The organism is Pseudomonas sp. GW456-12-1-14-TSB6 (assembly GCF_059424205.1).
Map to the genome: position 1 here is coordinate 57,672 of NZ_JBWKZE010000001.1, position 112,384 is coordinate 170,055.

The window sequence follows — 112,384 nt, forward strand, 5'->3', positions numbered from 1 at the left end:
GCGACGCGTCCGTCGTCCTTGATACGCTAGCCTTTTTGGAAGGCGCCCGCGTCATATGCTGCCACCCTCGAGTAGGACAATACAGGAGTGAGTCAAGCCAAGACTTCGTCCTTCAGAAAGAACCTCCGGAGCACGACAACAATTGCATATGTTGCAGCGATCGCTGCTATGGCTCTTAGCGCTACCGGCAGATCTAGCCTGCTCATAGGCGCTATGATAAATGGATGAATGCAATACAGGCCGAGCGAATTCCGTGACATAAACTGCACGATTGGACCTGCCGGTCGAGATACCTTCAAGCAGACAACCAATGCAAAGCAGACAAAGAACATCGATGAGAGTCGTGTGTAGGCGGGCAGATTGTAGGCTTGACCTGGGAAAAACGTCGGGTCAACTACAAATCGCCACTCCAGTGCTGCAAAGATCACAAACAGTCCGGCACAGCCCCATCCAAGGCGGTTCAGCGCTGAGGGCGATTGTGAGAGTCTGAAGATCAACGCGGCGGCGGCAGGGTATGCAATGTAATTCATGGGATTCCAGAAAGCCCCAGTCCAGACAGTTCCGTGCACGATGGTCTGCCATTGAAAGAAGCATATGGCTGTCGAGCCTAGTACAGCCCAAATTATGAGTACCGCCATGTTGCAGTAGAGCGCGATAGCGGAAAGCGTGACAGACATCAGCAGACCTACAAAGAACGAATATGTCTCAAGCGCAGTTACCGCTTGGTAAATCGGGCGTTCACTTAACTTTCCAACGGCCAGCAAAAGACCATCTGCACCTCCATAGAAAAGATGATAAGCGATTGCCCAGAACACGAGCAGCGTGCCAATCCGTACAAAACGGCGGCCTAGATATCGAACTGATGTGGCGGTTTCAGCATACAGGTAGCAAGAGGTAAGAATAAAAAAGGGAACTGCTTGGAGTAGAACGTTGAAGTTGATGATGTCCGAGACGTTCGGACTGTAGGGCGCGTCTGTCGCAGAACTAAAAATTGCTGAAGTTCCCGCGACGTGAAAGTGCCATAGCACTACGAAAATCGAAAAGATGGCGCGCGCATAATCGAGACCATGAATTTTCTGCCTACCTAACATTGATGGTTCTCTTTTTCGCGGAGTTTTCCGCCTAGTAATGGGGGGGGATAAAGATGGTCCCGTAGAAGGAGCACGAGTTTATCAGTCTAGTTACATTCATTCGATACCCAGCCCGCCATAGAGCGGGTATTTTTTAGTCTGGAGAAAAGTATGCCGATCACTCAGTAACAGTTGCTGGAGATCCTCCCGAACGCCGGCGCCAAAGCCGGCGTTTTTGCACCCGCGCTCAATACGGCGATGCAGCATTACCAGATCGTCGGCACGAAGCGCGCTTCTGCTTTCATTGCCCAGACTGGCCACGAATCCGGCCAGTTGCGGTGGGTGCGCGAGATCTGGGGGCCAACGGATGCTCAGCGCGGGTACGAAGGTCGCAAGGACCTGGGTAACACCGTGGCGGGCGACGGCCGGAAGTATTACGGACGCGGGCTGATCCAGATCACCGGCCGGGCGAACTACGCCAAGTGTGGGGAGGCGCTGGGGCTCGAACTGATCAGCCACCCGGAATTGCTTGAGCTGCCGCAGAATGCCGCTATGTCGGCGGCGTGGTACTGGAAGCAGAAGGGGCTAAACGATTTGGCCGATCGCGATCAGTTCAACACCATCACCCGGCGTATCAACGGTGGGCTGAATGGTTTGGCAGATCGGCTCGCGCTGTGGGAGAAGGCCAGGGCGGTGCTGGCGTGACGGTTCCGTGGCGGTTGATCGGCGTGCTGGCGCTCGGCGGATTCGGCGGCGCCTGGCAGGTTCAGGACTGGCGGTACGGGAAGCAACTGACCGAACAGGCCAGGCTGCACACCGAAACCCTAAATCAGATGACCATGGCCGCCGCCACTGCGCAGCAGGTCGAGCAGGACAAACGGCTGGCGCTCGAACAGCGGCTGGCGGCCAGTGACAAAACCCACTCCGAGAAAATGACCAATGCTCAAAAAGCCCAGGCTCTCTTGCGCGATCGTCTTGCCACTTCTAATCTGCGGCTGTCAGTCCTCCTCAATGCGGGTTCAGCCGGTGGATGTTCAGTGCCTGCCACCGCCGGCGCCGGCGGCGTGGATCATGCAACCGTACGAGCCGAACTTGACCCAACGCATGCTCAACGAATTGTCGCCATCACCGACGAAGGTGATCGGGGATTGATTGCTTTGCAGGCGTGCCAGGCCTACGTCAGGGCTTTGGCTCCCAGCCGCTAGATGCTTGTCTTCGTCTGGGGCGTCAGCCCTTCAAGCATTCCGCGAAGGGTGGCCGCTTGCTTCTTGTGCGCGTTTGCCGACGTGCGAAGGCTGGACATTTCTCGGCGGAGCAATGCCGTCTCTGCCGCTTTTTCACGCAGTGTCGCCATATACCCGTCCCGCTGCTTGACCTCTTCGGCGTAGATCTCGACCAGCTTGAATATCCGCTCCCGCTCTTCGCGGAGCTGCCGGTTCAATTCCTCGAATTCATTTTCGTAGAGCGCGATCTGATGCCGGCAAGTTTCGAGCGGCGTTGGGCAGCCGAGCCAGTCGTCGGTTTCTTTTATATAGAGGGGATCCAGGGGAGTGTCGTGCTGTGTACTGTTTGGATATACAGCAATCGAGGCGCGTACGGTCGGTGAGGGGTAGGCGACGAGCTGTAGGATTTGGGATTGTTTTCATTCGGCAGAACGCCGGGGCGCAGGGACCATAGGCGGGACAACATCAATCACAGCTTCAGGCGTTTCTGTGATTTGCCCGAGTGGCGCCGCTTCTGGAGGGGGCACTTCTGCCAATACTGTTGGCGCTTCAGGTGCTGGCGGTGCAGTGCCAACTGTTTCTGGCGCTACCAGTGTAGTTCCTTGCCCGGGAGGCTCAGGGCAGATCGGTACATGCGATGGAACAGGTGGCAATTATTTTGGTGAAAATGGGGCTGCATTGCCTTTTGGTGGACCCTCTGGTGGGAACGGTGGCTACCCAGGTGCAGCTTTCGGTGGATACGGGTCTGGCGGATCTGGCGGCGCAAATAACAATTTCGGCGGGAATGGTTCGCCAGGCATTGTAATTATTGAGTGGTGATAGCCTTGAAAAAATACGCTGTTGTTAAGAATGGAGTTGTTGATAATCTTATTATTTGGGACGGTGACTTAGAGGGTTGGCAGCCGCCGGCTGGAACTATCGCCATTGAGATACCGGATAGCTCGCCGGTTTCTATAGGGTATCTCTATAATGGTTCTGAGTTTGTTGAAAGCAATGTTTGAGCATGCGTGGCATTAATTATTTAATAATTATGAGTGCCACGCCTGCCTATTTATATAGAACTTGTTTTTTGTGGGTTTTCCTGTACATATTTGTGCTTGAGTGATAGGAATGGTTTTTCTATAATTCCATAAGTTAGCATTGAGAACAGCACAATTGCGGGCACTGTTAGTAATGCTGTTTGTGATGCGACCTCGGTAAAGCTGTTTGCCAAACCAAGCTTTGCAAAGTGTACGCTTGTAAAAGGTATAATTACATAGTGCATGCAGTACATTGAAAAGCTTAGCTGGCCCAATCTTGCAAGACTGGCATCAATTGATTCTGGTACGTTCAGTCTAGCGTATGAATAGCAAACGATAACTGCAGCCCACATTACCGCCTCAACTGCTGGCCAGACAGCCATTGCTTTAGAAGAGTTAAGGCCTATTAATCCTTTTTGGCCGCAAAATACAAGTATGACAATTGCTGAAATACACACTGCAACGAACAGCCAGGAAGTGCTAATTTTCCCAGATGGTATGTATTTTTTTGCAAGATGCGCAGCAAACATGCCAACGAGAAACTGATCTATCCTGCCAAGAAGGGTCATATATGATACGTTCGTTATTGATCCGGTCTTTGTCCATATAAGGTATTTAAAGAATATTGTTAGAGCTAGCATTCCGAAAATGAAACGAGGCCCAATTTTTCTCATGAAAAGCATGAGAAATGGAAATATAAGATAAAACTGGAATTCCACCGCTATTGTCCAGAGATGCGCGAACATAGGAAGTTCGACTCCCTGCAGCGTATTTATAAATGGTAGAAACATGCTTAAAGCTTGCGTGAAAGAGTATTGATAACCCCACCCGCATAGCATGATGATTACGCAAAAGGTATATAGTGGATATATTCTCAAGACTCGATTTTTTATAAACTCTAAGTAATTTATTTCCTTGCCTATTGCGATTTTTGCTAGTAGGTATCCACTTAGAACCATGAATAAGCCAACGCCCATGTGTCCTTGCTCTACCAGGCCGCGTATTGGGTTGTATGTGCTGTGGCCAAGGCCGAAGTTGTCTGTAAAGCAGTGATAAAATATCACCATTGTCGCGGCGAGAAACCTAAGATGATCTAGCCTTGATTCGTATTTCGTATTTTTTGATTCGGTCGGTCTGTCTATTGTTGTGGAAAGTAATATATCATTTTTTAGTGCTGCCAGAGCGATAAAGAAAGCTGCACAAAGCACTATTAAAAATATCGATGGAGTTAAAAGCCTTTGCTTGACTCCAGATTGAGCGGCAAAATCGATACCTGTAAAAGTAATTGGTTTTTCTGCGGCGCTGTAAAGATCAATTATTTCCTTTTGTGAACCGTTCTTTATCTCTACGATTCCGGATCTGTTTTGTTTTATAAATGTTATGCCATTGCTATTGGCTGGTATTGAAAGTTTCAGTGGTCCGTATGGTGGGATGTAGGAAACAATTCTTTCACCTCTTGATTCCCAGCCACTCGGAATGTCAGACATCATGGATGGTCGTTCCATCCAAATCTCTGCTCCTAACGAATTATCTGACTTTCTGCCTGTTGCGTTTACTTCAATGTCAGTAATGCTTCCAGAAAATAACGATGCAATTATGTAAGGGGAAATCGCGGATGTAATTAAATATGCGATTGGTAGCGAGAGGAAAAGAGCCCATAGGCTTCTCTCTCCGTAAGGTACGTATTTAGTCACGGTGCTTGATCAATCCCTTGCAGTTTTTATATCGGCACATGGTAACACTTCAGTCAGGAAGTGGTGACCCTGCCACTACATGTCATTCGGAGATCGCTATGCCCATTACTCAGCAGCAGTTGCTGCAAATCCTCCCGAACGCCGGCGCCAAAGCCGGCGTTTTTGCACCTGCGCTTAATACGGCGATGCAGCATTACCAGATCGTCGGCACGAAGCGCATTGCCGCGTTCATCGCCCAGACTGGCCACGAATCCGGCCAGTTGAGCTGGGTGCGCGAAATATGGGGGCCGACGGATGCCCAGTGCGGCTACGAGGGGCGTAAGGACCTCGGCAACACCGTGGCGGGGGATGGCAAGAAGTTCTGCGGCCGTGGCCTGATCCAGATCACCGGCCGAGCGAACTATGCCGCATGCGGCGAGGCGCTGGGTTTGGACCTGATCAATAAGCCGGAACTGCTGGAGCTGCCGCAGCATGCGGCGATGTCGGCGGCGTGGTGGTGGGCCACGCACGGGTTGAACACGCTGGCCGATGCCGGCGACAACGCGAACATCGGCAGCATCATCAACACCGGCCGACGTGGGCGCACTCCGAATGGTGCTACTGAGCGCCAAGCCTTCTACGAGAAGGCTTTGCAGGTGTTGGCGTGACCGCCGTTCCGTGGAAAACAGTCGGCGCGGTGATGCTGGTGCTTATCGGCGCAGCCAGTGCCTGGCAATTACAGGACTGGCGCTACGGTAAGCAGTTGGCGGAGCCAGCCCGGCTGCACACCGAAACCCTCAATCAGCTGACCATGGCGGCCGCCACCGCGCAGCAGGCCGAGCAGGACAAGCGCCTGGCGCTCGAGCAGCGGCTGGCGGCCAGTGACAAAACCCACTCCGAGAAAATGACCAATGCTCAAAAAGACCAGGCTCTGCTGCGCGATCGCCTTGCCACTTCTGATCTGCGGCTGTCAGTCCTCATCGATGCGGGTGCAGCCGGTGGCTGTTCAGTGCCTGCCACCGCCGGCGCCGGCGGCGTGGATCATGCAGCCGTACGCGCCCGACTTGACCCAGCGCATGCTCAACGAATTGTCGCCATCACCGGTGACGGCGACCGGGGGCTGATCGCACTCCAGGCTTGTCAGGCCTACGTGAAGGCGATCAGCTCTCGCGCTCCCGCGCCTCCCTGAGAAGGCGCTGGTTTTCATGGAAGAGATGCGTGTTCTGATGCTTGATGTCATTCAGCGCGCGAAGTTGGCTTGAAAGCTCGGTAGTTTGGGACTGAAGGCGAACCACGTCGGCCTGTGATGCCAGCAGCTGCTTCCGCTGTGCGTCACGGTCTTTGCCGATCTCGGTGTTGATTTCGACCAGTTTGAATATCCGCTCCCGTTCTTCGCGGAGCTGACGGTTGAGTTCCTCGAATTCATTTTCGTAGAGCGCGATCTGATGCCGGCAGGTTTCGAGCGGCGTTGGGCAGCCGAGCCAGTTGTCGGTTTCTTCTATATAGAGGGGATCCACGTGAGTGCCTTGCTTTGTACTGTTTGGACATACAGTAATCGAGGCAAGGCAGGTGGGCGAGTGTGAGGCGACGAGCTGTTAATCGGGTGTCATGAGCACGGCCAGGGTCATCTTGATGAATTCCTCATTCCGATCGATTGCGGTCAAAGGCGCGCGAACGTTTTCTGCTACGTCAGCGGACCCGCGCTGCTCCACCCAGAGGGTAAGCTCCATGATGGCAGCCTCGAGGGCGAGCTGGTTTTCGTTGATTTTGTAGAGCAGGGAAGGGAGCAGATCAGAATTGGACATTTCGGTTTCCTCCGTGAACGAAACCAGAGTAGCAGGGGAAGTTTTAGGTCGGCAGAACGCCGTGGGCGGGAGTATGCAAAATCGGCATGATTCCATTGGATGGATTGTTGTTTGCTAACAACCGGCGGTACCGATTTCTTTAGAAAATTCCGGGCCGCAATTATTTTTTGGTATCTGAAAACATTGGGCAAAATTAGTGTGGATTAGGAGGAATTGCGGCCCGGAAAACTTGCTCAAAGCCGCAGCCTGCCTGATTATGACGTAGGACTTAAAATCCCCCGCTCGTAAGGGCGTGCCGGTTCGATTCCGGCTTCGGGCACCATGAATATCAAGGGCTTGCATGACATACCTCATGCAAGCCCTTTTTCGTGCTCAGACAAACGCCTGCCCGCTAAATCCTCTAGGCAAACGCTGAAGCCCGGCCATAGCCGTCAACCGCTCGATCCACTCGGAACGCCAGTCGGACGCCGAGCGTGCAGCCCAGGATTGGCGAGCCGCGCGCCGCGCCTCATTGCGCTGATTTTTGCGCGCATCCTTGTATGCATCGGTATTGCGGCAGCTACGGCACTTCACTCGATTGAGTTCGCTGCTGGAGGAGAGGTTGTTGCCCTTGTGCCCACAGGCCAGATGCCCGTCGACTTTGAAATGAATGACCATGGGACGTCTCCTTGGTGACGTGTAAAGGTTTTGACCTCTCACGACCAAGGGCGTTCTTTCCTGCCCCAGGCGAACGAAGAGCTATCTGAAGCGTGGTAGCGGCCGATCAATGGGTTTAAGCGACGACAAGGTACTGCGAATGAGGGGAGTGTCCTTGTCGATATCGTTCAGCCGGTCGCGGATGCGCAGGGCGGTCGGGTGCCCGCCTTGATGGTCGACCCAGTCGGCGATCTCTTTGCAGGCCGCGGCGAGGCGTGCTTCGCGGGCATCGAGCAAGGTGAGGAGAGTGGTGATGGACTCTTTTTCGGACATGGAACACCTCCGTTCATTAATCCGCTCGGTACCAGCAAAAAGCTCGCCAAGCGCGAGCTCTCTGCCGTTGGGGCGCTGCTCCTTCAGCTGGTTTGAGTATAGACCCGTAAATGACAGCTATCAGCCCGACGACTCGGGGGCGGTCACTTGCGAGCTGGCGGTGTTGAGCCGATGACATTCCTTGCGGGCGTCCTCTTCCCGGTCGAAACCATCGCCGATGAAACCACCGGTTCGCGTGTCGCAGATGCGATACCAGCCCAAGGCTTCGGCGGGCTCATGGAGCGTTTCTCCGGCGCGCCGACCGTGGATGACAATCTTGTTGCAGCGCTTCACGACAAATATGTCTTCCATGGCGTCACCGCAGCTGATTCCTACCAGATCAACTATAGAAGCCCTGAACAATCGTGCAAAAAATAGACAAGTCAGTTCGTCGGGTGCAGTTGCCAGCCTGACTGCTGCCAGCGCAGGTGGTGGGTCGGATTCAACGCCTCAAGGAAATCCTGATCGTGGGAAACGGCGACAATTGCGCCCGGAAATGTCTGCAATGCCCGCTCGAATGCTTCCACGGAAGGCAGATCCAGATGATTGGTCGGCTCATCCAGCAACAATAGCTGCGCAGGATCCGATCGCCACAAGGCCATTGCCAATGCCGCTTTCAAGCGTTCGCCACCGCTCAAAGAAGCACAGAGGCCCGTAGCGCGGCTCGCATCCAGCTGCAAGTGGGCGAGATAGCTGCGCAGGGTGCCCTCGGTCAGCGCAGCCCCTTGCATCATCAGTTGTTCGGTGATGGAACGCTGATCGTCCAGTTGCGCCAGTTGCTGATCCAGGAAGGCGAAGGGCACGTGAGTCGTGGCGGTTCCATCGACGGGTGTCAGTTCCCCGGCGAGCGCTTTCAACAGGGTTGATTTGCCACAGCCGTTGGGACCGCTGACAGCGATGCGCATCGGGCCGTGGATCGTAAGGCTCAGTGCGCCGTTTGACAGCCAGGGCAGCCGAGCGTCGATCAGCGTGCAGATCTGACGGTTGTTGGGCACGGCGCTCCCGGGCAAGTTGATCAGCACGCTGTCCTCGGGCTGTACCTTGGCATAAGCCTCGCGCACCTGGGCATCCAGTTCGGACTTGCGGGCCTGATGGCCCTGCCGGACATGCCCCATGATTTCCCGGGCGGCGCCCTTGATCGCCACGTATTCGAAACTGGCAATGTTGGCGGTTTCGGCGTTGCGACGGGAGTTGGCGGCGTGGCGTTGTATCGTGTCGTGCTCGCGCCGTAATCGAATCCGCTCGCGCTGGCGTTCGCTTCTGGCGTGGTCGAGACGTGCTTGCGCCGCTGCATGATGAATTCGCTGATGCTCACGAAACGCCGAGTAATTGCCACCGAATTCGATAGCCCCCGACGCGCTCAGCTCGACGATGCGCTGCATCCGGTCGAGCAGTTGCCGATCATGGCTGGCAACGATCAAGCCGGTGTGCCAGCGTTCCAGCGAGTTCATCAGCCATTGCCGTCCCGATGCATCCAGATGGTTGGTCGGCTCATCGAGGATCAGCAACGGAGCCTGACTCAAAAACGCGCCAATCAGGGCGATGCGCGCTTGCTGGCCGCCACTGAGGTTCCCGGTGTGATCGGTGAAGGCCACTTCGGCCAGGCCGGCGTCATCAAGCAAGCGGCGCAGGCGGTCCGCCAGATCCCATTGTTCGCCAATGAGGTCGAAATCCTCGACTGATCCGCAGCCCCGGTTCATTCGCTCCAGCGCTTGAAGAATCGCGGCGCTGCCGGTGGACTCGGCGACCGTCTCGCCGGCTGTCGCGACAAAGGTTTGTGCCACGTAGGTCGTCGCCACGGCGCGCGTCACGCTGCCGCTTGTAGGTTGCCAAAATCCGGCGATCAGGCGCGCCAGTACACTTTTGCCAACGCCGTTGCGTCCGACAATGGCGGTCGGGGTGTGATCGAATTTCAGATTCAGTGCAGTGAAAATCGTCTCGCCATTGGCGAACTGGAAACCCAGTTGATTCAGGGAGACGAGAGCAGGCGTACGCGAGACGTGAGTCATCGGCACCTCCAAAAAATGTTGTGAACACTGACACGCGCCTTGGGCGGCGTGTCGCGATTACATTTTTGAAGGCTTAGTTGTTCACTTCTGCGGTCGTCCTGAGGAGGTAGGAGGGCGTAGCCTATTCGAGATGGGCGAAGCCTTCAAGGCGCTGTTGCCTTCTCTACCATGCGTTCGAGAAACAGGGCTAGCGCGACCTCTTCCTTGCGCAGCCCCTTGCGGACGCGTGGTTTCGGCAACTCGGCCAGGGCCCCGAGCATGAAGTGCTCGACCACCGCCGGGTGGATGTAGCACTTGCGACAGACCGCCGGCGTGTTGCCCAGTTGGCGGGCGACGCCCTTCACCATCTCGACCACATGCCGCTTGGCTTCGGCCTCGGATTCCCATTGCAGCTCCCGCAGGACTGCCAACGCCAATGCGCTGCCGGCCCAGGTCCGGTAATCCTTGGCGGTGAAATCCGCCCCGGTCAGGGTCTGCAGGTAGCTGTTGACGTCGGAAGAGCTGACGGTGTGTCGCTCGCCGTTTTCATCCAGATACTGAAACAGGTTCTGCCCCGGTAATTCCAGGCAGCGCTTGATGATCCGCGCCAGGCGCCGGTCCTTCACTGTGATCTGATGCTCGATGCCACTCTTGCCGCGAAACTGGAACAGGATCGCACTCCCGTTGACCTCGACATGCCGGCTGCGCAGGGTGGTCAGGCCATAGGAGCGATTGTCCCGCGCGTATTGCGTGTTGCCGACGCGGATCAGGGTGGCGTCGAGCAGCGTGATGACGGTCGCCATGACTTTGTCTCGGCTGAAGCCCGGCGATGCCAGCAGCGCTTCCAGCTGTTTGCGTAGTTTGGGCAGCGCCAGACCGAATTCACGCAGTCGCGAATACTTGTCCGCGTCGCGCACCTCGCGCCAGCGCGCGTGATAGCGATATTGCTTGCGCCCACGGGCATCGCGGCCGGTGGCTTGCAGATGGCCGCGCGGGTCGGCGCAGATCCACACGTCGACATAGGCCGGTGGAACGGCCAGTGAATTGATGCGTTTGATCTCGTCGGGATCGGTGATGCGCTGGCCCTCGGGATTGAAATAGGCGAATTTCCCGCGCAGTTTTTTTCGGGTAATACCGGGCTGGGTGTCATCGACGTAATGCAGATCCGAAGGCAATACCTCGGTGAGCGCAGTATCGGGCATGGCGGACTTCCTTCGCGGCAAATCAGGCTGTTAAAGCCATTGACCGCACGCCATGACGGTCGTGCCCGCGGGTTTACGCCAGCACCGCGACGGCCTTGATCTGGGCCCACAATGACTGGCCCGGATGCACGCCGAGTTGGTCCCGCGAGTAGCGTGTGATGCGCGCCAGCAGCGGTGTGCCCCCTGCATCGAGACGAATGAGCACGTGGGCGGCGTTATCGGCCGGCTGCTCGCTGACGACTGTAACCGGCAGTCGATTGAGGATGCTGCTGAACTCGCTGTTTTGCAGGGTCAGGCTGATGTCGCGCGCGTGCACCTTGCAGCGCAATCTCTGGCCCGTCGTCATCGGCGCGTGGGTCACGCGAATGCTCAGAGGCGAGTCCGGCAATTGCAGGGTGAGCAATTGATAGTCGGCATCGTAGTCGCTGACCTGGCCTTCGATGATCACCCCGGCGTCGTTGTCCATGGCCAGGGGCAGGTCGAGCCGTGCCAGGGTTTCGCCAATCGGACCGCTGGCCAGCGCTTTGCCGTCGCTGAGCAGCACCAGGTGGTCGGCGAGCCTGGCCACTTCGTCCTGCGCGTGGCTTACATACAGCACCGGGATTTCCAGTTCGTCGTGCAGGCGTTGCAGGTAGGGCAGGATTTCGCTTTTACGCTGACTGTCGAGGGCCGCCAAAGGCTCATCCATCAGCAGCAACTTAGGGCTGGTCAGCAGTGCCCTGGCGATGCCGACACGCTGACGCTCGCCGCCGGACAGATGCTGAGGGTGACGATCCAGCAAATGGCCGATACCCAGCAGTTCGGTGGCTTGGGTCATGTCGACCCGACGCTGTGCTTTGGCAATGCGCTTGAGGCCAAATTGCAGATTAGCCAGCACCGACAGGTGCGGAAACAGGCTGGCTTCCTGAAACACATAGCCGAGCGCGCGTTTGTGCGGCGGCACGAAAATGCCTTTTTCGCTGTCCTGCCAGACCTCGTCATTGATGCGGATAACGGCCTGCGGCGCGCGTTCGAGCCCGGCAATGCAGCGCAGGCACGTGGTCTTGCCCGAGCCGGACTGCCCGAACAGCGCGGTCACACCGCGACCGGGCAGCTGCAGGTCAACATCGAGGCTGAAGCCCGACCAGGCCAGTTTCAGGCGTGCATCAATCATCGATCAGCTCCAGCCCGTGCGGGTTTTGCGGCTGGAATACAGCGCCAGCAATACCAGAAACGAAAACACCAGCATCGCCCCGGCCAGCCAGTGCGCCTGCGCGTACTCCATGGCTTCGACGTGGTCGTAGATCTGTACGGAAACCACCCGGGTCTTGTCGGGAATATTCCCGCCGATCATCAACACCACACCGAATTCACCGACGGTGTGGGCGAAGCCGAGGATTGCCGCAGTGATGAAGCCGGGGCGAGCCAGGGGCAGAATCACGCTGAAAAAAGTGTCCCAGGGATTGGCGCGCAAGGTCGCCGCCACTTCCAGAGGACGAGTACCGATTGCGGAGAAGGCGTTTTGCAACGGCTGCACCACGAACGGCATGGAATAGAGCACAGAGCCGATCACAAGGCCGATGAAGCTGAAGGTCAAGGTGCCAAGCCCCAGCCACTGGGTGAAATGGCCAATGAAGCCATTGGGGCCGAGCGCCAGCAACAGATAGAAGCCAATGACCGTCGGTGGCAGCACCAGCGGCAGCGCGACAATCGCGCCGATGGGACCGCGCAACCAGGAACGGCTGCGCGACAACCACAGGGCAATCGGCGTACCGACGACCAGCAGGATCGCGGTGGTCAGGGACGCCAGTTTCAGGGTCAGCCAGATCGCCGCGAAATCGGCACTCGTCAGCGCCATTTACAGTTGATAACCGTAGGACTTGATGACCGCAGCGGCTTTCGCGCCTTTGAGGTAATCAACCAGCGCCTTGGCAGCGGCGTTGTCCTTGCCTTTGTTGAGGATCACCGCGTCTTGCTTGATCGGGTCGTGCATGCTCGCCGGAACGATCCACGCCGAACCGCTGCTGACCTTGCCATCCTTGTAGATCTGCGACAGGGCGACGAAGCCCAGCTCGGCGTTGCCGGTGGACACGAACTGGTAGGCCTGGGTGATGTTCTGGCCTTCGACGATCTTGGCTTTGGTGGCGTCGGTCAGTTTCAGCTTTTCCAGCACCTGGGTGGCGGCCAGACCGTAAGGCGCGGCTTTCGGGTTGGCGATGGACAGGTGCTGGTATTGGTTTTTCTTCAGGACATCGCCTTTGGCGTCGACGTAACCTTCCTTGGCCGACCACAGCGCCAGGGTGCCGATGGCGTAGGTGAAGCGCGAACCTTTGACGGTTTCGCCTTCTTTCTCGAGTTTTTCAGGTGTGGTGTCGTCGGCCGAGAGGAATACCTCGAACGGCGCGCCGTTCTTGATCTGGGTGTAGAACTGGCCAGTAGCGCCATAGGCTGCGACCAGTTTGTGCCCGGTGTCTTTTTCGAAATCGGCGGCAATCGCCTGGATCGGTGCGGTAAAGTTGGCCGCGACGGCAACTTGCACTTCGTCGGCCTGCGCCGCGCCGATGGCGAATACCGCGAGCAGGGCAGGGGCAAAACGTGAGGCACGATTGATCATGTAACGGCTCCGTGGGTGGCAAGTGCAGTGGGCAGTCGTTATCGAAGAGAGACTGCGCCGATGCGAAAAGGTGAAGCGCTATATATCGAAATATATAGCGAAATGCCGCCAAACGGAAAGCACTGCTTTGAAATCGGGTGAGGGCTCCACGTTTCCTCACCCGATCGGGTTCATCATCGCGTCAGTTTTGCCAGTGCGCCTTCAGCCAGTTGTCGGGTCAATTCAGCGCTGCCGAGGTCTTTGCCGAGCGTGAACGCCTGGCCGGCCCAGAGGTTGCTGAATTCGGCTTCACCCTTTGCGCGCAACGGCATCAAGGCACCGCCGGCCAGCGGAAAGGCAGGGGCCTTGTCGGACATCGGGCCCAGCTCGCGCATCACCCGATTGAGAATCCCCCGCGCCGGGCGCCCGGTAAACAGATTGGTCACCGCCGTCTCGCTTTCCTTGGCGGTGCGCAAAGCTTTGTGGTGCGACGCGCTGACTTTCGCTTCCGGAGTAAACAGATACGCCGTGCCGACTTGAACTGCCGAAGCACCGAGCATGAACGCTGCTGCGACGCCGCGCGCATCGGCAATTGCACCGGCTGCGATCACCGGCACACTCACCGCGTCGACCACTTGCGGGACCAGGGCAAATGTACCGACCTGACTGCTCAGGTCAGCGCTGAGGAACATCCCGCGATGGCCGCCGGCCTCGTAGCCCATGGCGATGATCGCGTCGCAACCGTTCTGCTCCAGCCAGATCGCTTCGTCGACGGTGGTTGCCGACGAGATGATTTTCGCACCAGTGGCCTTGACCCGATCCAGCAAGGACTTTTCCGGCAGGCCGAAGTGGAAGCTCACCACTTCAGGGCGAAACTCTTCCAGCACCTCGCAGGCGGCTGCATCGAAGGGCGCGCGGTTGGACACCGGCGTCGGCGCATCGAAATCGACACCCAGTTCGCGATAGTAGGGTTCCAGCAGGTTTTTCCAGTCGCGGGCCTTTTGCTCATCGGCGGCCGGAGGCTGATGGCAGAAGAAGTTGACATTGAACGGCTTGTTCGTGCCCTGGCGAATGGTTTTCAGTTCTTCGCGCAGTTGCTCGATGGTCAGCATCGCGGCCGGCATCGAACCGAGGCCACCGGCGTTGCAAGTTGCGATAACCATGGATGAATTAGTGGCTCCGGCCATGGGGCCCTGGATGATCGGCAGTTCGATGCCGAACAGGTCAAGAATGCGGGTATCAGGCCATTGGCTCATGGAATAGCTTCTCCGACGACAAAACAGGGCAGGGACGGTAGCAGCCGGTTTTTTAACGCAAAGCCAACCCCATGACCAGCACAGATTTGTAGCTTGAACAGCCGACTTTGGCTCGGCGTTGGGGCGCGATTGGCTAAAGGTCGAGTGGGGCAAAATGTTGCAATGTGCTATTCCAATGCCTCGACATCCTGAATTTCACCGGTAAGAGGCAGTCATGTTTAAAGGCATTGTGATCGATAAAGACAACAGCGGTTATCGCGCCAACCTGCAAGAGATCAGTGATGAGCAGCTGCCGGACGGCGATGTGACGGTTCGCGTCGCGTACAGCACGCTGAACTTCAAGGACGGCCTGGCGATCACCGGCAGCAGCCCGGTGGTGCGCAAGTTTCCGATGGTGCCGGGGATCGATCTGGCGGGCACCGTCGAAGTCAGCTCGCACCCGAACTACAAGGTCGGCGACGCGGTGCTGCTCAACGGCTGGGGCGTCGGCGAAAGCCACTGGGGCGGACTCGCGCAGAAGGCGCGACTGAACGGTGACTGGCTGATTCCGCTGCCCAAGGCATTCACCGCTGCGCAAGCCATGGCCATCGGCACGGCGGGCTATACGGCGATGCTGTGCGTCATGGCGCTGGAACGCAACGGCGTGACCCCGCAACAGGGCGAAGTGCTGGTGACTGGCGCCAACGGCGGCGTCGGCAGTTTTGCCATCGCGTTGCTGAGCAAGCTGGGCTATCGCGTAGTCGCTTCGACCGGTCGGGTGTCGGAACACGAATACCTGAAACAACTGGGTGCCAGCGAAATCATTGATCGCGCCACCCTGTCCGAACCCGGCAAGCCGCTGGCCAAGGAGCGCTGGGCGGGCGTCATCGATTCGGTCGGCAGCCACACGCTCGCCAATGCCTGCGCCAGCACTCGGGCCGAAGGCACCGTGGCCGCGTGCGGTCTGGCTCAGGGCATGGATTTCCCGGCGTCGGTGGCGCCGTTCATTCTGCGTGGCGTGACACTGGCCGGGATCAACAGCGTGACCCAGCCCACGGCCCGCCGCATCGAGGCTTGGGATCGTCTGGCGAAGGACCTGGATTTTGCCCTGTTGCCACTGATCAGTCATGAAATCGGCCTCGGCGAAGCTATCGACGCGGCACCGAAGTTGCTGGCGGGGCAACTCCGGGGGCGAGTTGTCGTTGATGTGAATCGCTGATTACTGTCGGGGTTTGCCTTCACGCTCGAGCAATTCGCGCTTGCGCTCCACGCCCCAGCGGTAGCCCGACAGATTGCCGTCACTGCGCACAACGCGATGACAGGGGATCGCTACCGCCAGGCTGTTGGCGCCGCAAGCCTGGGCCACAGCGCGCACGGCTTTTGGCGAGCCGATCCGCAGGGCGATGTCCGCGTAGCTGGCGGTGCTGCCGACCGGTATTTCCCGCAGCGCCTGCCACACCCGTTCCTGAAACGCGGTGCCGCGCACATCCAGCGGTAAGTCGAGGCCGATGGCAGGCGCTTCGATGAAGCCGACGACGCGAGCGATCAGTTGTTCGAACTCGGCATCGGCACCGATCAGGTTGGCCCGGCGAAACTGGTCCTGCAGGTCGCACACCAATTGGTGCGGATCGTCCCCCAGCAGAATCGCGCAAATCCCGCGCTCACTCTGTGCCACCAGAATAGCCCCGAGCGAGCATTGGCCGACGGCGAAGCGGATGTCGTTGTTCTGGCCGGCAGCCCGGAAGTCGCCGGGTTTCATGCCCAGCACCTGATCGGCCGCCTCGTAGAAACGGCTGTTGGAATTGAAACCGGCGTCATACAACGCGTCGGTCACCGAGCCGCCGTCCGCCAGACGCTGACGAACCCGACGCGAGCGATGCGCGGCGGCATAGCCTTTGGGCGTCAGGCCCGTTGCTGCTTTGAACACGCGATGAAAATGAAAGGCGCTCAGGCCGGCAGTCTCGGCGAGATCGTTGAGCGCCGGCAGGCTGTCCGACGCTTCGATCTGGCGACAGGCTGCCGCGACGGTCGCAGCATGTTGCGCGGCGACTTCGGTCTGATCCTTGCTCGCCCGTTTGCTGGGACGATAGCCCGCTGCCTCGGCATCCTCGGCGGTGTCGAAAAACTCGACGTTCTGCGGTTTCGGCAAGCGCGCCAGGCTGCTGGGGCGGCAATAGATGCCGGTGGTTTTCACGGCATAGACGAACTGGCCGTCCGCCCGAGCGTCGCGTGCCACGACTGCGGCCCAGCGTGGATCGTCTTCAGTGTTCAGCGAGGTGGTAAGCGTTTTCATGATGGAGAGTCCGTTGACCTGTTGAATTTCAGGTTAACCAGTGCCACCGGCCGGAACACTCCGAGCCTTGCGGTCAAACTTTGCAGGATTATCCGGCGACGCGAAACGTGAGGTTGAAGCGTTGTTCTCCCAGGCGCGGGTGTCGGCCAGGCTTGATTGGCAGGATGCCGTGAAAGCGCAGCCGGTCGACGCCGCCCCAGATCACCATGTCGCCGTGCAGTAGCGGGATTTTCTGGCTCCTGTCGCCACGCGTGAAACCGCCGAACAGGAACGTCGCGGGCAAGCCCAATGACAGCGAAACGATCGGCGCTTCGTAGGCATTTTCGTCTTTGTCCTGATGCAACGACATCTTCGCGCCTGGGACATAACGATTGATCAGGCAGGAATCCGGCATGAATTCGGAAAATCCGGCGCCTTTCGCCGCCGCCTGTGCCAATTCACGAAACACCTCGGGCATTGCCGGCCAGGGTCGATGGCTCACTGGATCTTCGGATGAATAGCGGTAACCGCTGCGATCGGTGATCCAGCCCAGTGCACCGCAACTGCTGGTGGCCACCGACATGCTGAAGCCCCCGGGCGTCATCATGTGGCGCAACGGAGCGCAGGCTATGATCGATTCCAGGGCCGGCAACAACTGCTCGATTCGCGGCAATGCAAAGCCGCGCAACACCCAGGATTGCTCGCCGATCTGTTCGGCGCGCCGGGGCTGCTCGGATTCTGTGTCGGCGAACAGATCGAAGGTGGTTTGCATGATCGTCAGGTCGCGTCGTGGAAGATGATGCCCAGAGTATGCCGTTTTCCGCTGTGCAGTCGGCTGACACCGTGGCGTATGGTCACCCGATAGTCGCCGCGCACGCCTTTGACCGGGCGCTGGTTGACGGCAAAGATCAGCGCGTCGCCTTTTCTCAGGTCCATCACCAGAGGGCGTGATTGCATTCTCGGACGTTGTTCCGTCAGGACAAATTCACCGCCGGTGAAATCTTCGCCAGGTTCTGACAGAAGAATCGCCACTTGCAGCGGAAACACATGTTCGCCGTACAGATCCTGATGCAGACAGTTGTAGTCCTGCGGGCCGTATTGCAGCAAGAGCGGGGTAGGTCGCAGTTGACCGGCGGTGTGGCAGCGATCGAGAAATTCGCTGTGTTGCGCTGGAAAACGCTCCAGCAGCCCCATTCGCTCCTGCCAGCGGTTGGCCAGAGGCACGAGTCGCGGGTAAAGCGCGCTGCGCAGGCGTTCCACCACGGATGGAAGCGGATAGCGCAGGTATTTGTATTCCCCGCGTCCGAAACCGTGGTGGGCCATGATCACCTGGGACCGGAACGGTTCGCTTTGTGGGTAAAGCGCACTCAATCGATCGCAGGTCTCCGGACGCAGCAGCGTGCGGATGAGGGCGCAACCGTCCTGATCCAGTTGCCGCTCCAGGGCGATCCAGTCGAGCGCAACGAGCGGGGAGGCGGGTGAGGCGGGTGAGGATGACATGCTGATTCCTTGGCTTGCATTCAGGTATCAGTCTGGGCCGTCCACCCGGCCGGAACACTCCGCCGCTTGCGGTCAAATTGTCATCCGGGGCTTACAGGGCTTTGCTGACGCTGATGTCGCTGATCACATCGTCGCTCTGGCCGTGCAGGGCATTCAGTGCTGCCTTGGCTTCTTCCGGCGTGCCGTTTTCCAGTTGGGCGAACTCGAAGCGGCGTTCACCGTTGAGTTTGTACTTGATTACGTATTTGGTCGTTTGGGCCACGTTGATGCTTACCTGTCTGCGTTGGCGGAACCGCTCAGCTGAGTTTGGAGCTGGAGCGGCGGATGATCTTGATCGAATGCGTCAGGGTCGGCTTGCGGGTCACGCTGATTGCCCGGCGGCTGACGGTGTCGATGGTGATGTTCCAGAAACCGGTGCTTGGCGCAGTGATACGGGCCGGGAACGTGTCGAAAGCACCGCCGTGATAGGTGTGGCGGCCGCCATTCTTGAAGCTGCGGAAGTTGGCGTCGTTCATCAAGCGGATGTTGCAGGTTTGCGAGCATTGAATGACGACGATGTCGTCTTCGTTGAGGTGCTCGCGCTGGTGAATGAATTTCATGGGCGCCTCCAGAAGGGCTTTTTCTACAAAATCAAAACGATAGCATTGTCGATTGGCGCAGTTTATCAGCCCGGACAGGTTATTATCCGGCCGTCGGGCAGCGCTTTGACAATTAAAAACAGAATTCACGATTCGATGTGGGTTAAATGCAGTGAGCCTCGGAGAAAAACGGCATTCATGCTGTCGGAGGGTCTTTATTGGAGGTTTTGTATGAAGTGGGGTGTGGTGATTCTGCCGTTGGCATTGGCAATGGGTGGTTGCGCAAGTGTTTCGGAAATCAATGAAACACTGCCGACCATGAACGTCATTTCCGGCAAGAAGCCCCATGAATATGCTGAATGCCTGGCCGAAAAGCTGTCCAGCAGCCGCGGTGCCCTGCAGGTAGAGCGGAACAAGGACGAGGTTCGGGTCATTGTGCCGGGCAAGCTGGGATCGGGGCCGGCGGCGGTGTTTGACATCGAGGATCGCTCCGGTGGCAGCAGCATCAAGCTGCACGAGCGGATGTCCAACGTGCCGCTGCGTCCATGGGATGTACGCAAAGCCGCCACGGCCTGTATTTCCGGCTGATAGACTGTCAGCAGTCAGCATTGATGCCGTCACAGCGTTGCTGTGGCGGCATTGTCATTTCCGGAGCGGTGAATGAAGAGAGAGCAGGTGCGGGAGCGACACAAGGAAGGGCTTATTGCGGCTACCCATGTGATCCAGAACCCGGCAAATCCGGGGGAGTGGATCGTGTTTTTCAAGAAAAGCGCCGGGCGCAGTTACTTCCTGGTCGACGATAACGACGAAGTCGAATCATTCAACCGGCTCGACGACCTGATCGAGGTCGTGCGCGGGCTGGGGATCAAATTCGCCGAAATTCACATGTAAGGCTATTTGCAGACCACTACCACGCTGCGGGTTTTGTAGTTGCCGACGTCGACGCCCAGCGTCTTGTCGTCTTCCTTGGGCGCCGGTGTGCCGTCAGTTCCGACGATGCGATAACCGGTGCCGGCGCAGGACGCGTCAGCCTTTTCATAGCAGGTGGCCCAGGAATTGGCCTCGCCGGAGCAATCGATGCTCAACCCTTGTTCGCCATTGTTCAGGTAAGTGGTCTGTGAAGTGGCGCAGCCGGTCAGGGCGGCGAGTGCAATCAGCGGCAGGAAACTGATGAGGGAACGGTTGGTCATGGCAATGTCGTCTTCGAGGAGGAGGGGCTAGACGCTATGACAGCGCCGGCAGGAAAAGGTTATAGCGATTGGCCACTTCTTTTCGCGCAGCCAAAAAAAAGCCCTGCGCAATGGCAGGGCCGGCCTTCGTCGTTACCGATCAGTCCTGTTCCTTGCCGCGACGTTTCGGAGCTGCGGGCGTGTAATCGAGCACCGCGGCGACTTCAATCGCCATCGCCTCTGTGGGCAACGGGCCGGACACGTCTTCGCCGTTGGTGGCAGTGATATGCCACTGGCCATCTTTAGCCTTGGCGACGGTGTACCCGTTGATGATTTTTGCTGCGGACATCTAGCGGCCTCGTTGGCTGGTTCAAAGGCGCCATGATAACGGTAAATGGGCGAACGGGCGCAGGTCGATGCGGCGTTCCGAGATCTTTGGGCTAAGCTGAATGCGCAGCCTCTGTGAGCGGATTGAACTATCCGCCAGTTTATTTCTCTATGTTGACATCGGTTAGCCAGTGCGGGGCATTGTAAGGTGCGCGCCGCCTGATTAGACTGCGCCGAAACTCGTACACACAGCCCTTTCAAGGACTTATATGATCAAGAAATGCTTGTTCCCAGCAGCCGGTTACGGTACTCGCTTCCTCCCAGCGACGAAGGCCATGCCCAAAGAAATGCTGCCGGTGGTAAACAAGCCACTGATCCAGTACGGCGTCGAAGAAGCTCTGGATGCTGGCCTGAACGAAATTTCCATCGTGACCGGCCGTGGCAAGCGCGCCCTGGAAGACCACTTCGACATCAGCTACGAGCTGGAAAACCAGATCAAGGGCACCGACAAGGAAAAATACCTGGTCGGTATCCGCAAGCTGCTGGACGAGTGCTCGTTCTCCTACACCCGCCAGACCGAAATGAAAGGCCTGGGTCACGCGATCCTGACCGGTCGCCCATTGATCGGCGACGAACCGTTCGCCGTAGTGCTGGCGGACGACCTGTGCGTCAACCTCGACGGTGACGGCGTACTGACCCAGATGGTCAAGCTGTACAAGCAGTTCCGCTGCTCGATCATCGCCATTCAGGAAGTCGATCCGCAAGAAACCAGCAAGTACGGCGTGATCGCTGGCGAAATGATCCGCGACGACATCTACCGCGTACACAGCATGGTCGAGAAGCCAAAGCCGGAAGACGCACCGTCGAACCTGGCGATCATTGGTCGTTACATTCTGACTCCGGACATCTTCGACCTGATCGAACAGACCGAGCCAGGCAAGGGCGGTGAAATCCAGATCACCGACGCCCTGATGAAACAAGCCCAGAACGGCTGCGTGATGGCTTACAAGTTCAAGGGCAAGCGCTTCGACTGCGGTGGTGCTGAAGGCTATATCGAAGCAACCAACTTCTGCTTCGAAAACTTCTACAAGACTGGCAAGGCTTACTGATAGCGCCTGATCTGCCTGTACGAAAAAGCCACCTTCGGGTGGCTTTTTCATTTTCCGCCCCTATATCGGCAGGAGTGCTTGCCCAACGGACGACGGCGGGTATGCTGATCGCCTGCCGAGGAGATAGAAATGGCCTACGATTTTGACCTTTATGTGATTGGCGCCGGTTCCGGCGGTGTGCGGGCTGCGCGTTTTGCTGCCGGGTTCGGTGCGAAAGTGGCGGTGGCCGAGAGCCGTTATCTGGGCGGCACCTGCGTCAACGTCGGTTGCGTACCGAAAAAACTGTTGGTGTATGGCGCGCATTTCGCCGAAGACTTCGAACAGTCCTCGGGTTTTGGCTGGAGCCTGGGCGAGGCGGATTTCGATTGGGCCACGCTGATCGCCAACAAGGATCGCGAGATCAATCGCCTGAACGGCATTTATCGCAATCTGCTGGTCAACAGCGGCGTGACGCTGCATGAAGCCCACGCGAAGATCGTCGGCCCGCACGAAGTCGAGGTCAATGGCGAGCGATACACTGCGAAGAATATTCTGATCGCCACCGGTGGCTGGCCGCAGATCCCCGAAATTCCTGGGCATGAACATGCGATCAGCTCAAACCAGGCGTTCTTCCTCAAAGAACTGCCCAAGCGCGTGCTGGTCGTCGGCGGCGGGTACATCGCCGTCGAATTTGCCGGGATTTTCCATGGGCTGGGCGCCAACACGACATTGCTGTATCGCGGGGATCTGTTCCTGCGCGGTTTCGACGGTTCAGTGCGTAACCATTTGAAAGAAGAGCTGACCAAGCGCGGTATGGATCTGCAATTCAATGCCGACATTGCGCGCATCGACAAGCAGCCGGATGGCAGCCTGAAGGCGATCCTGAAGGATGGTCGCGTACTGGAAGCGGATTGCGTGTTCTACGCCACCGGCCGACGTCCGATGCTGGACAACCTGGGGCTGGAGAACACTGATGTGCAGCTCGACGACAAGGGCTTCATCAAAGTCGACGAGCAATATCAAACCACCGAGCCGTCGATTCTGGCGCTGGGCGATGTCATCGGTCGTGTGCAATTGACGCCGGTGGCGCTGGCTGAAGGCATGGCGGTGGCGCGGCGTCTGTTCAAGCCTGAGCAATATCGTCCGGTGGATTACAAGATGATCCCGACGGCAGTGTTCAGTCTGCCGAACATCGGCACTGTTGGGCTGACCGAAGAAGAGGCGCGGGAAGCGGGTCACGACGTCGTGATCTACGAAAGCCGCTTCCGGCCGATGAAACTGACCCTGACTGATTGCCAAGAGCGCACGCTGATGAAGCTGGTGGTCGATGGCAAGTCCGACAAGGTGTTGGGTTGTCACATGGTCGGGCCGGATGCCGGCGAGATCGTGCAGGGTCTGGCGATCGCGTTGAAGGCTGGCGCCACCAAGCGTGACTTCGACGACACCATCGGGGTACACCCGACGGCGGCCGAAGAGTTTGTCACCATGCGTACGCCGGTCGGCGCTTAAGTCTTTTTCGGTTCTGCTGCGTCTGGCGCTGCCGCAACGGCAGTGGCCAGGCGCAAGCTGGCTTGAACCTTGGTCAATTCCTTTTCCAATGACTGATTGAGCTGCGACTGCTCGTCGACGTTCTGCTTGAGCGTCTGGCTTTCCAGCAGAGCCACGCGCAGGCGTTCCTGGAGGAGGGTGCGTTCGCTGTCGACGCGTGACGCTTGCTCCAGCAGTTGATCCTGACGCTGATTGCTTTGTTTGAGCTGATCCTGCATCAGGCTCAATTCGCGTACGGTGCCGCGATTCTCGGTCAGCAGACGTTCGTTGTCGCGGTGCAACTGAGTGATCTCGTCCTGGCGTACCAGTGCGCTTTGCTGCGCCTGGCGCAACTCCATCTGCAACTGCTGAACCTGAGTTTCGTGACGGCTTTGCTCCTGCTCACGCTGTTCCTTGATGGCGTTGCGGTAGTGCTCAAGCGCATCGCGGGCGTGCAGGTGCTTCTCTTCCAGCGAGCGGATCTGCTCGTCCTTGTCCTGCAGGCGCAATTCAAAGTCTGCCAGTGCCTGATTCAGTCCGGCATTGCGGGTCTGTTCGGTCTGCAACATCGAGCGGGTATCGCTCAGCGCTTCGGATTCCTTGGCCAGCGCGGCAGTCTGAATGTCGTGCTTCTTCTCCAGTTGCACATGATCCTGACGAAGCTGATTCAGTTCGTCCTCCAGTGCCTGACGCTGTTGCTCGTACTGCTCGCGCGCCTGGTCAATCGGTTCCTGTGCCTGTTCTTTCAGGCGTTGGGCAAGGCGCGTAACGAGTGCCAGCAGCTCGTCATCGATGGGTTCTGCCGAAGGATCGGCCGGTTCGCTGCCGTCATCCAGCTCTTTCAGATAGCGATGAATCGTGGTTTTTGAACCCGTATTACCAAGTTCGATTCGTACTGCGTCGATGCTGGGGTGTTCGCCACGGGCGAGGATCGCTGCGCGCGCGATCTGGACCACTGCTTTATTAACGCCGCCACGGGCCATATCTGCTCCTACCATTTCGTACTGTGGTACATGCCACTAAAGTACGAAGTGTACCATGTTGAAAATAAAGTGAAACAAGCGCTGATAAACGGACGGGATATACTGGTATTACCCCATGTGAAACCCGTAAAATCGGTTTCCGCACAAACCTCCAGTACGCCACGAGAAAATCAGCCCATGAGCGATATCGATCGCTATCTGCAAGCCGCCACCCGTGACAACACTCGCCGCAGTTATCGCGCAGCCATCGAGCACTTCGAATCTGCGTGGGGAGGGTTTCTGCCGGCGACAGCGGACAGCATCGCGCGGTATCTGGTGGCGCATGCCGGCGTGCTGTCGGTCAACACGCTGAAGTTGCGTCTGTCGGCGCTGGCGCAGTGGCATAACAGTCAGGGCTTCGCCGATCCCACCAAGTCGCCGGTGGTGCGCAAAGTGTTCAAGGGCATTCGCGCCCTGCATCCCGCGCAGGAAAAACAGGCCGAGCCACTCCAGCTGCGCGATCTTGAGCAGACCGTCGCCTGCCTTGAGCAGGAAATGAAAGGCGCCCGGGAGCAACAGGACCGGCCGGTGCTGCTCCGAGCCTGCCGCGACCGCGCGTTGATCCTGCTGGGCTTCTGGCGTGGCTTTCGCAGCGATGAGCTGTGTCGGGTGCAGATCGAGCACGTGCAGGCGCACGCCAGCAGCGGCATCACCCTGTACCTGCCGCGCAGTAAGGGCGATCGGGAAAACCTCGGGCAGACCTATCAGGCCCCGGCGCTGCTGAAGTTGTGCCCGGTGCAGGCTTATATCGAATGGATCACCGAAGCGGCGCTGGTGCGGGGCCCGGTGTTTCGCGCCGTCGACCGGTGGGGCAATCTGAGCGAAGAGGGCTTGCACGCCAACAGTGTGATCCCTTTGTTGCGCCAGGTCCTGGAGCGCGCCGGGATCTCCGCCGAGCGCTACACCAGCCATTCTCTGCGCCGCGGCTTCGCGACATGGGCCCATCAAAGCGGCTGGGACCTCAAGTCGTTGATGAGTTACGTGGGCTGGAAGGATATGAAGTCCGCCATGCGCTATGTTGAAGCGAGCCCCTTTCACGGGATGGCCCGGATTACGGATAAGCCGCTGTCGCCGTAGATATCGTTTTCTTCTATTAATATCCTCAGCTAATAGCGAAAACAAATCAGCAGCATCAGGTTTGCCAATGAGCCATCCGTCGAGTGACTGGGTAGGATTCACCCATCGAATTCACAACCCTGACGGAGAGTCATCAATGCCTATCATCAACAGCCAAGTAAAACCGTTCAAAGCTACCGCGTTCAAAAACGGCGACTTCGTACAAGTCTCGGACGCTGACCTGAAAGGCAAATGGTCCGTAGTGTTCTTCTACCCGGCCGACTTCACTTTCGTTTGCCCAACCGAACTCGAAGACCTGGCTGACAACTACGCCGCCTTCCAAAAGCTGGGCGTAGAGATCTACAGCGTTTCGACCGACACCCACTTTGCTCACGCTGCCTGGCACAACACTTCGCCAGCCATCGGCAAAATCCAGTACACCATGATCGGCGACCCGACTCAGGTCATCTCCCGCAACTTCGACGTGCTGATCGAAGAAGCAGGTCTGGCTGACCGTGGCACCTTCGTGATCAACCCTGAAGGCCAGATCAAAATCGTTGAACTGAACGATGGCGGCGTTGGCCGTGACGCTTCCGAGCTGCTGCGCAAAATCAAGGCTGCTCAGTACGTCGCTGCTCACCCAGGCGAAGTTTGCCCGGCCAAGTGGAAAGAAGGCGAGGCCACTCTGGCTCCGTCCCTGGACCTGGTCGGCAAGATCTAAGTCTGTGACAAACGCAATGCAGGGCGGGATTCCGCACCTACTCAAGTAAGCTGCACCGCCCAATAGAAAAGCCCGGGCGAGATTCGCTCGGGCTTTTTTCGCCTCAAATAAAGTCAGGAGATCGCCCGTATGTTGGACGCCAATCTTAAAGCCCAGTTGAAATCGTACCTGGAACGGGTCACCCAGCCGATCGAGATCGTTGCCTCACTCGACGACGGTGCGAAATCCCGTGAAATGCTCGACCTGCTGAAAGATGTTGCCAGTCTTTCGCACCAAATTACCTTGATCGACAGCGGCGACGATGCACGCAAGCCGTCGTTCTCGATCAACCGCCCCGGTGCCGACATCAGCCTGCGTTTCGCCGGCATTCCGATGGGCCATGAATTCACTTCGCTGGTGCTGGCCCTGCTGCAAGTCGGCGGCCACCCTTCGAAGGCCATTGTCGAAGTGATCGAACAGATCCGCTCGCTCAAGGGCGAGTTCAACTTCGAGACTTATTTTTCGCTGTCCTGCCAGAACTGCCCGGACGTCGTTCAGGCACTGAACCTGATGGCCGTGCTGAACCCGAACATCCGCCACGTCGCCATCGACGGTGCGCTGTTCCAGGACGAAGTCAACGATCGCAAGATCATGGCTGTGCCGAGCATTTACCTGAACGGCGAAAACTTTGGTCAGGGCCGCATGGGCCTGGAAGAAATCCTCGCCAAACTCGACACCGGCGCCATCGAGCGTCAGGCCGAGAAAATCAGCGCCAAGCAAGCCTTTGATGTGCTGGTGGTCGGCGGTGGCCCGGCTGGTGCTTCGGCGGCGATCTACGCCGCACGGAAAGGCATTCGCACCGGTGTTGCAGCCGAGCGCTTCGGCGGTCAGGTGCTGGACACCATGGCCATCGAGAACTTCATTTCCGTGCAGGAAACCGAAGGCCCGAAACTGGCGACCGCGCTGGAAGAACACGTCAAGCAATACGACGTCGACATCATGAACCTGCAACGTGCCGATAAGCTGATCCCGGGCAAGAATGGCGAGCTGCATGAAGTTCACTTCGCGAGCGGCGCGACCCTCAAGGCCAAGAGCGTGATTCTGGCGACCGGCGCGCGGTGGCGTGAAATGAACGTGCCGGGCGAGCAGGAATACCGCAACAAAGGCGTGGCGTACTGCCCGCACTGCGACGGCCCGCTGTTCAAAGGCAAGCGTGTGGCGGTGATTGGCGGCGGTAACTCCGGCGTCGAAGCGGCCATTGACTTGGCCGGTATCGTGTCTCACGTCACCTTGCTGGAGTTCGACGTACAGCTGCGCGCCGACGCCGTATTGCAACGCAAGCTGCACAGCCTGCCGAACGTCACCGTGATCACCAGTGCGCTGACCACTGAAGTCACCGGCGATGGCCAGAAGGTCAACGGTCTGCGCTACAAGGATCGCAATACTGACGAGTCGCGCACGGTCGAGCTGGAAGGGATCTTCGTGCAGATCGGTCTGCTGCCCAACACCGATTGGCTCAAAGGCACCATCGAGCTGTCGCCGCGCGGCGAGATCATCGTCGATAATCGCGGTGAAACCTCGATCCCCGGTATCTTCGCCGCCGGTGACGTGACCACCGTGCCGTACAAGCAAATCGTGATTGCGGTGGGCGAGGGTGCCAAGGCTTCTCTCAGCGCTTTTGATCACTTGATCCGCACTTCGGCTCCGGCGTAAATCCCGGGCCTGAAACAGAAAAAACCCCATCAGCGATGATGGGGTTTTTTCTTTGTGGGGTGCTTTCTACCCCGTTTCAGCTTTACAGCGGTGCCGGCTGAATGATCTCGACCCAGTAGCCATCCGGATCCTTGATGAACGCCAGGCTCTTCATGCGGCCATCGGTCAGGCGCTTCTGGAAGTCGCAGCCCAGTTCTTCAAAGCGCGCGCAGGCAGCGACGATGTCCGGTACCGAAATGCAGATGTGGCCGAAACCACGTGGGTCGGTGTTGCCGTTGTGGTAGGCGAACTCTGCTTCGTTCTCGGTGCCATGGTTGTGGGTCAGTTCCAGAATGCCGGGAATCGACTTCATCCACTCGGTGCGGGCAGCGGCGTCAGCCGGGATCTGCGATTTGTCGACCAGGGCGAGGAAGTACAGGCTGAATTCCGCTTCCGGGAAATCACGCTTCTCTACCAGCGAGAAACCCAGTACGCGGGTGTAGAAATCCAGCGACTTGGTGATGTCTTTGACGCGCAGCATGGTGTGGTTGAACACGAAGTTGCGGGTTGCGCTGTCCGGGGTGGCGGTGACGCCGGGGAAGGTGTTCAGTTCTTGCAGGCTCATGAGCCCTCCGTAACAAATTGGGGCGAGTGAATGGGCGCAATGATACGCATGCCTGGCAGCATCGCCAAACCGAAAGCGCGGGCTTGCCCTGTGAGCGGGCGAGCCTCAGACTTTACGGCTCAATCCGCGAGTGCCTCTGGTAATGATCCGACCGTTCAAATCGCTGTTCGTTTTCCTGGGTTTTTCCCTGCTTGCTCTGCCGGCCTTTGCCGAAGCGCCGAGCATCACTTGGCCCGCCGGCTGGGAGGTCGAGGCGCTGCCCGAAACCTCGCCTGAGGTCTCGCGTCAGCGCGCAGTGAAGACTGACGCCGATGGCAATCAGGTGATGGTGATGGAGTTGACGATGACCCGTGTGGAAAGTGGCCACCAGGTCAACTTGCAGGGCGTGTTACTGGAGATGCGCAAGTCGGTGCAGAAAGACTTTTTCCAGAGCGGTTATCAGAGTGTCTGCAACAGGGTTCATCCGAGTACGCTCGGTTCGCTGACAGCGCTTGAGACCACTTGTACGGTGACTGAAAACGGTCGCCATGTGTTGTCGCAAACATTGGTTGCAGCGGTCGAGGCGGAAAAAGCGTACGTACTTTCGTATGCCGGGCAGGCGGAGGTTTATAAAGCCAGCGGCGACGACATAGTGGCTGCGCGAAACAGCTTGAAATTTTAGTCGTCTGTTGTGGCCGGCGTGGTGTTAGATACCTGAATTGATTAAACATAAAGTTAATCTTGGGTACTGGGGGCAACATTCCGAAGCATAGTTTCAGTGCGGAAGCGGTTTGAGAATCAACTTTCCCGCCAGAAAAATCGTTTCATTTGTTAAATATTGTCCAAAAAAAAGCCCTGCATATGCAGGGCTTTCATGTTTGCGAGAGATTAACCGCGCAACCAGGAATCAACGGTAGCTGCACCGTATTTTTCCTTCCAGGCTTTCAAGCCGCGATGGTTGCCACCCTTGGTCTCGATCAGTTCGCCAGTGTGCGGGTTCTGATAGACCTTGACCACTCGAGCGCGGCGGGTTTTAGGTGCGGCGGTCAGTTGCAGGCCGGATTTCGCCGGGTTCGGATCGAGAATGGCGATGATGTCTTTCAGGCCTTTGCCGTAGGTTTTCATCAGCCCCTGGAGCTTTTCTTCGAATTCGATTTCTTTCTTGAGCCCGGCATCATTCTTCAGCGACTCCAGCTGCTTGAGCTGTTCCTGAAGGGCCTTTTCAGCTGCACGAAATTCAGCGAGTCTGGACAATATCTTTACTCCAATAGTGTGTTTGGCTGATACCAACCGCAAACAAAGCTATAAGCCAAGAGCCTTGAAGCGACTCGGTGATAATGGCTCACCTGCCCATCTTGCAACAGGTAAGAAAAATTGTAGTAGTTAATGCGACAAGAGTAAATCCTGACTTTTTCTTCATGTAACAACAACGCTGTTTTGTATCAATTTGGTGCGGGCTGTCGGCGTGACAGGATTTATCCAGACAAGTTAATGATGAGTTAATGCTTCGATGAAGTCGGCCGCCGGCATGGGCTTGCCGAAAAGGTAGCCCTGCAGAAAGTTGACATGGTGGGCGGCCAGATAATCACATTGGGCTTGCGTTTCCACACCTTCGGCCACGATGCCCAGATCCAGCTTGGTGGAAAGCTCGATGATGGTGTCCAGAATGTGCCGGGAAAGGGCATCCTTATCGATCATGGCCACGAATGTCTGGTCGATCTTGAGGAAGTCGACATTGAAGGTTCTCAAGTAGCCGAGGCTTGAATGGCCGGTGCCAAAGTCGTCAATCGCGATCTTCACCCCCATCGCACGCAACTCTGCGAACAGTTGTTGGGTGATGTCGGATGGTTCGATCAGCTCGCGTTCAGTCAGCTCCAGGACCAGGCTGATGCTGCCGGGATGGAAAGCTGACAAAAATTCACGGCAATCCTCCACCAGTTCCAGATCGTGGCAGTGGCTGGCGGTGATGTTGATGCCAATGTGGAAAGGCGCTTTGAAGGTCGGTGACTGCGGCCCCAGGATGACAGCCGTTTGCTGCATCAAAGCGCGGGTCATTGGCACGATCAGCCCGGAATGTTCGGCAAAGGGTATGAACAGGTCCGGACGCACCAGCCCTTCCTTGGGATGGTTCCAGCGCATCAGCACTTCCGCACCTGACCAGCGTTTGCTGTCGCCGTGCACCACCGGTTGGAAGTAGGGAATGAATTCTCCCGCCTCCAGTGCCCGAAGCATTTCGTGGCTTGGCGACGTGGAGCGCTTCTGCACGATGTAGCCGATGGCCCCGGACACCGCACCAAAGAAAATCAGCAGGCTGAACAGCGGCGGATATTCATCTTTCATGTAGCGCCAGGTCTCGCCTTCCGCAAACGCGGCGGTGACCGTGAACGCATAGTGCGATGAGTGCAAGGTACTTTGTGCAACCGGCAATGCAGGCAGGACGCCTTGATGCACTTTGCCGTCGGCGGAGAGCCAGTTGTTGCCGACTTGCAGCAACAACAATGTATGCCGGCCGATCAGGCGCAGAATGTTGCTCAAGTGATAGCCGTCCAGCGTGGTCAGCGCGCCACCGCGGCCCTCGCTCAGGCGATACACCAGCAGCGCGGTGTCGGGCGTCACCGGGTTGCCGTTCATGAGCCACAACTTGCCCTGCGCGTAGTCGCCCGGATTCACGGCTTCCTTGAAATCGCCGAACAGCGAACTGCAATAGAGATTGTCGTCCCATACCAGATTGGTCGAGCGCACGAACGGGCGACGGGTGACTTGTTCGCGCAAGGCCAGTTTGACGGTTTCGCAGGTCTGGCCGGCCAAAGGCAACAGTTCGCGGGCGGCCTGGGCAGTGTTGTCGAGCATCAGTTCGAACTGTCGCAAGGCTTCATCGGCGGTGTGTTGCGAACTCTGCTGGAGGGCGCGTTCAGCCTGCATATAGAGAATGACGCTGCCGAGTACGATCGGCAGCAGGCCACACAGCAATGTCACGATAATCCGGGTGCTGCGCTTGCGGCGGGGCCTGACGGTCAGTGGCATGGGCGCATCCTGTCGCGATGGAGTGGGGCTCTTGATTGCAGGAGAAGCGTGCGCGCAAAGCCCAAGGTCTGAGCCCATGATAGATGGCCAATGGCACCCGCGCCGCTCAACGGTAATCCAGCCGAGTTGCCAGTTGAATGAACGCCAGCGTGGCGGGCGAGGCCTGACGTTGATCCAGCACCGCCAGACCCACCTGTCGAGTGACTGCAGGGGATAGCAGTCGCTTGACATAGCGCGGGTCTGGATCGAAAGGCAAGGAACCTTCCGCCACCACGGTCATCGCATCGCCCCGGCCAACGGCATCGAGGGTGTGAGCAACTGCGCGTAGCGATAGCGAATGTTCGGGCTCAGCCGGGCGGCGTTGAATAGGCGCGGAACTTTCTGGCGGGCATCTGGCTGTGCAACAAACCCCTTGCACCGGGCCGAAAAAAGCGGATTTTATAGAGAGGGCAGACAACCCTATTTACGCTGTGTAGAATCGGGTTACGCATACAATAATAATCGTCTTCTGGCAGCAGAAGCCTCGCCCGCAAGAGCCTTGGGTCGACAATGAAGATATTCGGGTTTCAACTGATCTACGGTGACTTCCTCGCCCGCAGTGTGCGTGGCATCTCCTGTGCGCCACCCACTGGTCTCAGCATTACTGACAAATAACTCTGGTTAATTGATAAGAATGATGAGGCGCCAACCATGGCAGATTTATACGAAAACCCAATGGGCCTGATGGGCTTCGAGTTCATCGAGTTCGCATCGCCGACACCTGGCACCCTGGAGCCGATCTTCGAGATCATGGGCTTCACCAAGGTCGCGACCCACCGCTCCAAGAACGTGCACCTGTATCGCCAGGGCGCGATCAACCTGATCCTCAACAACGAACCCCACAGCGTTGCTTCGTACTTCGCGGCCGAACACGGCCCGTCCGTTTGCGGCATGGCGTTCCGGGTCAAGGATTCGCAGAAGGCCTACAACCGCGCTCTGGAACTCGGTGCTCAGCCAATCCACATCGAAACCGGTCCGATGGAACTGAACCTGCCGGCGATCAAAGGCATTGGCGGCGCGCCGCTGTACCTAATCGACCGTTTTGGCGAAGGCAGCTCGATCTATGACATCGACTTCGTGTTTCTGGAAGGCGTTGACCGCAACCCGGTCGGTGCCGGCCTGAAGATCATCGACCACCTGACCCACAACGTGTACCGCGGCCGCATGGCCTACTGGGCGAACTTCTACGAGAAGCTGTTCAACTTCCGCGAAATCCGCTACTTCGATATCAAGGGCGAATACACCGGCCTGACCTCGAAAGCGATGACCGCGCCGGACGGCATGATCCGCATCCCGCTCAACGAAGAGTCGTCGAAGGGTGCCGGGCAGATTGAAGAGTTCCTGATGCAGTTCAACGGCGAAGGCATCCAGCACGTGGCGTTCCTCACCGACGACCTGGTCAAGACCTGGGATCAGTTGAAGAAGATCGGCATGCGCTTCATGACCGCGCCGCCGGACACCTACTACGAAATGCTCGAAGGCCGCCTGCCGAACCACGGTGAGCCTGTTGATCAGTTGCAATCGCGCGGCATTCTGCTCGACGGCGCCTCGGATAAAGAAGACAAGCGTCTGCTGCTGCAGATCTTCTCGGAAACCCTGATGGGCCCGGTGTTCTTCGAATTCATCCAGCGCAAGGGCGACGATGGTTTCGGTGAAGGCAACTTCAAGGCACTGTTCGAATCGATCGAACGTGACCAGGTGCGTCGTGGCGTACTCGCTACCGAGTAATTCGCATCAGATGTAAAAAAGCCCGGCCTGCAATTGTGCAGGCCGGGCTTTTTATTGCGCGTCTTATGGGCGCCGTTGGCGCATCAGGTGCTTGAACCCTTCAAACACCAGCACCACCACCGCGAGCCAGATCGGGATGTAGGTCAGCCATTCGCCGGGCTTGATGCTTTCGCCCAGCAGCAGCGCAACACCGAGCAGCAACACCGGCTCAACGTAACTCAACAAACCAAACAGGCTGAACGGCAACAAACGGCTGGCGATGATGTAGACCACCAGCGCCGAGGCACTGATCAGACCGAGCAGCGGTATAAGCCACGTCAGCGCCGGGTACTGATCGAACACGCCGAAACCCTGTTCACCGCCGCGCACGAACCAGTACGCCACCGGCAGCATCAGGGTCATGTCGACCCACAAGCCGCCGAGGTTATCGGTCTTGAGGTATTTGCGCAGCACGAAGTACAGGGGGTAGCCAACGACCACCACCAGCGTCGCCCAGGAAAACCCACCGACCTGATACAACTCGTTCAACACGCCGAGGCTGGCAAAAAACACCGCGACTTTTTGCAGATACGACAGGTTTTCGCCATAAGCGATGCGTCCGGTCAGGACCATGGACAACGGCAGCAGGAAGTAACCCAGCGACACATCAAGGCTGTAGCCATTGAGCGGCGCCCACATGAACAGCCACAACTGCACGCCCAGCAGCGCTGACGAAAGAATCAGGCCGCCGATCAACTTCGGCAGCGCAGGGATCCGGCGCAGCAGCTCGAGCACCCGCCGCCATTCGCCGGACACCAGCATGAACACGGTCATGCAGGGCACGGTCAGCAGCATCCGCCAACCGAAAATTTCCACGCCGCTCAACGGGGTGAGTAACGAGGTGTAGTAATACATGACGGCAAACAGCGTTGAGGCTGTTACCGATAGAGCGATGCCTTTAGACAAACTGTCCTCGCGGGGATGATGGTGAAACGGGGCGCGCAGGATACGTGGTTTTTGTGCTGAATATTGGCCGAGTGATCAATATTTCCAACATTCGACACAGGTCCCGTGAGAGCGGGAACCTGTGTCGAAGCATAGGTGCTTAAGCCTGATGCGGTTTACGCCCCGACACAAAATGGCTCACATCATTAAACCCCGGCGTAGACGCATGGCCCGGCGTCACCAGCGAGTCGATAAACGCCTCATCCTCGGCCGTAATCTTCACCGCCTGCGCCTTGGTATACGCATCCCACTGATCTTCAGTACGCGGCCCGACAATCGCCGAGGTCACCGCGCCGTTGTTCAGCACCCAGGCAATCGCAAACTCGACAATCCCGACCCCACGCTCCTGGGTGTATTGCTGAATCTGCTGGGCAATGCGCAACGACTCCACCCGCCATTCAGTCTCCAGAATCCGTTTGTCCTGGCGCCCGGCGCGGCTGTTGGCGTCCGGGGTTACGTCCGGTGCGTACTTGCCGCTGAGCACGCCACGGGCCAGCGGGCTATAAGGCACCACGCCGAGGCCGTAGGTCTGGGCGGCGGTGATCTGCTCGGTTTCGGCCTGACGGTTGACGATGTTGTACAGCGGCTGGCTGATCACCGGGCGATCAACGCCGAGTTTGTCCGCCACTCGAATCACCTCGGCAATCCGCCAGCCACGGTAGTTCGACAGGCCCCAATAACGGATCTTGCCCTGACGAATCAGATCGCCAATCGCCGAGATCGTCACCTCCAGCGGCGTGTTGTGGTCTTCGCGGTGCAGGTAATAGATGTCGAGGTAGTCGGTGCCGAGCCGGGTCAGGCTGGCCTCCAGACCATTGAACATGTGCTTGCGGCTCAAACCGCTGCGGTTCGGCACGCCATCCACCGGGCCGAAACCGACCTTGGTCGCCAGCACCCACTCATGCCGATGACGGGCAATGGCCTCGCCGACGATCTCTTCCGAGCGGCCATTGGTGTAAACGTCGGCGGTGTCGATGAAATTGATGCCCTGATCCCAGGCCTTGTCGATGATGCGCAGCGAATCTTCTGCGCTGGTCTGCTCGCCGAACATCATCGTGCCAAGGGTGAGAGTGGAAACCTGCAACCCCGAGTGACCCAGTGTGCGATAGCTCATGCCGAAATCCTTTTGTCGGTGGGAAAGCTTCCATCAAATACCAGAAACCTTGCTGGGGGCAATCCGATTTATCGCAGGCTACGGAAGTCCGATCGAAGTAAACGCTCAATCCACAGATATAAAACGATAACAGACAACCACTTGTCGCCACTGTCAGATCTGACAGTAGCGAACGGACTTCAGGATCAGCTCTTATTTCATCTGAGACCGGAGAGTATCCGGGTGAAATTTCCGATCACTCAGGAGCGTTGCCATGAACACTGAAACACTGGAACAACCAGATCGCGATAACGCTGTGCTTGCGTTGTATCCACCCGATCTGGTCGACAGCAACAAGTCGGTCGTGGGGGCAGATTGTGGCATTGCCATCAATTACTACGACCTGACCCCTATGGGGGCGAAAGTCAGGGTCGATCCTTATGTCGATCAAGCTACGGGAGACACTGTCTCTCTGAATTTGAACGGCGAACTGAATATTGCCAGTACTCAAACCCAGTCCACTGACGATGCAGTCATTCTGTACATCCCGAAAAACAAGCTGTTGTCCGGTGCAGATATCATCAATGAGCTGACTTACACCGTGACCAGAGGCAGCCAGAATCAAGGCACCTCCCAACCACCGCTGCGAGTACTTTATTACAGAATTCGACCCGGCAAAGAGAATCGCAACCCCGACGGGCCAGGCCATTCTGAGTTCAAGCTTATTTTGCCGCAGGATGTGCTGGACTACGGAATCGACGCGGATCGCGCCGAGCAGGGTGTACACGTTTGTTTCGAATACACCTACTGTGGGGCGTTTAACACTATTCAACTGAACTGCAACGGCCATGATGTATTCCGCAAGGTTACCGCAGATGAGGCACCCTTGACGCCAACAGCCGTACCCACAAGAATTTGCCTTACATTGACAAAAGCTGATCTTGAACAGGTCAAAGACCATCCGCAGGCTGTTTTCAACTTCACGGTCGCCGATCAAGTCGGCAATGGCGCTGATCCGGATTCCCCATGGTCGGCCCCCGTGTTCGTGACTGTTGATATGCGGGGTGAGCGTTTGACTGCACCTGATATCACCGAAGACCCGGATGATCCCAATGATGCTCCGGACACCATCGACCTGAACAAGCTCGGTGCCAAAGACCTGACCATTCAGGTACACGTATTGAGTCCGCCATGGACGCCGAATGACGTCATTCGCGTGAAGTACGTGGCAACGCCGAACTCCGGCGGCACACCGGTGGAACATAGCGTTGAAGATACTGTTGCGCGTATCCCGTTCGTGCAGAAATTGATGATTCCCAACGCCAAGGTCATTGCGGACAGCGTGGTCAGGGTCATTTACGAGCAAGTCAGAGGCGGGGCGGTCATCGCGCGATCTCGAGTGGCGATGGCGCGGGTCATTCTGGCGCCGGTCATTACCGGTGCCAAAGACCTGGCCGGCGTTGTGTTGGAAAACGGAGGTTCCGTTTCCCACAACAAGATAATCCTTGAAGGGTCGGCTCTGGCGCGCGCTGTATTGGAGATTCTTGACGGTGCGACGGTTGTCGAGGAAGTCCATACGGGTGATGATTACAAATGGAAAAGCACTGCGATATCGATTGCTGTTGCGCCGCATGTTTTTACTGCCCGGGAAAAGGCGGGAAATCAGTTGGTTTCGGAACCTTGGGCGATTGAGCGGTTGGCGTTCAGTATTGATCGGACGCAGATGAAGTTGAATGGGTTTTCGGTGAAGGTCGATGGGTGGCCGAAAACAGGGGAGGACTCGATTGGCAATACCGGCGTTCGGGTTCCAACCGGAGGTGTCCCGCCCTATGACTCTGCATCGTCTGATCCTCTGACGGCTCTCGTGACGATGCAGGGTAAGGTGGTGGGATTGAAAAGTGGCGTGGCAACTATCTATGTTACTGATCAGGAAGGCAGTACTTTGTCTTATCTCGTTGCGGTGACTAATAAATTCAAGCTGCAAATAAGCACTGAGAAGTTGCGCGCAGATGACGCGATTGTCTGGATGAACTCATTAGGAGGGTTTACTACGCATAACCATAGTTTTATTGCCGATGTTCGCCGTGTTTATATTCCGATCATTCCAGAGACTGTAAATGCATGCAGCCAAAACGGACGTTACTATACTTACTTGAGGCCGGATTTATCTATCTATGGAATAAATTCGCCTCGAATTCTTACATCGTGGTGCTTGATACCTATCTAATTTGAACCACCATTACTGATCGGGCGTTTGGTTTCGGATGTCATCGGCTGAGCGCTCGGCAACGCACCCGCAAAAACGCCTGCAACACCTTGACCCGTTCCGACACCTGCACCCGGTGCGGGCACAGCAGATTGAACGGCACGCTCTCGCCATGCCAGTCATCGAACAGCGTCAGCAGCCGCCCGGCACGCACGTCTTCGGCCACATCGAGCCAGGCCTTGTAGGCGATCCCGTGCCCGGCGAGCGCCCAGCGGCGGGCGACTTCGCCGTCGTCGCTGAGGTAGTCGCCGCGTACTTCAACTTCGACTGTTTCGTCCTCGCGATGGAAGCGCCAGGTGTTGTAAGGCCGGCCGTTGCGCAGATAGAGCAGGGCGCTGTGCTTGCTCAATTCGGCAGGGTTTTGCGGCGTGCCGTGCCGTTCCAGATACGCAGGGCTGGCGCAAGCCACACGGCGATGATCAGGCAGAATCGGCAACGCCACCAGCGTCGAATCACTCGGCACGCCAAAGCGCAGCGCCACGTCCACCGTTTCGCGAAACAGATCCGCATGCCGGTCGTTGAGCAGCAATTGCAATTGAATATGCGGGTGCTCGCGTTTGAAATCGTCCAGCCACGGCAACAGCACATTGCGCCCGAAATCCGACGGCGCTGCCAGTTGCAGCACGCCGCTCAGGCCTTCGGTTTGCTGCTTCAGCGCTTGCTCGCCTTCGGCCAGGGTGGCCAGCGCCAGACGCACACTTTCCAGATAGCGTCGGCCCTCTTCGGTCAGGCGCATGCTGCGGGTCGAGCGGGCGAACAGGCGGATGCCGAGGCGGGTTTCCAGGCGTTTCAGCGCGATGCTGGCGGCGGCCGGGGTCAGTTCCAGAGCCCGGGCGGCGGCGGAAATGCTGCCGGAGTCGGCGGTGCGGACGAAGATTTCCAGATCGAGGATTGAGCTCATTAGTAAAAATCCGTTGAAGATCCTTGGCGTTTTGCGGGATTTTTCCGGGATTGGCAAGCGCAGATACTGGAATCCTGAATAACCGCAGGAGACAGACATGACGTGGACATTTGATCATCTGGCCTTCAATACCGCTAACGGTCAGGCGCTGCAGGACGCTTTTGGTGGGTTACTGGGGCTGACGCCGGGGCGCCGGCCGCCGTTTCCGTTTCCGGGGCGGTGGTTGTATCAGGATGCGCAGGCGTTGGTGCATGTGATTGAGCAGCCCGCGCTGGATGAGGCGGCGTTGAGTCATATTGCGTTTCGCACCGATGAAGACGCGGCGGCGGTTTTGAAGCGGGTGCAGGGGAGTGGGTTGCCGTATCAGGTGGCGCAGGTGCCGGAAGATGGGATCTGGCAGATTTTTGTGCAGATGCCGGGTGGGTTGGTGCTTGAGCTGGATGCAAAAACCAGTGTGTGACGCTCGTTCCCACGCTCTGCGTGGGAATGCCTCCACGGACGCTCCGCGTTCGGCTTTGGAAGGGACGCGGAGCGTCCCGGGCTGCATTCCCACGCGGAGCGTGGGAACGATCGGAGTAGGGGTGTTTAAGAGGGGTGTTTAAAGGACACGTTCAGACACGCACCCCAGGCTACACAACCTTGCGCCGTTGCCTACGACTGCGCCAGAATCCGCCGGCTTGTGCGCTTATGGGCCGGGTTTTATCGTTGTCCCGTCGCTGAAATGCAGCGATCGGGTTTGGTAGCCCGGATCTGACTTGTTGCGCAATTCACCGTATTCGGACGCTCATCCGTCCGTGCTTTTATGGTGGCCATGCGTGGGGCGTTTTCGAGCGCGCCGGTTCTCCAAGTCACCGGTCTACCAACCCGTGTATGGCCACCACCTCTTCGTTTGGTAGCGAAGTTTGATGGCTCCATTTTTCTGATTTGGAGATTCAAACGTGATCAAACCAACACCCAACCCACCCGAAACCGATACAACCTCACCCTACGAAACCCTCGACTCCAAGAAATTCCACGAAGCCGCCGAACGCGCCCTCGACCACTACCTCAATCCGCTGCTCCCCAGAAAACCGCTGCTCAAACCCAACACCCGCTACCTCATCGCCCCCGGCATCGACAGCGAAGAACTGCTGGCCGATGCCTCTGAAACCCTGACTTGCGCCAAAACCATGGCCACTGACTTCGCCGGGCTGGTGGACGGCTCGCAGCGGCATGTGCTGCTGGGCATCTCGCAACTGATCATGCTGAGTGAACTGGCGGTGAACCGGGCGCTGGATAATCTGGAGTTGAAGCCAGAAACACCGCTCTAGCCAGATCCTTAGCCTGATCGTTCCCACGTCGAGGCGTCGAACCGTCCGCGTGGGAACGATCTAAACGAGAAACGGCCCGAGATGGGCCGTTTTTGTGTGCATGCCAATAATCAGGCCCGCAACGTTCGCGTCATCCGCAACGCCAGCAGACTCCCGCCAACAATCACACCCGCCAGCAGGTAAAGCGCCGCATCGGTCGACCCGGTGCTGTCCTTGACCCAACCCACAAGGTAAGGGCTCAAGAACCCGGCCATCTGCCCCATCGAGTTGATCAACGCCAGACCACCCGCCGCAGCACCCGCGCTCAACATGGCAGTCGGCACCGGCCAGAACATCGGCAGACCGGTCAGCGCGCCCATGGTCGCGATGGTCAGGCCGAGGATCGCAATCGCCGGATTCGCCGCGAAGTTCACCGCGATCAGCAGGCCGACAGCGCCCATCAACATCGGCACCACCAAATGCCAGCGACGTTCTTTACGCAAGTCCGCCGAACGCCCGACCACCAGCATGAACACCGCCGCCAACAGATACGGGATCGCACTCAACCAGCCAATCACCAGGTTGTCGCTGAAGCCGAGGTTCTTGATGATCGACGGCAGCCAGAAGTTGATCGCGTACACGCCGCTCTGGATGCAGAAGTAGATCAAGCCAAACGCCCAGATGGCCGGGTTCTTGAAAACGGCGATCAGCGAATCGGAGGTGGTTTTCGGTTTGTTCGCCAGGTCTTCGGCCTGATCCGCTTCCAGCACCGAACGCTCGTAAGGGGTCAGCCATTTGGCGTTGGCGAAGTTGTCGCTGAGCAGGAAGTAGGCGAGTGCGCCCAGCACCACGGTTGGAATGCCCTGCAGCAGGAACATCCACTGCCAGCCGGCCAAACCACCCTGGCCGGCGGCGAAGTGATTGAGGATCCAGCCGGAAAACGGGCTGCCGAGCAGGCCGGACACCGGGATCGCCGACATGAACAGCGCCATGATCCGGCCACGGCGGAAGGTCGGAAACCATTGCGAGAGATAGAGCACAACGCCCGGGAAGAACCCGGCTTCGGCGGCACCGGTAAACAAACGCAAGGTGTAGAACTCGGTCGGTGTGGTGACGAACAGCAGGCAGGTCGACAGCGTGCCCCAGGTGATCATCATCAGCGCGATCCAGCGCCGTGGCCCGAATTTGGTCAGCGCCAGGTTGCTCGGCACGCCGCACAGCACGTAGCCGATGAAGAAGATACCGGCACCGAGGCCGTACACGGTTTCGCTGAATTTCAGCGCATCCAGCATCTGCAATTTGGCAAATCCAACGTTGACCCGGTCGAGGTAGTTGAACAGGTAGCAGATGAAGATGAAGGGGATCAAACGCAGGGTGATGCGTTTGTAGACGGCATTTTTATCGTCAACGATGGTCTGGGCGGCAGCGGCGCTCTGCGACATGGCGGCTCTCTCTTTATTATGATTTTTTGCGATGCAAAGGGTAACGTTGATCGCCCTGAGAGTCTCGGCCACCTTTGGCCGGATTGTCTTTGTGCCTGAGCACAGGGTTTGCCGCCAGACCCTGTGCGGGTGAACAACCGTCCGCGCCTGTTTTCAAGGATTCCAGCCCCTATGTTCGAACTCGATCACGACCTCGCCCAGGACATCGTCGACCGGGCCATGGCCATTTTGCCGTACAACGTCAACGTCATGGACAGCCAGGGGCTGATCCTCGGCAGTGGTGAGCCGGAGCGCATCAACACCCGCCACGAGGGCGCGCAACTGGTGCTGGCCAACGGGCGGGTGGTCGAAATCGACGCGCAGACGGCGGTGCATCTCAAAGGCGTGCAGCCGGGGATAAATCTGCCGTTGTTGCTTGATCAGCGTTTGATCGGCGTGCTCGGCATCACCGGCGAGCCGGAGCAACTGCGCACTTACGCCGAGCTGGTACGCATGACCGCTGAAATGCTGGTCGGCCAGCGCAACCAGCAATCCGAGCAGCAATGGCGGCGGCAGCGTTGCGATGACTTGCTCGCGCTGCTGTTGAGTGAAGCGGGGGATTCGCCGCGTTTGGTGGATGAAGCCCAGCAGCTAGGGCTCAAACCGCAACTGACACGAGTGCCGTATCTGTTCGAGTTGGGCCTGGAACACGGACCGGGGCAAACCGTCGAGGCGTTGAGTGCCTGGCTGATGTCGCGCTATCCCGACAGTTGGTGTGTGAGCTCGGCCAAGTCGTCACTGCTCTGGTGCCGGCCGGCGAGTCAGAATGTCGAGCATGATCGCCTGCTGGAAAAACTCGATGGTCTGGGCTGGAACATTCTGCGTATCGCGGTTGGCGGGCAGGCCGATGGGCTGGCAGGGTTGCGCCGTTGCTATCGGCGGGTCGGCGATCTGCTCGCTTATGGTCGCGAAGTGCTACCGCGTTCACGGCTGCTGACGCTCAATCGCTATCGCTTGCCGGTGATGCTCTGGCGCCATCGCAACGACGATGCGCTGGATGAACTGCTCAAACCGTTGCGCAAAGTGATCGCCAAGGACAGCAACGGCCAATTGCTCGCGACCCTGCGCAGTTGGTGCGATCACGACGGCCAGAGCCAGGCCTGCGCCGATGCCTTGGGGATACACCGCAACAGCCTGCGCTACCGAATGGAGCGGATTGCCGAGTTGAGCGGGGTCGATCCGTTGAAGCTCGACGGGATGCTGGCGTTGTATCTGGGTGTGCAATTGCTGCCGCAGACCGACGATTTGTCGAAATGAACAATAAACGCCTGCACGACTTGTGCAGCGGACAGGCGTCAACCGGCAAGGCGACTGGCAGCATGAAGGGCATTGGAACTGGAGAATTCGCATGAAAATCGTCATCGCCCCCGATTCGTTCAAGGACAGCCTGAGTGCCCAAGGCGTTGCAGAAGCCATTGCGTTGGGCCTGGCGCAGGTCTGGCCGCAGGCGACGCTGGTCAAGTGCCCGATGGCCGACGGTGGCGAAGGCACGGTGGAATCGATTCTCGCCGCGTGCGAAGGCGAATTGCGCCGCACTCGCGTGCGTGGCCCGTTGGGTTCGGCAGTTGAAGCTGCGTGGGGCTGGTTGCCGCATAACCACACCGCAATCATCGAAATGGCCGAGGCCAGCGGCTTGCAACTGGTGCCGCCGGGGCAGCGTGATGCCTGCATCAGCAGCACCTTCGGCACGGGTGAGCTGATCCGCGCCGCGCTGGATGCCGGCGCGCAGCGAGTCATTCTGGCCATCGGCGGCAGTGCCACCAACGACGGTGGCGCCGGCGCCATGCAAGCGTTGGGCGTGAAACTGCTGGATGCTCAAGGGCAATCGCTGGTGCCGGGAGGTCTGGCGTTGGCGCAACTCGCACGTCTGGACCTGAGCGAGCTCGACCCGCGTCTGACGCAAGTGCGTTTCGACATCGCCGCAGACGTCGACAATCCGCTGTGCGGCCCCCACGGCGCTTCAGCGATTTTCGGCCCGCAGAAGGGCGCATCACCCGCGCAAGTGCAGCAACTGGATCAGGCCCTCGGTCACTTCGCCGAACTCTGTGCGCAGGCGTTGGGCAAGGATGTGCGGGATGAGCCGGGCAGCGGTGCAGCGGGTGGATTGGGCTTTGCCGCCAAGGCGTTTCTCGGTGCGCGATTTCAGGCCGGTGTCGAAGTGGTCGCCGAGCTGGTCGGTCTGGCCGACGCTGTGAAGGGCGCGGATCTGGTGATTACCGGAGAAGGGCGCTTCGATGCCCAGACCCTGCGCGGCAAAACCCCGTTTGGCGTCGCGCGGATCGCCAAGCAGCAAGGCGTTCCGGTAATCGTCATCGCCGGCACCTTGGGCGAGGGATATCAGGAACTCTACGATCACGGCATCGACGCTGCATTCGCGGTCACCAGCGGCCCGATGCCCCTGGAACAGGCCTGCGCCGAAGCCCCGCGCCTGTTGCGTGAACGTGCAACAGATATTGCTCGCGTATGGCGTATTGCAACTCCGGCCTGACCTGTCAGTCATCATCTGAAACAACGGGTGTTTCAGCGCTGAAACACCCGCAGCGCCGTGAAAAATATTTCATCTTTCCCCGCAAACTTCCTCAAGCCTGGCCGATACAGAAATCAGGCGCACACAAGATTTTCCAAAACAGTGACGCCGGAACGAAGCCCGCCCACGGGCCCGTGATAACGGCATGGACGCTCGTAGTTTCAACTATCCGAGAGTCCTCCTATGTCCCTGCGTAATCTGAATATCGCGCCCCGTGCCTTCCTCGGTTTTGCCTTCATTGCCTTGTTGGTGATCGTGCTCGGCGTGTTCGCCGTCAATCGCATGTCGATCATCCGTCAGGCTTCCCTGGAGATGGACTCGACGCAGTTGCCAAGCGTCACCCAACTCGCGGTGGTGACGGAGAACGTGCTGCGCCTGCGGATTCTCTCGTTCCGCATTCTGGTCAACCGCGAACCGGCCGGTTTGCAGGAAGCCCAGACCCGCATCGGTGTGCTGGTGGACAAGGTGCGCGCTGCCCAGGCCAGTTACGCAGTACTGCCGGCCGGCCCGGAGGAACGCGCGTTATATCAGGAGTTTTCGACGACTCTCGACAACTATGTGCAAGCGCAGAATCAGATGATGGAGCTGTCGCGCCAGGACAAGCTCGACGAGATGCGCGCCCTGATCAACACGAAGATCAAGGACGGCACCGACAAGATGGGCGAACAACTCAATAAGCTGATCGCGATCAACGCCGCCGACGCGAAGACCGCTTCCACTCAGGCGGGTGAGTATTACAACAGTGCCATTACCGGCATCATCGCCGTGTCTGTGATTGCCGCGTTGTTGACCGTATTGCTGGCCTGGCTGCTGACCCGCAGCATCGTCACGCCGCTGAACCGCGCCGTCGCTGCCGCGCAAACCATCGCTGGCGGCAACCTGACCAAAGCCATCGAAATCGACGGCAAGGACGAACCGGCGCGCCTGCTTGAAGCGCTGGCGGCGATGCAGACCAACCTGCGCAAAACCATCGAACAGATCGCCGGCTCCGCCACGCAACTGGGCGCTGCTGCTGAAGAACTCAGCGCCGTGACCGAAGAAGCGTCCCGTGGCCTGCAACAGCAGAACGACGAAATCGAACAGGCTGCCACCGCCGTCAACGAAATGACCGCCGCAGTGGAAGAAGTTGCGCGCAACGCAGTGTCGACCTCCGAAGCCTCGAACCAGTCGACTCACGCCGCCCGCGAAGGTCGCGATCAAGTGGTGAAAACCGTCGACGCGATCCAGACCATGACCTACGACGTGCAGAACACCGCACAGATGATCGAAGGCCTGGCCGAACAGGGCCGCGATATCGGCAAGGTGCTGGACGTGATCCGCGCCATCGCCGAACAGACCAACCTGCTGGCGCTCAACGCCGCCATCGAAGCGGCCCGTGCCGGTGAAGCCGGGCGCGGATTCGCGGTGGTAGCGGACGAAGTTCGCGCACTGGCCCATCGCACTGCGCAATCGACCCAGGAAATCGAAAAAATGGTCGCCGGCATCCAGAACGGAACCGGTGAAGCGGTCGAGTCGATGCAACAAAGCAACCAGCGCACCCAGACAACCCTGGAAATGGCCCGCGCCGCCGGTGTTGCCCTGGAGCAGATCACCCAGTCGATTCACCAGATCAACGAGCGCAACCTGGTGATCGCCAGCGCCTCGGAAGAGCAGGCGCAGGTGTCCCGCGAGGTCGATCGCAACCTGGTCAACATTCGCGACCTGGCCACCCAATCGGCCGCCGGCGCGAATCAAACCAGCGCCGCGACCCACGAACTGTCGCGCCTGGCGGTGGATTTGAATGCGATGGTGGCGCGCTTTGTGATTTGACCTAGGGTGAAGGCTGGAGACCGCGCAATCAGGAGACGTACATGCGCTATTCAGCCTTGACCCAACGAATCGCCGGGGAGGGAGCAGCGGCCTGGCGGATTCACGACCGAGCGCTGGAGCTGCGCGCCGAAGGGATTGATGTGTTGCTGCTGTCCGTGGGTGATCCGGATTTCGATACGCCGCTGCCGATCATCCACGGCGCCATCGACAGCCTGCTGGCGGGTGATACGCATTATTCCGACGTGCGCGGCCGGCTGGAGTTGCGCAAGCAGATCGCCGAGCGCCATCGACGCAACAGCGGCCAGGATGTGGATGCCGAGCATGTGATCGTGCTGCCCGGCGCGCAATGCGCGGTGTATTCGGTGGCGCAATGTCTGCTTGATCCGGGCGATGAAGTGATCGTCGCCGAACCGATGTACGTGACCTACGAAGGCGTGTTCGGTGCCTGCGGCGCAACCGTGGTGCCGGTGCCGGTTCGTCCGGAGAATGGTTTTCGCGTCGACCCGGCGGATGTCGCGGCGCGGATCACTCCCAGGACACGAGCCATTTTGCTCAACAGTCCCAACAATCCTTCCGGTGCGAGCCTGTCGCTGCTGATCTGGCAAGAGCTGGCAGCGCTGTGCATCCGCCATGACTTGTGGTTGATCAGCGACGAGGTCTACAGCGAATTGTTATACGAAGGCGAGCACATCAGCCCGGCGAGCCTGCCGGGCATGGCCGAGCGCACCGCGACCATCAACAGCCTGTCGAAATCCCATGCCATGACGGGGTGGCGCATTGGCTGGATGATCGGGCCGAAGCCGTTGGCCGAGCATCTGGTGAATCTGTCGCTGAGCATGTTGTTCGGGTTGCCGGATTTTGTGCAGAAAGCGGCGCAGATCGCGCTGGAGAAAGATCTGCCGGAAGTGACGCAGATGCGCGAGGAATACCGCTTGCGTCGGGATCTGGTGTGCGAGCGGTTGCGCGGCTGTCCGGGGTTGTATCCGATCAAGCCGGATGGCGGGATGTTTGTGATGGTCGACGTGCGCCAGACCGGGCTCGGCGCGCAGGACTTTGCCGAGCGGCTGCTGGAGGGGTATGGGGTTTCGGTGCTGGCAGGGGAAGCGTTCGGGCCCAGTGCGGCGGGGCATATCCGTATCGGATTGGTGGTGGATAGAGTGAAACTGGCGGATGCGTGTTCGCGGATTGCACTTTGTGCTGCGCAGCTTCTGCAAGTGCGCAGTGCCTGAGGGTTTCCTCCTGATCGTTCCCACGCTCCGCGTGGGAATGCAGCCCGGGACGCTCCGCGTCCCTTCCAGAGCTGGAACGCGGAGCGTCCCTTGAGGCATTCCCACGCAGAGCGTGGGAACGATCATCAGTGGAGAGGATTCACCAGGTTGGCGGGTTTTTCCCCAGCCAACGCCGCCAACAGATTCTCCACTGCACACCGCGCCATCGCCTCGCGCGTTTCGTGGGTTGCCGAGCCCATGTGCGGTGTCGCCACCAAATTGTTCAACTGCAACAACGGCGAGTCGTGATTCAGCGGCTCGCGCTCAAACACATCCAGCCCCGCCGCGCGAATCCGCTTATGCCGCAAGGTGTCGATCATCGCCGCCTCGTCCACCACCTTGCCCCGTGAAATGTTGATGAAGATGCTCTCCGGCCGCATCAACGCAAACTGCTCGGCACCAATCAAACCTTCGGTCTGCGCCGTCAGCGGCAGGGTCAGGCAGATGAAATCCGCCTGCCGCAACAGATCCTCAAGACTGCGGTACTGCGCATCGAAGCGCGCCTCGACCGCCGGTTTGCGCGACTGGCTGTGATAGATCACCGGCATCCCGAACCCGAAATGTCCACGCTGCGCCAACGCCTCGCCAATCCGCCCCATACCGATGATGCCCAGGGTCTTGCCGTGCACATCGGTGCCGAAATGCGCCGGGCCGATGCTGCGGTGCCAGTGACCGCCGCGCACCATGTTCGCCAGTTCGACCACGCGCCGGGCGGTGGCCAGGATCAGGGCGAAACCGGTGTCGGCGGTGGTTTCGGTGAGCACGTCCGGGGTGTTGGTCAGCAGGATTTTGCGCCGGGTCAGGTAGTCGATGTCGTAGTTGTCGACGCCCACCGAGACGCTGGAAATCGCTTCCAGCTGCGGTGCCAGATCGAGCAGTGCCGCGTCCAGCTTCAGGCTCGCGCCGAGCAAACCGTGGGCACCGGGCAGGGCGTCGCGCAGTTTCATCAGGCCATCGGCGTCGAGGCTGTCGATCAGCGTCACGTCGACCTGTTCCTCAAGGCGCGCCATCAGCGCCGGCGACAGTTTTTTGTACAGCACAACCTGCTTTTTCATCGCAGTCATCTCTCTATCAATTCAGGAATGGGCCGGCAGCGGACGCGGTGCGACACGCTTGGCCGTCACCCGGTCGCTCGCGCCGGGCTTGAGAAAAATCGTCAGCACCACCGAGAGCATCAGCGCGCCGCTCATCAACAGGTACGAAGCGCCGGGCGAACCGGTGGAGCTGTTCAGGTAACCAACCAGATACGAGCCGCCGAACGAACCGAGGGCGCCCATGCTGTTGATCAGCGCCATGGCGCCACCGGCAACGTTGGCCGGCAGGATCTCCGGGACGATGGCGAAGAACGGCCCATAAGGCGCATACATGCAGGCGCCGGCAATCACCAGCAGCGTGTACGACCACCAGAAATGTTCCGCGCCCAACGCGTAGGAACCGTAGAACGCCACCGAGGCAATCAGCAGCGGCGGCCAGACGAAGCGTTTGCGTTTTTGCAGTTTGTCCGAGCCCCACGACACCAGCAGCATGCCGATTACCGCCGCCAGATACGGCAACGCCGACAGCCAGCCGGCCTCGATCATGTCCATCTGCGCGCCGGCCTTGAGGATCGACGGCAGCCACAGCACGAAGCCGTAGACGCCGATGCTCCAGCAGAAAAATTGCAGCGCCAGAATGATCACCTTCGGCGAACGGAAGGCTTCGGCGTAGTTCTTCACTGCTTTGATCCCGACCTGTTCGGCCGCCAGGGCGCTTTCCAGATCGTGCTTTTCCTGGTCGTTGAGCCACTTGGCCTGGGCCGGACGATCATCGGCCAGCTTCCACCAGATAAAGGCCCAAAGGACTGCCGGCAGACCTTCGATGATGAACATCCAGCGCCAGCTGAAATGCTGCACCAGATAGCCCGACACCACCGACATCCACAGCATCGTTACCGGGTTGCCGAGGATAAGGAACGTGTTGGCCCGCGAGCGTTCGGCGCGGGTGAACCAGTGGCAGAGATAGACCAGCATCGCCGGCATCACCGCCGCTTCGACCACGCCAAGCATGAAACGAATGACGATCAGCCAATAGGCGTTGGAGACCACGCCGGTCAGCGTGGCGAGCCCGCCCCAGAGGATCAGGCTGACGAAAATCAGCTTCTTCACGCTGTGCTTTTGCGCGTAGATCGCGCCGGGCACCTGGAAGAAAAAGTAACCGAGGAAGAACAGCGCGCCGAGCATCGAAGACAGGCCTGGGGTGATCATCAGGTCCTCAGCCATTCCGGACGCAGCAGCGAATCCGTAATTGGCGCGGTCCAGGTACGCCAGGCTGTAGGTGATGAACACGATCGGCATGATGTACCACCAGCGGCGGGTGGCGAGGGTTACGGTTTTCATGGTCTTGCTCCTGAGCTTGTTGTTTTTGTCGCAGCAGGTTCAATTGATTGGATGTTGCTCGTTCCCACGCTCTGCGTGGGAATGCCTCCGGGGACGCTCCGCGTCCCATGTGACGCAGAGCGTCACGGGCTGCATTCCCACGCAGGAGCGTGGGAACGATGAGCTAGAAGTTCGGATCGGGTCGGCAAACCCTCCATATCGCCACGGCTCTGCACCGCGCGACTGCCAATCCAGTTGGCGCGTCTGACGGCCTCGGGAAAACTCTGGTGCTCCAGCAGGGCACTGATCATCCCGACCGCAAAACCATCCCCGGCGCCGACCGTATCGACCACGGTCTGGACCGGCACCCCGGCGACAAACCCCTGATCCAGATGCGTGCGGTAATACGCACCCTGCGGCCCGAGCTTGATCGCCACGGCTTCGGCACCCTGATCGAGATAAAACGCCGCGATATCCGCCGGATCTTCAAAACCGGTCAGCAAGCGACCTTCACTCAACCCCGGCAACACCCAGTGGGCGAGGGCAGCGAGGCGGTTGATCTCGGTGATCATCTCCCGTTCGCTGGCCCACAGGCTCGGGCGCAGGTTCGGGTCGAACGACACGCTGCGCCCGGCGTTGCGCATGCGGGTCATCAGTTCACGGGACATTTCCCGGGCCGATGCGGACAGCGCCGGCGGAATGCCAGTGGCGTGCAGGTGTCGGGCGCTTAATAACGTCGGGTTGATCGACTGCGATGACAGATGACTGGCCGCTGAGCCACGACGGAAATACTCGACCGTCGGATCGCTGCCGTCATCGTTGCGTGACTTGAGCTGGAAACCGGTCGGGTGCGCGTTGTCCACTTCGACATGGCTGCAATCCAGCCCTTCGCGAGCCAGGGTTTCGACGACAAATCGTCCCAGCGAATCGGCACCGACCCGGCTCAGCCAAGCCACATTGAAACCCAGCCGTGACAAACCGATGGCGACATTGCTGTCGGCCCCGGCAATCCGTTTGTGAAACTGCTCGACCGAGGCCAGATCGCCGCTCTGTTCGGCGACAAACATCGCCATGGTTTCGCCGAACGACAGAATATCGATCTCAGACATGAGCAGGCTCCAGACGGGATTGGCCGAGGTGGGCGAGGGCGGCGACGTGTTCGGTGGTGAGTTGCACCAGATCATCGCCCTGCAACGGGTATTCGGCGGCGCGCATCACCCCTTGGGCCATGTGCCGCAGCAGTTGTTCCCACAGATGCAGGTCGCTGGCGGCAGGTGGAACCGCTACCAGTTTGCCGTCGGCGCGGCGGGCCACGGCTTTGCAATGCACGTAACCGACGTGGCGGCCCAGCAGTCGAGCGGCACTGGTGGCGGACTGGTCCTGCCACTGCCAGTTGCCGATGTCGAAGGTCATCTTGATTGGCAAGTTGTGTTGCTCGACGGCGGCGAAGAAGCGCTGGAACGGTTCGATGCGGCCACCGTGCAGGGTCTGGTCATTCTCTACCAGCAGTTGAACAGGGCTTTGCGCAAGGATTTGCGCGAGCGTCTGCAAATCGTTGTTGTCGGTGAAAAAACCCAGCGACACCTTCAGCCACTTCGAGCCAAACGCTTCGGCGTTCTGCAGCGCGGTGATGAGTTCGGGATTAGGCCGCGACTGACCGGCCAGCCACAGTTCGGTCGGCGAGGAATAGATGCTTTGCAGGCCTTGAGCTTGCGTGGCGGTGGAGAGTTGTTCCGGGACTTCGTTGGTCAGCAGCTCTTCACGCCATTCGATGCGATTGGCGCCGGCAGCGGCCAGCACTTCGAGGAACGAAGCCTGGCCACGACGGCGAACGAGGTCGGCGCCGTAGCTGGACAGGCTGATGGAAACGGCAGGTTTATTCATTGTTATCTACCTCTGAAACCGGTTTCATTTTTGTTCAAAAATTTTTTGGTGGCCCCACAGGGCCTTATTCCGCCTTGCTGAGCGTTGAGCCGCGCTCGATCAGCATCGGTGCAAAATCCAGCGTACGCGCCGCTTCATCATCCCCACGCAAACGCTTGAGCAAACACTCAAACGCCCGCGCACCAATCTCCTCCGTCGGTTGAGCAAGAGCAGTAATCCCACTGCCCACCAACGGATACCAGTCCAGATCATCCAGGGCGATCAGCCCGACATCCTCGAACAACCGGCAGCCAATCTCGCGCAGCGCCAGGGTGCAAGCCAGCGCCGCCACGCCATTGGCGCAGAACAGGGCTTTCGGGCCGTTATCAGGTGTGTTCAAAAAGGTTTGAAGATCGTTCACAAGGCTCGAATCAGTTTCCAGTACCGCGCCTCGCATGTCTTTGCGCTGGCCAATCTGCTGCTGAAAACTGCTGACCCGCTCGATCCGCGAACTGGTACCGTCATAGGCTTCGGTCACCAGCAGCACATCGCGATAGCCGCGCTGCTGCAGATGTTCGAGCGCCATTTCGACGGCTTGCGGGTTGTTCAACCCAACCATGTCGCTGTCGAGCCCGTCGACCTTGCGATCCACCAGCACCAGCGGCATTTCCCGCTTCAACTCATCCAGCTCATCCCGATGATGGCCCAGGGTGTTCACGATCAGCCCTTCGATGTTGTACGAGCGCAACAGCGCCAGGTGCTGGCGTTCCTGCTCGTCGTCGCGGTCGGTGTTGCACACCACCAGGCTGTAGCCGTGCCGCCGGCAGGCGGTTTCCACGCCGTGCATCACGGCAATCGAATAGGGGTTGCGGATATCGGCCACCAGCATGCCGATCAGGCGCGTGCGGCCGCGTTTCAGGCCGCGGGCCATTTGATTGGGGCGATAGCCGAGTTCGGCAATTGCCTGCTCGATGCGCTGGGCGATGGCATCCGAGAGCAGGGCGCGGTCGTCACCAATGAAGCGCGAGACGCTGGCCTTGGACACGCCTGCGTATTCGGCGACATCGAGCATGGTGACGCGGCTGCGCTGGGCGGCGGAGAAATCGTTCACGTCATGGCGACCTTGTTATTGGAATTAAAGCGTTAGCAATGTAGTGCTGAAACCGGTTTCATGAAGCGTCAAATGTAAGCGCTACGTCAAGTCGGCGGAAACCGATAATTGCCTGAACAGCCACCATAATCCGACGAACGGTATCTAAACCTGTTAGATCTGACAGTAGCCAATGAGAGACCGCCGTTGCCTAATCGTTAACGAGGGACGAAGAACTTCAAACGTGTGGAGGAATTCCAGATGTCTTTGAGTACTCAATCGAGTGAAGAAAAACTTGCGTCCCAAACGGAAGCACCATTGGCGGCTGAGATCACCGTGGATGGTGTTACAGAACCTGATGGATTTATTCCCTTGCCGCTTCTGATTAGCGGCACCACAGCCCGAATTCAACGCTGGGAAGAAACGTCATTTGATGATCATCTTGAAGTGTTTTGGCTTCAGGACGGAAATGAGGAACTCCTGTTTGAGCGGCGATTCCCGACGGGGATCGTTCCGCCGGAGATCGAAGTAACAATCCCTCCATCACGGATGGCAGTTAACGGTACTGCACTGCTTTATTACATCATAACTGCCTTCGGTATGCCGGATCCATCACCCCGCAAACCACTGATCATCGATCACACTCAAGAGCCTGAAAAGATACTTGCGGAAGCCATTTTTACCAATCTGACGAAGTACGGGTACTACAATTGTGAAACCGATCCTGCATTGACATCAGGCATCGTTATAGATATTCCGAAGCAGCCATGGGCTCGTCCCGGTGATCAATTTTCCCTCAAATTACAGGGTTATCGAACACTTAACGGATCCCCCGGGGAAAATGGAGAACACATCGTTCCGGAGTCGGCAGAAACGCTGACTAGGTTTTTGAATGATCAAGAGATTGAAAACGGATTTTCTCAATCTGTTTCTTTTGCTCCCTGCATAAAGCCATTAATTGATGAAGACTCGCTTGTTGCGATCTATACCATTACCAGGGCCGGCAGGGTGATTGGAAAATCTCTTCTTGCCGTGGCAAAGATAGATAGGATTCTTTCTGGTAGTACGTACTGTTATTCATGACGGCTCTCGCCAAGTGATTTTCAGGGTGGCCGCGCAGGCGCAAGGTTTTGGCGCAGGTGTGTGTTTCGAATAACAAAGGGTAATAACTTAAGGGGCGAGTTTATGATTGTTGATTCAATCTGCTTTTAACGTTGCTTTTCATCAGGAAGTTGTTGTGTAGCTGTCAGACTGATGGAGCAGATCAGGCCATTTGGCTTAATGCACAGAGGAGAATATTAAAATGACTGCTAAAGAAAATGCGGAGAATGGCGGGCCTCGTAAATCAACGCGAACTGGGCCATTTGCTGACCCGCCGAAAATCGTCGGTCAGATTGAAGGCGATGGCAGAATCCTGTTGGAAGAGTTGAATAAACCCGCTATCCGAATGAGGTTAATGGAACTCAAAGATGGACTGTTTGGTGGCGGTATAGCAATGGTAAAAGGGAATAGAGTTGGGCAACCTGAAAAAGAACTTGGAAAGATAGATATACCAGAGGACTTTGCAGGCTTCTTTCCGGTGGATATCCCGGTACTCAATAGCCTGATTCCGGATGACCCGGACATTCCTGGGCCAACGCCGTATTACGCCCGCTTCCATATCATCGATGGGCTTGGCATTGAAGATAGCTCGACCCCGGTTGAGTTCTTTGTCGACAAGAATGCTCCCTATTATGTAAAAAAACCCTTCAGCAGAAGCGCACCGCCTTTCGCGACATTTGCCAATCTGGATGTGGCTGGAGGGGAGAGGATTGACGAAGAGTGGGCCGACAAAAATCCTAGGGGACTGGTGGTTAACGTTGCAATAGACTACGCCAACCGTGTGGACAATGACGAAGTTACCTTTTGTGTCGCTAACAGATCGGGCACGACCACAACCATGCCCGTCATTTACCGAGATGTGGTCACACCCTCGTCGAATCCTTTGCTAGGAGAGTTCACGATCAGTCTCGATGAGCTGAGGAAACTTCCAAACGGAAGCTTATACCATCGCTATATGTGGCATGACGCACCGAGGAACAAATCGCTGGACTCTGTTATCTCAGGCATCCCCTTGCTGCCGATCGCATTTTTGCCGCCCCCACTGCTCAAGCAACTCAGGGTACCAGCGGCGGGCCCTAGCCATACGGAAGCGATCAGTCTCGGTACTTTTTTGCCTGTCGGCACAAAAATCTTTGCCGAGATCGATTATCCGGAAAACGGCGATCCGAAAGACCTTATCACCGTAAAAGTCAAGGGCGACAAAGAGGTAGTGCTGGGGAGCGAAGAGTTAGGCGCGAGCCCCGGTCCGTTCAAAATGGAACTTACCTACGATATTCTGGACGAAGTGACGAAAGGCGCTACAGATGAGAAGACTGTAGAAATTTCTTACTCGTTGAAACGTGGAGCGAACACTCCAATAGATGAGCCGCCAACGTCGATATTCGTCTACTTTGTGTTCCCGGGAATACCTCCTGATACGTTACCCGAACTGGACAACGATAATCTGCTTCCGGTCGTAGTTAATGGGCGCGAGGGTGCTGGCAACAAGAACCATCTGACCACGGAGGATATTAATCATCCTGTACGCTTCACCGCTACCAGGTGGACAGGTCTGCCGGATCTACTGAGGGATGCGTTAATCACGTTCTACTGGGACGACAAGCCAGTAGGATCGATACAAATGAAAAATACTGATACCGCTGTCTTTATAGATGTTGATTACTCGGAGATTTCACCTGTCGAGCCAGGAAACATCAAGGCTCACTACACCATTGAATACCCTGGCAATCCCAATATTATGCGGCAGTTGCCCAGAACTGACGTGCTGGTCGAAACATTTGAAATCGACTTGGATCCGCATAAAGGTCCATTCATTGAGCTGGGTGGTGAGCGGTATATTACCTGCAAAACGATGGTGCCTCGAACTGTAGACGAAGGAAATACTATCGTACCTCCACTTAAAGTGTCGGCGCCGGGCGGTCATCGCGATCTACCACCAAACAGGCCTGTCACTATGAGGATGGAGGGTTGGAAAGAGAAAGTTCCGGTAACGCCGATCACCGGCGCAACGTTCAAGGAAACAAAAAATATGCCGGCAGGAGGGGGCGATCTCGTCTTCGATATGGACTACGAGCTGTTCAAGACGATTCAACTGGAGACGCCAGCAACGAATCCGGTCACCTTTTATTACGCGCAAATTTGGTACGAGATAAAACTGGGTGAAACAACGTTTGAGTCACCCAAGGAAATGCATCCGGTCAGAGTACGTAATAGTAGTCTCGAATACTGTGAAGACTTGGGGGCGGGCAGTGACGGTTAATTAGTGGCTGGACACCCAATCAACATGGCGAACGAGGTTCATGTTGATTGGGTGTGATTTTACATACGAGCTCTTGCGACGAAAACCACCAGAGATGAGTGTTCTGAAGACTTATCTGTCGACACTTTAGGATTAGTCCTACAGAGACGTAGCGGTTACATCTGTAGTCTTCGGCGCGCTTTCCATATTTGTTATCCGGCGCCGGATTCGAACTACTTCTGCTTTGGCACAGGATATTACTAAGGGCTACTCGCATGCGTACCACGCCACCTTTCAAATTCGATATTTTTGGCAATAGCCGGGCAATTCCTTCCTTTGCGCTGCTGATGCTATCTGTCTCGGTTTCTCACGCCGGTGTATTAAATCCTGGACAAAGTGAGACGATTGATAGCACCGACCCGATTGAATCCTGGACACTGAACCCAGGCTCCGAGCTGATTTCCAACGGTGCGGATACAGATAATATTGGGGCGGTTGGAGCGAAGCTGGAAGTCAATGGGGGAAGTAACAAACAGATTGCTCTTGAGCGATTGTCGGTCATGAACATGATTGGGGGGACGGTTGCAAACACATCGGGTACTGGCGCAGCGATCAACCTTGCCAGCAGCAGCGCGGAGATCACGAACAGCACTATAACGAGTAACGCTGTGGGGTTGATGTTGACACGCAATATTCAGGATCAATCCGGCTCCAGCGTAAAGTTGGTTGACAGCACCGTGACGGCTTCGAGTGTGGGGGCGCAGGTCAACGGTCTTGGCGTACTCGAGTTGATTGAAAGCACCATCAGCGCAACTGGCACGACGTCGGACGGGGTCAGACTCCTGAATGGCTCACTCTCGGCGAAAAATAGCTTCATCAGCGGTGGCGACGTCGGTCTGCACATTGGGAGCGAACCCAGTCGCGGGGAAACGTCAACGGTAGTGCTTGATGATTCGCGGATTGAAGGTCGAACGGGCCCCGCGATCTCTACCGACTTGTTGAATTTGCAAGGTGCAAAGGCCGATATTCATGTGCTCAATGATTCCACATTGGTGGCGGGCAACGGCAATGTGCTTGAAGTAAAAAACGGGGCAACCGTCGGGCTCACCGTTGATAACAGTGCGCTCGTGGGGGATGTAGTGGTCGACTCCGGCAGCGCCGCTCGGACCCGTTTTCAAAATGGCGCATCACTGGCCGGTAATCTGCAAAATGTCGCTCAGGTCACGCTCGATACTCGAAGCACCATGACCGGAGATGTACTTGCCCAAGCCGGTAGTGGCGCTGCGGTCACGATCGATAATGGTGCTGCACTCAATGGGAACGTGAACAACGTCATCAGTCTGTCACTGAATCATGGTGGCAGCATGACAGGCGATGTTGTCACCGATACCGCTGGCACGGTCGCGCTGGATAATGGCGCAACGCTGACTGGCCAAATTGAAAATTCAGCGAATATCCAAATCAGAAATGCCGGCCAATGGGTTACCACGGGCAACAGCTCGGTGCAAAGTCTGGAGCTGGAAGACGGTATTGTTCGCCTGGGGGATACAGGCTCTTTCCACCAACTGGATGTGGAGAATGTGTCGGGCAAGGGCACCTTCGTCATGCACGCCGACCTGAATACCGAGCGTACCGATTTCCTGAATGTTACAAAAGGTGCCAGCGGTGAGCATAAACTTCAGGTGACAGCGAGTGGCACCAATCCGACGACTCCCGATTTGGTGAAAATCGGCAACGTTGCAGGTGGCGATGCGAGCTTCGCGTTGAATGGTAATGGGCTGGTCGATGCAGGCTCACGCACTTATGGATTGTTGAGGGAGGGTGAAGGGCTGTTCCTTAAACCCAATCAGACTGTCAGTACCTCGACGAATACGGTATTGGCGATTGCCGGCAGTACACGAAGCATCCTGTATGGAGAGATGACCTCGCTCAATAGCCGTCTGGGCGATCGTCGTCTGAGCAGTAGTAGTGGAGATACATCGCCTTTGGCAAGAAGCGATACCTCGATGAAAAAGTTGAGCAATAGTGTGTGGATGCGCACTTATGGCAGCCAGTACAACGTTTCCAACGCTTATGGTGGAGGTTTCACCCAGAACCAGCGTGGCTTCTCGCTGGGTGCCGATACTCAAGCGCAACTGGGCGGTCAGCAATGGCTTGTCGGGGCGTTTGTAGGGTCAGGGCGCACTGATATAGACCTCAAAAATGGTTCCACGGCGACAGTCGACAGCCTCAATGCGGGTGTCTATGGCACGTTGCTTGATGTAGCGAGCGGCATGTATGTGGACGTGGTGGGCAAGGTCAACCAGTTTGATAACCAGGCCAACGTCACAATGAGTGACGGCACTCGCAGCAAAGGCAACTATAAAAATCTGGGTTTAAGTGCAACAGTGGAAGTGGGCAAGCTCATTCGGTTTGATAACGGTGACTTTATTGAACCCTTTGCTCAGGTAGGCCTTGGCGCGGTCCAGGCAAAGCAATACCGGTTGGACAATGGTCTGGAAGTTGATGCCGGTGCGGCGCACTCGCTGTTGGGTAAAGTGGGGATGACCATCGGCCGTGAGATCACTCTGGACAACGCCAGCAAGCTGCAACCAAGGGTACGCTTGGCGATGGGGCACGAATTTGTAAAAAGTAACGATGTAAAGGTCAATAATGATGACTTTAACAGTGACCCTTCCAGTACCAGCCTTGAATATACAGTGGGGGTGAACTGGGTGCCCGCCCAGAAAAACTGGCAGGTCTATGGCGAGGCGGGAGGAAGTAAAGGTAATACCATTGAACAGAACTGGAACTACAGTGTAGGCGTAAGCTACAACTTTTAATCACCGCTTTTGGTTGACGAAAAAAATCCCGACTAATGTCGGGATGTTTTTTTTCATGTAAAAAGTCATGGAAGCAACATGTCAAATTCACCATCAGTCTCTAATTGTGTATCGTGGTTGTCATCCTCGACTTTGACCTCGAATTGAGCAGCCACGGCATTGGTCTCACTGGATTCGAAAAGCGTGATAGTGCCTTCAATCCCTATGTAAACATTGATGTCGGCGTTAGTATCATTGATATATTCAAAGCGAATCGGGGTTTCAGAGTCAGTCAACGAATAAGTCTTGTATTCAAGCGTTTTCGGTAAAATTATCCGGATTTCTCTATAGCTTAAATCGGCTTCGCGCTGAGTGGCCGAAAAAATAAGGTGATTATCAAATGGAGGTGGAAGGTTAGCGTCCTTTACCTCCCTTTGGTTTGCTTCAAAGGGTGTCTTGTCAATGTTGCCGATAAAATACGGTGCGACGGGTTTTAGTTGAGTACTTGTTCTCATAATAAAATCCTCTATGCCTGGGTGAGGTATCCAAAGACCTGATCGGGGTCCTGTTTATGGATAAGTTATCAGAACTCATCATATCGCCGCTGTAAACTGTCAGAGTTGACAGTTTACAGATAAGTTAAAGTGTGCTTGTTTTCCGTTCTTTGAATGGTTTAGAGAAAAGGTAAGTGCCCCGATTTTATACAAGAGCGTTCGCTGGTCAGTGCCCCGGCCCATGTCGAGTCCGCCTTGCCGTGGCCAGGCGCAGTTGCACCAGATACACATGTGGATTGAGCGTGGAAAATTTGTCAACCAAACAACCCCGCCGCAATATTGATCGAAAACCCCAGAATCGCCGTATTGAATACAAACCCGATCAACGACTGCGCCAACACGATCTTGCGTATCTCTCGCGTGGCCACGCCAACATCCGCCGTCTGCACAGCAACGCTGATGGTGAACGAGAAGTACAGAAAGTCCCAATAGTTGGGCGTGGTCAGGCCTTCGGCAAAGCGCAGCGCCGGCTCCTTGCCGTCCCAGGTGTAAAACAGCCGGGCGTAGTGGACGCTGAAGATAACCCCGATCAGCAACCATGAACCGATCACCGTCAGCGCGGTGAATCCGTAGTGCAGGAGTTTGCGAGTGGTTTCCAGGTCCTTGCTGCCGGCCAGTTCGAAGGTGATGGTGGCGAGGCTGGCCAGAGCCGCGATGCACACAACGAACAACACCAGCCCGGCATTTTCATCCTCGACTTCGGCGATGCGTCTGACGTCCGGTGCTTTCGCGCGAGCTGTCAGCCAGAACATCAGGAGCAGATAGGTCCAGACGCCGGCGTTCCAGCCGATAAGGATTTTGCTGATGACCGAGTCGGCAGGGATCAGCAGGCCGACGGCAAGACCGAATAGCGCAGCGGCGGAAAGGCGAGGGTGGGTGCGGGCGAGGAAGCGCATGGGGACTCGATGGGCCAGGGCGGTTCAGACACCTTAGCCCAGCGCGGCGACCTCTGGCCACCGCGCCGGGAGCGCTCTATCAATCAGGCTTGGTGAACCGGCGCACAAGCTTGATCACGACCACGAAAAACACCGGCACGAAAATCACCGCCAATGTTGCGGTAATCATCCCGCCAATCACCCCGGTGCCAATCGCCTGCTGACTTGCCGAACTTGCGCCCGTGGCAATCGCCAGCGGTACCACGCCCAGAATGAACGCCAGCGAGGTCATGACAATCGGCCGCAAGCGCAGACGCGCGGCTTGCAGCGTGGCGTCAATCAGGTCATGACCTTCGTCATACAGGCTCTTGGCAAACTCGATGATCAGGATCGCGTTCTTCGCCGACAGGCCGATGATGGTGATCAGGCCGACCTTGAAGAAGACGTCGTTGGGCATTCCGCGCAAGGTCACCGCCAGGACCGCGCCGAGAACACCGAGCGGTACGACGAGTAGCACGGAAGTCGGAATCGACCAGCTCTCGTACAACGCCGCCAGACACAGGAACACGATCAGCAGCGACAGCCCGAGCAGAATCGGTGCCTGACTGCCGGACAAACGCTCCTGCAACGACAGACCAGTCCATTCCTGACCCAGACCTTTCGGCCCCTGGGCCACCAGACGTTCGATTTCCGCCATGGCTTCGCCGGTGCTGTGACCAGGTTTCGGCTCACCGGAAATCGAGATTGCCGGGTAGCCGTTGTAGCGGGTCAGTTGTGCCGGGCCCTGGGTCCATGTGGCTCGGACGAACGCCGACAGCGGCACCATTTTCCCGGCGTCGTTGCGCACGTGCATCTTCAGCAGGTCATCGACCTGACTACGGCGATCGCCTTCAGCCTGCACGACAACCCGTTGCATCCGCCCCTGATTGGGGAAGTCATTGACGTACGAGGAGCCGATGGCGGTGGACAGCACGTTGCCGACATCGGCGAAGGAAATGCCCAGCGCGTTGGCCTGTTTACGGTCCACTTCCAGTTGCACTTGTGGCGCTTCGGCCAGTGCGCTTTCACGCACGTTCATCAGGATCGGGCTTTTCTCGGCGGCTTCCAGCAACTGGGTGCGCGCCTCCATCAAAGTCGCATAACCCAGGCCGCCGCGATCCTGCAGACGGAACTCGAAACCGCTGGAAGTGCCGAGACCATCCACCGGCGGCGGCAGCACGGCGAAGGCCACGGCGTCCTTGATCTGGCTGAGGGCGATGTTGGCACGGTCGGCAATCGAACTGGCCGAGTCGTCGCTGCCGCGTTGCGACCAGTCCTTGAGCGTGGTGAACGCCAGCGCGGCGTTCTGCCCGCTGCCGGAGAAGCTGAAACCGAGAATCACAGTGCTGTCGCCCACGCCCGGTTCGCCGGCGTTGTGCGCTTCGATCTGCTCAACCACCTGCACCGTGCGGTTCTTGCTCGCACCGGGTGGCAGTTGAATGTCGGTGATGGTGTAACCCTGATCCTCGACCGGCAGGAACGAGGAGGGCAGGCGCGCGAAGCACAGGCCCAGACCCACCAGCAGCACACCATAGATCAGCAGATAACGACCGGTGCGTTTCAGCGCATAGCCAACCCAGGCCTGATAGCGATCGGTCAGTTGCTCGAAACGGCGGTTGAACCAGCCGAAGAACCCGGTTTTTTCGTGGTGTTCGCCCTTGGCAATCGGCTTGAGCAAGGTGGCGCACAGTGCCGGGGTCAAGGTCAGGGCGAGGAATGCCGAGAACAGGATCGAGGTGGCCATCGACAACGAGAACTGGCGATAGATGACGCCCACCGAACCTTGCATGAACGCCATCGGAATGAACACCGCCACCAGCACCAGCGTGATGCCGATGATCGCGCCGGTGATCTGGGTCATCGCCTTGCGCGTTGCTTCTTTCGGCGACAGGCCTTCGGTGGCCATGATCCGTTCGACGTTCTCCACCACCACGATGGCGTCGTCCACCAGAATACCGATGGCCAGCACCATGCCGAACATGGTCAGCACGTTGATCGAGAAACCCAGCGCAAGCATGGTCGCGAAGGTGCCCATCAGTGCCACGGGCACCACCAGCGTCGGGATCAGGGTGTAGCGGATGTTCTGCAGGAACAGGAACATCACCGCAAATACCAGCAGCATGGCCTCGCCGAGGGTGTAGACCACTTTGGTGATCGAGACCTTCACGAATGGCGACGTGTCGTAAGGAATCTTGTATTCCACGCCCGCCGGGAAGTAGCGCGACAGTTCATCCATCTTCGCCCGGATCAAGGTCGCGGTGCTGAGGGCGTTGGCGCCCGGCGACAGTTGCACGCCGACAGCGGTGGACGGCTTGCCGTTCAGACGCGTGCCGAACTGGTATTCCTGGCTGCCGATCTCGACCCGCGCCACATCCTTGATGCGTACCGTGGAGCCGTCCGGATTGGCCTTGAGCACGATGTCGGCAAACTCTTCCGGCGTCGACAGCTGACCCTTGACCAGAATCGTCGCGGTGATTTCCTGAGTGCTCGGGTTCGGCAGATCGCCGATGCTGCCGGCCGACACCTGGGCGTTCTGCGCGACGATGGCGGCGTTGACGTCAGCGGGTGTCAGGTTGAAACCGATCAGCTTCTGCGGATCGACCCAGATCCGCATCGCCCGCTCGGCGCCGTACAACTGGGCCTTGCCGACACCGTCGATGCGCTTGATCTCGTTCATCACGTTGCGCGCCAGGTAATCGCTGAGCGCCACGTCGTCGAGCTTGCCGTCGCTGGAGGTCAAAGTGATCAGCAACAGGAAGCCGGCGGAGACTTTCTCCACCTGCAAACCTTGCTGATTGACCGCTTGCGGCAGGCGTGACTCGACTACCTTCAGGCGATTCTGCACATCAACCTGCGCCAGCTCCGGGTTGGTGCCCGGCTGGAACGTGGCCTTGATCGTGGCGCTGCCCAGGCTGCTTTGCGATTCGAAATACAGCAGGTGATCAGCGCCGTTGAGCTCTTCCTCGATCAGGCTGACCACGCTTTCGTCGACGGTCTGCGCCGAGGCGCCCGGGTACACGGCGTAGATTTCGATCTGCGGCGGCGCGACGTCGGGGTATTGCGCCACCGGCAATTGCGGGATGGCCAGCGCACCGGCCAACAGGATGAACAACGCGACGACCCAGGCGAACACCGGGCGGTCGATAAAGAACTGCGGCATAGAAGAGCGTCCTGCTTACTGACCAGAGGTCTGGGCAAGTGGAAGAGGGGTGTCGTCGATCTGCACCACTTCGCCCGGACGGGCATGTTGCAGGCCTTCGATGACAATTCGGTCGCCGGCCTTCAGGCCACCGGTGACGATCCAGCGGTCGTTCTGCACAGCGCCAAGCTGCACCGGCTGCTGGGCAACACGCATCTGATCGTCGACAGTCAGGACTTGCGCCACACCGGCGCTGTCACGCTGTACCGCGCGTTGCGGCACGGTGAGACCGTGCTGGATCACGCCTTGTTCCAGGCGCACGCGAACGTAGCTGCCGGGCAACAGATCGAGATCCGGGTTGGGGAACTCGCTGCGCAGGATGATCTGCCCGGTGCCCGGATCGACCGTGATGTCGCTGAACAGCAACTTGCCGGGTAACGGATAGAGGCTGCCGTCGTCCTGGATCAGCGTGGCCTTGACCTGATCCTGACCGACCTGCTGCAACTGGCCGGAGCGAAATGCCCGGCGCAGTTCATTCAATTCGCGGGTCGACTGGGTGAGGTCGGCGTGGATCGGGTTCAGTTGCTGGATCAGCGCCATGGGCGTGGTTTCGTTCTGGCCGACCAGCGCGCCTTCGGTCACCAGGGCTCGGCCGACACGCCCGGAAATCGGCGCGGTGACGGTGGCGTAGCCCAGATTCAGCTTCGCCCGCTCGACAGCAGCCTTGTTGGCGGCAACGTCGGCGGCCGTCTGCCGGGCATTGGCGCGGGCGTTGTCGTAGTCCTGAGCGCTGATGGCCTTGTCATCGATCAACTGGGCGTAGCGCTGCTCCTGCAGTTTTGCCTGGAACGCGTTGGCCTCGGCCTTGCGCAGCGCGGCTTCGGCGCTGTCCAGGTCAGCCTTGAACGGCGCCGGATCAATGCGGAACAGCACGTCGCCTTTTTTAACGTCGCTGCCTTCGCGGTAGGTACGTTGCAGTACCACGCCGGCGACCCGGGCGCGGACTTCGGCAATGCGCGGCGCGGCAATCCGCCCGCTGAGTTCGCTGCTGATCGACAGGGGGCGCGCCTCAAGGGTTTCGATCCGCACGGTGGCCGGCGGCGCCTGTTCCTCGGCGTTCGAGGATTTATCACAGGCGCTCAGCATCAGCGCCAATGCGATCAGGCCGAGCCCGGCCAGCAGATTTTTCGACATGTACAACCCCCAATATTGATCTGCGCATCCTACGGACAGTCGCCGAGGGTAGCGGTGAAGCTTTGTAGGTGCTGTGTGAAATTGTGTAAGGGTTTTGCTCAGGGACGGGCGAGGGCGTATATCCTTCAGGCCTTGAAATTTTTTGCGACATAGCAGTCGCCACCGCCTGTTCTGGACACCTCAATGCCCAACATTCTTCTGGTCGAAGACGACACCGCCCTCGCCGAACTGATCTCCAGTTACCTCGAACGCAACGGTTACTCCGTCAGCGTGATCGGCCGTGGCGACCATGTGCGCGAACGGGCGCGGCTGAGTCCGCCGGACCTGGTAATCCTCGATCTGATGCTGCCGGGCCTCGACGGCTTGCAGGTCTGTCGCCTGCTGCGCGCCGACTCGGCAACGCTGCCGATCCTGATGCTCACCGCCCGCGACGACAGCCACGATCAGGTGCTGGGCCTGGAAATGGGTGCCGACGATTACGTCACCAAACCCTGTGAGCCGCGCGTCCTGCTGGCGCGGGTGCGCACCTTGCTGCGCCGCAGCAGCCTCGGCGAACCGATGACCGCCAACGACCGGATCCTGATGGGCAACCTGTGCATCGACCTGTCGGAACGCACGGTGACCTGGCGCGAGCAACCGGTGGAACTGTCCAGCGGCGAATACAACCTGCTGGTGGTGTTGGCCCGTCATGCCGGTGAAGTGCTGAGTCGCGACCAGATCCTGCAACGCCTGCGCGGCATCGAGTTCAACGGCACCGACCGTTCGGTGGACGTGGCGATTTCCAAGTTGCGGCGCAAGTTCGACGACCATGCCGGCGAGGCGCGCAAAATCAAGACCGTGTGGGGCAAGGGGTATCTGTTCAGCCGTTCCGAGTGGGAATGCTGATTCGATGTTCAGAATCCTCTTTCGCCTCTATCTGGTGACGATCGTCTCCTACAGTGCGGCGATTTATCTGGTGCCGGATCTGGTGGTGATGGCGTTCAAGCAGCGTTTCGTCACCTACAACCTCGACTACTCCCGTGGCCTGCAATCGCTGATCACCAAGCAGTTTCGCGCGGTGCCGCAGGACCAGTGGCCGGCACTCGCGGCGTCGATGGACAAGGATTTCCAGCCGCTGCACATCGTGCTCGCCCGTATTGATGACCCTGGCTTCACCGCCATCGAGCAAGAGCGGCTGCGGCGTGGTGAGAACATGGTGCGGGTGGGCGACTGGGGTTGGCGCACGCTGGCGGTCACGCCGCTGAACGACGAAATGGCGGTGCAGATGGTGGTGCCGCCGGATCCGATGGACGTGAACCTGTTGTACTGGAGCATCAACGTGCTGATCGGCGCGAGTCTGCTGGCGTGCCTGTTGCTCTGGTTTCGTCCGCACTGGCGCGATCTGGAACGCCTCAAAGGCACGGCCGAACGGTTCGGCAAGGGCCATTTGAGCGAGCGCACGCAAATCGGCCCGAGCTCCAACATCGGCAGTCTGGCCAACGTGTTCGACACCATGGCCGGCGACATCGAAAACCTGCTCAACCAGCAGCGGGACCTGCTCAACGCCGTGTCCCACGAACTGCGCACGCCACTGACCCGCCTTGACTTCGGCCTGGCGCTGGCGCTGTCCGATGACTTGCCGCAGGCCAGCCGCGAACGCCTGCAAGGGCTGGTCGCGCACATCCGCGAACTCGATGAGCTGGTGCTGGAGTTGCTGTCCTACAGCCGTTTGCAGAATCCGGCGAAGTTGCCGGAGCAGGTCGAAGTGTCGCTGGACGAGTTCATCGACAGCATTCTGGGCAGCGTCGACGAAGAGCTGGAATCCCCGGAAATCGTCATCGATGTGCTGCTGCACAATCAGCTGGAGCGCTTCACCCTCGACCCACGCCTGACAGCCCGGGCGATTCAGAACCTGCTGCGCAACGCCATGCGCTACTGCGAAAAACGCATTCAGATTGGCGTGCAGGTCTGCCCGAAGGGCTGTGAAATCTGGGTGGATGATGACGGGATCGGCATCCCGGAAGACGAGCGGGAGCGGATTTTCGAGCCGTTCTATCGACTGGATCGCAGCCGCGATCGGGCCACCGGAGGGTTTGGTCTGGGGCTGGCAATCAGCCGGCGGGCGCTGGAAGCGCAGGGCGGGACGTTGACGATGGAGGGTTCGCCGTTGGGCGGGGCGCGGTTCAGACTTTGGCTGCCTACCCCGACTTGATGATCGCTGAGGTCCCACTCAGAGCGCTGATCGTTCCCACGCTCTGCGTGGGAATGCCGCCCAGGACGCTCCGCGTCCTTTGTGACGCAGAGCGTCACCGTATGCATTCCCACGCGGAGCGTGGGAACGATCAGCACGTCGGTCAAAGCAGTTCAGTGGACTGGATCAATCCAACCCCGGCCACCTGCATCCGCTCGATCGCCGTCGCCAGCGAGCCATTCAAATCAATCGCCCGGCACGCATCCAGCACCACAAACGCATTGAACCCAGCCGCCCGCGCATCCAGCGCGGAGAACATCACACAGAAATCCAGCGCCAGACCGACCATGTACACGGTGTCGATGCCGCGCTCCTTCAGATAACCGGCCAGACCTGTGGTCGTGACGCGATCCGCTTCCAGAAACGCCGAATAACTGTCGATGTCCGGGTTGCAACCCTTGCGGATGATCAATTGCGCGTGGGGCAGATCAAGTCCCGAATGAAACTCGGCACCGTGTGAACCCTGAATGCAGTGATCCGGCCAAAGAGTCTGCTCGCCATACGGCAGTTGAATCACATCATAGGGCTGACGGCCGGGATGGCTGGAGGCAAACGAAGTGTGGCCGGCCGGGTGCCAGTCCTGGGCAATGACCACTTGCTTGAAGTGTTCGGCGAGACGGTTGATCAGCGGGACGATCAGGTCGCCTTCAGGCACGGCCAGTTGGCCGCCGGGAATGAAGTCGTTCTGTACGTCGATGACCAGCAGGGCTGTGCGTGGCGAAATCGGCATAAATCCATCCTTCTTGGAAAATCACCCGAGCAGCATAGTGACAAAATTCTTTAAACGTTCAGCCTGGTCTTAAACATTTTCGCCATGTCTTCCAGCTCGGAAGCCGGATGATGGCCGATCAGCATCCAGGCGTGTTCGCGTTCGGTCCAGTACACCACGTTCATCCCGTGACGGCGTTCATGGGCCAGCGGCTGGCTGCCGCTGTTGGTGCGCGTGACGCACAGCGCCAGCGGGCCATGTTTGGCATCGAGCCAGGTCATCTGCGCAATCGGCACACCGTCATACTCAAGCAATTGCGCACGTTTGAACTGCGCGCCGGGCAGTTTGAGTTTCGCCGGCGACAGGCTTACACCCAGCCGCGCATCGACGGCTCGCAACTGCGCCTGTTGCGAGGCTTCATCGGTGGGCAGATGTTCGAGGGTCTGCGGCACATACAGCGCCATGTAATCGCCCACCAGCTCGCGCCAGTTGTGCGATTGCTGCGTTTGCCAGGCCAGGAACAAGCGGTCCGCCGCGACACCCGCGAGTGCCACGCCCGCTGCCGCCGCGCCGATGAACCAGCGTCGGCTGAAACCGGGTTTCTGCGGTGACGGTGCCGCATCGAGCCGGGCCTGCAAACGGTCGAGCGGGGCCTGTTGCGCCAGTTCGTCATAGGCGGCCTTGAACGGCAGGTTGCTGCGGCTCAGCCATTGCACCCGCAAACTCAGCAGCGGATCGTCGGCAATGAGGCTGTCGAGTTGACTGCGCTGTTCGCGGTCCAGCTCATCGTCCAGATACGCCACCAGTTGCTCGTCGGAAGGCGTATTCATTGCCGGTCTCCTGCGGGGGTGTTCGGTACCGCTTGCAGCGGCGGGTATTCGGCCAGTTTCAGGCGCGCGGTGGCCAGGCGGCTCATGACTGTGCCGATCGGCACTTGCAGGATCTCGGCGACTTCGCGGTAGGACAGGCCTTCAACGTAAGCGAGATACACCGTTTCACGCTGAGTTTCCGGCAGCGCATCGACGCGGCGGATCACCTGCGCGGCCATCACATGAGTCTGCGCGGCGTATTCGCCATCGAAGGTCAGCTGCCTGTCGGCTTCCGTCACGCCTTGGCCCTGGCGCACCCGGCGGGCGCGCACTTCGTTGAGCCAGATCGAATGCAGGATGCTCAGCAGCCAGCGATCCATGCGCGTGCCGGCCACGTACTGGCCCGAACGCTCCAGCGCCCGCACGCAGGTGGCTTGCACCAGATCCTCGGCCACGTGCCGATTGCGCGACAGCAGCAAGCCGTAACGCCACAGGCGCGCCAGGTGTTGCCCGAGTTCGGCTCTGAAGGCCTGATCGCTGAAAATGTTCGCCTCCGCGTGTCGTGTCAGGTTTTCGATGAATCGTTGATGGCTTCGGCCAGGTCCCGGTATTCCTCGCAGGTCGTGCCGCAGATCTTCTGGATGTGCTGCAACTGCTCCTGCGCCAGATCGACGCGGCCCTTGATGACGTAAGCCTCGCCCAGGTATTCGCGGACCTGCGCGTACTGCGGATCAAGCTTCACCGATTGCAGGTAATAACCGATGCCTTCGTCGGTGCGCCCCAGTTTGCGCGTCGCGTAACCGCGATAGTTGAGAGCCTTGGCGGTGTTCGGTTGTTCCAGCGTATCGAGCAGGGCCAGGGCTTCGTCGTAACGGCCGGCCTTGGCCAGACGGTAGGCGTAATCGGTCCGGTCGGCGTCGGGCACCAGATGGCTGGTCTGCATCACGCACTTCTGCGTCTTGGTGTCGAACACCTGGCCTTTGGGGCAGTTGGGCTTCTGTACCGGCGCCTCTTCATCGCCATTGGCGAAGGCGAGGGGGCTCGCGAAAACGGCGGCCACCAGCAACGGGGCGGCGAACATAACGGAACGGATAGTCATGGGCAAGGCTCCACAAGGGGTCATGTTTCACTTTGAACACCGCAGGGTGAACATTTATTCATCGCTTTGTCAGGCTTTGTTAAAGGAAAGCCCTTTTTCCGGCGCTATGCTGGTCAGCGTTCGTCGTCGATCTGCAGTTCTACCATGGGAGTTTGGCCATGAAAGATCAGGTTCACCACTCGGCCGCCAGCGGCTACAAAACCGCCGCCGACACCTACGTCAAAGGCCGGCCCGACTACCCGCCGGCCGTCAGCGGATGGCTGACCGGCACACTGGGCCTCGATAACCACAAGACCGTTATCGACCTCGGCGCCGGCACCGGCAAGTTCACCGGACGGCTGGTGGCGACCGGCGCTCAGGTGATTGCCGTGGAACCGGTGGCGCAGATGCTGGAAAAACTGTCGCTGGCCTGGCCGCAGGTGCTGGCCGTCAGCGGCACTGCAACGGATTTGCCGCTGCCCGACGCCTCGGTGGATGCGGTGGTCTGCGCACAGGCCTTTCACTGGTTTGCCAGCACCGAGGCGCTGGATGAAATTGCTCGAGTCCTCAAACCGGGCGGCAAACTGGGCCTGATCTGGAACCTGCGCGACACCCGGATCGACTGGGTGCCCAAACTGGACGCCATCGTCAATGCGCTGGAAGGCGACACGCCGCGTTTCTACACCGGTGAATGGCGCAAGGCCTTTCCCCATCCGGCGTTCGGGCCGTTGCAGGCGCAGCATTTCCAGCACGGGCATACCGGCGCGCCGGAAGATGTGATCTTCAACCGGGTGCGCTCCACCAGTTTCATTGCCGCGCTGAGCGATCAGCAGCGCGCGAAGATCGACGAGCAGATTGCTCAACTGATTGCCGGCGAGCCGCAGCTGCGGGGCAGGGAGATAGTGACGGTGCCTTACGAGACCGCCGCCTTCGTCGCGGTGAAGAACGGCTAGAGTCCCGCATTTGGCCGAACCGCCGTGCTGATGCCTTGTTATAGTTCGGGCCTCATTTTCAGCCCGGTAAAGGATTTCTGCCATGACTCAATACACCGCCTTCAGCGTCGAACTGGCCGACAACATCGCCCATGTGCAGATCAATCGTCCGGAAAAGATCAACTCGATGAACGCCGCGTTCTGGAGTGAAATCGTCGAGGTGTTCCAGTGGATCGACGACACCGACGAAGTGCGGGTGGTGGTGCTCAGCGGGGCCGGCAAACACTTTTCCTCGGGCATGGACCTGATGATGCTGGCCGGCGTGGCCAATGAGCTGGGCAAGGATGTCGGCCGCAATGCACGTCTGCTGCGTAAAAAAATCCTGACCCTGCAAGCATCCTTCAATGCGGTCGACAATTGCCGCAAACCGGTACTCGCGGCGATCCAGGGTTATTGCCTGGGCGGCGCCATCGACCTGATCGCCGCCTGCGACATGCGCTACGCCGCCGAAGACGCGCAATTCTCGATCAAGGAAATCGACATCGGCATGGCGGCGGACGTCGGCACCCTGCAACGGTTGCCACGGATCATCGGTGACGGCATGCTGCGTGAGCTGGCTTACACCGGTCGCACCTTTGGCGCTGAAGAGGCGCGCAGCATCGGCCTGGTCAATCGCGTCTACAGCGACAAGGACGGCCTGATCGAAGGTGTGATGGACATTGCCCGGGATATCGCCGGCAAGTCGCCAATCGCGGTCACCGGCACCAAGGAAATGATCAGCTACATGCGCGACCATCGCATCGACGACGGTCTCGAGTACGTTGCCACCTGGAACGCCGCCATGCTGCAATCCAACGATTTGCGTGTGGCCATGGCCGCCCATATGAGCAAACAGAAACCCGAATTTCTGGATTGAGAAACCATGACATCTCGCTGGACCACTGCAGTACTGGACACCGATCAACCCGGCGGCTGGGCCGTGGCGCGCAGCCCCGAGGGTTTCCTGTTCGATGACAACGGCGCGCTGTTCCCCCGGGAATGGCTCAAGCGCCAGGACTTGTCGATCCTGGCCGAACACGGTATCGGCCATCTCGATGGCGAACCGGTGTATCTGCTGGAACTGCACAGCACCAGCGAGGTGCCGGGGTGCAACTGGAAAGGCTTGCGGGCGTTCATGCTCGACGGCGATCACACGATCTACAAAGTGCTGGGTTATGCCGCACAGATTGGCACTTGGGCGCGCGAACACCGTTTCTGCGGCAACTGTGGTCAGGCCATGACCCAGGTGCCGCGGGAGCGGGCGATGTATTGCCAGCCGTGTGATTTGCGTAGTTATCCGCGGATTTCCCCGAGCATGATCGTGCTGGTGACCCGTGGCGATGAGATCTTGCTGGCGCGTTCACCGCGTTTTGTCACCGGGGTCTACAGCACGCTGGCCGGGTTTGCCGAACCGGGGGAGTCGGCCGAGGATTGCCTGATCCGCGAAGTGCGCGAGGAAGTGCAGATCGAGGTGAAGAACATTCAGTACATGGGCAGCCAGTGCTGGCCGTTCCCGCACTCGATGATGCTCGGCTTCCATGCCGAATATGCCGGTGGCGAGATTGTCTGTCAGGAAGACGAGATCGAAGACGCCCAGTGGTTCAACGTGCACGCTCTGCCGCCGTTGCCGGCGTCCAAATCGATTGCCCGTTACCTGATCGACGTCTACGTGGCGCGGCGCTTAGGCCACGCTGAACCAGTGCTGCCAGGCTAGACGCACGGTCAACCCCAACACCACGGTGATGAACACCGGACGAATGAACTTGGCGCCGCCGCTGATCGCGGTGCGCGCCCCGAAGAATGCGCCGACCATCACCGACAGGCCCATGCTCAGGCCGATGATCCAGTCCACCTGCCCGGAAAACACGAACACCGACAGCGCCGCAATGTTGCTGACGAAGTTCATGCTGCGTGCCACGCCGCTGGCCTTGACCAGATCGATCGGGTACAGCAGCAGGCTGCTGACGGTCCAGAACGCGCCAGTGCCGGGACCGGCTACGCCGTCGTAGAAACCGAGGCTGAAGCCTTGGGTCGATTGCCACTTTTTCTTGATCGGTGCGTCGCTGTCCAGCGGCGCTTTCGGCGTGCCGCCAAACAACAGGTACAGGCCGCAGGCGAAGACGATCACCGGCAGCATCTTGTTCAGCCATTCGGCGGGCAGGTAATGCGCGACAATGGCGCCGGTCAGCGCACCGACCAGCGTGCCGACGATAGCGTGCATCCACTGCCGTGGGTGAAACAGCTTGCGTCGGTAGAAGGTGAAACTGGCGGTGGCCGAGCCGAAGGTCGAACTCAACTTGTTGGTGCCCAGCACCAGGTGCGGCGGCAGGCCGGCGGTGAGCAACGCAGGCGTGGTCAACAGTCCGCCACCGCCGGCGATGGCGTCGATGAATCCGGCAATGAAAGCGACAAGGGCCAGAACGGCCAAGGTGGTGAGGTCAACGCTGAGTTCGAAAGGCATGGAATCGGCTTATTCGGCAGGTTGCAGAGCTGGGCTGCGGGGAGGGCAGTCATGTTACTCATTTCCTCATGTCGCGGCGACCTGTCTTGGTTCTGCCAGCAAAGCCTTTACCAATCCAATGGTTATCAGATTGAGGAACATCATTCCCAATTCAACTAACTGCCTCTCAGATCTGACAGGTTATGCACTGCTTTCCTTATGAAACAATTCGTGCACCCGGTTACTCGAATTGGGCACGGACAAAATGAGGTTTCATATGGAAATTATCGTCGATTTAAACGGCACTTCGGAGACCGAACAAGATGCTAAAAACAAGGCCGAATCCTTGCTAAGAAGGCGGGCAAGATTGTTTCAATATCCAATGTGCAGTTGAATCCAGAGAGTCACTCGGCAACGGTGACCTATACGCTTGAGAATGATCCTAACTATGTCCCCTCAAGCGGTCCCCGTTACTAAAATCTCTGTGACTCAAATATGATCAGCGAAAAAACTGCAGGAGCTGCTAAGTGCAGTTCCTGCAGATACATGTTTACAGACCGAGTTCGGACAACCCCGGATGATCATCCGGGCGCCGGCCCAGCGGCCAGTGGAACTTGCGTTCGCTCTCCTTGATCGGCATGTCGTTGATGCAGGCATAACGCTGGAACATCAGGCCGTGCTCGTCGAATTCCCAGTTCTCGTTGCCGTAGGAACGAAACCAGTTGCCCGAGTCGTCGTGCCACTCGTAGGCATAGCGCACGGCGATGCGGGTGTCGGAATAAGCCCAGAGCTCCTTGATCAGGCGGTAATCCAGCTCCTTGGCCCATTTGCGAGTGAGGAAACCCTTGGCTTCTTCGCGGTTGTTGGCGAATTCGGCGCGGTTACGCCATTTGGTGTCCAGGGTGTAAGCCAGCGACACGCGTTCCGGGTCGCGGGAGTTCCAGCCATCCTCGGCCAGACGAACTTTTTCAATGGCCGATTCACGGTTGAACGGTGGCAATGGCGGACGAACTTCGGCTGCAGTAGACATGTTTGTCTCCCGATCTATTAACAGTTAAACAACTTGTCAGGCTTATTAAGGCGTTACAGGTCCAATAACTTTCGCGCCATGCATTGCGCATTATCGGCGGCACTGTGATCACCCATCACAAGCGCTACGGTAATGGCGCCGTCAATCAGGATCAGCAACTGTTTGGCCAGCAGTTGCGGGTCCTCGGCCCCATGTTCGGTACACAGCTCGCACAGGTAGTCGAGCAGTTTCTGTTTGTGGTCTTTGGCGACCTGGCGAACCGGATCCTGCGGATCGCCGGTCTCACCGCTGGTGTTGATAAAGGCGCAGCCCCGGAAACCTTCAGAGGCGAACCAGCCCTTGAGCACGGTAAACAGGTTGAGCAGGCGGTCGACCGGGGTCTCGGCCTGGTCGACGGCGCTTCTGTACCAGTGCATCCAGCGCACGTCGCGGCGTTGCAGGGCGGCGACGGTCAGCTCCTCCTTGTTGGCGAAGTAGCGGTAGATACTCTTTCTGGAAACGCCGGCGGTTTTCACCAGTAGATCCATGCCGGTGGCCGCGATGCCACTTTTGTAGATCAACTTTTCGGTGACATCCAGAATGATGTCTCGGGTTGTGTCGTTGCGTGTGATTTCGTTCATGTGGCGAACAGTAGAACGATCGTTCTCCTTGGTCAAGCAGTTATTTTATGATCGCTCTCGCGTTCTGCTTGATCGTTCCCACGCTCTGCGTGGGAATGCCTCAAGGGACGCTCTGCGTTCCAGCTCTGGAAGGGACGCGGAGCGTCCCGGGCTGCGTTCCCACGCAGAGCGTGGGAACGATCAATCAGGCGGGAAGACCCGAAGGAGTTGATGGTGTAAGCTCTCGGGTTCTTCGGATTCGACCCATTGCGAGCCCTATGCCGTTGCTTTTCAAACGCTCTCTGCTGCCCAAACTGCGCAGCTTTCCGCTGACCGCCGAGGCCGTGACAATCCTGCCCGGCGCCGCCGATTTCCGTCGTTGCCTGCTGGAGAAAATCGCCCAGGCGACCCAGCGCATCTACCTCGTCGCGCTTTATCTGCAAAACGATGAAGCCGGCCAGGAAATTCTCGATGCCTTGCACGCCGCCAAACTCAAGCGTCCCGAGCTTGAAATCGCGGTGGTCGTCGACTGGCTGCGGGCCCAGCGTGGCTTGATCGGTGCCGGCAAACAGCCGGGCAACTCGGCGTGGTATCAGGAGATGACCCGCACCCACCAGAGCGTGGTGCCGGTCTATGGCGTGCCGGTGCAGACCCGCGAGCTGTTCGGCGTGCTGCACCTCAAAGGCTTCGTGATCGACGATTGCGTGGTCTACAGCGGTGCGAGCCTGAACAACGTCTACCTGCACAAATTCGACAAGTACCGCTTCGACCGTTATCACGTGCTGCAAAGCCGCGAACTGGCGGACTCGATGCACCATCTGGTCAAGCACGGCCTGATCGAATCGAAAGCGGTGCATCGCCTCGACCTGCCGAACCTGCCGACCACCCGCAGTCTGCGCAACGACATCGGCGACCTGCGCAGCCGCCTCAAATATGCGGCGTACGACACCAGCGCCGGCAGCACGGCGCATACCGGTCTGTCGGTGAGTCCGTTGCTCGGCGTGGGCAAGAACAACCCGCTGAACCGGGTGATTCTGGAGCTGATCGCCAGCGCCCAGAAGCAACTGACCATCTGCACGCCGTACTTCAACCTGCCGCTGGGGGTGATCCGCGAGATCAACCGGGCGCTGGCGCGCGGCGTGAAGATCGACATCGTGGTCGGCGACAAGACCGCCAACGACTTCTACATTCCGCCGACCGAGCCGTTCAAGGTGATCGCTGCGCTGCCGTATCTCTACGAGATCAGCCTGCGCCGTTTCGCCAAGCGGCATCAGCGCAACATCGACAGCGGCCAGTTGAACCTGCATCTGTGGCGTGAAGGCGACAACAGCTATCACCTCAAGGGCATGTGGATCGACCAGCGCTACACGCTGCTGACCGGCAACAACCTGAACCCGCGGGCGTTCCGGCTCGATCTGGAAAACGCCTTGCTGATCGATGACCCGAAAGGCGAGTGGCTGGAGCCGCGCCGCGTGGAGCTGGAAAACATCTTCGAACACACCACGCGGATCGAGCGATTCCAGGACCTGGAAGCCTTGCCGGACTACCCGGCGGGCGTGGCCAAGTTCCTCAAGCGCGTGAGTCGGGTGCGGGTCGAGCGGCTGCTGTATCGCATTCTCTAAAACCGGCCCACAAAAAATCCCCCGAACGCAGCACGCGTCCGGGGGATTTTTTTATGCGCGGACTCAGTTCAGACCGAGTTTGCCACGCAATGTCGACAGGTCTTCGGCCAGGGTATTGACCGGGCCGACCAGCGCCTTGCGGTCGTTGTCCTTGACCTTGTCGTAAGTCTCGAAGCCACCGTCCCTGGTCTTGTACTTGGCCAGGATCTTGTCCACGGTGGCGAAGTTCTTGTCGACTTTGGCGACGAAGGCTTTGTCCTGTTTCTCAATCTGCGGACGGAACAGGTCGACGATTTTCTTCGCGCCGTCGATATTGCCCTGGAAGTCGTAGAGGTCGGTGTGGCTGTAACGGTCTTCTTCACCGGAAATCTTGGTCGCGGCAACTTCTTCAAGCAGCGCAGCGGCGCCGCCGACGACTTTTTCCGGCGGGAACGTCAGGCCGGCGACGCGGGTCTGCAGGTCCTTCACGTCCTTGTTCAGGCCATCGGCCAGGGCGTCCAGATCCTTGGTGCTTTTTTCCGAGAACAGCGAGTATTCGATGCGGTGGAAGCCGGTGAAGTCTTCGGCTTTCACGCCTTGCTCGTGGTCATCGACGCGGGAGTCGATGGACGCGTCGAGGTCACTGAACAGTTCGGCGATCGGCTCGATCGACTCGTAATAAACGCGGGTCGGCGCATAGAGCTTTTGCGCGGTGGCCAGGTCGCCTTTTTTCACTGCGTCGGTGAACTGCTGGGTGTGGCTGGCCAGTTCATCCAATTGTTCGGTGACATAGATCTTGTAGTCCGACACCGGCCCCACCAGATCCAGAGGCGCGGTCGCGGCGAACGCCGACAGCGGGGTGTTGAGCAAACCAAGGGTCAGCAATAACGCGAGTGGCGTCTTTTTCATGGGGGCGGCTCCTGTTGAATGCTATGCAGTTGTTTTTGGTTGAGTAGCGTTGAGCAGCGAGCGACCGATGAAGTCCTTGTCGCCCGTGACACCCGGCAGGGTGAAGAAGTAACCGCCGCCGACCGGCTTGAGGTATTCCTCCAGCGGCTCACCGTTGAGGCGGGTCTGCACGGTGATGAAGCCTTTTTCCAGGTCGGACTGGTAACAGATGAACAGCAGGCCCATGTCGAGCTGACCGTTCTTGTTCACGCCGTTGGAGTAGTTGAACGGCCGGCGCAGGATCAGGTTGGCCTGGCTCGCGGCAGTGCGCGGGTTGGCCAGGCGAATGTGCGCGTCGAGCTTGGTCAGCTTGCCTTCCGGGTCCTTGCTGTAATCCGGGACTTCGGTTTCATGGCTGGCGCCCATCGGCGCGCCGGTGGTTTTCACCCGGCCGATGATGCTTTCCTGTTCCTGCAACGGCGTGCGGTCCCAGCGTTCGACGAAGTTGCGGATGATCCGCACCGCCTGATAACTGCCGTGGGCCGCCCAGGCCGGTTCGTCGCTGCCCGGTTGCACCCAGACAATGCGATCCATGGCTTTGCCGTCGTTGGAATCCGGGTTGGCCGAGCCGTCGCGGAAACCGAGGAAGTTACGCGCCGATTGCGCCGGCACACCGGGCTTGGCCGGCGCTTGCGGCGGCACGCTGCCTTCCTGTTTCCAGCGCACCAGCAGCAGGTCCGGCAGGTTCTTCACGATGTCGCGCAAGGCGTGGATGTTGGTGTCGGCGGTGTTGGAGCAGAACTGCAGGCTCAAATCGCCGTGGCAGCAATCGGCTTCCAGCGCATCGTTGGGGAAACCGACCATGCGCACCAGACGCTTGGGTTTGGCGGACGCGAGGCCGAAGCGCTCATCGAACAACGATTCGCCGACGGACACGGTGATGGTCAGGTTGTCCGGCGTCACCACCGGGCCGAGGATGCCGGAATCCGGCGGCGGCAGCTTCGGATCGATCTGCGCCACCGGGCCGCCCTTCATCAGGAATGCGATGCGCTCGTTGAGGGTGCGAAACAGGCGTTCGAGGTCTTCACGGTCGCTGGCCAGCACATCGAACGCCACCAGCATGCCGGCCGCCGGACGCGGGGTGACGATGCCAGTCTGGTGCACGCCATGGAAATCGTGGTGATCCTGGGTCTTGTCGCTGCTCGGCGCTTCGGTGACTTGCGCAGGCGCGGCGGCCATCGCCGGGCAGCTCAAAGCTGTGCCGGCCAGTGCGACACCGGCGGCACCCATGCCCATCAGTACGCGGCGACGTTGCAGGTTGAAGTGTTCGGAATCGTTCATCGGTATTTGTCTTCTGCTTACAGGCCCGAGAGGCCGAGGGCGGGATCAATGGCGTCGAGGGCGTCGGCCAGAGCCTTGGCCTTGTCGGCGATCTGCTTGCGTTGCTCACCGTTGACGGTGTCGTAACTGGCGTAGCCGTCCTTGACCTTGAAGCCGTTCAGCGTGGTATCGAAATCAGCCAGCGCGCTGTCGATTTTCGGCAGCAGGTCGGCGGCGGATTTGCTCAGCAGCGGGCGCAGCAGTTCGACGACTTTGTGCGCGGTTTCCTGATTGGCCGCGAAGCCGTTGAGATCGCTGTGGCTGTAGCGTTCCTCTTCGCCGCTGGCGGCGCGCACGTCGGCGAGGGTGTTGAGGTTGCGCACGACGATTTCCACCAGTTGCTCCGGCGGCAGCGACTGGGCCAGCAGCTGTTGTTTCAGCGTGGTGACGTTGTCGAGCAAGCCCTGGGCAATCGGTGTCAGCCCGTCGAGTTTGCGTTGCTGGAACAGCGCGTATTCGAGGCGGTGGAAACCGACGAAGGCCGGATCCTGCTCGCGCTTTTCGAAGTAATCGGCGCGGGCGTTGATGCTGTTGTCCAGCTCCGCCAGGCGTTGCGCGGCGGGGGCCAGACGCTGATACGCGGCGCGGGCCGGCAAATACAACGCCTGGGCCTGGGCCAGATCGCCGCTGTCGATGGCTTGATTCAGCGCCGTCACGGCTTTGATCAGCGCGCTGCCCTGGCTGGCCAGGTAGACGCGGAACTCCGACAGCGGCCCGACGAAGGCAACCATCGATGGCTTGGCCTTGGCGGCGGCATCGGAAGCGGCGGTTGGCGTCACGTGCAGGGTGCCGCGCGGGTTGCTCAGCAGGCCACAGGTGATGGCGTAGTCGCCGGGTTGCAGGTTGGCGTTGATCACCTGGCTCAGGCCCGGCGCGATGTTCTCGCGCTCTTCGATCACCAGCACGCCGTCGAGAATTTCCCACTCCACCGCCCGGTCGGAGCGGTTGACGATGCGGAAACTGGCGCGACCGGCCGGCACGGTCAGGGCGTTCGGCTCGCAACTGTGGGGATGGATGTTGACCACCACTTCGTCACGGTTGTGCTGACGTTTGGCGGCGGCCAGTTTCGAGGCGTAGTAGAACAGGCCACCGGCGGCGATCATCACGACCACCGAACCGGCCACCGCCCAGCGCAAGGCGCGGGGAGGCGAGGCCTGAGGAATTTTAGGCTTTGACATGAAGGCCCTTATTGGCTGGAAACGGAAGACGATTGGGCAGCAGGCTTGGGCGCCGGCATGAAGAACATGACCAGCGCCACCAGCAGATAAATCAGGTACGCGCCGAGGGTGCTGACGGTTGGTGCATCCTGATAACCGAACATGCCGGCCAGCACCGAGCCCAGCGGGCCGTCCATCGGCAGCGTCGCGCTGAAGTCGAAGAGCACGGTTTGCAGGTGGTTCCACACCCCGGCTTCATGCAGGGCCTGCACCGAGTTGGCGAGAATCCCGGCGGCGACCACGAGGATGAACAGCCCGGTCCAGCGGAAGAACGCCGACAGGTTCAGGCGCATGCTGCCGCTGTAGATCAGGAAGCCGACGATGATCGCCAGAATCAGGCCGAGCAGGGCGCCGATCGGTGCGGCCGGGCCTTCGCTCTGCTGGAACACGGCCAGCAGGAAGAACACGGTTTCCAGACCTTCCCGGGCCACGGCGAAAAACACCATGGCGATCAGCGCGATGACCTGATGCTTCGAAGCGGTCAGTGCATGGTCGAGGGAGGCTTGCAGCGAATGCTTGATCGAACGCGCCACCTTGCGCATCCAGAACACCATCGAACTGAGAATGCCCACGGCCACCAGCCCGACCACGCCTTCGAACAGTTCCTGCTGCTTTTGCGGGAATTCGGCACTGACCAGCTCCAGGCCACCGCCGACCAGCAACGCCAGCGCAGCCGCGAGAAACACCCCGATCCACACCGCCGGCATCCACTGGCCACGGCCGGTCTGTTGCAGGTAGCTGGCGATGATGCCAACGATCAGCGCGGCTTCGATGCCTTCGCGCAACATGATCAAAAAGGGAACGAGCATTCGGCGGCCACTGTGTAACGAAATGAGGTTACAAGTTGTAACATAATGAAAGTCATTCTCACATGGCATTCATTGACATTTAGCTGAACCTCAGCTGAACGAGTCTGAACATCCACGCCGCCCAGCCAGCTGCGCTAAGATGCCCGCCACTCGAACAACAACAGGACTCAGCGGGTTCCATGTCGGAAAAAGACACCATCGCCATTCAACTGGTGCGCGAAGCACTGCTGCAAAGTTGTGCCCCTGGCGTGGCCACGGAAGAAGTCTTGAGCAAGGTCGGGATCGATCCGGCGTTGCTGCCCACCGATGACGCCCGTGTGCCGGCCAGCCAGTACGCGCGGTTGTGGCGCCTGTTGGCGCGGCGCGGCGATGACGAATTCTTTGGCATGGACCCGCGCAAGCTGAAATCCGGCAGCCTCGAATTCCTCTGCCGCAGCGCGATGGCCCAGCCGAACCTGGCGGCCGGGTTGGGCAGCGGTCTGAATTTTCTGTCGCTGATGCTCGAGCGCATGCCGGCGCAACTGGTGCACCAGCAGAGTCTGGCGGAAATCGTGCTGCTGGAAGACGACCCGGAACCGCGCCGCGCCTTCACCTATTTCACCTACTGGATGATCGTCCACGGCGTGGCGTGCTGGCTGGCGGGGCGGCGAATTCCGATCCTGGCCATCGAGCTGCGCTGCCCGGCGCCGGATTTTTGCGATGACTATCGGGTGATGTTCTCGGAAAACCTGCGTTTCGACCGGCCGCGCACGCGGATGATCTTCGCCGCCGATGTGCTGGATCTGCCGATCAAGCGCAGCGCCGAGGAGTTGAAACGCTTTCTGGCCCATGCCCCGGCCAACATTCTGGTGAAGTATCGCGACCCGGAAAGCCTTGCCAGCCGGATCAAGCAGGATCTGCGGCAGTTGCCCGCCGAACAGTGGCCGGAAACCGACGCGCTGGCCCAGCAGTTGTGCATGTCGGCCTCGACCCTGCGCCGGCGTCTGGCTGAAGAAGGGCAGACCTATCAGGGCCTGAAGGATAGCGTGCGCAAAGAGCTGGCGATCACCTGGCTGGCGGAACCTTCGATCAGTTTTGCCGACATCGCCACGCGGCTGGGCTTTGCCGATGCCAGCTCGTTCTACAAGGCGTTTCGCAAGTGGTCGGGGACTAATCCGGGGCACTATCGCAGCTTGATCCTCAACGAGGCGGTCTGATCCACCGCTGACGCTCGCTGCTCACCACCGACTCTCGTTCCCACGCTCTGCGTGGGAATGCCTCAAGGGACGCTCCGCGTTCCAGCTCTGGAGGGGACGCGGAGCGTCCCGGGCTGCATTCCCACGCAGAGCGTGGGAACGATCAGTTGCAACCGGAATCTTGGCCAAACCAGTCATCCACTTTGAGGGCTTTGACCATTGCCGCAGCCGGCGTGCGGCGCGAGTATTCCTCTGTTGTTTACGGTTCCCCAACCTAATAAGAACAGAGGGATTCTGGCAATGCGCGATTACTTGTCTGCCACCGCACAGTTTGATTATCAGCACACCGTGGATGCCGCGCTCAGCGGCACGCTCGAGGCGCTCAACGCCTGCGTCGAATGTTGTGACCGCCACGCCTTGCCGGGGCGCATCGCGCTGTTCTGGGAAGGCCGCGACGGCGCCAGTGCGACGTACACTTTCAGCGACCTGCAGGACAAAGCCGCGCGTTTCGCCAATTTCCTTCTCGCCCAGGGCGTGCAGAAGGGCGACAAGGTCGCCGGCCTGCTGCCACGCAATATCGAATTGCTGATCACCGTGTTCGCCACCTGGCGCATCGGCGCGGTGTATCAACCGCTGTTCACCGCGTTCGGCCCCAAAGCCCTCGAACATCGCCTGAACAGTTCCGGCGCCAAAGTCGTGGTCACTGACGCCGCCAACCGGCCAAAACTCAGCGAAGTCGCCGACTGCCCGACCCTGGTCACTGTCGGCGGCCCGAAAGGCCAGGGCATCGTCCGTGGCGATTTCAGTTTCTGGGCCGAGCTGCCCAACCATTCCAATGTCTGCGAACCGCTGATGCTGACCGGCGAAGACCCGTTCCTGCTGATGTTCACCTCGGGCACCACCGGCCCGTCGAAAGCGCTGTCGGTGCCGCTCAAGGCCATCGTCGCGTTCCAGAGTTACACCCGTGACGCCGTGGACCTGCGCCCGGAAGATGCGTTCTGGAACGTCGCCGATCCAGGCTGGGCCTACGGCATCTATTTTGGCGTGACCGGCCCGTTGTCGATGGGCCATCCGATCACCTTCTACGATGGCCCGTTCACCCTCGAAAGCACCTGCCGGGTGATCAACAAGTACGGGATCACCAACCTCACCGGTTCGCCCACTGCGTATCGCCTGTTGATTGCCGGTGGCGATGAGTTCGCCAGATCGATCAAGGGCAAGCTGCGCATCGTCAGCAGCGCCGGTGAGCCGTTGAACCCGGAAGTGATTCGCTGGTTCGCCGACAACCTCGGCGTGGTCATTCACGACCACTACGGCCAGACCGAACTGGGCATGGTCCTGTGCAACCACCACGGCCTCGAACACCCGATCCACCTCGGCGCTGCCGGTTTTGCTTCGCCGGGCCATCGCATCGTGGTGCTCGACGAGCAGAATAATGAACTCGGCGTCGGCCAGCCCGGCATCCTCGCCATCGACCGCACACAGTCGCCGATGTGCTGGTTCGCCGGTTACGAAGGCGCGCCGACCAAAGCCTTCGTCGGCAATTACTACCTGAGCGGCGACACCGTCGAGTGGAACCCGGACGGCAGCATCAGCTTCGTCGGCCGCAGCGATGACGTGATCACCACGTCCGGTTACCGGGTCGGCCCGTTCGACGTGGAAAGTGCACTGATCGAACACCCAGCCGTCGTTGAAGCGGCAGTGGTCGGCAAGCCCGATCCGGAGCGTACTGAACTGGTCAAAGCCTTCGTCGTGCTCAACCCGCAATACCGTGCCGAACCGGCGCTGGCCGAAGAACTGCGGCAACACGTGCGCAAACGTCTGGCCGCGCATTCGTACCCCCGTGAAATCGAATTTGTCAGCGAGTTGCCGAAAACCCCGAGCGGCAAATTGCAGCGCTTTATCTTGCGCAACCAGGAAATCGCCAAGGCTCAAGAGGCCGCGGCGCACAACGTTTCAGCTTGAATCAGGAAGTCAGTCATGCAGATCGAGAACAAGGTTTTTATCGTCACCGGCGGCGCATCCGGCCTGGGTGCCGCCACCGCTGAATTGCTGGTGAGCGCCGGCGCCAAAGTGATGCTGGTGGACATGAACGCCGATGCCGTCGCTGCTCAGGCCCAGCGCCTGGGGGCGCAGAGCGTGGTGGCCGACATCAGCAACGAAGCCGCCGCCGAAGCCGCCGTGCAGGCGACCGTTAAAGCCTTCGGTAGTCTGAATGGTCTGGTGAACTGCGCTGGCATCGTTCGCGGCGAGAAGATCCTCGGCAAGAACGGCCCGCACGCCTTGTCCAGTTTCGCGCAGGTGATCAACGTCAACCTGATCGGCAGCTTCAACATGTTGCGTCTGGCGGCAGCCGCGATTGCTGAAAGCCAAGCCAACGCTGACGGCGAGCGCGGTGTGATCATCAACACCGCCTCGGTCGCTGCGTTCGACGGCCAGATCGGTCAGGCCGCGTATTCGGCGTCCAAAGGCGCCATCGCCAGCCTGACCCTGCCTGCGGCCCGTGAGCTGGCGCGCTTCGGCATTCGCGTGATGACCATCGCCCCGGGCATTTTCGAAACCCCGATGATGGCCGGCATGACCCCGGAAGTGCGCGACTCGCTGGCCGCCGGCGTACCGTTCCCGCCGCGTCTGGGCAAACCTGCCGAATACGCCGCGCTGGTGCGGCATATCATTGAAAACAGCATGCTCAACGGCGAGGTGATCCGTCTCGACGGTGCCTTGCGCATGGCCGCCAAGTAAGGAGGATTTCCCATGACCATCTCCAATGATCCGATTGTCATCGTCAGCGCCGTCCGCACCCCGATGGGCGGTTTTCAGGGCGAACTGAAAAGCTTGACCGCGCCGCAACTGGGCGCAGCTGCAATCAAGGCTGCGGTTGAACGCGCCGGTGTCGCCGCCGATGCGGTCGATGAAGTGCTGTTCGGCTGCGTGTTGCCGGCCGGTCTCGGTCAGGCACCTGCGCGTCAGGCTGCGCTGGGCGCCGGACTGGACAAGTCCACCCGCTGCACCACCGTCAACAAGATGTGCGGCTCGGGCATGGAAACCACCATCCTGGCCCACGACATGCTGCTGGCCGGCAGTGCCGATGTGGTGATCGCCGGCGGCATGGAAAGCATGTCCAACGCGCCGTACCTGCTGGATCGCGCCCGCGCCGGTTACCGCATGGGCCACGGCCGGGTGCTGGATTCGATGTTCCTCGACGGCCTCGAAGACGCCTACGACAAGGGTCGCCTGATGGGCACCTTCGCCGAGGATTGCGCCGAAACCAACGACTTCAGCCGTGAAGCGCAGGACGCCTTTGCCATCGCCTCGACCACCCGCGCCCAGCAGGCGATCAAGGACGGCAGCTTCAAGGCTGAAATCGTTCCGCTGACAGTGACCGTCGGCAAGGAACAGGTTGTGATCAGCAACGATGAGCAGCCACCGAAGGCCAAACTGGACAAGATCGCTTCGCTGAAACCGGCGTTCCGCGAGGGCGGTACGGTAACTGCGGCCAACTCCAGCTCGATCTCCGACGGCGCCGCCGCACTGGTGCTGATGCGCCAGTCGCAAGCGCAGCAACAAGGTCTGAAACCGCTGGCGGTGATTCACGGCCATGCGGCGTTTGCCGATACTCCGGGCCTGTTCCCGGTGGCGCCGATTGGTGCGATCAAGAAGCTGATGAAGAAAACCGGCTGGTCGCTGGATCAGGTCGATCTGTTTGAGGTCAACGAAGCCTTTGCCGTGGTCGGCATGGCGGCGATGACCCACCTGGAAATCCCTCACGACAAGCTCAACATCCACGGCGGCGCCTGCGCCCTGGGCCACCCGATCGGTGCGTCCGGCGCGCGGATTCTGGTGACCTTGCTCTCGGCCCTGCGCCAGAAAGGCCTGAAACGCGGCGTCGCGGCGATCTGTATCGGTGGCGGTGAGGCCACGGCGATGGCTGTCGAGTGCGTCTGAACCCGAGTTAAGGATTTGCCATGATTCCCAATGACGACCAACAACAAATCCGCGACATGGCCCGGCAGTTTGCCGAGGAACGGCTCAAACCGTTTGCCGCCGAGTGGGATCGCGAGCACCGCTTTCCGAAAGAAGCCATCGGTGAAATGGCCGGGCTGGGCTTCTTCGGCATGCTGGTGCCGGAGCAGTGGGGCGGTTGCGACACCGGTTACCTGGCTTACGCCATGGCCCTGGAAGAAATCGCCGCCGGCGACGGCGCCTGCTCGACGATCATGAGCGTGCACAACTCGGTGGGTTGCGTGCCGATCCTCAAGTTCGGCAACGACGACCAGCGCGAGCGATTCCTCAAACCGCTGGCCAGCGGCGAGATGCTCGGTGCGTTCGCGTTGACCGAACCGCAAGCTGGCTCCGACGCCAGCAGCCTGAAAACCCGTGCACGCCTTGAAGGCGATCACTACGTGCTCAACGGCTGCAAACAGTTCATCACCTCCGGACAGAACGCCGGGATCGTGATCGTGTTTGCCGTCACCGACCCGAGTGCCGGCAAGCGCGGGATCAGCGCCTTCATCGTGCCGACCGATTCGCCGGGCTACAAAGTCGCCCGCATCGAGGACAAGCTCGGCCAGCACGCCTCGGACACCTGCCAGATTCTGTTCGAAGACGTGAAAGTGCCGGTGGCCAACCGGTTGGGCGAGGAGGGCGAGGGCTACAAGATCGCCCTGGCCAACCTCGAAGGCGGCCGTGTCGGTATCGCTTCGCAATCGGTGGGCATGGCCCGCGCCGCGTTCGAAGCGGCACGCGATTACGCCCGCGAACGCGACACCTTCGGCAAGCCGATCATCGAGCATCAGGCCGTGGCCTTCCGTCTGGCGGACATGGCGACCCAGATCGCCGTGGCGCGGCAGATGGTGCATTACGCCGCCGCCCTGCGTGATAGCGGTCAGCCGGCGTTGGTCGAAGCGTCGATGGCCAAACTGTTTGCCTCGGAAATGGCCGAGAAGGTCTGCTCCATGGCCTTGCAAACCCTCGGCGGTTACGGTTACCTCAACGACTTCCCGCTGGAGCGCATCTACCGCGATGTGCGGGTCTGCCAGATCTACGAAGGCACCAGCGACATTCAGCGCATGGTCATTTCGCGCAATCTTTGAGAAGGAATCTGCACATGAGTTACGAAACGATTTTGCTGGAAACCCATGGCCGCGTCGGCCTGATCACCCTCAATCGCCCGCAGGCGCTGAATGCCCTGAATGCGCAACTGGTCAGCGAAGTGAACCGCGCGCTCGATGGTTTTGAAGCTGACGCGAACATTGGCTGCATCGTCATCACCGGCTCGACCAAAGCCTTTGCCGCCGGCGCCGACATCAAGGAAATGGCTGATCTGACCTACCCGCAGATCTACATGGACGACCTGTTCAGCGACAGCGATCGGGTGGCCAACCGCCGCAAGCCGATCATCGCCGCCGTCAACGGTTTTGCCCTCGGCGGTGGCTGTGAACTGGCGCTGATGTGCGACTTCATCCTGGCCGGCGACAACGCCAAATTCGGCCAGCCGGAAATCAACCTCGGCGTGCTGCCGGGCATGGGCGGCACCCAGCGCCTGACCCGTGCGGTGGGCAAGGCCAAGGCCATGGAAATGTGCCTGAGCGGTCGCATGATCGACGCGGTGGAAGCCGAGCGCTGCGGCATCGTCGCGCGGATCGTGCCGAGTGCCGAGTTGCTGGATGAGGCGCTGAAAGTCGCTGCAGTGATCGCCAGCAAATCGCTGCCGATTACGATGATGGTCAAGGAAAGCGTAAATCGTGCATTCGAAGTGAACCTGACTGAAGGCGTGCGTTTCGAGCGTCGGGTGTTCCATGCGGCGTTTGCGACGCAGGATCAGAAGGAAGGGATGGCGGCGTTTGTGGCCAAGCGACCTGCCGAGTTCCAGGGCAAGTAATAGCGTTCGCCCCCACGCATTGCGTGGGGGCGATCAGTCAGAGCTGATAGTTCTTCAACTCCCGAGCAATCACCATCCGCTGTATCTCGCTCGACCCCTCATAAATCTGGGTAATCCGCGCATCCCGGTAGTACTTCTCAACCGGGTAATCCTCCAGATACCCATACCCGCCATGAATCTGAATCGCTGACGAACACACCTTTTCAGCCATCTCCGACGCAAACAGCTTGGCCTGCGAAGCCTCCGACAGACACGGTTTGCCCGCCGTGCGCAGCCGCGCAGCGTGCAGGATCATCAAGCGCGCCGCGTTGATCTGCATCTGCATGTCCGCCAGCAGGTTGGCGATGCTCTGGTGGTCGACAATCGCCTTGCCGAACTGCACCCGATCACGGGCGTAACCCAGCGCCGCTTCAAACGCCGCACGGGCGATGCCCAATGCTTGCGCCGCGATGCCGATACGTCCGCCTTCCAGGTTGGAAAGGGCAATCGCCAAACCTTTACCGCGTTCACCCAGCAGATTGGCTTCAGGAATGCTGCAATTGTTCAGCGTCACGGCGCAGGTATCGGAAGCGCGGATGCCCATCTTGTGTTCGGTGCGATCGACGATGAAGCCCGGCGTGTCGGTCGGCACAAGAAACGCCGAGATGCCACGCTTGCCCAGATCCGGATCGGTCACCGCAAACACGATCGCCAGCTTCGCCCGCTTGCCGTTGCTGACAAATTGCTTGGCGCCGTTGATCACCCATTGCCCGTCGCGCAGTTCGGCGCGGGTGCGCAGGTTGTGGGCTTCGGAGCCGGCCTGGGGCTCAGTCAGGCAGAAGCAGCCGATCACCGCGCCGCTGGCCAGATCCGCCAGCCAGGTCTGTTTCTGTTCTTCGCTGCCATAGTTGAGCACCGGCCCGCAGCCCACCGAGTTGTGGATGCTCATGAACGCGCCGGTGGCGCCGTCACCGGCGGAAATCTCTTCCACCGCCAGCGCGTAGGCCACGTAGTCGACGTAAGTGCCGCCCCATTCCTCCGGCACCACCATGCCCAACAGGCCGAGTTCGCCCATCTTTGCCACCAGGGCGTCATCGATCCAGCCGGCCTTTTCCCAGGCTTGTGCGTGGGGCGCGATTTCGCCACGGGCAAAGTCCCGGGCCATGTCGCGGATCATGACCTGGTCTTCAGTCAATTCGAGATCGTGCATGGCTCAGCTCCCGCTCTCTGCGAAACCGTGGAAGAAACTCGCGACCTGTTCGGCGTGCAGCGCGGCCAGGGTCGGCGGATTCCAGCGTGGTGATTTGTCTTTGTCGATCAGCAGGGCGCGCACGCCTTCGATCAGGTCGCCGCGTTCGAACCACTGGCGATCCAGATGCAGTTCGAGGGCGAAGCAGTGTTCCAGGCTCAGATGGCGGCCGCGACGGAGCATTTCCAGGGTCACACCCATGGCCAGCGGCGAGCGGGTTTCCAGCAGGTCGGCGGTGGTGGTCGCCCATTCGTGGCTGTCGGCGACGGTCACGGCGCGCAGTTGCTCGACGATGCTCGGCACATCTGGCAAGGCGAAGAAGTGGTCGATGGCCGGGCGCAAGGCTTCGAGCGGCGCATCCGGCAGGGTTTGCACGGCGTGGCGGGCCAGCAGGTTTTGCAGGTCTTTGAGCGGCGTGTCGTGCCACTCCAGGTGATCGAGCTGTTCGTCGAGGATGCCGAGTTTGCTGCTGTCCAGATACCAGTCGGCGAGGCCGCAATACAGCGCATCCGCCGCACGGATCTGCACGCCGCTGACGCCCAGATAAATCCCCAGTTCACCGGGAATCCGTGGCAGGAAATAACTGCCACCGACATCCGGGAAATAACCGATCGCCACTTCCGGCATCGCCAGACGGCTCTTCTCGGTGACCACCCGCAGGTCGGCGCCTTGCACCAGGCCCATGCCGCCGCCGAGGACGAAACCGTCCATCAGCGCCAGCACCGGTTTGCGGTAGTGGTGGATCGTCAGGTCGAGGGCGTATTCCTCGACGAAGAAATCTTCGTGCAGCGTGTCGCCGCTTTTGAAACTGTCGTAGAGCGAGCGAATGTCGCCACCGGCGCAAAAGGCTTTTTCGCCGGCACCGCGCAGCACCACCGCGTGGATATCGGCATCGGCGGCCCAGGCGTCCAGATGCTGCTGGAGCTGGCGCACCATGTCGAGGGTCAGGGCATTGAGGCCGGCGGGGCGGTTGAGGGTCAGATGACCGATGTGATTGCGAACCTCGGCCAGCACTTCGTGCGGCGTGGCATCCATGGACGAAGTCCGCGGGGATGAAGCCTGAGCAGTCATCACTAACTCCCTGCTTTTATTGTCTTTATTCGAGAAGCTCGCGCGCGAGCGTTAGCGGATCGTAACAGTGCAAATTTGCCGTGTACAACGGGGATATGTGCACGGGCTGTCTGCATTTTTACCTTAGGCCAAATGCACGGGATCGCGGCTTCTTTTCAATCGACAACGCTGACAGGTACAGGCTCCGGACTCAGCGGAACACCTGGCCAATGCTGCGCCGCTTGGCGTGCAGTTCACTGTTATGAATCAACTGTTCCAGATCCTCCGGCGTGACATCGATGAACGCCTCCATATCGGCCAGTGCCCGTTTCAGATCCTCGGCCGTGATGGCCTGAATATCCACTGGCGCCACGGCCGGCGCCGGTTCGGCAGGGCGTTTCGGGTAGCGGATGCGGGTGAGGTTGTTGTAGGCCAGGGCGGCCAGCAGCAGGCAGGCGGCGCTGAGCATCACCGGTTCCAGGGCTTTCCAGTCCATGGCGATGGTCATCGGGTCGGCCAGCACCATGGTCAACGCGACGGCGCCGGCCGGCGGGTGCAGGCAGCGCAGCCAGCACATCAGGATCAGCGCCATGCCTGCGGCGAGGCACGCACTGCCGAGGGTTCGGCCGAGGACGTGGGCCACCAGCAACGCGACGACGCCCGCGCACAGGTAACCGCCGATGATCGACCACGGCTGGGCGAGGGCGCCGGACGATACGGCGAACAACAGCACCGCCGAAGCGCCCAGAGGGCCGATCAGGTGGTAGGCCACTTCAATGCCGAACACCTGACTGCACGCCCAAACACTGAACAACGTGCCCAGGGCCATGCCGATGGCGGCGCGGCTCCATTCGGTGGGGCGGGTGTTGATGGCGGCGGGCAACCAGCGAGCGAGCATGCAGAATCGATCCTTTGCGAAATTCAGGGCAAAAAAAAGGACTTGTCCGTAAACGCGGAAAGTCCTTCGAAGTGTTCCAACTATTGGGGGAGGAACGCGCACAGTGTGCCAAGCAATCTCGATGCTGACAAATTCATATAAATGCAGTTTCAGTGCATTATTTGTGAAGTAAAGCCACGCGCCGCCCACTCATGAAACACAGAAACCCGCCCATCGCCGTCAGTGCGCTGAGGGCGTAGAACATGGTCGGCGCCGGCGTATGCATCAGCAGAAAGCCGCAAATCACCGGGCTCAGCGCGCCGCCGAGGGCCGCCAGGTTCTGCGCGCCGTAATAGCTGCCGCGCAGTTCTTCCGGGGCCAAAGTGTCGACGAACAGAAATTCCGACGGGTAAATGATCATCTCGCCGAGGGTGAAGATGAACATCGCGATGCACCACGACACCAGGCTGTCGGCCAGGCTGAAGCCGATCAATCCAACGATGAACAGGCTGGTGCCGGCGGCGATCCAGTAGCGCAGTTTTTCCCGGTTGAGGAAGCGGCCGATCTGGTACTGCAGCAGAATCACCGCGATGGCGTTGCAGGCGAGCAGGGCGGCCATGGTTTGCAACGCGCGTTGCGAATCCTCGACCACCAGCAGGTATTGCGACAGGTACAACGTGAAACGCCCGTGAACCACGGTGCTGAGCAGACAGCCGCAGGTGAACATGATCAGCGTGCGGTCGTTTTTCAGGGTGATGAGGGTTTTCAGGAAGCTTTGCGGCTGGCCGATGGCGGCGACCGGGCTGGCATCCTTGGGAATCCCGATCATCAGGAAGATGCTGCCGAAAGCGATACCAGCGGCAATCAGGAACGGCGCAATCGGGTAGACCCCGGCGATCACCACGCCGAGCATCGGGCCAGTGGCGTAGCCGATGTTGGTCAGGGTGTAGCGCAGGGAAAACGCCTTGGCCCGCTGGCCCATGGGCAGGTTTTCACTGAGGATCGCCTTGGAGCCGATCAGGAACAGCGCCGAAGCGGTTTCGGTGATGACCAGCGTCAGGGTCGTCAGATACAGGTCTTTGGCGAAGGTCAGCAGCACGAAGCCGATGGCGCTGGAAAGCATCGCCAGAATCAGCAACCGGCGCTTTTCCAGCCGGTCGATGATGTAGCCACCGTACAGCGCGAGCAGGGTGGCGATGAACACCGCGATGCCCAGCAACAACCCGACATCCTGTTGGTTGAGGCCGAGCTTGTTGCTCAGAAACAGCGTGAGCAACGGACTGGTGATGGCGCGGCTGACGACGATGGTCAGCGAGACGATCATCAGGCGGCGGATAACGAGCGAGTAGGTGGCCACGGAAAATCAAATGTCCTTATTCGGTTAACAGGTGCTCGAGATCGCGCACGGAATCCAGCGTTTGCAGTTGCCGCAGCTGCGCCAGTAACGGCTCGGCCTTGACCGGTGAAATGACTCGCAGCGCCAGACTGAAAAACTTCTCCTCCAGCGCCGCCTCGCTCAGCGGATTGCCCGGCGCGCCCAGCGGCACCTCGACACACAGACTCGCCTGACGCCCGTCGCGGGTTCGAAGAATGACCAGCGGCTCGCCATCCTCCGACAGTCGCTCATCCACTTCAAGGCGAATGCGCGTCAGCCAGTGGGTGATTTGCGGATCGTTGCGCGGCTGCTCATCGTAAGCCTCGAGGCGGCAATGACCATGCACCAGTCGCGCGGCGAGGGCGTAGGGCAGACTCATTTGCGCGGCGGCCAGACTGCGGGTGTCGCGGCCGCCGCACATGTCGAGCAGAAACCCGCACAGGTTCACCTGCACGTCTTCCACCTGATCGGCGCCGACCTGCAATTGCTCCAGCAACAAGCCGAGTGCATCGATGGCCGAATGGGTGCCACGACACGCGGCGTAGGGTTTGATCGAACAGCGCGCGAGCTTCCACACACGCCCCAATTCGGCATCCAGCGCATCCGGTTGCGCGCTGCTTGGCGCCAGGGTCTTGAGAAAACCACCCCAGACATCCTCGAACAATACCGACGGCCCGCTGACGCCTTCACGGGCAAAACGCGCCGCGAGCAAACCGCCCTCGGCCGCCCGGCCGCTGTGCAGTTTCTTGCTTTGCGAACCGTCATGGATGAACGCCCACAACCCGCCGCTGAAACTGCCGGCGATGCCCAGCGCCGACACGGTTTGCCCGACATCCAGCGCAAAGATCCGCGCACAGGCCGCCGCCGCGCCGAACACGCCGCAAGTGGCGGTCGAATGCCAGCCGGCGCCGTTGTGCGCCGAATAACTGCCGCAGGCCTCCAGCACCCGCCGGCCGATTTCGTAGCCGATCACCACGGCGGTGATGAACTCGCGACCGTCCACCGGCCGATCCACCAGCGACAGTGCCGCCATCACCGCCGGAAGCACCACCGCGCCCGAGTGATCGCAACCGCCGGTGTCGTCCAGCTCCAGCGCATGGGCGGCGATGCCGTTGAGCAATGCCGCATGCCCCGCGCCGACCCGCAACGATGAACCCCAGACCAACGCAGTGCCGGGTTCGGCGCCGAACACCTGCCGCGCCTGAAGCGCCACCGCGCTGTCGGCCCCGGCCAGTGCTGCGCCGAAGGTGTCGAGAATGTGCCGCTTGGCCTGTTCCACCAACGCTGGCGGCAGGTCTTCAAAGCGGGTCTCGACGCAAAACTGCGCCAGCCGCTGCATGCGTTCGGTCATACGAGGTAGTCCCGATAATGGCGCTCATACACCGACGCCGGATGATCCTGCGCAACCGGCACCGCCGTCTGCGCCCACCACTGCGCGACTTCGGCGCCGGTGGCGATCCACACGTCGTCATGCTGCTGAATGCCTTGCAGCAATTCCCGCAGCACGCCGATGCGCCCCGGTGTGGCGATGATTTCCGGGTGCAGGCGCAGCACGTAGCACAGGCCGAAGCGGTGGAACCCGGCGAAGTCCATTTGCAGGTTGCCCAGGGTGTGGCTGTAAGAGGCGATCCGCGATTGCGCCGGCGGTACGGCCGGGCTCAGGTTGAAGGCGAAGTAGGGTTCGTCTTCCAGTTCGTAATGCAGCGGCAACTCGACCACTTCGGGCGCGGTCGGGTGCAAGAACGGCAGGTCATCGCCACGCCATGAGGAAGACCAGAGAATGCCGTGATCTTTCAAGGCTTCGATGAAGCCCGGCGCGCCGTTACCCGCCGGAATCCGGAAGCCGGTTGGATGCACGCCGGTAAGTGCTTCCAGCGCCGCACAGCCCTTGGCGACTTCCGCGCTTTGCGCCGCCAGATCCAGCGTGTCGTAATCCTGATGGCGGTAGCCGGCGCTGGCGACTTCATGGCCGTCAGCCAGGATCGCGGCGATGTGCTGCGGGTTTTCTTCGGCAACGATGCCGGGCACGAACCAGCTGCTGCGCACTCCGAGTTCCCTGAACAGGCCGAGCAAACGTTCGACGCCCCGTTGCGTGCCGTAGCGCCACACCGACAGCGTCTTGTCGCGCCCGGCGACTTCCGGGGCCTGGGTGAGAATGCCGTGGATGTCGTTGTAATCGACGGTCAGCACCACCGCGCAGCGTTTGCCGGCGGGCCAGAGGTTGTCAGCGTCAGCCATGGTGATGCTCCTTCAGCCACCAGCGGGCGACGTCGCGGCAGGTGGCGAACCACACGTCATCGCGTTGGCGCATGTGTTCGAAGAGTTTCTCCAGCAACAGGATGCGCCCCGGTTTGCCGGTGATTTTCGGGTGGAACAGGGTGGTCAGGCACAGGCCTTCGTCCATCGCGCCGTCGTACTCGCGTTGCCAGTTGTCGAGGGTCAGCTCGTAGCTGGCGGTGCGGTCGAGCCCGGACGGGAAGTTCGGTGCGCGGGTGTAGGCGAGGGAGGCGTAGTCGTCCATTTCCCAGCGGCCGGGGATCTCCACCAGCGGTGTGTCGTGGCCGGGGACGTTGACCAGATACGGGCGATCGTCGCCGCGCATGCTGCTGGAATAGATGACGCCATTGTCGGCCAGCATCGCCGGGGTTTCGGCGCGCCAGTCGCCGGACGGGGTGCGAAAGCCCTCGGCGCGGATGTGCAGGTATTGCCAGAACACGTCGCGGGATTTGTTCATCACGGCCTGCTGCTGGTCCAGCGTCAGGGCGTAGAAGGATTCGTGTTTGTAGCCGTGGTAGGCGACTTCATGACCGCGCTCGACGATGGCCTGGCACTGTTGCGGCCAGTTTTCCACGACCCAGGCGGGGACGAAGAAGGTGGTCGGGATCTTGAAGGTGTCGAGCAGATCCAGCAGGCGCGGCAGGGCGCGGTAGGGGCCGTAGCCGCCGAAGCCGAAGTATTCGGGTTTGTGCCAGATCGAGCCGTTAAGCATGGCATCGCCGGTGGGGCCATCGAGGTCGAAGGCCAGGGCGAGGCAGGCTTTGTGCTGGTCGGGCCAGGTGGGTTGGGGTGATGAAGACATCACAGCGCTCCGATACTCATCTGTAGGAACTGCCGAAGGCTGCGATCTTTGTTCGGGACGCAGAGCGTCCCCGGCTGCATTCCCACGCAGAGCGTGGGAACGATCAATCAAAAGATCGCAGCCGGGCATCCGTGGCGAAGGTTTACTTGCCCGCGTTAATGGTCACATCCTTGATCGCACCCAGCTCCAGATCCCACTTCTTCAGAATCGCGTTGTAGCTGCCGTCATCCACCATGCTCTGCAGCGCCACTTTTACCGCTTCACTGAGCTCAGGCTTCTTCTTGCTCACACCCAACCCGGTGAACTGCACGGAGATCGGCTGGCCGACCGTTTTGTACATGTCCTTTTCCTGGGTCTTGAGGTACGACAGGGTTTCGCTGCCCTGCATTGCCGCATCGATGCGGCTCTGGCGCAGTTGCGCACGGGCGTCAGCCGAGCCTTCGGTGCCGATCACGTTGATCGCAGGTTTCCCGGCGGCTTCACAGTTGGCCTTGCTCCACTCGGCGATTTCCGCCGGGAAGGTGGTGCGGCGGCTGGTGCCGACTTTCTTGCCGCACAGGTCGATGATCTCGTTGGTCGCGGCGTTCTTCTGCAAGGTGTAGAACTGCGGGCCGCTGGTGAAGTAGTCGACGAAGGTCACGCTGGCCTGACGCTCGGCGGTGTCGGTCATGCCCGACAGGACCATGTCCACGCGGTCGGTGGTCAGGGCGTTGATCATTTGCTCGAAGCCGGTCTCCTGCCACTTGATCTTCACCCCGAGGCGTTCGGCCAGGGCGTTGCCCAGGTCGTAGTCAAGGCCGGTGAGCTTGTTGGTGGCCGGGTCCTTGAAATCCATCGGCGGATAGTTGGGCATGATCGCGACGACGATCTCGCCTTTTTCCTTGATGCTGGCCGGCAACTCGGCGGCCACGGCGACACCGCAAGACATGAGGGAGGTGAGTACTGCTGGAATGACGAAGTTCTTCATGGACGTTCTCTTATGAGTGTTGTGAAGGCCAAAGGGGCCTCAGGTTCGAACGGCAGAAATGAAGCTTTGGGTGCGCGGGTTTTGCGGACTTATTAGTATTTCTTCGGGGCTTCCAGCCTCCACGATCTGCCCGCCGTCCATGAACACCATGCGGTTGGAAACCTCCCGGGCGAAGCCCAGTTCATGGGTGACGACGATCATGGTCATGCCGGTCTGCGCCAGATCGCGCATCACCGACAGCACCTCACCGACCAGTTCCGGGTCGAGTGCCGAAGTGGGTTCATCGAAAAGCATCAGCTTGGGTCGCATGGCCAGCGCGCGGGCAATCGCCACCCGTTGCTGCTGACCGCCCGACAGTTCAATCGGGTAGCTGTTGCGTTTGTCGGCCAGGCCGACCCGGGCCAGCAGCTCCAGGGCTTCTTCGTGCGCCTCCTTGGGCGAACGCTTGAGCACCTGGCACGGGCCTTCGATGATGTTTTGCAGCACGGTCATGTGCGGGAACAGGTTGAAGCGCTGGAACACCATGCCGGTGGCCAGGCGCTGGCGGGCGATCTGCGACTCGTTGAGTTCGTGCAGCTTGTGCCCGACCACGCGGTAGCCGACCAGTTCGCCATCGACCCAGAGGCCGCCCTTGTCGATCTTTTCCAACTGGTTGACGCAGCGCAGCAGGGTGCTCTTGCCCGAGCCCGACGGGCCGATGATGCACAGCACTTCGCCTTGCTCGACCTCGATGTTGATGTCCTTGAGCGCGTGGTACTGGTCGTAATATTTGTTCAGGCTCACGGCCTTGACGATGTTTCTCATGTTCGACTCCTCAAGAACGCTTGCCGGCGCCGCGAGCGAAACGACGCTCCAGACGGCTTTGACCAAAGGACAGGACGGTGACGGTGGCCAGGTACCAGATACCGGCGACGATCAGCAGCTCCATGACCCGGGCGTTGGCGTAGTAGATGTTCTGGGCGTTGTAGAGCAGTTCCGAGTACTGGATGACGCTCGCCAGCGAGGTCATTTTCACCATGCCGATGAATTCGTTACCGACCGGCGGAATGATGATCCGCATGGCCTGGGGCAGGATGATCCGGCGCAGCGCCTGCAAGCGCGGCATGCCGATGGACTTGGCGGCTTCGTACTGGCCGGTGTCCACCGACAGCAGGCCGGCGCGCACCACTTCAGCGGTGTAGGCGCCCTGGTTGATGCTCAAGCCGAGCAGGGCGGCCACGAACGGGGTCATCAGGCTCACGGTGTCGAGTTCGAACAGGCCGGGAATGCCGATGGTGGGGAAGATCAGCGCCAGGTTGAACCACAACAGCAGTTGCAGAATCAGCGGCGTACCGCGAAACAGCCAGGTGTAGGTCACGGCCACGTAGCGCAGGATCGGGTTGGCCGACATGCGCATGATCGCGGTGATCACCCCGAACACGATGCCCAGCGCCATGGCCAGCACGGCCATGATGATCGTGTTGAACAGGCCCCACATGATCGCTTCGGAGGTGAGGAACTGGCCGATGTACGACCATTCGATCTTGCCTTCGGCGAAGGCCCGCACCAGGCCGATGATGGCGATGACGATCACGGTGGCGAAGAAGATCCGCCCGTAATAACGCCGTGGCACATGCTGGTACTGGGTAATGTCGAACTGGTTTTCCGCCAGTTTGCGCTCCGCCTGGAGTCGTTCTGCCTGAGTCTGGCTCATGGTGTTTCTCCGTACACTGTACTTGTCGATCAACCCCCTCCCGATGGGAGGGGGACCCGGCTTAGAGGCGGAAGCCCTGGTAGTTTTCGGTCCACTGTTGCTGCGCGGCGAGGGCGGTTTTCAGGCGGCCGATCTGCTCGCGCACCTGTTGCGGTGCGGTGCCGCCCCAGCCGCTGCGTGCTGCGATGGCGGCTTCCAGGGTCAGGCTGTCTCGCACGTCTGCCGTGAGGCGCGGGTCGATCTCGGCCAGCAGCGCCGGCGAGGCTTCCCACAATTCGAGGTCGTGTTTTTCGCAGGCCTGCACCAGCGCGCCGGTGATTTCGTGGGCCTCCTTGAACGGCACGCCGCGCACCGCCAGCCAGTCGGCGACTTCAGTGGCGAGGGTGAAACCCAGCGGCGCCTGACGCCGCAGTTCCTCGACGTTGACGGTCATGGTCGCGACCATTCCGGCCATGGCCGGCAGCACCAGCAGCAAGGTGTCGACGCTGTCGAGTACGCCGTTCTTGTCTTCGCTCAGGTCGCGGTTGTACGACAGCGGCAGGGATTTGAGCGTCGACAGCAGGCCGGTCAGGTTGCCGATCAGACGCCCAGCCTTGCCCCGCGCCAGTTCGGCGATGTCGGGGTTTTTCTTCTGCGGCATGATCGAGCTGCCGGTGGCGTAGGCGTCGTCCAGATCGACCCAGCGGAACTGGCGCGACGACCACAGGCAGAACTCTTCGGCCAGACGCGAGATGTTGATCCCGAGCATGCTGGCGATGAACAGGAATTCGGCGACGTGATCACGGCTGGCCACGGCGTCGATGGAGTTTTCGCAGACCCCGGCGTAGCCCATTTCCCTGGCCGATTGTTGCGGCTGGCGAGCGATTGCGGAACCGGCCATGGCTGCGGCACCGAGGGGCGACAGCGAGGTGCGCGCGTCCCAGTCCACCAGGCGTTGCACGTCGCGCAGCATCGATTGCGCGTGGGCCAGCAGGTGATGGGCGAACACGATCGGTTGCGCCTGCTGCAAGTGGGTGAAGCCCGGGCAGATGCTTTCGACGTGCTGCTCGGCCTGATCCACCAGCGCCGTTTGCAGGGCCAGCACTTCCACGGCCAGGGTGCGCACGTGATCACGCAGGAACAGGCGCAGGTCGTTGGCGGTCTGGTCGTTGCGTGAACGGCCGGCGCGCAGCTTGCCGCCCAGCGCGCCGAGGCGTTCGGTCAGCAGGCGCTCGATGAAGGTGTGAACGTCTTCGTCGTCCAGCGTCGGGGCGATGCGCCCGGCAGCGAAATCGGCACCGATGCCGTCCAGGGCTTCGATCATCGTGCGGGTTTCCTGCTCGTCGAGCAGGCCGGCACGTTGCAGTTCCCCGGCGTGGGCCTTGGAGCCGGCCAGATCGTACGGCGTCAGGCGGAAATAGCGCTCGGGGCAACGGGACAGGGCCGCCAGGGCTGCGGACGGGCCGCTTTTGAAACGGGCACCCCAGAGACGGTCGGTGGTTTGAGACATTGGTTGTTTTCCTCGTCGGTAACGCGAACTGAAATCGGTGTGCCGGGCCCTGAAATCGCGCTGGCTATTCAGCGAACAGCAGCGGACAGAATCAGGCCAAAGCAGTTTTCAAGAGGGCAGTTGCAAAGAGACAAGAGCTGATCGAAGTGTCAGCTTTTAATGTTTGGCGATCAGTGAGTTGGCACTGATGTTCGGGATTTTCTGGCGGTTGCCAAGGCTGGTTTTCTGTGATCATTATTATTAGCCGGCGATGTTTTTGTTGTTGGACACAGATTGTTGAACATTGCGCCAGAGGTAAATCAGCATTATGGAAACCCCACTTTCCAATTCCGGAAACCCACCGGTCAAAACCGCTCACCGGGCACCTTTGGCCCTCAGCGGACTGGATTTCAAACTGCTCAAGGTGTTCAAGGCGGTGGTCGAGGCCGGCGGCTTCAGCGCGGCGCAAAACGAGCTGAACGTGGGCCTGGCCGCGATCAGCAAGCAGATCTCCGACCTGGAAATCCGCATCGGCATGCGCCTGTGTACCCGGGGGCGCGAAGGGTTTCACCTGACCGAAGAAGGGCGTCTGGTGTATCAGGCGTCGATTGATCTGTTTGCTTCGGTCGACAACTTTCGTGACCGGCTTAGTTCGGCACAGAACGAACTTATCGGCGATCTAGGAGTGGGGGTGATCGATAATACGATCAGCGACAATAATTCGCCGTTAGTTGCCGCGCTTAAAAAGATAAATGAACATTCACCGAAAGTAAGGTTTCAACTTCAGGCGACTCAGTTGGATGAAGTAGAAAGAGGCGTGGTCGAGGGTCGCTTAGTTGCCGGAATAGTCCCGGTTTATCAAAAGCGTGAAGAGTTCGATTATTACCCGCTCTATGAAGAACGCTCGCAGGCTTACTGCGCTGTCGGCCACCCGTTGTTCGAGATGCCGGCGGAGCAGATGGGCGGCAACGTGCTGCAGGATTACGAGTGCATCAACCACCGCTACGCGATCCATCGCGACAAGCTCAACTTCGCCCGCTACGACAGTTTTTCCGCCTCGGCGACCCAGGTCGAAGCGGTGGCATTGTTGATCAAGACCGGGCGTTTCGTGGGCTTTCTGCCGCAGCATTACGCTGCCACGCTGGTGGCCGCCGGGCAGTTTCGTGCGGTGTGCCCGGAGCTGATCCACTTCGACACGCCGTTCAATCTGATCCTGCGGCACAACACCGTGCGCAGTCCGTTGGTCAAGGCGTTCGCCCAGGCGCTGGGGGTCGATCTCAAGGCGACGGCGTAAGGATCAGACGCATGGCGCAACGTCGCTCGCCGGGCAATCCGTGAGCGATTTCATCGCGCAATACATGGTTCAGACGTGCGTCGCTGTCGTCGGCGTTCAATAGCGCAAAACCCATGCGTTGATAGAACGGCGCATTCCACGGCAGATCGCGAAACGTCGTCAGCGTCACCGCCCGAAGTTGCCACAGACGCGCCTGTTCAATCGCCGCCAACAGCAACTTGCGACCGACGCCCCGGCCCTGAAAGTGTTGGCTGACGGACAGTTCCTCAATGTGCAACTGTTGGTCGACAGTCACCGCCCTTAAAAAACCTGCAAGTTGCCCGTCGTTGTTTTGCGCGACCCACAGTGCGCCCTGTTCAATGGCCGGTAAATGCGCCGAGGCCTGGGGCACGGCGGCATCTGCCAGCCAGGCCAGTGATGGGTCGAGGCCAAACAGCGCGGCGGCCGAACGCTCGATGGCGGGGAGGGCGATGGCATCGGCTGCAAGGGCCTGTCGCACGGTAAAGGTCATCAGTCAGCGGTCCCTGTCGAAATCACGTCGCGCAGGTTAAGGCGCCAGCCCCAGCAACACATAATCGTTTTTGTCGAAACGCCCGCTCAGCACCGGTTGCAGCGCAGCGAGCGGCGTGCCTTGCAGGGCCTGATAGTCGCTGCGATCCATCATCAGCCACGCCGGTCCCTTGAGCGCTTCGAGCGCTTGCGCGGTTTCAGTGAACAGCGGTTGCAGATCCTGATCGACGTTGACCATGAACTTGATTGCCTTGGCGTCCTTGCCCATGCGGTGCAGCACCAGCGGCGCGGGTTGCTCGTGGATCCGCGCGAGTGCCGCCTGGCTGAAGGTTCGCGTGTCATACAGCTGGCGCTCCACCGGCTCGAACACCAGCGCGTACGCCGACCAGACCGCCAAAACAGCGCTGAATGCGAGGATTTCGGTTCGCCAGCGCGACAGCCACAACCGCGACAACGCGGCCAGTTGCAGCAATGCCAGCACGATCATTATCAGCGTCAGATCGGTCAACGACTCGGGAAACCGTCGCTGCGCCACCCACAACAAGACGATCAACAATCCAGGAATCAACAACCACAATCCCTGCATGCCGACGCGCAGCCAGGCAAACACCCGACCATGCAACACCTGAAACGGATACGCCGCAATAATCGCCGCCATGGGCAGCATCGGCAGCAGATAGCGGGCCTTTTTCGCCTGGGGAATCGACAGCCCGACCATCACGATCAATCCCGCCGCGGCGCAATACTGCACCAGGCGCAAGGCCGGGCCGCGTTGCCGGGGCTTGCTCAGCCACACCGCCGCCAGCGCGAGCAAGGCCAGCGGATACGCCAGCGCATAGTTGCCCAGAGAACTGGTGAAGTAATACAGCGAACCGCTGACGCCTTCGCTGCCGTCCATGCGCCCCATGAACTGCATGCGGATCACGTCCTGCCGAAACGCCGGCCCGCCGCTGACCTCCGCCAGCCACAACAGCAGCCCCACGCAGGCCGCCAGCAGCAGCGAAGCCAGCACGCCGAAGGTCAACAGACGCGACCACTGGCGATCCAGCAGGTAGTAACTGCAGAGCATGCCGCTCGGCACCACCAGCCCGATCGGCCCCCGAATGCCGAACCCCAGCAGCAACAGAAGGAACACCAGCGGCCAGCGCCGACCGGCAGCGAAATGGTCGTGGGCATAGCCGAGGTAGAACACCGAAAACGCCACGGCGGCGAGCATCAGGTCCTGCGACACCGCCCGAGTCTCGGTGATGAAGGTGCTGGTGAGCATCAGCAATGCGATGCTCACCACCGCCCAACGCACGGATGAGGGCGCGAGCAAGCGATACATCAACGTCACGATCACCGCGCCGGCGAAAGCGCTCGGCAGCCACGCCGTCAAGCTGTTGACCGTCCCGAACGGCAACGACAACAGCCAGATGAACAGCGTCGACAGCGCCGAATAATCGGCGTACGGCTCACCGTAAGTGGTGGGAAATACACTGGGCCCGTGGCGCAGCATTTCCTGGGCGAACAACACGAAGCGCGAGTCGAAACCGATGGGTGCCTGCCCGTACACGCCGGCGATGAACAGCAGAAACGCCAGCAGCCCTGCGATCAGGGACTGCCGGCGCCGGGCGGGAGACAGCGCGATCAAGCCACGTCCGAAGCGTGCGGCCATTGCTGCAACGGAATCGGCAGGGTGCGCGATTCGCCACGGCCCATCGGGAAGTAATGGAAGCCGTTGCGGGCCAGGCGTTCGGCGTCGTACAGGTTGCGGCCGTCGAAGATCACCGGAGCCTTGAGGCGTTGCTGGATCAGGTCGAAATCCGGCGCCTTGAACTGCTGCCATTCGGTGCAGATGATCAGCGCGTCGGAACCGGCAAGTACCGATTCCGGGGTGCCCATCAGCATCAGTTTCGATTCGTCCGGGTACAGATGCTGGGTTTCCTGCATCGCTTCCGGATCGAACGCGCGCACATTGGCGCCGGCGGCCCACAGCGATTCGAGCAGGACCCGGCTCGGCGCATCACGCATGTCGTCGGTGTTCGGCTTGAACGCCAGGCCCCACAGGGCGAAGGTTTTGCCGCGCAGTTCGCCCTTGTAGAACGCGTTGATGCGCTCGAACAATTTGTGTTTTTGCCGCTGGTTGATCGCTTCCACCGCTTGCAGCAAGTCGCTGGAGCAGTGCGCCTCTTCGGCGCTGTGAATCAGCGCGCGCATGTCCTTGGGAAAGCACGAACCGCCGTAACCGCAACCGGGGTAGATGAAGTGATAGCCGATACGGCTGTCGGCGCCGATGCCCTGGCGCACCGACTCGATATCCGCGCCCAGGTGTTCGGCCAGTTCGGCGATCTGGTTGATGAAGCTGATCTTGGTCGCCAACATGCAGTTGGCGGCGTACTTGGTCAGCTCGGCGCTGCGCAGGTCCATGAACATGATGCGGTCGTGGTTGCGGTTGAACGGCGAGTACAGGTCGCGCATCACGTCGCGCACTTCTTCGCGCTCGCAACCGATGACGATCCGGTCCGGCCGGCGGCAATCGGCGACCGCCGAGCCTTCCTTGAGAAATTCCGGGTTGGACACGATATCGAACTGCAGCAGGCGCCCGGCCTTGACCAGGGCTTTGTCCAGGTGCGTGCGCAGGGTGTCGCCGGTGCCGACGGGTACGGTGGATTTCTCCACCAGAATCAGTGGCTGTTCACGGTGCCGGGCCACCGCGTCACCCACCGACAGCACGTAACGCAGATCGGCCGAGCCGTCTTCTTTGGACGGGGTGCCAACGGCAATGAACGCGACCTTGCCGTGCTGCACCGCGAGTTTTTCATCGCAGGTGAATTGCAGGCGTCCGGCGTCCAGGCCTTCGCGGACCAGACTGGCCAGCCCCGGCTCGAAGATGCTGACATGACCCTGGCGCAGCAGCTCGACTTTTTTCTCGTCGATGTCCATGCACACCACGTCATGGCCGACCTCGGCCAGCACGGCGGCCTGCACCAGGCCGACATAACCGCTACCAAACACTGTGATTTTCATGGCGAACTCCTCAATTCGGGCGCACGGGCCGGACGAGTGTTGATGGTGATGACCCCGAGCATGACCAGCGCCACGCCCAGTGATTTGGAGAAACTGAAGGATTCGTTGAACAGCGGCAGACTGGCCGCCAGCAGGTACACCAGCGCGTAGCTGATACTCAGCAGCGAATAGGCCCGGCCCAGCGGCAGATCGCGCAGGGCGGCGAGCCAGCAGAGCATCGACAGCGCATAGGCGAAGATCGCCGCCAGCACCACGACCAGCGCGACTGAGTCGACACTGGGCAGGGCCAGCCACTGATCCGGCCGGGGCAGGCGCGTCATGCTCCAGCGCATGCTCAGTTGCGCCACGCTGACCAGCAGCACGCTGGCCAGGGCGAAGAAGATTCCACGGCACCGGTTCATGACTGTTGCCCCAGCAGCGCCACGCCACCAATCACCAGCACCACACCGAACCAGTGCTGAGCGTCGACGGGCTCCCTGAATACGAAGCGAGCGATCAGGGTGATGATCACGAAATTGAGGCTGAGCATCGGATAGGCGATGCTGACCGGCAGGCGCTGCAACACCAGCAGCCACACCAGCAGGCCCGCGCCGAGGGCGAGCAGGGCCAGCCATAGCCACGGCGAGCGCAATTTGCTCGACCACGACAGGCTCGCGCCGCGCCAGCTCTCGACGGCAAATTTCTGCGCGACCTGGCCCAGGCAGGTCAGCAGGCAGGCGAGCAGCAGCAACCACAGGCTCATGACGCCTCCTGCGGCAGGATCATGATCACCAGGTTGCCCTGCTCATAACGAACGCCGTCCTTGGGCAGTCTGTCGAGTTCGTCCAGTTCGTCTTGCCCCTTGACCCGCATCACCACGCCGACCGAACCGGTCTTGCGGGCTTGGCGCATCCACTGCTGCACCTGATCGGGATCGACCCGTTGTTGGATGCCGTCAGGATAGGCAAGGCCATATTTCAATTCGCCTATCGTGTTGTACAGCGCCACCTGCGGGCGTTTGAGGCGCCAGGACAGGGCCGACGCGGCGCCCAGGTCGTTGCTCAACAGGTGAGCGGCGCTCGCCAGTTCCGCTTGGTGGGCGAGGACGAACTGGTCCGGCATCTTGTTCGCCACCACCGATTTGGGCAGTGCCGCCGGCAGCAATGCGATCAGCAGCAGACTGCCCACCGCCGGCGCCGCCCAGCATTGCAACGGACGGAAGGCTTGCAGCAGGTTGCTGATGATCCAGCCGGTCAGGGCGATGAACACCAGCACCAGACTGTGCAATTCGTGGTCGTACAGCGGACGCTTGAGCTGCACGTAAACCAGCCCGATCAGCGTGACGATGCCCAGCAACAGATTCAGTAGACCATTGAGGCCCAGCGCCCGGCCTTGCTCCAGACGCAAGCGATCGGCCAGCGCGTGGCCCAGCAGCAACGCCAGCGGCAGCAGGCACGGCAGGATGTAGGTCGGCAGCTTGCCGTTGCTCAGGCTGAAGAACAGCAGCGGCATCAACAGCCACAGGCCTAGAAACGCGATGCCGGTTTCGCGGCGGGTCTGCCACGCTTGCTTCAACGCTACCGGTAGCATCCCGACCCACGGCAAACTGAACGCCACCAGCAGCGGCAGATAGAACCACCACGGCGCGTCATGCTGGGCATCGTCCCCGGCAAAGCGGCGGATGTGCTCGTGCCAGAAGAAGAACCGCCAGTAATCCGGTTCCTGACCGTGCACCGCCAGCATCCACGGCAGGCTGACGATGATCGCCACCGCGATGGCCACCGGGCCGTACAGCAGCAATTCCTTCCAGCGTTTTTGCCAGAGCATCCACGGCAACGCGATCAGCACCGGCAGCAACCAGGCGAGAAAACCCTTGGTCATGAACCCCATGCCGCAGGCCAGACCCAGCACCGCCCAGCCGGCGATCCGCTGACCATTGGAACGGCTGTCGAGGGCAAACCACAGCGCCACCAGACTCAGGTTGACCCAGAAGGTGAATTGCGGATCGAGGTTGGCGTAACCGGCCTGGCCGGCGACGATGACGAAACTCATGTAGAGCAGGGCGCAGACGAAGCTTTTGCGCGGGTCGTTCCACAAACGGCGGGCGATGAGGAAGCACAGCAGCACGCTCAACCCGGTGCTCAGGGCCGAGGCAAACCGCACGCCGAACAGGTTCTGGCCGAACACGGCCTGCCCGAGGGCGATCATCCAGTAACCGGCTGCCGGTTTTTCGAAGTAACGCAGGTTCATGAAATGCGGCGATACCCAGTTGCCGCTCAGCAGCATTTCCTGGCTGATTTGCGCATAACGGGTTTCATCGGGAATCCACAAACCGTGGCTGCCCAACGGCAACAGATAGGCCAGCAGGAAAATCCCCAGCAACAGCGGCAATGCCCAGCGTTTGCTCATGCGCCTTGCACTCCCAGCCAGCCTTCACGGCCTTCGAGGGCTCCGCGGTGCACGCGGCCAACGGGCAAGGTGTTGAGAAACTCGGGCAGCAAATCGCCCAACGGTTGGAAGTGAATGTTTTGCTGGCGTGCCTCGGCCAGCAGTCGACGAAAATCATCGGCCATCAGAATCCCTTCTACTTCGGCGTGAATGGTGTAGACGTTGAGGTTGTCCGGGCGGAACCGGTCGAGGATGAAGGCGTTGAAATCCTTCGCCGCCACGCTCGGCCCGACCACTTCATCGAAGGTCGGCAGGTCCACCGGAATCTGCGGCGCACCGACCGAGCCGTCAGACAGCAATGGGCGAAACAGCCGTTGCCCACGGCAATCGCTGTTGTAGCGAAAGCCGAAGGCCTGTTTGGCCTCGATCACACGTTCGTCCGCACGCCAACCGGCGGCGGCCGAACACGTGACCTTTTCGCCGAGGATGTCGCTCAAGGTGTCGACGCCCTGACGGATCTGCTCGACCAGTTGCGCATCGCTCCAGCGCCCGGCATTGACCTGCCAACCGTGGTGATCCCAGGCGTGCAGACCGACTTCGTGGCCGGCGGCCCGGGCCTGACGCATCAGGTGCCCCAGGTCGCGGCCGATCGGCTTGCCCGGCCAGGCCGTGCCCGCCAGCAGGATGTCCCAGCCGTACAGGCCGGCGGCGTTTGAGCGCAGCATCTTCCACAGGAACTGCGGGCGGATCAGGCGCCACAGGTGCCGGCCCATGTTGTCCGGGCCGACACTGAAGAAAAACGTCGCCTTGATCTGCGCTTCATCGAGGATTTCCAGCAAGCGCGGCACGCCTTCACGGGTGCCGCGAAAGGTGTCGACGTCGATGCGCAAACCGGCCTGCATCAACGCTTGCTCTCGATTTCGGCCATGGCCTCACGCAGGAAGAAATCCAGCGTGTTGCCGATGGTCTCGCGCATTTCCACGGTCGGCGTCCAGTCCAGCAGGCGCTTGGCGTTGGCGATGCTTGGTTTGCGGTGCTCGACGTCCTGGTAACCGGCGCCGTAGAACGCCTTGCTTTCCACGTCGCGGAAACCGGCGAACGGCGGGAAGTTGGAACGCAGCGGATGAGCCTCGAACTGGCGCAGCAGTTCTTCGCCCAACTGGCGAATGCTCGCTTCGTTGTCCGGGTTGCCGATGTTGATGATCTGGCCGTTGCAGACGTCGTTGTCGTTATCGATGATCCGCGCCAGCGCCTCGACGCCATCGGCGATGTCGGTGAAGCAGCGTTTCTGCTCGCCGCCGTCGAACAGACGAATCGGCGTGCCTTCCACCAGATTGAGGATCAACTGGGTGATGGCGCGCGAGCTACCGATGCGCGCCGAATCGAGGCGATCCAGGCGTGGGCCCATCCAGTTGAAGGGACGGAACAGGGTGAAGTTCAGGCCCTTGGCGCCGTAGGCCCAGATCACCCGGTCCAGCAGTTGCTTGGACACCGAGTAGATCCAGCGCTGCTTGTTGATCGGGCCGACGATCAGGTTCGAGCGGTCCTCGTCAAAGTGCTTGTCCTGGCACATGCCATAGACTTCCGAGGTCGACGGGAAGATCACGCGCTTGTTGTATTTGACGCAGTAGCGCACCAGTTTCAGGTTTTCTTCGAAGTCGAGCTCGAACACCCGCAGCGGATTGCGCGTGTATTCGATCGGTGTGGCGATGGCCACCAGCGGCAGGACCACGTCGCATTTCTTGATGTGGTACTCGATCCACTCCGAGTGAATGCTGATGTCACCTTCGACGAAGTGAAAACGCGGATGGCTGCGCAGACGGTCGATGGCGTCGGAGCCGATGTCCAGGCCATAGACTTCGTAGCGCTCGTCACGCAGCAGGCGCTCGGACAAATGGTTGCCGATGAAGCCGTTGACGCCAAGGATCAGCACCCGCGTGCGACGCGGGCCACGACCGGACTCGGCACCGCGCAGCAGCGAACCGTCCACCAGGCCGAGTTCATTGGCCAGTTGCGGGCCGCTCAGGTACAGGCCGTTGTCGTTGCGCTGGCCGGCGTTGATCACCAGCGAGTCTTCACCGCAGGCGATGCGCAGCGGATCGACACTGATGACCCGGCCCGGCGCCTGGCCTTCGTTGCCCTTGACCACGTCGGCGCTCCACACGATCAGCTTGTGCTCGCCCACGGCGCAAAAGGCGCCGGGGTAAGGCTGAGTCACGGCCCGCACCAGGTTGAACAGTTGCTCGGCCGGTTGCGCCCAGACCAGTTTGCCGTCCGCCGGGGTGCGACGGCCGAATACCGTGGCCTGGGATTCGTCCTGCGGGGTTTCCCGCAGTTTGCCGTGCAACATCGCGGGCAGTGCATCGCGCAGCAGGTCGCTGGCGGTGATCCGCAGTTTGCCGTGCAGGCTCAGCGCTGTGTCGCTGCGTTCGATGGCCACGCGTTGCTGGGCGAGGATGGCGCCGGCGTCGGCGCGCTTGACCATGCGGTGCAGGGTGACGCCGGTTTCGGTTTCGCCGTTGACCAGTACCCAGTTGGCCGGAGCGCGGCCACGGTAGCGCGGCAGCAGGGAGCCGTGCAGGTTGAACGCGCCTTTTTTGGCCAGCGCCAGCAGCGGCTCGCTCAGCAGGTTGCGGTAGTAGAACGAGAAGATGTAATCCGGGTCGAGCTTGGCGATCCGCTCGATCCACAGCGGATGGTTGGCGTCTTCCGGTGCGTGAACCGCGATGCCTTTGTTGGCGCACAGTTGTGCAACCGAGGCGTAGAAGGTGTTCTCCTTGGGATCATCGGCATGGGTGAATACCGCCGCAATGTCATAGCCACTGTCGAGCAGGGCTTGAATGCCGGCGCAGCCAATATCGTGGTAAGCGAAGACAACGGTTTTTGCGCTCATGAGAGAACCTGATCGGACGTGGAGTTGGAAGTGAGGCCGTCAACGGTGATGGCGGGGGCCGGCGTGGCGGGATGGCCGCGCAGGACTTTTTCAATGAAGAAACGTGGACGAGCGCGCACGTCGCTGTACATGCGGCCCAGGTATTCGCCGAGCAGGCCCATGCCGATGAACTGGCCGCCAGTGAACACGAACAGCACGGCGAACAGTACGAACAGGCCATCGCCGGCCCATCCGGCACCAAAGGCCAGGCGCATGAAGATCAGCGCCGCCGCGAACAGCACGCCGAGCCCGGCCATGGCGAAACCGACGATGCTCAGCAGGCGCAGGGGCGTGGTGGTCATGCAAGTGATCAGGTCGAACATCAGGTTGATCAAACGCATCGGGCTGTATTTCGAATCGCCGTGTTCGCGCTCGGCGTGGGCCACGGTGATTTCCGTGGTGTGGCGGGCGAAGCTGTTGGCCAGGATCGGAATGAACGTGCTGCGTTCGCGGCAGGCGAGCATCGCGTCGATGATCGTGCGGCGGTAGGCGCGGAGCATGCAGCCGTAGTCGCTCATCGCGACGCCGGTGGAGCGCTGCACGGCGAGGTTGATCAGTTTCGAGGGGTAGCGACGCAGCGCCGAATCCTGGCGATTGCCGCGTACGGTGCCGACCACGTCAAAGCCTTTTTCAGCCTCGGCCACCAGGCGCGGGATTTCTTCCGGCGGGTTCTGCAGATCGGCGTCGAGAGTGATCACCACGTCGCCCTTGCACTGTTCGAAACCGGCCATGATCGCCGCGTGCTGGCCGTAGTTGCGGTTGAGGATGACGGCCACAAACGGGCTGTCATCGACCGAGGCAGCGTCCTCGAGCAGTTGCGCGGAGGCGTCGCGGCTGCCGTCGTCGACCAGCACGATTTCGTAATCATGATGCAGTTGCTGGCAGGCGGCCTGGGTACGGCGCAGCAGTTCCGGCAGGCTGTCTTCTTCGTTGTAGACCGGGATGACGATCGACACGCAATGAATCGGATAAGGTCTCACGGGCGTTTCCCCATCAGGTGTTCAATGGCCCCGACGACCCGGTCCAGATCCTGGTCGGTCATGTCGGGAAACAAGGGAATCGAGCACAGCCGTGCCGAGTTCCACTCGGTATCGGGCAGGGACAGGTGCGGATCACGCTGGCGATACCAGGTGTGCAGGTGGGTGGCGATGAAGTGGATGCCGGTGCCGATACCTTGCTCCTGCAAACCCTTCATGAAGGTTTCGCGGTCGATGCCGCAGCGTTCGCTGTCGATACGCAGGATGAACAGGTGCCAGGCGTGGGTTTGCGCGTAGGCAGGCACCGCCAGCGGTTGCACCGGCAGGCCTTCGAGTTTTTGCAGGTATTGCGTGGCCAGCTCGGTGCGGCGGGTGTTGATTGCGTCCAGGCGCTCGAGTTGCACCAGGGCAATCGCGGCGTTGATGTCGGCCAGGTTGTATTTGAAACCGGGCTCGATCACCTGGGCCTGGGGTTTGCGGCCGTGGGTCAGGCGGTCGTAGGCATCGACACCGAGGCCATGGAACTTGAGCATGCGCACGCGGTTGGCCAAGGCTTCATCATCGGTGACGAACATCGCGCCTTCGGCGCAGGTCATGTTCTTGATCGCGTGGAACGAGAAGATCGCGGTGCCTTGCGAGCCGACGTGACGACCCTTGTAGCGGGTGCCAGCGGCGTGGGCGGCGTCTTCGATCACGGCGATGCCATGCTTGTCGGCCAGCGCGTAGAGCGGGTCGAGATCGAACGCAGCGCCGGCGTAATGCACGGGAATGATCGCTTTGGTGCGCGGGGTGATGGCGGCTTCGATGCGCGCGGCGTCGGTCATCAGGGTGTCGCGGTCGACATCGACGAACACCGGCGTGGCGCCGAGCAGGGAAATCATGTTGGCGGTGGACACCCAGGTCTGCGACGGGGTGATGACTTCATCGCCGGGGCCGACTCCCAGCGCCAGTAAAGTTACATGCATGGCACCGGTGGCGGAGGAAAGTGCCACGGCATGCCGACTACCGACATAGTTGCCGAAGTGTTCTTCCAATGACTGATTCTTCGGCCCGGTGGTGATCCAGCCCGAACGCAATACTTGTTCGACGGCGGCAATTTCTTCTTCACCGATACTGGGACGGGAAAACGGGAGAAACGCTTGACTCATAAGAACCTCGGGGCGACAGCCATCCTTCAGCCAATTGTCTGAAAAACACGTGTTTTCAAGGGTTTGAAGTACCGCCCGGGGAATGCCCGATTGACTTTTGCGTCCCCGGACGGCACGTTGTGAGCCATTCGGGGCCCACTGGATGCAATTAAGGTTATGCGCGTTTTTGTGAAAGGAACATGAAAAAGCGGTTGGCGAATCGTCTATCTGAAACTTATACAGCCACCGTTCAGACTTCTTCCGTTCATCGGCGTTTTTAGTAGAAAAGTCCTACAGAAGTGTCCCGTCTTATTTAAGTTTTGTTGCCGTTTTTAGTTGTTTTGTTGAACTGTTTCTTATTCAAGGCCGTTTCGTTTGATTGACTTGTCGAGTACTGAATCCTCACCCTCCAACAGCAATCCGCTGACTGTTTATCTGGCGCGCCTGGCGCCCTCCAGCCAACTGACCATGCGTTACGTGTTGCAGGACGCTGCCGACCGCCTCGGGTTCGAAGACGTGAACCTTGAGGACATTCCCTGGCACGGGCTGCAACCGGATGACGTCGTTGCGCTAGTCGCTGCATTGCGCGCGGACAACTACGCACCGAACACTTCTTCGCTGTATGTAAACGCCATTCGCGGTGTAATGAATGAAGCCTGGCGCATGAGCCTGATCAGCCAGGAACATCTATTGAAAATGCGCTCGGTCAAAGGCATTGCCGGCACACGACTGTCTCAGGGGCGCAATTTGAAGCGCACGCTGATTCATGAATTGATGGAAGTCTGCGCCGCCGATCCACGGCCACAAGGTTTGCGCGATGCGGCGGTGATTGCACTGTTGTACGGCACCGGCATGCGCAAGTCGGAGTCGGTGGATCTGGACCTGAATCAGGTGGATTTCAGCGAGCGCAGCCTGTGTGTCACCGCCAAGGGCAACAAACAGCTGATCAAGTACGCGCCGGCCTGGGCGTTCGCCAAACTGAATGCCTGGCTGGAGTTTCGTCGTTCGGAACTCAAGGAGGGCGAGAGCGACGACGCGTTTCTGTTCAACCGCATTCGCCGTGGCAGCCACATCACCCGCGAGCGCATCACCAAGCACGCGATCTATTACATCGCCCGCCAGCGCGGCACCCAGGTCGGGGTGAAGATCATGCCCCATGATTTCCGGCGTTCGTTCATCACCCGGGTGATCGAGGAGCATGACCTGTCGATTGCCCAGAAGCTCGCCCACCACAGCAATATCCAGACAACCGCCAACTACGACGTGCGCGACGACAACGAGCGGCGCCGCGCGGTGGATCGTTTCGACTTGTAGGCAGTGCGGTTTCGATCAGGAGGCGGGCGGGCAGCCGCGTGAGCCGGCGGACGCCTGGCTGATCAACGCGGCCAGACGTTTGACGTTGTTCTGCTGGGCCGCCACCAGATCGTCAATGCTCGGCCCGGACGGGGTTTGCAGCAGCGAGCGACAGGCGAGCAGCGCGTCGTCGCCGGTGTTGGCCTGGCGCAGGCGCCATTTGACGTCGATCAGCCCGTATTGCCCGGGAATCGAATCGAAGCGTTGCACATCGATGCGCACCGAGGTTTTGCGTGGGCCGCCGGCATTACTGAGCTGATCCACCAGTGCGCT

111 protein-coding genes and 1 pseudogene (1 of these 112 running past the window's edge) are annotated in these 112,384 nt (G+C 59.7%); 40 read left to right on the forward strand and 72 right to left on the reverse strand.

Going from position 1 to position 112,384, the window contains the following annotated elements; all coding sequences use genetic code 11:
- Nucleotides 1-92: 92 nt before the first annotated feature.
- A complete protein-coding gene (locus tag AC07Y2_RS00240) occupies nt 93-1,091 on the reverse strand; it encodes an acyltransferase family protein (RefSeq protein WP_103385171.1) in 999 nt (332 codons plus the stop codon).
- Nucleotides 1,092-1,262: 171 nt separating this feature from the next.
- Between AC07Y2_RS00240 and AC07Y2_RS00245 the strand changes: the two genes are divergently transcribed.
- Nucleotides 1,263-1,775, forward strand: coding sequence for a glycoside hydrolase family 19 protein (locus tag AC07Y2_RS00245; protein WP_256586941.1), 513 nt, complete (start codon nt 1,263-1,265; stop codon nt 1,773-1,775).
- A complete protein-coding gene (locus AC07Y2_RS00250) occupies nt 1,772-2,275 on the forward strand; it encodes a lysis system spanin subunit (RefSeq protein ID WP_103385172.1) in 504 nt (167 codons plus the stop codon). The genes AC07Y2_RS00245 and AC07Y2_RS00250 overlap by 4 nt, the downstream gene beginning before the upstream one ends.
- Here AC07Y2_RS00250 and AC07Y2_RS00255 read toward each other — a convergent pair.
- On the reverse strand, nt 2,272-2,511 hold the full coding sequence (locus tag AC07Y2_RS00255) for a hypothetical protein (RefSeq protein WP_103385173.1): 240 nt from the start codon (nt 2,509-2,511) through the stop codon (nt 2,272-2,274). The genes AC07Y2_RS00250 and AC07Y2_RS00255 overlap by 4 nt on opposite strands.
- 419 nt (nt 2,512-2,930) lie before the next feature.
- Here AC07Y2_RS00255 and AC07Y2_RS00260 point away from each other — a divergent pair, with 419 nt between their 5' ends.
- Complete coding sequence (locus tag AC07Y2_RS00260; RefSeq protein WP_158248850.1) at nt 2,931-3,098, forward strand: hypothetical protein; 168 nt, start codon at nt 2,931-2,933, stop codon at nt 3,096-3,098.
- A gap of 19 nt (nt 3,099-3,117) precedes the next feature.
- Nucleotides 3,118-3,294 (forward strand): hypothetical protein, encoded by a 177-nt coding sequence (locus tag AC07Y2_RS00265; protein WP_158248851.1) that lies wholly within the window; start codon nt 3,118-3,120, stop codon nt 3,292-3,294.
- Between the two features lie 50 nt (nt 3,295-3,344).
- Here the strand turns inward: AC07Y2_RS00265 and AC07Y2_RS00270 are convergent, their stop codons facing one another.
- Nucleotides 3,345-5,006: an acyltransferase family protein gene (locus tag AC07Y2_RS00270; protein ID WP_146040469.1), complete on the reverse strand. Its 1,662-nt coding sequence runs from the start codon at nt 5,004-5,006 to the stop codon at nt 3,345-3,347.
- 98 nt (nt 5,007-5,104) lie between these two features.
- Between AC07Y2_RS00270 and AC07Y2_RS00275 the strand changes: the two genes are divergently transcribed.
- Both AC07Y2_RS00275 and AC07Y2_RS00280 read left to right on the forward strand, forming a co-directional pair.
- A complete protein-coding gene (locus AC07Y2_RS00275; RefSeq protein WP_103385175.1) occupies nt 5,105-5,653 on the forward strand; it encodes a glycoside hydrolase family 19 protein in 549 nt (182 codons plus the stop codon).
- A 32-nt stretch (nt 5,654-5,685) separates the two neighbouring features.
- Nucleotides 5,686-6,174 (forward strand): lysis system i-spanin subunit Rz, encoded by a 489-nt coding sequence (locus tag AC07Y2_RS00280; RefSeq protein WP_103385304.1) that lies wholly within the window; start codon nt 5,686-5,688, stop codon nt 6,172-6,174.
- On the opposite strand, the gene AC07Y2_RS00285 is transcribed toward AC07Y2_RS00280, so the two are convergent.
- The 11 genes from AC07Y2_RS00285 to AC07Y2_RS00335 all read right to left on the reverse strand — a co-directional run bounded on the left by AC07Y2_RS00285 (nt 6,146) and on the right by AC07Y2_RS00335 (nt 14,816).
- Nucleotides 6,146-6,502, reverse strand: a complete 357-nt coding sequence (locus AC07Y2_RS00285) for a hypothetical protein (RefSeq protein ID WP_103385176.1) — start codon at nt 6,500-6,502, stop codon at nt 6,146-6,148. The two genes, AC07Y2_RS00280 and AC07Y2_RS00285, sit on opposite strands and share 29 nt — an antisense overlap.
- 78 nt (nt 6,503-6,580) lie before the next feature.
- Nucleotides 6,581-6,790: a hypothetical protein gene (locus tag AC07Y2_RS00290; RefSeq protein WP_103385177.1), complete on the reverse strand. Its 210-nt coding sequence runs from the start codon at nt 6,788-6,790 to the stop codon at nt 6,581-6,583.
- A gap of 372 nt (nt 6,791-7,162) precedes the next feature.
- A complete protein-coding gene (locus tag AC07Y2_RS00295; RefSeq protein WP_039768769.1) occupies nt 7,163-7,447 on the reverse strand; it encodes a hypothetical protein in 285 nt (94 codons plus the stop codon).
- An 81-nt stretch (nt 7,448-7,528) separates the two neighbouring features.
- Nucleotides 7,529-7,759 carry a hypothetical protein gene (locus AC07Y2_RS00300; protein WP_103385178.1) on the reverse strand — a complete coding sequence of 77 codons (231 nt, stop codon included), beginning with the start codon at nt 7,757-7,759 and terminating at the stop codon, nt 7,529-7,531.
- Nucleotides 7,760-7,879: 120 nt separating this feature from the next.
- A complete protein-coding gene (locus AC07Y2_RS00305; RefSeq protein WP_039768766.1) occupies nt 7,880-8,110 on the reverse strand; it encodes a hypothetical protein in 231 nt (76 codons plus the stop codon).
- Between the two features lie 71 nt (nt 8,111-8,181).
- Nucleotides 8,182-9,807, reverse strand: a complete 1,626-nt coding sequence (locus AC07Y2_RS00310; protein ID WP_103385179.1) for an ABC-F family ATP-binding cassette domain-containing protein — start codon at nt 9,805-9,807, stop codon at nt 8,182-8,184.
- A gap of 143 nt (nt 9,808-9,950) precedes the next feature.
- On the reverse strand, nt 9,951-10,988 hold the full coding sequence (locus AC07Y2_RS00315; RefSeq protein WP_039768762.1) for a DNA topoisomerase IB: 1,038 nt from the start codon (nt 10,986-10,988) through the stop codon (nt 9,951-9,953).
- Nucleotides 10,989-11,061: 73 nt separating this feature from the next.
- Complete coding sequence (gene modC, locus AC07Y2_RS00320) at nt 11,062-12,141, reverse strand: molybdenum ABC transporter ATP-binding protein (protein WP_103385180.1); 1,080 nt, start codon at nt 12,139-12,141, stop codon at nt 11,062-11,064.
- 3 nt (nt 12,142-12,144) lie between these two features.
- Nucleotides 12,145-12,825 (reverse strand): molybdate ABC transporter permease subunit, encoded by a 681-nt coding sequence (gene modB, locus AC07Y2_RS00325; protein WP_074690464.1) that lies wholly within the window; start codon nt 12,823-12,825, stop codon nt 12,145-12,147.
- Complete coding sequence (modA, locus tag AC07Y2_RS00330) at nt 12,826-13,581, reverse strand: molybdate ABC transporter substrate-binding protein (protein ID WP_039768755.1); 756 nt, start codon at nt 13,579-13,581, stop codon at nt 12,826-12,828. It lies immediately after the preceding gene.
- A gap of 173 nt (nt 13,582-13,754) precedes the next feature.
- Complete coding sequence (locus AC07Y2_RS00335; protein WP_103385181.1) at nt 13,755-14,816, reverse strand: NAD(P)H-dependent flavin oxidoreductase; 1,062 nt, start codon at nt 14,814-14,816, stop codon at nt 13,755-13,757.
- Between the two features lie 214 nt (nt 14,817-15,030).
- Here AC07Y2_RS00335 and acuI point away from each other — a divergent pair, with 214 nt between their 5' ends.
- Nucleotides 15,031-16,014, forward strand: a complete 984-nt coding sequence (gene acuI / locus AC07Y2_RS00340; RefSeq protein WP_103385182.1) for an acrylyl-CoA reductase (NADPH) — start codon at nt 15,031-15,033, stop codon at nt 16,012-16,014.
- On the opposite strand, the gene ada is transcribed toward acuI, so the two are convergent.
- The 5 genes from ada to AC07Y2_RS00365 form a co-directional block, all read right to left on the reverse strand.
- Entirely contained in the window at nt 16,015-17,088 is a 1,074-nt protein-coding gene (gene ada, locus AC07Y2_RS00345) for a bifunctional DNA-binding transcriptional regulator/O6-methylguanine-DNA methyltransferase Ada (RefSeq protein WP_039768749.1), read from the reverse strand.
- Nucleotides 17,089-17,176: 88 nt separating this feature from the next.
- Nucleotides 17,177-17,839 carry a DNA oxidative demethylase AlkB gene (alkB, locus tag AC07Y2_RS00350; protein ID WP_103385183.1) on the reverse strand — a complete coding sequence of 221 codons (663 nt, stop codon included), beginning with the start codon at nt 17,837-17,839 and terminating at the stop codon, nt 17,177-17,179.
- Nucleotides 17,840-17,844: 5 nt separating this feature from the next.
- Nucleotides 17,845-18,567 (reverse strand): 2OG-Fe(II) oxygenase, encoded by a 723-nt coding sequence (locus AC07Y2_RS00355; RefSeq protein ID WP_103385184.1) that lies wholly within the window; start codon nt 18,565-18,567, stop codon nt 17,845-17,847.
- A gap of 91 nt (nt 18,568-18,658) precedes the next feature.
- A complete protein-coding gene (locus AC07Y2_RS00360; protein WP_092163880.1) occupies nt 18,659-18,829 on the reverse strand; it encodes a hypothetical protein in 171 nt (56 codons plus the stop codon).
- A 34-nt stretch (nt 18,830-18,863) separates the two neighbouring features.
- The gene (locus AC07Y2_RS00365) at nt 18,864-19,166 is read right to left on the reverse strand and encodes a DUF1883 domain-containing protein (RefSeq protein WP_039768744.1); all 303 of its coding nucleotides are present in this window, start codon (nt 19,164-19,166) and stop codon (nt 18,864-18,866) included.
- 210 nt (nt 19,167-19,376) lie between these two features.
- Between AC07Y2_RS00365 and AC07Y2_RS00370 the strand changes: the two genes are divergently transcribed.
- Both AC07Y2_RS00370 and AC07Y2_RS00375 read left to right on the forward strand, forming a co-directional pair.
- Nucleotides 19,377-19,733: a hypothetical protein gene (locus AC07Y2_RS00370; protein ID WP_039768742.1), complete on the forward strand. Its 357-nt coding sequence runs from the start codon at nt 19,377-19,379 to the stop codon at nt 19,731-19,733.
- Nucleotides 19,734-19,805: 72 nt separating this feature from the next.
- Complete coding sequence (locus AC07Y2_RS00375) at nt 19,806-20,036, forward strand: hypothetical protein (RefSeq protein ID WP_011334337.1); 231 nt, start codon at nt 19,806-19,808, stop codon at nt 20,034-20,036.
- Nucleotides 20,037-20,038: 2 nt separating this feature from the next.
- On the opposite strand, the gene AC07Y2_RS00380 is transcribed toward AC07Y2_RS00375, so the two are convergent.
- Both AC07Y2_RS00380 and AC07Y2_RS00385 read right to left on the reverse strand, forming a co-directional pair.
- Nucleotides 20,039-20,335 carry a hypothetical protein gene (locus AC07Y2_RS00380; protein WP_039768738.1) on the reverse strand — a complete coding sequence of 99 codons (297 nt, stop codon included), beginning with the start codon at nt 20,333-20,335 and terminating at the stop codon, nt 20,039-20,041.
- A 139-nt stretch (nt 20,336-20,474) separates the two neighbouring features.
- A complete protein-coding gene (locus tag AC07Y2_RS00385) occupies nt 20,475-20,663 on the reverse strand; it encodes a hypothetical protein (protein WP_039768737.1) in 189 nt (62 codons plus the stop codon).
- Nucleotides 20,664-20,910: 247 nt separating this feature from the next.
- Here AC07Y2_RS00385 and galU point away from each other — a divergent pair, with 247 nt between their 5' ends.
- Both galU and gorA read left to right on the forward strand, forming a co-directional pair.
- The gene (galU, locus tag AC07Y2_RS00390; protein ID WP_039768735.1) at nt 20,911-21,750 is read left to right on the forward strand and encodes a UTP--glucose-1-phosphate uridylyltransferase GalU; all 840 of its coding nucleotides are present in this window, start codon (nt 20,911-20,913) and stop codon (nt 21,748-21,750) included.
- 129 nt (nt 21,751-21,879) lie between these two features.
- Nucleotides 21,880-23,238, forward strand: coding sequence for a glutathione-disulfide reductase (gene gorA / locus AC07Y2_RS00395; RefSeq protein WP_039768733.1), 1,359 nt, complete (start codon nt 21,880-21,882; stop codon nt 23,236-23,238).
- Here gorA and AC07Y2_RS00400 read toward each other — a convergent pair.
- Nucleotides 23,235-24,239: a DNA-binding protein gene (locus AC07Y2_RS00400; protein WP_039768731.1), complete on the reverse strand. Its 1,005-nt coding sequence runs from the start codon at nt 24,237-24,239 to the stop codon at nt 23,235-23,237. The two genes, gorA and AC07Y2_RS00400, sit on opposite strands and share 4 nt — an antisense overlap.
- Before the next feature lie 177 nt (nt 24,240-24,416).
- Here AC07Y2_RS00400 and AC07Y2_RS00405 point away from each other — a divergent pair, with 177 nt between their 5' ends.
- The 3 genes from AC07Y2_RS00405 to ahpF all read left to right on the forward strand — a co-directional run bounded on the left by AC07Y2_RS00405 (nt 24,417) and on the right by ahpF (nt 27,747).
- Nucleotides 24,417-25,355: a site-specific integrase gene (locus tag AC07Y2_RS00405; RefSeq protein WP_103385185.1), complete on the forward strand. Its 939-nt coding sequence runs from the start codon at nt 24,417-24,419 to the stop codon at nt 25,353-25,355.
- A gap of 136 nt (nt 25,356-25,491) precedes the next feature.
- Nucleotides 25,492-26,055: an alkyl hydroperoxide reductase subunit C gene (gene ahpC / locus AC07Y2_RS00410; RefSeq protein WP_007958941.1), complete on the forward strand. Its 564-nt coding sequence runs from the start codon at nt 25,492-25,494 to the stop codon at nt 26,053-26,055.
- Nucleotides 26,056-26,184: 129 nt separating this feature from the next.
- On the forward strand, nt 26,185-27,747 hold the full coding sequence (ahpF, locus tag AC07Y2_RS00415) for an alkyl hydroperoxide reductase subunit F (protein WP_103385186.1): 1,563 nt from the start codon (nt 26,185-26,187) through the stop codon (nt 27,745-27,747).
- 82 nt (nt 27,748-27,829) lie between these two features.
- Here the strand turns inward: ahpF and gloA are convergent, their stop codons facing one another.
- Nucleotides 27,830-28,351: a lactoylglutathione lyase gene (gene gloA, locus AC07Y2_RS00420; RefSeq protein ID WP_074690477.1), complete on the reverse strand. Its 522-nt coding sequence runs from the start codon at nt 28,349-28,351 to the stop codon at nt 27,830-27,832.
- A 142-nt stretch (nt 28,352-28,493) separates the two neighbouring features.
- Between gloA and AC07Y2_RS00425 the strand changes: the two genes are divergently transcribed.
- A complete protein-coding gene (locus AC07Y2_RS00425; protein WP_103385187.1) occupies nt 28,494-29,012 on the forward strand; it encodes a DUF4946 domain-containing protein in 519 nt (172 codons plus the stop codon).
- Between the two features lie 206 nt (nt 29,013-29,218).
- Here AC07Y2_RS00425 and AC07Y2_RS00430 read toward each other — a convergent pair whose 3' ends face one another.
- From AC07Y2_RS00430 to AC07Y2_RS00440, 3 genes and pseudogenes are all read right to left on the reverse strand, one after another.
- A complete protein-coding gene (locus AC07Y2_RS00430) occupies nt 29,219-29,584 on the reverse strand; it encodes a histone-like nucleoid-structuring protein, MvaT/MvaU family (protein WP_039768722.1) in 366 nt (121 codons plus the stop codon).
- A 234-nt stretch (nt 29,585-29,818) separates the two neighbouring features.
- Nucleotides 29,819-31,354: an EAL domain-containing protein gene (locus AC07Y2_RS00435; RefSeq protein WP_074690479.1), complete on the reverse strand. Its 1,536-nt coding sequence runs from the start codon at nt 31,352-31,354 to the stop codon at nt 29,819-29,821.
- Between the two features lie 106 nt (nt 31,355-31,460).
- A pseudogene (locus tag AC07Y2_RS00440) lies at nt 31,461-31,732 on the reverse strand (LysR family transcriptional regulator substrate-binding protein); the annotation flags it as partial.
- Nucleotides 31,733-32,044: 312 nt separating this feature from the next.
- On the opposite strand from AC07Y2_RS00440, the gene hppD reads away from it, so the two are divergent.
- A complete protein-coding gene (gene hppD / locus AC07Y2_RS00445; protein ID WP_007958955.1) occupies nt 32,045-33,121 on the forward strand; it encodes a 4-hydroxyphenylpyruvate dioxygenase in 1,077 nt (358 codons plus the stop codon).
- A gap of 63 nt (nt 33,122-33,184) precedes the next feature.
- Here hppD and rarD read toward each other — a convergent pair whose 3' ends face one another.
- Together rarD and AC07Y2_RS00455 are read right to left on the reverse strand one after the other, a co-directional pair.
- Nucleotides 33,185-34,066, reverse strand: a complete 882-nt coding sequence (rarD, locus tag AC07Y2_RS00450; protein ID WP_103385188.1) for an EamA family transporter RarD — start codon at nt 34,064-34,066, stop codon at nt 33,185-33,187.
- A 139-nt stretch (nt 34,067-34,205) separates the two neighbouring features.
- Nucleotides 34,206-35,219: an aldo/keto reductase gene (locus AC07Y2_RS00455; protein ID WP_103385189.1), complete on the reverse strand. Its 1,014-nt coding sequence runs from the start codon at nt 35,217-35,219 to the stop codon at nt 34,206-34,208.
- Between the two features lie 253 nt (nt 35,220-35,472).
- On the opposite strand from AC07Y2_RS00455, the gene AC07Y2_RS00460 reads away from it, so the two are divergent.
- Nucleotides 35,473-37,425, forward strand: coding sequence for a hypothetical protein (locus AC07Y2_RS00460; RefSeq protein WP_103385190.1), 1,953 nt, complete (start codon nt 35,473-35,475; stop codon nt 37,423-37,425).
- 40 nt (nt 37,426-37,465) lie between these two features.
- Here AC07Y2_RS00460 and AC07Y2_RS00465 read toward each other — a convergent pair whose 3' ends face one another.
- A complete protein-coding gene (locus AC07Y2_RS00465) occupies nt 37,466-38,365 on the reverse strand; it encodes a LysR family transcriptional regulator (RefSeq protein ID WP_103385191.1) in 900 nt (299 codons plus the stop codon).
- Between the two features lie 97 nt (nt 38,366-38,462).
- Between AC07Y2_RS00465 and AC07Y2_RS00470 the strand changes: the two genes are divergently transcribed.
- Together AC07Y2_RS00470 and AC07Y2_RS00475 are read left to right on the forward strand one after the other, a co-directional pair.
- Nucleotides 38,463-38,825 (forward strand): VOC family protein, encoded by a 363-nt coding sequence (locus tag AC07Y2_RS00470; RefSeq protein ID WP_103385192.1) that lies wholly within the window; start codon nt 38,463-38,465, stop codon nt 38,823-38,825.
- A 478-nt stretch (nt 38,826-39,303) separates the two neighbouring features.
- The gene (locus AC07Y2_RS00475) at nt 39,304-39,675 is read left to right on the forward strand and encodes a DUF6124 family protein (protein WP_039768710.1); all 372 of its coding nucleotides are present in this window, start codon (nt 39,304-39,306) and stop codon (nt 39,673-39,675) included.
- 110 nt (nt 39,676-39,785) lie between these two features.
- Here the strand turns inward: AC07Y2_RS00475 and AC07Y2_RS00480 are convergent, their stop codons facing one another.
- Nucleotides 39,786-41,096, reverse strand: a complete 1,311-nt coding sequence (locus tag AC07Y2_RS00480) for an MFS transporter (RefSeq protein ID WP_103385193.1) — start codon at nt 41,094-41,096, stop codon at nt 39,786-39,788.
- A 171-nt stretch (nt 41,097-41,267) separates the two neighbouring features.
- Between AC07Y2_RS00480 and AC07Y2_RS00485 the strand changes: the two genes are divergently transcribed.
- From AC07Y2_RS00485 to AC07Y2_RS00500, 4 genes are all read left to right on the forward strand, one after another.
- The gene (locus AC07Y2_RS00485; protein ID WP_039768706.1) at nt 41,268-42,392 is read left to right on the forward strand and encodes a sugar diacid recognition domain-containing protein; all 1,125 of its coding nucleotides are present in this window, start codon (nt 41,268-41,270) and stop codon (nt 42,390-42,392) included.
- A 91-nt stretch (nt 42,393-42,483) separates the two neighbouring features.
- A complete protein-coding gene (locus AC07Y2_RS00490) occupies nt 42,484-43,623 on the forward strand; it encodes a glycerate kinase (RefSeq protein ID WP_103385194.1) in 1,140 nt (379 codons plus the stop codon).
- A gap of 222 nt (nt 43,624-43,845) precedes the next feature.
- Nucleotides 43,846-45,471, forward strand: coding sequence for a methyl-accepting chemotaxis protein (locus tag AC07Y2_RS00495; RefSeq protein WP_103385195.1), 1,626 nt, complete (start codon nt 43,846-43,848; stop codon nt 45,469-45,471).
- A gap of 41 nt (nt 45,472-45,512) precedes the next feature.
- Nucleotides 45,513-46,700 carry a pyridoxal phosphate-dependent aminotransferase gene (locus tag AC07Y2_RS00500; RefSeq protein WP_074690484.1) on the forward strand — a complete coding sequence of 396 codons (1,188 nt, stop codon included), beginning with the start codon at nt 45,513-45,515 and terminating at the stop codon, nt 46,698-46,700.
- A gap of 125 nt (nt 46,701-46,825) precedes the next feature.
- On the opposite strand, the gene AC07Y2_RS00505 is transcribed toward AC07Y2_RS00500, so the two are convergent.
- The 5 genes from AC07Y2_RS00505 to AC07Y2_RS00525 form a co-directional block, all read right to left on the reverse strand.
- Nucleotides 46,826-47,794 (reverse strand): 2-hydroxyacid dehydrogenase, encoded by a 969-nt coding sequence (locus tag AC07Y2_RS00505; RefSeq protein ID WP_103385305.1) that lies wholly within the window; start codon nt 47,792-47,794, stop codon nt 46,826-46,828.
- A 21-nt stretch (nt 47,795-47,815) separates the two neighbouring features.
- Nucleotides 47,816-49,114 carry an MFS transporter gene (locus tag AC07Y2_RS00510; RefSeq protein WP_103385196.1) on the reverse strand — a complete coding sequence of 433 codons (1,299 nt, stop codon included), beginning with the start codon at nt 49,112-49,114 and terminating at the stop codon, nt 47,816-47,818.
- 122 nt (nt 49,115-49,236) lie between these two features.
- The gene (locus AC07Y2_RS00515; protein WP_103385197.1) at nt 49,237-50,202 is read right to left on the reverse strand and encodes a sugar kinase; all 966 of its coding nucleotides are present in this window, start codon (nt 50,200-50,202) and stop codon (nt 49,237-49,239) included.
- Nucleotides 50,195-50,977 carry a sugar phosphate isomerase/epimerase family protein gene (locus AC07Y2_RS00520; RefSeq protein ID WP_074690487.1) on the reverse strand — a complete coding sequence of 261 codons (783 nt, stop codon included), beginning with the start codon at nt 50,975-50,977 and terminating at the stop codon, nt 50,195-50,197. Before AC07Y2_RS00520 ends, AC07Y2_RS00515 begins: the two co-directional genes overlap by 8 nt.
- A 64-nt stretch (nt 50,978-51,041) precedes the next feature.
- A complete protein-coding gene (locus AC07Y2_RS00525; RefSeq protein ID WP_039768692.1) occupies nt 51,042-52,067 on the reverse strand; it encodes a LacI family DNA-binding transcriptional regulator in 1,026 nt (341 codons plus the stop codon).
- Between the two features lie 240 nt (nt 52,068-52,307).
- Between AC07Y2_RS00525 and AC07Y2_RS00530 the strand changes: the two genes are divergently transcribed.
- The 3 genes from AC07Y2_RS00530 (at nt 52,308) to AC07Y2_RS00540 (ending at nt 58,208) form a co-directional block, all read left to right on the forward strand.
- The gene (locus tag AC07Y2_RS00530) at nt 52,308-53,129 is read left to right on the forward strand and encodes a hypothetical protein (protein WP_103385198.1); all 822 of its coding nucleotides are present in this window, start codon (nt 52,308-52,310) and stop codon (nt 53,127-53,129) included.
- Nucleotides 53,130-53,349: 220 nt separating this feature from the next.
- Nucleotides 53,350-55,407 carry a hypothetical protein gene (locus AC07Y2_RS00535; RefSeq protein WP_103385199.1) on the forward strand — a complete coding sequence of 686 codons (2,058 nt, stop codon included), beginning with the start codon at nt 53,350-53,352 and terminating at the stop codon, nt 55,405-55,407.
- Nucleotides 55,408-55,661: 254 nt separating this feature from the next.
- Nucleotides 55,662-58,208 (forward strand): autotransporter outer membrane beta-barrel domain-containing protein, encoded by a 2,547-nt coding sequence (locus AC07Y2_RS00540; protein ID WP_074690490.1) that lies wholly within the window; start codon nt 55,662-55,664, stop codon nt 58,206-58,208.
- Nucleotides 58,209-58,273: 65 nt separating this feature from the next.
- Here AC07Y2_RS00540 and AC07Y2_RS00545 read toward each other — a convergent pair whose 3' ends face one another.
- From AC07Y2_RS00545 to AC07Y2_RS00560, 4 genes are all read right to left on the reverse strand, one after another.
- Complete coding sequence (locus tag AC07Y2_RS00545; protein ID WP_074690491.1) at nt 58,274-58,702, reverse strand: hypothetical protein; 429 nt, start codon at nt 58,700-58,702, stop codon at nt 58,274-58,276.
- A 293-nt stretch (nt 58,703-58,995) separates the two neighbouring features.
- Nucleotides 58,996-59,637: a DUF1345 domain-containing protein gene (locus tag AC07Y2_RS00550; RefSeq protein ID WP_039768687.1), complete on the reverse strand. Its 642-nt coding sequence runs from the start codon at nt 59,635-59,637 to the stop codon at nt 58,996-58,998.
- A gap of 79 nt (nt 59,638-59,716) precedes the next feature.
- A complete protein-coding gene (locus AC07Y2_RS00555; RefSeq protein WP_103385200.1) occupies nt 59,717-62,815 on the reverse strand; it encodes a multidrug efflux RND transporter permease subunit in 3,099 nt (1,032 codons plus the stop codon).
- Between the two features lie 15 nt (nt 62,816-62,830).
- Nucleotides 62,831-63,988 (reverse strand): efflux RND transporter periplasmic adaptor subunit, encoded by a 1,158-nt coding sequence (locus AC07Y2_RS00560; protein ID WP_039768683.1) that lies wholly within the window; start codon nt 63,986-63,988, stop codon nt 62,831-62,833.
- A gap of 183 nt (nt 63,989-64,171) precedes the next feature.
- Between AC07Y2_RS00560 and AC07Y2_RS00565 the strand changes: the two genes are divergently transcribed.
- Together AC07Y2_RS00565 and AC07Y2_RS00570 are read left to right on the forward strand one after the other, a co-directional pair.
- Nucleotides 64,172-64,873: a response regulator gene (locus AC07Y2_RS00565; RefSeq protein ID WP_039768681.1), complete on the forward strand. Its 702-nt coding sequence runs from the start codon at nt 64,172-64,174 to the stop codon at nt 64,871-64,873.
- Nucleotides 64,874-64,877: 4 nt separating this feature from the next.
- Nucleotides 64,878-66,179 carry an ATP-binding protein gene (locus AC07Y2_RS00570; protein WP_103385201.1) on the forward strand — a complete coding sequence of 434 codons (1,302 nt, stop codon included), beginning with the start codon at nt 64,878-64,880 and terminating at the stop codon, nt 66,177-66,179.
- Nucleotides 66,180-66,321: 142 nt separating this feature from the next.
- Here the strand turns inward: AC07Y2_RS00570 and pncA are convergent, their stop codons facing one another.
- The 4 genes from pncA to AC07Y2_RS00590 all read right to left on the reverse strand — a co-directional run bounded on the left by pncA (nt 66,322) and on the right by AC07Y2_RS00590 (nt 68,835).
- Nucleotides 66,322-66,948 carry a bifunctional nicotinamidase/pyrazinamidase gene (gene pncA / locus AC07Y2_RS00575; RefSeq protein ID WP_039768677.1) on the reverse strand — a complete coding sequence of 209 codons (627 nt, stop codon included), beginning with the start codon at nt 66,946-66,948 and terminating at the stop codon, nt 66,322-66,324.
- A 50-nt stretch (nt 66,949-66,998) separates the two neighbouring features.
- Nucleotides 66,999-67,757: an anti-sigma factor family protein gene (locus AC07Y2_RS00580; protein WP_103385202.1), complete on the reverse strand. Its 759-nt coding sequence runs from the start codon at nt 67,755-67,757 to the stop codon at nt 66,999-67,001.
- Nucleotides 67,754-68,239 (reverse strand): RNA polymerase sigma factor, encoded by a 486-nt coding sequence (locus AC07Y2_RS00585; protein ID WP_103385203.1) that lies wholly within the window; start codon nt 68,237-68,239, stop codon nt 67,754-67,756. Before AC07Y2_RS00585 ends, AC07Y2_RS00580 begins: the two co-directional genes overlap by 4 nt.
- A 62-nt stretch (nt 68,240-68,301) precedes the next feature.
- Nucleotides 68,302-68,835: a tetratricopeptide repeat protein gene (locus AC07Y2_RS00590; RefSeq protein WP_039768673.1), complete on the reverse strand. Its 534-nt coding sequence runs from the start codon at nt 68,833-68,835 to the stop codon at nt 68,302-68,304.
- A gap of 158 nt (nt 68,836-68,993) precedes the next feature.
- On the opposite strand from AC07Y2_RS00590, the gene AC07Y2_RS00595 reads away from it, so the two are divergent.
- From AC07Y2_RS00595 to nudC, 3 genes are all read left to right on the forward strand, one after another.
- Nucleotides 68,994-69,767, forward strand: coding sequence for a class I SAM-dependent methyltransferase (locus AC07Y2_RS00595; RefSeq protein WP_103385204.1), 774 nt, complete (start codon nt 68,994-68,996; stop codon nt 69,765-69,767).
- Between the two features lie 82 nt (nt 69,768-69,849).
- On the forward strand, nt 69,850-70,662 hold the full coding sequence (locus AC07Y2_RS00600; protein WP_103385205.1) for a crotonase/enoyl-CoA hydratase family protein: 813 nt from the start codon (nt 69,850-69,852) through the stop codon (nt 70,660-70,662).
- A 6-nt stretch (nt 70,663-70,668) separates the two neighbouring features.
- On the forward strand, nt 70,669-71,499 hold the full coding sequence (gene nudC / locus AC07Y2_RS00605; RefSeq protein WP_064596865.1) for an NAD(+) diphosphatase: 831 nt from the start codon (nt 70,669-70,671) through the stop codon (nt 71,497-71,499).
- On the opposite strand, the gene AC07Y2_RS00610 is transcribed toward nudC, so the two are convergent.
- From AC07Y2_RS00610 to AC07Y2_RS00620, 3 genes are all read right to left on the reverse strand, one after another.
- On the reverse strand, nt 71,467-72,246 hold the full coding sequence (locus tag AC07Y2_RS00610; RefSeq protein ID WP_027611974.1) for a TSUP family transporter: 780 nt from the start codon (nt 72,244-72,246) through the stop codon (nt 71,467-71,469). The genes nudC and AC07Y2_RS00610 overlap by 33 nt on opposite strands.
- Before the next feature lie 529 nt (nt 72,247-72,775).
- Complete coding sequence (locus AC07Y2_RS00615) at nt 72,776-73,255, reverse strand: nuclear transport factor 2 family protein (RefSeq protein ID WP_007951263.1); 480 nt, start codon at nt 73,253-73,255, stop codon at nt 72,776-72,778.
- Between the two features lie 53 nt (nt 73,256-73,308).
- Nucleotides 73,309-73,875, reverse strand: coding sequence for a TetR/AcrR family transcriptional regulator (locus tag AC07Y2_RS00620; RefSeq protein WP_103385206.1), 567 nt, complete (start codon nt 73,873-73,875; stop codon nt 73,309-73,311).
- 257 nt (nt 73,876-74,132) lie between these two features.
- Between AC07Y2_RS00620 and pssA the strand changes: the two genes are divergently transcribed.
- Nucleotides 74,133-75,476: a CDP-diacylglycerol--serine O-phosphatidyltransferase gene (pssA, locus tag AC07Y2_RS00625; protein ID WP_103385207.1), complete on the forward strand. Its 1,344-nt coding sequence runs from the start codon at nt 74,133-74,135 to the stop codon at nt 75,474-75,476.
- 63 nt (nt 75,477-75,539) lie between these two features.
- On the opposite strand, the gene efeO (AC07Y2_RS00630) is transcribed toward pssA, so the two are convergent.
- The 4 genes from efeO (AC07Y2_RS00630) to efeU are packed head-to-tail and all read right to left on the reverse strand — an operon-like array spanning nt 75,540 to nt 79,749.
- On the reverse strand, nt 75,540-76,364 hold the full coding sequence (gene efeO / locus AC07Y2_RS00630; protein ID WP_039768660.1) for an iron uptake system protein EfeO: 825 nt from the start codon (nt 76,362-76,364) through the stop codon (nt 75,540-75,542).
- 21 nt (nt 76,365-76,385) lie between these two features.
- A complete protein-coding gene (gene efeB / locus AC07Y2_RS00635) occupies nt 76,386-77,684 on the reverse strand; it encodes an iron uptake transporter deferrochelatase/peroxidase subunit (protein ID WP_103385208.1) in 1,299 nt (432 codons plus the stop codon).
- A gap of 17 nt (nt 77,685-77,701) precedes the next feature.
- Nucleotides 77,702-78,901, reverse strand: a complete 1,200-nt coding sequence (efeO, locus tag AC07Y2_RS00640) for an iron uptake system protein EfeO (protein ID WP_103385209.1) — start codon at nt 78,899-78,901, stop codon at nt 77,702-77,704.
- An 8-nt stretch (nt 78,902-78,909) separates the two neighbouring features.
- Nucleotides 78,910-79,749 carry an iron uptake transporter permease EfeU gene (gene efeU, locus AC07Y2_RS00645; RefSeq protein WP_007951269.1) on the reverse strand — a complete coding sequence of 280 codons (840 nt, stop codon included), beginning with the start codon at nt 79,747-79,749 and terminating at the stop codon, nt 78,910-78,912.
- Nucleotides 79,750-79,928: 179 nt separating this feature from the next.
- Here efeU and AC07Y2_RS00650 point away from each other — a divergent pair, with 179 nt between their 5' ends.
- The 6 genes from AC07Y2_RS00650 to AC07Y2_RS00675 all read left to right on the forward strand — a co-directional run bounded on the left by AC07Y2_RS00650 (nt 79,929) and on the right by AC07Y2_RS00675 (nt 86,805).
- Nucleotides 79,929-80,945, forward strand: a complete 1,017-nt coding sequence (locus tag AC07Y2_RS00650) for an AraC family transcriptional regulator (RefSeq protein ID WP_074690505.1) — start codon at nt 79,929-79,931, stop codon at nt 80,943-80,945.
- 279 nt (nt 80,946-81,224) lie between these two features.
- Complete coding sequence (locus tag AC07Y2_RS00655; RefSeq protein ID WP_103385210.1) at nt 81,225-82,889, forward strand: AMP-binding protein; 1,665 nt, start codon at nt 81,225-81,227, stop codon at nt 82,887-82,889.
- Between the two features lie 15 nt (nt 82,890-82,904).
- A complete protein-coding gene (locus AC07Y2_RS00660) occupies nt 82,905-83,666 on the forward strand; it encodes an SDR family NAD(P)-dependent oxidoreductase (RefSeq protein WP_074690506.1) in 762 nt (253 codons plus the stop codon).
- Between the two features lie 12 nt (nt 83,667-83,678).
- Entirely contained in the window at nt 83,679-84,869 is a 1,191-nt protein-coding gene (locus AC07Y2_RS00665; RefSeq protein ID WP_074690507.1) for an acetyl-CoA C-acyltransferase, read from the forward strand.
- 20 nt (nt 84,870-84,889) lie between these two features.
- Entirely contained in the window at nt 84,890-86,017 is a 1,128-nt protein-coding gene (locus AC07Y2_RS00670; RefSeq protein ID WP_007951274.1) for an acyl-CoA dehydrogenase, read from the forward strand.
- A gap of 14 nt (nt 86,018-86,031) precedes the next feature.
- Nucleotides 86,032-86,805, forward strand: a complete 774-nt coding sequence (locus tag AC07Y2_RS00675; RefSeq protein ID WP_064381493.1) for an enoyl-CoA hydratase — start codon at nt 86,032-86,034, stop codon at nt 86,803-86,805.
- Between the two features lie 37 nt (nt 86,806-86,842).
- Here the strand turns inward: AC07Y2_RS00675 and AC07Y2_RS00680 are convergent, their stop codons facing one another.
- The 11 genes from AC07Y2_RS00680 to argH form a co-directional block, all read right to left on the reverse strand.
- Nucleotides 86,843-87,994: an acyl-CoA dehydrogenase family protein gene (locus AC07Y2_RS00680; RefSeq protein WP_103385211.1), complete on the reverse strand. Its 1,152-nt coding sequence runs from the start codon at nt 87,992-87,994 to the stop codon at nt 86,843-86,845.
- Nucleotides 87,995-87,997: 3 nt separating this feature from the next.
- A complete protein-coding gene (locus AC07Y2_RS00685) occupies nt 87,998-89,104 on the reverse strand; it encodes an enoyl-CoA hydratase/isomerase family protein (RefSeq protein ID WP_103385212.1) in 1,107 nt (368 codons plus the stop codon).
- Between the two features lie 190 nt (nt 89,105-89,294).
- On the reverse strand, nt 89,295-89,981 hold the full coding sequence (locus tag AC07Y2_RS00690; protein WP_103385213.1) for an HPP family protein: 687 nt from the start codon (nt 89,979-89,981) through the stop codon (nt 89,295-89,297).
- Between the two features lie 157 nt (nt 89,982-90,138).
- Complete coding sequence (locus tag AC07Y2_RS00695) at nt 90,139-91,317, reverse strand: MFS transporter (RefSeq protein ID WP_039768637.1); 1,179 nt, start codon at nt 91,315-91,317, stop codon at nt 90,139-90,141.
- Nucleotides 91,318-91,333: 16 nt separating this feature from the next.
- Nucleotides 91,334-92,686, reverse strand: a complete 1,353-nt coding sequence (locus tag AC07Y2_RS00700; protein WP_103385214.1) for an MmgE/PrpD family protein — start codon at nt 92,684-92,686, stop codon at nt 91,334-91,336.
- Nucleotides 92,683-93,573 carry a polysaccharide deacetylase family protein gene (locus tag AC07Y2_RS00705; RefSeq protein WP_103385215.1) on the reverse strand — a complete coding sequence of 297 codons (891 nt, stop codon included), beginning with the start codon at nt 93,571-93,573 and terminating at the stop codon, nt 92,683-92,685. The genes AC07Y2_RS00700 and AC07Y2_RS00705 overlap by 4 nt, the downstream gene beginning before the upstream one ends.
- Nucleotides 93,566-94,414: a polysaccharide deacetylase family protein gene (locus tag AC07Y2_RS00710; protein ID WP_103385216.1), complete on the reverse strand. Its 849-nt coding sequence runs from the start codon at nt 94,412-94,414 to the stop codon at nt 93,566-93,568. The genes AC07Y2_RS00705 and AC07Y2_RS00710 overlap by 8 nt, the downstream gene beginning before the upstream one ends.
- A gap of 142 nt (nt 94,415-94,556) precedes the next feature.
- Complete coding sequence (locus AC07Y2_RS00715) at nt 94,557-95,381, reverse strand: ABC transporter substrate-binding protein (protein WP_074690517.1); 825 nt, start codon at nt 95,379-95,381, stop codon at nt 94,557-94,559.
- 39 nt (nt 95,382-95,420) lie between these two features.
- The gene (locus AC07Y2_RS00720; protein ID WP_039768627.1) at nt 95,421-96,185 is read right to left on the reverse strand and encodes an amino acid ABC transporter ATP-binding protein; all 765 of its coding nucleotides are present in this window, start codon (nt 96,183-96,185) and stop codon (nt 95,421-95,423) included.
- 10 nt (nt 96,186-96,195) lie between these two features.
- The gene (locus AC07Y2_RS00725; protein ID WP_011334265.1) at nt 96,196-97,074 is read right to left on the reverse strand and encodes an amino acid ABC transporter permease; all 879 of its coding nucleotides are present in this window, start codon (nt 97,072-97,074) and stop codon (nt 96,196-96,198) included.
- Between the two features lie 61 nt (nt 97,075-97,135).
- Nucleotides 97,136-98,563 carry an argininosuccinate lyase gene (gene argH, locus AC07Y2_RS00730; protein WP_074690518.1) on the reverse strand — a complete coding sequence of 476 codons (1,428 nt, stop codon included), beginning with the start codon at nt 98,561-98,563 and terminating at the stop codon, nt 97,136-97,138.
- 307 nt (nt 98,564-98,870) lie between these two features.
- Here argH and AC07Y2_RS00735 point away from each other — a divergent pair, with 307 nt between their 5' ends.
- Nucleotides 98,871-99,836 carry a LysR family transcriptional regulator gene (locus tag AC07Y2_RS00735; RefSeq protein WP_074690519.1) on the forward strand — a complete coding sequence of 322 codons (966 nt, stop codon included), beginning with the start codon at nt 98,871-98,873 and terminating at the stop codon, nt 99,834-99,836.
- Here AC07Y2_RS00735 and AC07Y2_RS00740 read toward each other — a convergent pair.
- The 10 genes from AC07Y2_RS00740 to arnB are packed head-to-tail and all read right to left on the reverse strand — an operon-like array spanning nt 99,820 to nt 110,779.
- Nucleotides 99,820-100,347 (reverse strand): GNAT family N-acetyltransferase, encoded by a 528-nt coding sequence (locus AC07Y2_RS00740; protein ID WP_103385217.1) that lies wholly within the window; start codon nt 100,345-100,347, stop codon nt 99,820-99,822. The genes AC07Y2_RS00735 and AC07Y2_RS00740 overlap by 17 nt on opposite strands.
- A gap of 36 nt (nt 100,348-100,383) precedes the next feature.
- Nucleotides 100,384-102,003 (reverse strand): ArnT family glycosyltransferase, encoded by a 1,620-nt coding sequence (locus tag AC07Y2_RS00745; protein ID WP_178082834.1) that lies wholly within the window; start codon nt 102,001-102,003, stop codon nt 100,384-100,386.
- Complete coding sequence (locus AC07Y2_RS00750; RefSeq protein ID WP_103385218.1) at nt 101,976-103,355, reverse strand: UDP-glucose dehydrogenase family protein; 1,380 nt, start codon at nt 103,353-103,355, stop codon at nt 101,976-101,978. Before AC07Y2_RS00750 ends, AC07Y2_RS00745 begins: the two co-directional genes overlap by 28 nt.
- Complete coding sequence (gene arnF, locus AC07Y2_RS00755) at nt 103,352-103,756, reverse strand: 4-amino-4-deoxy-L-arabinose-phosphoundecaprenol flippase subunit ArnF (RefSeq protein ID WP_103385219.1); 405 nt, start codon at nt 103,754-103,756, stop codon at nt 103,352-103,354. Before arnF ends, AC07Y2_RS00750 begins: the two co-directional genes overlap by 4 nt.
- On the reverse strand, nt 103,753-104,097 hold the full coding sequence (arnE, locus tag AC07Y2_RS00760; RefSeq protein ID WP_103385220.1) for a 4-amino-4-deoxy-L-arabinose-phosphoundecaprenol flippase subunit ArnE: 345 nt from the start codon (nt 104,095-104,097) through the stop codon (nt 103,753-103,755). Before arnE ends, arnF begins: the two co-directional genes overlap by 4 nt.
- Nucleotides 104,094-105,743: a lipid IV(A) 4-amino-4-deoxy-L-arabinosyltransferase gene (gene arnT / locus AC07Y2_RS00765; protein WP_103385221.1), complete on the reverse strand. Its 1,650-nt coding sequence runs from the start codon at nt 105,741-105,743 to the stop codon at nt 104,094-104,096. The genes arnE and arnT overlap by 4 nt, the downstream gene beginning before the upstream one ends.
- Complete coding sequence (gene arnD, locus AC07Y2_RS00770) at nt 105,740-106,624, reverse strand: 4-deoxy-4-formamido-L-arabinose-phosphoundecaprenol deformylase (protein WP_103385222.1); 885 nt, start codon at nt 106,622-106,624, stop codon at nt 105,740-105,742. Before arnD ends, arnT begins: the two co-directional genes overlap by 4 nt.
- A complete protein-coding gene (arnA, locus tag AC07Y2_RS00775) occupies nt 106,624-108,615 on the reverse strand; it encodes a bifunctional UDP-4-amino-4-deoxy-L-arabinose formyltransferase/UDP-glucuronic acid oxidase ArnA (protein WP_039768610.1) in 1,992 nt (663 codons plus the stop codon). Before arnA ends, arnD begins: the two co-directional genes overlap by 1 nt.
- Entirely contained in the window at nt 108,612-109,634 is a 1,023-nt protein-coding gene (gene arnC, locus AC07Y2_RS00780) for an undecaprenyl-phosphate 4-deoxy-4-formamido-L-arabinose transferase (RefSeq protein ID WP_103385223.1), read from the reverse strand. The genes arnA and arnC overlap by 4 nt, the downstream gene beginning before the upstream one ends.
- Nucleotides 109,631-110,779 carry a UDP-4-amino-4-deoxy-L-arabinose aminotransferase gene (arnB, locus tag AC07Y2_RS00785; protein ID WP_103385224.1) on the reverse strand — a complete coding sequence of 383 codons (1,149 nt, stop codon included), beginning with the start codon at nt 110,777-110,779 and terminating at the stop codon, nt 109,631-109,633. The genes arnC and arnB overlap by 4 nt, the downstream gene beginning before the upstream one ends.
- A 447-nt stretch (nt 110,780-111,226) precedes the next feature.
- Between arnB and AC07Y2_RS00790 the strand changes: the two genes are divergently transcribed.
- Nucleotides 111,227-112,072, forward strand: a complete 846-nt coding sequence (locus AC07Y2_RS00790) for a site-specific integrase (RefSeq protein ID WP_256586951.1) — start codon at nt 111,227-111,229, stop codon at nt 112,070-112,072.
- 15 nt (nt 112,073-112,087) lie between these two features.
- Here the strand turns inward: AC07Y2_RS00790 and AC07Y2_RS00795 are convergent, their stop codons facing one another.
- Nucleotides 112,088-112,384, reverse strand: partial view of a PqiC family protein gene (locus tag AC07Y2_RS00795; protein WP_103385225.1) — the 3' portion only. 255 nt of this gene lie beyond the right edge of the window; 297 of the gene's 552 nt are visible here — the last part of the coding sequence; the start codon falls outside the window, past its right edge; its stop codon occupies nt 112,088-112,090.

Coding starts and splice junctions, on each gene's coding strand:
- AC07Y2_RS00240 (WP_103385171.1), bottom strand. CDS start 1,091: ATGTTAGGTAGGCAGAAAATTCATGGTCTCGATTATGCGCGCGCCATC.
- AC07Y2_RS00260 (WP_158248850.1), top strand. CDS start 2,931: ATGGAACAGGTGGCAATTATTTTGGTGAAAATGGGGCTGCATTGCCTT.
- AC07Y2_RS00275 (WP_103385175.1), top strand. CDS start 5,105: ATGCCCATTACTCAGCAGCAGTTGCTGCAAATCCTCCCGAACGCCGGC.
- AC07Y2_RS00280 (WP_103385304.1), top strand. CDS start 5,686: ATGCTGGTGCTTATCGGCGCAGCCAGTGCCTGGCAATTACAGGACTGG.
- AC07Y2_RS00290 (WP_103385177.1), bottom strand. CDS start 6,790: ATGTCCAATTCTGATCTGCTCCCTTCCCTGCTCTACAAAATCAACGAA.
- AC07Y2_RS00295 (WP_039768769.1), bottom strand. CDS start 7,447: ATGGTCATTCATTTCAAAGTCGACGGGCATCTGGCCTGTGGGCACAAG.
- AC07Y2_RS00300 (WP_103385178.1), bottom strand. CDS start 7,759: ATGTCCGAAAAAGAGTCCATCACCACTCTCCTCACCTTGCTCGATGCC.
- AC07Y2_RS00305 (WP_039768766.1), bottom strand. CDS start 8,110: ATGGAAGACATATTTGTCGTGAAGCGCTGCAACAAGATTGTCATCCAC.
- AC07Y2_RS00310 (WP_103385179.1), bottom strand. CDS start 9,807: ATGACTCACGTCTCGCGTACGCCTGCTCTCGTCTCCCTGAATCAACTG.
- AC07Y2_RS00315 (WP_039768762.1), bottom strand. CDS start 10,988: ATGCCCGATACTGCGCTCACCGAGGTATTGCCTTCGGATCTGCATTAC.
- modC (WP_103385180.1), bottom strand. CDS start 12,141: ATGATTGATGCACGCCTGAAACTGGCCTGGTCGGGCTTCAGCCTCGAT.
- modB (WP_074690464.1), bottom strand. CDS start 12,825: ATGGCGCTGACGAGTGCCGATTTCGCGGCGATCTGGCTGACCCTGAAA.
- modA (WP_039768755.1), bottom strand. CDS start 13,581: ATGATCAATCGTGCCTCACGTTTTGCCCCTGCCCTGCTCGCGGTATTC.
- AC07Y2_RS00335 (WP_103385181.1), bottom strand. CDS start 14,816: ATGAGCCAATGGCCTGATACCCGCATTCTTGACCTGTTCGGCATCGAA.
- acuI (WP_103385182.1), top strand. CDS start 15,031: ATGTTTAAAGGCATTGTGATCGATAAAGACAACAGCGGTTATCGCGCC.
- ada (WP_039768749.1), bottom strand. CDS start 17,088: ATGAAAACGCTTACCACCTCGCTGAACACTGAAGACGATCCACGCTGG.
- alkB (WP_103385183.1), bottom strand. CDS start 17,839: ATGCAAACCACCTTCGATCTGTTCGCCGACACAGAATCCGAGCAGCCC.
- AC07Y2_RS00355 (WP_103385184.1), bottom strand. CDS start 18,567: ATGTCATCCTCACCCGCCTCACCCGCCTCCCCGCTCGTTGCGCTCGAC.
- AC07Y2_RS00365 (WP_039768744.1), bottom strand. CDS start 19,166: ATGAAATTCATTCACCAGCGCGAGCACCTCAACGAAGACGACATCGTC.
- AC07Y2_RS00370 (WP_039768742.1), top strand. CDS start 19,377: ATGAAGTGGGGTGTGGTGATTCTGCCGTTGGCATTGGCAATGGGTGGT.
- AC07Y2_RS00375 (WP_011334337.1), top strand. CDS start 19,806: ATGAAGAGAGAGCAGGTGCGGGAGCGACACAAGGAAGGGCTTATTGCG.
- AC07Y2_RS00380 (WP_039768738.1), bottom strand. CDS start 20,335: ATGACCAACCGTTCCCTCATCAGTTTCCTGCCGCTGATTGCACTCGCC.
- AC07Y2_RS00385 (WP_039768737.1), bottom strand. CDS start 20,663: ATGTCCGCAGCAAAAATCATCAACGGGTACACCGTCGCCAAGGCTAAA.
- galU (WP_039768735.1), top strand. CDS start 20,911: ATGATCAAGAAATGCTTGTTCCCAGCAGCCGGTTACGGTACTCGCTTC.
- gorA (WP_039768733.1), top strand. CDS start 21,880: ATGGCCTACGATTTTGACCTTTATGTGATTGGCGCCGGTTCCGGCGGT.
- AC07Y2_RS00400 (WP_039768731.1), bottom strand. CDS start 24,239: ATGGCCCGTGGCGGCGTTAATAAAGCAGTGGTCCAGATCGCGCGCGCA.
- AC07Y2_RS00405 (WP_103385185.1), top strand. CDS start 24,417: ATGAGCGATATCGATCGCTATCTGCAAGCCGCCACCCGTGACAACACT.
- ahpC (WP_007958941.1), top strand. CDS start 25,492: ATGCCTATCATCAACAGCCAAGTAAAACCGTTCAAAGCTACCGCGTTC.
- ahpF (WP_103385186.1), top strand. CDS start 26,185: ATGTTGGACGCCAATCTTAAAGCCCAGTTGAAATCGTACCTGGAACGG.
- gloA (WP_074690477.1), bottom strand. CDS start 28,351: ATGAGCCTGCAAGAACTGAACACCTTCCCCGGCGTCACCGCCACCCCG.
- AC07Y2_RS00425 (WP_103385187.1), top strand. CDS start 28,494: ATGATCCGACCGTTCAAATCGCTGTTCGTTTTCCTGGGTTTTTCCCTG.
- AC07Y2_RS00435 (WP_074690479.1), bottom strand. CDS start 31,354: ATGCCACTGACCGTCAGGCCCCGCCGCAAGCGCAGCACCCGGATTATC.
- hppD (WP_007958955.1), top strand. CDS start 32,045: ATGGCAGATTTATACGAAAACCCAATGGGCCTGATGGGCTTCGAGTTC.
- AC07Y2_RS00455 (WP_103385189.1), bottom strand. CDS start 35,219: ATGAGCTATCGCACACTGGGTCACTCGGGGTTGCAGGTTTCCACTCTC.
- AC07Y2_RS00460 (WP_103385190.1), top strand. CDS start 35,473: ATGAACACTGAAACACTGGAACAACCAGATCGCGATAACGCTGTGCTT.
- AC07Y2_RS00465 (WP_103385191.1), bottom strand. CDS start 38,365: ATGAGCTCAATCCTCGATCTGGAAATCTTCGTCCGCACCGCCGACTCC.
- AC07Y2_RS00470 (WP_103385192.1), top strand. CDS start 38,463: ATGACGTGGACATTTGATCATCTGGCCTTCAATACCGCTAACGGTCAG.
- AC07Y2_RS00480 (WP_103385193.1), bottom strand. CDS start 41,096: ATGTCGCAGAGCGCCGCTGCCGCCCAGACCATCGTTGACGATAAAAAT.
- AC07Y2_RS00485 (WP_039768706.1), top strand. CDS start 41,268: ATGTTCGAACTCGATCACGACCTCGCCCAGGACATCGTCGACCGGGCC.
- AC07Y2_RS00490 (WP_103385194.1), top strand. CDS start 42,484: ATGAAAATCGTCATCGCCCCCGATTCGTTCAAGGACAGCCTGAGTGCC.
- AC07Y2_RS00495 (WP_103385195.1), top strand. CDS start 43,846: ATGTCCCTGCGTAATCTGAATATCGCGCCCCGTGCCTTCCTCGGTTTT.
- AC07Y2_RS00500 (WP_074690484.1), top strand. CDS start 45,513: ATGCGCTATTCAGCCTTGACCCAACGAATCGCCGGGGAGGGAGCAGCG.
- AC07Y2_RS00505 (WP_103385305.1), bottom strand. CDS start 47,794: ATGAAAAAGCAGGTTGTGCTGTACAAAAAACTGTCGCCGGCGCTGATG.
- AC07Y2_RS00510 (WP_103385196.1), bottom strand. CDS start 49,114: ATGAAAACCGTAACCCTCGCCACCCGCCGCTGGTGGTACATCATGCCG.
- AC07Y2_RS00515 (WP_103385197.1), bottom strand. CDS start 50,202: ATGTCTGAGATCGATATTCTGTCGTTCGGCGAAACCATGGCGATGTTT.
- AC07Y2_RS00520 (WP_074690487.1), bottom strand. CDS start 50,977: ATGAATAAACCTGCCGTTTCCATCAGCCTGTCCAGCTACGGCGCCGAC.
- AC07Y2_RS00530 (WP_103385198.1), top strand. CDS start 52,308: ATGTCTTTGAGTACTCAATCGAGTGAAGAAAAACTTGCGTCCCAAACG.
- AC07Y2_RS00535 (WP_103385199.1), top strand. CDS start 53,350: ATGACTGCTAAAGAAAATGCGGAGAATGGCGGGCCTCGTAAATCAACG.
- AC07Y2_RS00540 (WP_074690490.1), top strand. CDS start 55,662: ATGCGTACCACGCCACCTTTCAAATTCGATATTTTTGGCAATAGCCGG.
- AC07Y2_RS00545 (WP_074690491.1), bottom strand. CDS start 58,702: ATGAGAACAAGTACTCAACTAAAACCCGTCGCACCGTATTTTATCGGC.
- AC07Y2_RS00550 (WP_039768687.1), bottom strand. CDS start 59,637: ATGCGCTTCCTCGCCCGCACCCACCCTCGCCTTTCCGCCGCTGCGCTA.
- AC07Y2_RS00555 (WP_103385200.1), bottom strand. CDS start 62,815: ATGCCGCAGTTCTTTATCGACCGCCCGGTGTTCGCCTGGGTCGTCGCG.
- AC07Y2_RS00560 (WP_039768683.1), bottom strand. CDS start 63,988: ATGTCGAAAAATCTGCTGGCCGGGCTCGGCCTGATCGCATTGGCGCTG.
- AC07Y2_RS00565 (WP_039768681.1), top strand. CDS start 64,172: ATGCCCAACATTCTTCTGGTCGAAGACGACACCGCCCTCGCCGAACTG.
- AC07Y2_RS00570 (WP_103385201.1), top strand. CDS start 64,878: ATGTTCAGAATCCTCTTTCGCCTCTATCTGGTGACGATCGTCTCCTAC.
- pncA (WP_039768677.1), bottom strand. CDS start 66,948: ATGCCGATTTCGCCACGCACAGCCCTGCTGGTCATCGACGTACAGAAC.
- AC07Y2_RS00580 (WP_103385202.1), bottom strand. CDS start 67,757: ATGAATACGCCTTCCGACGAGCAACTGGTGGCGTATCTGGACGATGAG.
- AC07Y2_RS00590 (WP_039768673.1), bottom strand. CDS start 68,835: ATGACTATCCGTTCCGTTATGTTCGCCGCCCCGTTGCTGGTGGCCGCC.
- AC07Y2_RS00595 (WP_103385204.1), top strand. CDS start 68,994: ATGAAAGATCAGGTTCACCACTCGGCCGCCAGCGGCTACAAAACCGCC.
- AC07Y2_RS00600 (WP_103385205.1), top strand. CDS start 69,850: ATGACTCAATACACCGCCTTCAGCGTCGAACTGGCCGACAACATCGCC.
- nudC (WP_064596865.1), top strand. CDS start 70,669: ATGACATCTCGCTGGACCACTGCAGTACTGGACACCGATCAACCCGGC.
- AC07Y2_RS00610 (WP_027611974.1), bottom strand. CDS start 72,246: ATGCCTTTCGAACTCAGCGTTGACCTCACCACCTTGGCCGTTCTGGCC.
- AC07Y2_RS00615 (WP_007951263.1), bottom strand. CDS start 73,255: ATGTCTACTGCAGCCGAAGTTCGTCCGCCATTGCCACCGTTCAACCGT.
- AC07Y2_RS00620 (WP_103385206.1), bottom strand. CDS start 73,875: ATGAACGAAATCACACGCAACGACACAACCCGAGACATCATTCTGGAT.
- pssA (WP_103385207.1), top strand. CDS start 74,133: ATGCCGTTGCTTTTCAAACGCTCTCTGCTGCCCAAACTGCGCAGCTTT.
- efeO (WP_039768660.1), bottom strand. CDS start 76,364: ATGAAAAAGACGCCACTCGCGTTATTGCTGACCCTTGGTTTGCTCAAC.
- efeB (WP_103385208.1), bottom strand. CDS start 77,684: ATGAACGATTCCGAACACTTCAACCTGCAACGTCGCCGCGTACTGATG.
- efeO (WP_103385209.1), bottom strand. CDS start 78,901: ATGTCAAAGCCTAAAATTCCTCAGGCCTCGCCTCCCCGCGCCTTGCGC.
- efeU (WP_007951269.1), bottom strand. CDS start 79,749: ATGCTCGTTCCCTTTTTGATCATGTTGCGCGAAGGCATCGAAGCCGCG.
- AC07Y2_RS00650 (WP_074690505.1), top strand. CDS start 79,929: ATGTCGGAAAAAGACACCATCGCCATTCAACTGGTGCGCGAAGCACTG.
- AC07Y2_RS00655 (WP_103385210.1), top strand. CDS start 81,225: ATGCGCGATTACTTGTCTGCCACCGCACAGTTTGATTATCAGCACACC.
- AC07Y2_RS00660 (WP_074690506.1), top strand. CDS start 82,905: ATGCAGATCGAGAACAAGGTTTTTATCGTCACCGGCGGCGCATCCGGC.
- AC07Y2_RS00665 (WP_074690507.1), top strand. CDS start 83,679: ATGACCATCTCCAATGATCCGATTGTCATCGTCAGCGCCGTCCGCACC.
- AC07Y2_RS00670 (WP_007951274.1), top strand. CDS start 84,890: ATGATTCCCAATGACGACCAACAACAAATCCGCGACATGGCCCGGCAG.
- AC07Y2_RS00675 (WP_064381493.1), top strand. CDS start 86,032: ATGAGTTACGAAACGATTTTGCTGGAAACCCATGGCCGCGTCGGCCTG.
- AC07Y2_RS00680 (WP_103385211.1), bottom strand. CDS start 87,994: ATGCACGATCTCGAATTGACTGAAGACCAGGTCATGATCCGCGACATG.
- AC07Y2_RS00685 (WP_103385212.1), bottom strand. CDS start 89,104: ATGACTGCTCAGGCTTCATCCCCGCGGACTTCGTCCATGGATGCCACG.
- AC07Y2_RS00690 (WP_103385213.1), bottom strand. CDS start 89,981: ATGCTCGCTCGCTGGTTGCCCGCCGCCATCAACACCCGCCCCACCGAA.
- AC07Y2_RS00700 (WP_103385214.1), bottom strand. CDS start 92,686: ATGACCGAACGCATGCAGCGGCTGGCGCAGTTTTGCGTCGAGACCCGC.
- AC07Y2_RS00705 (WP_103385215.1), bottom strand. CDS start 93,573: ATGGCTGACGCTGACAACCTCTGGCCCGCCGGCAAACGCTGCGCGGTG.
- AC07Y2_RS00710 (WP_103385216.1), bottom strand. CDS start 94,414: ATGTCTTCATCACCCCAACCCACCTGGCCCGACCAGCACAAAGCCTGC.
- AC07Y2_RS00715 (WP_074690517.1), bottom strand. CDS start 95,381: ATGAAGAACTTCGTCATTCCAGCAGTACTCACCTCCCTCATGTCTTGC.
- AC07Y2_RS00720 (WP_039768627.1), bottom strand. CDS start 96,185: ATGAGAAACATCGTCAAGGCCGTGAGCCTGAACAAATATTACGACCAG.
- AC07Y2_RS00725 (WP_011334265.1), bottom strand. CDS start 97,074: ATGAGCCAGACTCAGGCAGAACGACTCCAGGCGGAGCGCAAACTGGCG.
- argH (WP_074690518.1), bottom strand. CDS start 98,563: ATGTCTCAAACCACCGACCGTCTCTGGGGTGCCCGTTTCAAAAGCGGC.
- AC07Y2_RS00735 (WP_074690519.1), top strand. CDS start 98,871: ATGGAAACCCCACTTTCCAATTCCGGAAACCCACCGGTCAAAACCGCT.
- AC07Y2_RS00740 (WP_103385217.1), bottom strand. CDS start 100,347: ATGACCTTTACCGTGCGACAGGCCCTTGCAGCCGATGCCATCGCCCTC.
- AC07Y2_RS00745 (WP_178082834.1), bottom strand. CDS start 102,003: ATGGCCGCACGCTTCGGACGTGGCTTGATCGCGCTGTCTCCCGCCCGG.
- AC07Y2_RS00750 (WP_103385218.1), bottom strand. CDS start 103,355: ATGAAAATCACAGTGTTTGGTAGCGGTTATGTCGGCCTGGTGCAGGCC.
- arnF (WP_103385219.1), bottom strand. CDS start 103,756: ATGAACCGGTGCCGTGGAATCTTCTTCGCCCTGGCCAGCGTGCTGCTG.
- arnE (WP_103385220.1), bottom strand. CDS start 104,097: ATGAGCCTGTGGTTGCTGCTGCTCGCCTGCCTGCTGACCTGCCTGGGC.
- arnT (WP_103385221.1), bottom strand. CDS start 105,743: ATGAGCAAACGCTGGGCATTGCCGCTGTTGCTGGGGATTTTCCTGCTG.
- arnD (WP_103385222.1), bottom strand. CDS start 106,624: ATGCAGGCCGGTTTGCGCATCGACGTCGACACCTTTCGCGGCACCCGT.
- arnA (WP_039768610.1), bottom strand. CDS start 108,615: ATGAGCGCAAAAACCGTTGTCTTCGCTTACCACGATATTGGCTGCGCC.
- arnB (WP_103385224.1), bottom strand. CDS start 110,779: ATGAGTCAAGCGTTTCTCCCGTTTTCCCGTCCCAGTATCGGTGAAGAA.
- AC07Y2_RS00790 (WP_256586951.1), top strand. CDS start 111,227: ATGCGTTACGTGTTGCAGGACGCTGCCGACCGCCTCGGGTTCGAAGAC.